Annotated in this window: 94 protein-coding genes, 6 tRNA genes, 3 rRNA genes, 1 pseudogene and 1 riboswitch (2 of these 105 cut by a window edge); of the genes and pseudogenes, 58 read left to right on the forward strand and 46 right to left on the reverse strand. The window is 54.7% G+C overall.

Going from position 1 to position 115,343, the window contains the following annotated elements; all coding sequences use genetic code 11:
• The 4 genes in view from G0034_RS00580 to gpmM are tightly spaced (at most 33 nt apart) and all read right to left on the reverse strand, a layout consistent with a single transcriptional unit that may run on beyond the window.
• Positions 1-1,143, reverse strand: the 5' portion of a protein-coding gene (locus G0034_RS00580) for a glycosyltransferase (protein ID WP_023331731.1). 63 nt of this gene lie to the left of the window's left edge; the window shows 1,143 of its 1,206 coding nt (coding positions 1-1,143); the start codon lies at positions 1,141-1,143; its stop codon lies off the left edge, out of view.
• 20 nt (positions 1,144-1,163) lie between these two features.
• Positions 1,164-2,114 (reverse strand): divergent polysaccharide deacetylase family protein, encoded by a 951-nt coding sequence (locus G0034_RS00585; protein WP_032645126.1) that lies wholly within the window; start codon positions 2,112-2,114, stop codon positions 1,164-1,166.
• Between the two features lie 3 nt (positions 2,115-2,117).
• Positions 2,118-3,377 (reverse strand): murein hydrolase activator EnvC, encoded by a 1,260-nt coding sequence (envC, locus tag G0034_RS00590; protein WP_230278613.1) that lies wholly within the window; start codon positions 3,375-3,377, stop codon positions 2,118-2,120.
• 33 nt (positions 3,378-3,410) lie between these two features.
• Positions 3,411-4,955 carry a 2,3-bisphosphoglycerate-independent phosphoglycerate mutase gene (gene gpmM, locus G0034_RS00595; RefSeq protein WP_032635332.1) on the reverse strand — a complete coding sequence of 515 codons (1,545 nt, stop codon included), beginning with the start codon at positions 4,953-4,955 and terminating at the stop codon, positions 3,411-3,413.
• Positions 4,956-5,201: 246 nt separating this feature from the next.
• Between gpmM and G0034_RS00600 the strand changes: the two genes are divergently transcribed.
• The 5 genes from G0034_RS00600 (at position 5,202) to cysE (ending at position 8,312) form a co-directional block, all read left to right on the forward strand.
• On the forward strand, positions 5,202-5,633 hold the full coding sequence (locus G0034_RS00600; protein WP_014882007.1) for a rhodanese-like domain-containing protein: 432 nt from the start codon (positions 5,202-5,204) through the stop codon (positions 5,631-5,633).
• Positions 5,634-5,644: 11 nt separating this feature from the next.
• A complete protein-coding gene (gene grxC, locus G0034_RS00605) occupies positions 5,645-5,896 on the forward strand; it encodes a glutaredoxin 3 (RefSeq protein ID WP_014882008.1) in 252 nt (83 codons plus the stop codon).
• Positions 5,897-5,928: 32 nt separating this feature from the next.
• On the forward strand, positions 5,929-6,396 hold the full coding sequence (secB, locus tag G0034_RS00610) for a protein-export chaperone SecB (RefSeq protein ID WP_008502716.1): 468 nt from the start codon (positions 5,929-5,931) through the stop codon (positions 6,394-6,396).
• Positions 6,396-7,415 (forward strand): NAD(P)H-dependent glycerol-3-phosphate dehydrogenase, encoded by a 1,020-nt coding sequence (gpsA, locus tag G0034_RS00615; protein ID WP_014882009.1) that lies wholly within the window; start codon positions 6,396-6,398, stop codon positions 7,413-7,415. The genes secB and gpsA overlap by 1 nt, the downstream gene beginning before the upstream one ends.
• Before the next feature lie 75 nt (positions 7,416-7,490).
• Positions 7,491-8,312 carry a serine O-acetyltransferase gene (gene cysE / locus G0034_RS00620; RefSeq protein ID WP_008502718.1) on the forward strand — a complete coding sequence of 274 codons (822 nt, stop codon included), beginning with the start codon at positions 7,491-7,493 and terminating at the stop codon, positions 8,310-8,312.
• Here the strand turns inward: cysE and trmL are convergent.
• The 9 genes from trmL to G0034_RS00665 all read right to left on the reverse strand — a co-directional run bounded on the left by trmL (position 8,309) and on the right by G0034_RS00665 (position 18,398).
• A complete protein-coding gene (gene trmL, locus G0034_RS00625; RefSeq protein ID WP_014882010.1) occupies positions 8,309-8,782 on the reverse strand; it encodes a tRNA (uridine(34)/cytosine(34)/5-carboxymethylaminomethyluridine(34)-2'-O)-methyltransferase TrmL in 474 nt (157 codons plus the stop codon). The genes cysE and trmL overlap by 4 nt on opposite strands.
• A gap of 45 nt (positions 8,783-8,827) precedes the next feature.
• On the reverse strand, positions 8,828-10,168 hold the full coding sequence (locus G0034_RS00630) for an MFS transporter (protein WP_047625634.1): 1,341 nt from the start codon (positions 10,166-10,168) through the stop codon (positions 8,828-8,830).
• 182 nt (positions 10,169-10,350) lie between these two features.
• A complete protein-coding gene (gene lldD / locus G0034_RS00635) occupies positions 10,351-11,538 on the reverse strand; it encodes a quinone-dependent L-lactate dehydrogenase (protein WP_023331735.1) in 1,188 nt (395 codons plus the stop codon).
• Complete coding sequence (gene lldR / locus G0034_RS00640) at positions 11,535-12,308, reverse strand: transcriptional regulator LldR (RefSeq protein WP_100124598.1); 774 nt, start codon at positions 12,306-12,308, stop codon at positions 11,535-11,537. Before lldR ends, lldD begins: the two co-directional genes overlap by 4 nt.
• Complete coding sequence (lldP, locus tag G0034_RS00645; protein ID WP_014882014.1) at positions 12,305-13,960, reverse strand: L-lactate permease; 1,656 nt, start codon at positions 13,958-13,960, stop codon at positions 12,305-12,307. Before lldP ends, lldR begins: the two co-directional genes overlap by 4 nt.
• A gap of 271 nt (positions 13,961-14,231) precedes the next feature.
• Positions 14,232-14,594, reverse strand: coding sequence for a YibL family ribosome-associated protein (locus tag G0034_RS00650; RefSeq protein ID WP_014882015.1), 363 nt, complete (start codon positions 14,592-14,594; stop codon positions 14,232-14,234).
• A 58-nt stretch (positions 14,595-14,652) separates the two neighbouring features.
• On the reverse strand, positions 14,653-15,243 hold the full coding sequence (mtlR, locus tag G0034_RS00655; RefSeq protein ID WP_023331737.1) for a mannitol operon repressor MtlR: 591 nt from the start codon (positions 15,241-15,243) through the stop codon (positions 14,653-14,655).
• A complete protein-coding gene (gene mtlD, locus G0034_RS00660) occupies positions 15,240-16,388 on the reverse strand; it encodes a mannitol-1-phosphate 5-dehydrogenase (RefSeq protein WP_014882017.1) in 1,149 nt (382 codons plus the stop codon). Before mtlD ends, mtlR begins: the two co-directional genes overlap by 4 nt.
• Positions 16,389-16,490: 102 nt before the next feature.
• A complete protein-coding gene (locus G0034_RS00665) occupies positions 16,491-18,398 on the reverse strand; it encodes a PTS mannitol transporter subunit IICBA (protein ID WP_045134455.1) in 1,908 nt (635 codons plus the stop codon).
• 661 nt (positions 18,399-19,059) lie between these two features.
• Here G0034_RS00665 and G0034_RS00670 point away from each other — a divergent pair.
• From G0034_RS00670 to aldB, 6 genes are all read left to right on the forward strand, one after another.
• Positions 19,060-19,416, forward strand: a complete 357-nt coding sequence (locus G0034_RS00670) for a DUF3302 domain-containing protein (RefSeq protein ID WP_179120417.1) — start codon at positions 19,060-19,062, stop codon at positions 19,414-19,416.
• Between the two features lie 2 nt (positions 19,417-19,418).
• On the forward strand, positions 19,419-20,555 hold the full coding sequence (locus tag G0034_RS00675; protein WP_014882020.1) for an HlyD family secretion protein: 1,137 nt from the start codon (positions 19,419-19,421) through the stop codon (positions 20,553-20,555).
• Positions 20,556-20,645: 90 nt separating this feature from the next.
• The gene (locus tag G0034_RS00680; RefSeq protein ID WP_014882021.1) at positions 20,646-21,254 is read left to right on the forward strand and encodes a glutathione S-transferase; all 609 of its coding nucleotides are present in this window, start codon (positions 20,646-20,648) and stop codon (positions 21,252-21,254) included.
• Positions 21,255-21,357: 103 nt separating this feature from the next.
• Positions 21,358-22,743 (forward strand): L-seryl-tRNA(Sec) selenium transferase, encoded by a 1,386-nt coding sequence (gene selA / locus G0034_RS00685; RefSeq protein WP_179120418.1) that lies wholly within the window; start codon positions 21,358-21,360, stop codon positions 22,741-22,743.
• Positions 22,740-24,587, forward strand: coding sequence for a selenocysteine-specific translation elongation factor (gene selB / locus G0034_RS00690; RefSeq protein WP_057057600.1), 1,848 nt, complete (start codon positions 22,740-22,742; stop codon positions 24,585-24,587). The genes selA and selB overlap by 4 nt, the downstream gene beginning before the upstream one ends.
• An 86-nt stretch (positions 24,588-24,673) precedes the next feature.
• Positions 24,674-26,212, forward strand: a complete 1,539-nt coding sequence (aldB, locus tag G0034_RS00695; RefSeq protein WP_014882024.1) for an aldehyde dehydrogenase AldB — start codon at positions 24,674-24,676, stop codon at positions 26,210-26,212.
• On the opposite strand, the gene G0034_RS00700 is transcribed toward aldB, so the two are convergent.
• Complete coding sequence (locus tag G0034_RS00700; RefSeq protein WP_059361794.1) at positions 26,209-27,174, reverse strand: LysR family transcriptional regulator; 966 nt, start codon at positions 27,172-27,174, stop codon at positions 26,209-26,211. The two genes, aldB and G0034_RS00700, sit on opposite strands and share 4 nt — an antisense overlap.
• A gap of 116 nt (positions 27,175-27,290) precedes the next feature.
• Between G0034_RS00700 and G0034_RS00705 the strand changes: the two genes are divergently transcribed.
• Positions 27,291-28,031, forward strand: a complete 741-nt coding sequence (locus G0034_RS00705; RefSeq protein WP_014882026.1) for a MipA/OmpV family protein — start codon at positions 27,291-27,293, stop codon at positions 28,029-28,031.
• Positions 28,032-28,321: 290 nt separating this feature from the next.
• Complete coding sequence (locus tag G0034_RS00710) at positions 28,322-28,729, forward strand: type II toxin-antitoxin system HicB family antitoxin (protein ID WP_179120419.1); 408 nt, start codon at positions 28,322-28,324, stop codon at positions 28,727-28,729.
• Positions 28,730-28,732: 3 nt separating this feature from the next.
• Here the strand turns inward: G0034_RS00710 and G0034_RS00715 are convergent, their stop codons facing one another.
• The 3 genes from G0034_RS00715 to G0034_RS00725 all read right to left on the reverse strand — a co-directional run bounded on the left by G0034_RS00715 (position 28,733) and on the right by G0034_RS00725 (position 33,374).
• Positions 28,733-29,809 carry a type I restriction endonuclease gene (locus G0034_RS00715; protein WP_047343738.1) on the reverse strand — a complete coding sequence of 359 codons (1,077 nt, stop codon included), beginning with the start codon at positions 29,807-29,809 and terminating at the stop codon, positions 28,733-28,735.
• A 204-nt stretch (positions 29,810-30,013) separates the two neighbouring features.
• Positions 30,014-31,963 carry a glycoside hydrolase family 127 protein gene (locus tag G0034_RS00720; protein WP_179120420.1) on the reverse strand — a complete coding sequence of 650 codons (1,950 nt, stop codon included), beginning with the start codon at positions 31,961-31,963 and terminating at the stop codon, positions 30,014-30,016.
• A gap of 10 nt (positions 31,964-31,973) precedes the next feature.
• Positions 31,974-33,374, reverse strand: coding sequence for an MFS transporter (locus G0034_RS00725; protein ID WP_023336562.1), 1,401 nt, complete (start codon positions 33,372-33,374; stop codon positions 31,974-31,976).
• Between the two features lie 225 nt (positions 33,375-33,599).
• Here G0034_RS00725 and G0034_RS00730 point away from each other — a divergent pair, with 225 nt between their 5' ends.
• Positions 33,600-34,409, forward strand: a complete 810-nt coding sequence (locus tag G0034_RS00730; protein WP_179120421.1) for an AraC family transcriptional regulator — start codon at positions 33,600-33,602, stop codon at positions 34,407-34,409.
• 56 nt (positions 34,410-34,465) lie between these two features.
• Here G0034_RS00730 and avtA read toward each other — a convergent pair whose 3' ends face one another.
• A complete protein-coding gene (avtA, locus tag G0034_RS00735) occupies positions 34,466-35,722 on the reverse strand; it encodes a valine--pyruvate transaminase (protein ID WP_014882030.1) in 1,257 nt (418 codons plus the stop codon).
• A gap of 243 nt (positions 35,723-35,965) precedes the next feature.
• Positions 35,966-37,996, reverse strand: a complete 2,031-nt coding sequence (locus tag G0034_RS00740; protein WP_023336564.1) for an alpha-amylase — start codon at positions 37,994-37,996, stop codon at positions 35,966-35,968.
• 314 nt (positions 37,997-38,310) lie between these two features.
• On the opposite strand from G0034_RS00740, the gene G0034_RS00745 reads away from it, so the two are divergent.
• Positions 38,311-39,135 carry a protein bax gene (locus G0034_RS00745; RefSeq protein WP_014882032.1) on the forward strand — a complete coding sequence of 275 codons (825 nt, stop codon included), beginning with the start codon at positions 38,311-38,313 and terminating at the stop codon, positions 39,133-39,135.
• A 38-nt stretch (positions 39,136-39,173) separates the two neighbouring features.
• On the opposite strand, the gene xylR is transcribed toward G0034_RS00745, so the two are convergent.
• From xylR to xylF, 4 genes are all read right to left on the reverse strand, one after another.
• A complete protein-coding gene (xylR, locus tag G0034_RS00750) occupies positions 39,174-40,352 on the reverse strand; it encodes a D-xylose utilization transcriptional activator XylR (protein ID WP_014882033.1) in 1,179 nt (392 codons plus the stop codon).
• A gap of 33 nt (positions 40,353-40,385) precedes the next feature.
• Complete coding sequence (gene xylH / locus G0034_RS00755; RefSeq protein ID WP_179120422.1) at positions 40,386-41,567, reverse strand: xylose ABC transporter permease XylH; 1,182 nt, start codon at positions 41,565-41,567, stop codon at positions 40,386-40,388.
• Positions 41,545-43,086: a xylose ABC transporter ATP-binding protein gene (locus tag G0034_RS00760; protein ID WP_014882035.1), complete on the reverse strand. Its 1,542-nt coding sequence runs from the start codon at positions 43,084-43,086 to the stop codon at positions 41,545-41,547. The genes xylH and G0034_RS00760 overlap by 23 nt, the downstream gene beginning before the upstream one ends.
• A 72-nt stretch (positions 43,087-43,158) precedes the next feature.
• Positions 43,159-44,151, reverse strand: coding sequence for a D-xylose ABC transporter substrate-binding protein (gene xylF, locus G0034_RS00765; RefSeq protein ID WP_014882036.1), 993 nt, complete (start codon positions 44,149-44,151; stop codon positions 43,159-43,161).
• A gap of 370 nt (positions 44,152-44,521) precedes the next feature.
• On the opposite strand from xylF, the gene xylA reads away from it, so the two are divergent.
• Both xylA and xylB read left to right on the forward strand, forming a co-directional pair.
• Entirely contained in the window at positions 44,522-45,844 is a 1,323-nt protein-coding gene (xylA, locus tag G0034_RS00770; protein ID WP_086527836.1) for a xylose isomerase, read from the forward strand.
• Positions 45,845-45,905: 61 nt separating this feature from the next.
• On the forward strand, positions 45,906-47,360 hold the full coding sequence (gene xylB, locus G0034_RS00775; RefSeq protein WP_179120423.1) for a xylulokinase: 1,455 nt from the start codon (positions 45,906-45,908) through the stop codon (positions 47,358-47,360).
• Between the two features lie 54 nt (positions 47,361-47,414).
• Here xylB and G0034_RS00780 read toward each other — a convergent pair whose 3' ends face one another.
• On the reverse strand, positions 47,415-48,410 hold the full coding sequence (locus G0034_RS00780; protein WP_045282188.1) for an acyltransferase: 996 nt from the start codon (positions 48,408-48,410) through the stop codon (positions 47,415-47,417).
• Between the two features lie 182 nt (positions 48,411-48,592).
• On the opposite strand from G0034_RS00780, the gene G0034_RS00785 reads away from it, so the two are divergent.
• The 4 genes from G0034_RS00785 (at position 48,593) to G0034_RS00800 (ending at position 54,105) form a co-directional block, all read left to right on the forward strand.
• Positions 48,593-48,898 (forward strand): YsaB family lipoprotein, encoded by a 306-nt coding sequence (locus G0034_RS00785; protein WP_014882040.1) that lies wholly within the window; start codon positions 48,593-48,595, stop codon positions 48,896-48,898.
• Positions 48,899-49,058: 160 nt separating this feature from the next.
• Positions 49,059-49,970 (forward strand): glycine--tRNA ligase subunit alpha, encoded by a 912-nt coding sequence (glyQ, locus tag G0034_RS00790; RefSeq protein WP_003860141.1) that lies wholly within the window; start codon positions 49,059-49,061, stop codon positions 49,968-49,970.
• Positions 49,971-49,979: 9 nt separating this feature from the next.
• Entirely contained in the window at positions 49,980-52,049 is a 2,070-nt protein-coding gene (gene glyS / locus G0034_RS00795; protein ID WP_014882041.1) for a glycine--tRNA ligase subunit beta, read from the forward strand.
• A gap of 436 nt (positions 52,050-52,485) precedes the next feature.
• Entirely contained in the window at positions 52,486-54,105 is a 1,620-nt protein-coding gene (locus G0034_RS00800; protein ID WP_071922714.1) for an ABC-F family ATP-binding cassette domain-containing protein, read from the forward strand.
• A 38-nt stretch (positions 54,106-54,143) separates the two neighbouring features.
• Here G0034_RS00800 and G0034_RS00805 read toward each other — a convergent pair whose 3' ends face one another.
• On the reverse strand, positions 54,144-54,431 hold the full coding sequence (locus tag G0034_RS00805; protein WP_014882043.1) for an HTH-type transcriptional regulator: 288 nt from the start codon (positions 54,429-54,431) through the stop codon (positions 54,144-54,146).
• 332 nt (positions 54,432-54,763) lie between these two features.
• Here G0034_RS00805 and G0034_RS00810 point away from each other — a divergent pair, with 332 nt between their 5' ends.
• Both G0034_RS00810 and cspE read left to right on the forward strand, forming a co-directional pair.
• On the forward strand, positions 54,764-55,474 hold the full coding sequence (locus tag G0034_RS00810; RefSeq protein ID WP_014882044.1) for a DUF3053 domain-containing protein: 711 nt from the start codon (positions 54,764-54,766) through the stop codon (positions 55,472-55,474).
• A 247-nt stretch (positions 55,475-55,721) separates the two neighbouring features.
• Positions 55,722-55,934: a transcription antiterminator/RNA stability regulator CspE gene (gene cspE / locus G0034_RS00815; protein ID WP_003860775.1), complete on the forward strand. Its 213-nt coding sequence runs from the start codon at positions 55,722-55,724 to the stop codon at positions 55,932-55,934.
• Between the two features lie 58 nt (positions 55,935-55,992).
• Here cspE and ghrB read toward each other — a convergent pair whose 3' ends face one another.
• The 6 genes from ghrB to G0034_RS00845 form a co-directional block, all read right to left on the reverse strand.
• On the reverse strand, positions 55,993-56,967 hold the full coding sequence (ghrB, locus tag G0034_RS00820; RefSeq protein WP_087529157.1) for a glyoxylate/hydroxypyruvate reductase GhrB: 975 nt from the start codon (positions 56,965-56,967) through the stop codon (positions 55,993-55,995).
• 26 nt (positions 56,968-56,993) lie between these two features.
• Positions 56,994-58,274, reverse strand: coding sequence for an MFS transporter (locus G0034_RS00825; RefSeq protein ID WP_023331751.1), 1,281 nt, complete (start codon positions 58,272-58,274; stop codon positions 56,994-56,996).
• 117 nt (positions 58,275-58,391) lie between these two features.
• The gene (locus tag G0034_RS00830) at positions 58,392-59,330 is read right to left on the reverse strand and encodes a sugar kinase (RefSeq protein WP_023331752.1); all 939 of its coding nucleotides are present in this window, start codon (positions 59,328-59,330) and stop codon (positions 58,392-58,394) included.
• Positions 59,331-59,333: 3 nt separating this feature from the next.
• Positions 59,334-60,083, reverse strand: coding sequence for a sugar phosphate isomerase/epimerase family protein (locus G0034_RS00835; protein ID WP_179120424.1), 750 nt, complete (start codon positions 60,081-60,083; stop codon positions 59,334-59,336).
• Positions 60,084-60,186: 103 nt separating this feature from the next.
• Positions 60,187-61,203 (reverse strand): LacI family DNA-binding transcriptional regulator, encoded by a 1,017-nt coding sequence (locus tag G0034_RS00840; protein ID WP_014882049.1) that lies wholly within the window; start codon positions 61,201-61,203, stop codon positions 60,187-60,189.
• A gap of 144 nt (positions 61,204-61,347) precedes the next feature.
• Positions 61,348-62,010 (reverse strand): OmpA family lipoprotein, encoded by a 663-nt coding sequence (locus tag G0034_RS00845; protein WP_045134441.1) that lies wholly within the window; start codon positions 62,008-62,010, stop codon positions 61,348-61,350.
• Positions 62,011-62,222: 212 nt separating this feature from the next.
• Here G0034_RS00845 and G0034_RS00850 point away from each other — a divergent pair.
• Positions 62,223-64,501: pseudogene (locus G0034_RS00850) on the forward strand (molybdopterin guanine dinucleotide-containing S/N-oxide reductase).
• Here the strand turns inward: G0034_RS00850 and G0034_RS00855 are convergent.
• Positions 64,464-64,910, reverse strand: a complete 447-nt coding sequence (locus tag G0034_RS00855) for an N-acetyltransferase (RefSeq protein ID WP_032635359.1) — start codon at positions 64,908-64,910, stop codon at positions 64,464-64,466. The pseudogene G0034_RS00850 and the gene G0034_RS00855 sit on opposite strands and share 38 nt — an antisense overlap.
• A complete protein-coding gene (tag, locus tag G0034_RS00860) occupies positions 64,888-65,469 on the reverse strand; it encodes a DNA-3-methyladenine glycosylase I (protein ID WP_179120425.1) in 582 nt (193 codons plus the stop codon). Before tag ends, G0034_RS00855 begins: the two co-directional genes overlap by 23 nt.
• A gap of 227 nt (positions 65,470-65,696) precedes the next feature.
• On the opposite strand from tag, the gene G0034_RS00865 reads away from it, so the two are divergent.
• The 9 genes from G0034_RS00865 (at position 65,697) to dppF (ending at position 76,210) form a co-directional block, all read left to right on the forward strand.
• Positions 65,697-66,329: an autotransporter domain-containing protein gene (locus tag G0034_RS00865; protein ID WP_244249357.1), complete on the forward strand. Its 633-nt coding sequence runs from the start codon at positions 65,697-65,699 to the stop codon at positions 66,327-66,329.
• 238 nt (positions 66,330-66,567) lie between these two features.
• On the forward strand, positions 66,568-67,770 hold the full coding sequence (locus G0034_RS00870; RefSeq protein ID WP_014882054.1) for an L-lactate MFS transporter: 1,203 nt from the start codon (positions 66,568-66,570) through the stop codon (positions 67,768-67,770).
• 236 nt (positions 67,771-68,006) lie between these two features.
• Positions 68,007-69,701 carry a kdo(2)-lipid A phosphoethanolamine 7''-transferase gene (gene eptB / locus G0034_RS00875; RefSeq protein WP_179120426.1) on the forward strand — a complete coding sequence of 565 codons (1,695 nt, stop codon included), beginning with the start codon at positions 68,007-68,009 and terminating at the stop codon, positions 69,699-69,701.
• Positions 69,702-69,792: 91 nt separating this feature from the next.
• Positions 69,793-69,869, forward strand: a tRNA-Pro gene (locus G0034_RS00880).
• 620 nt (positions 69,870-70,489) lie between these two features.
• Complete coding sequence (gene dppA / locus G0034_RS00885; RefSeq protein WP_014882056.1) at positions 70,490-72,097, forward strand: dipeptide ABC transporter periplasmic-binding protein DppA; 1,608 nt, start codon at positions 70,490-70,492, stop codon at positions 72,095-72,097.
• A 177-nt stretch (positions 72,098-72,274) separates the two neighbouring features.
• Positions 72,275-73,294 (forward strand): dipeptide ABC transporter permease DppB, encoded by a 1,020-nt coding sequence (gene dppB / locus G0034_RS00890; RefSeq protein ID WP_014882057.1) that lies wholly within the window; start codon positions 72,275-72,277, stop codon positions 73,292-73,294.
• A gap of 9 nt (positions 73,295-73,303) precedes the next feature.
• Positions 73,304-74,206, forward strand: a complete 903-nt coding sequence (gene dppC, locus G0034_RS00895) for a dipeptide ABC transporter permease DppC (RefSeq protein WP_014882058.1) — start codon at positions 73,304-73,306, stop codon at positions 74,204-74,206.
• Between the two features lie 10 nt (positions 74,207-74,216).
• A complete protein-coding gene (gene dppD / locus G0034_RS00900; RefSeq protein ID WP_014882059.1) occupies positions 74,217-75,200 on the forward strand; it encodes a dipeptide ABC transporter ATP-binding protein in 984 nt (327 codons plus the stop codon).
• On the forward strand, positions 75,197-76,210 hold the full coding sequence (dppF, locus tag G0034_RS00905) for a dipeptide ABC transporter ATP-binding subunit DppF (protein ID WP_014882060.1): 1,014 nt from the start codon (positions 75,197-75,199) through the stop codon (positions 76,208-76,210). Before dppD ends, dppF begins: the two co-directional genes overlap by 4 nt.
• 43 nt (positions 76,211-76,253) lie before the next feature.
• On the opposite strand, the gene coaA is transcribed toward dppF, so the two are convergent.
• Positions 76,254-77,204 (reverse strand): type I pantothenate kinase, encoded by a 951-nt coding sequence (gene coaA, locus G0034_RS00910; protein WP_014882061.1) that lies wholly within the window; start codon positions 77,202-77,204, stop codon positions 76,254-76,256.
• 317 nt (positions 77,205-77,521) lie between these two features.
• Here coaA and G0034_RS00915 point away from each other — a divergent pair.
• From G0034_RS00915 to rpoC, 13 genes are all read left to right on the forward strand, one after another.
• Positions 77,522-77,597: transfer RNA gene (locus G0034_RS00915), tRNA-Thr, on the forward strand.
• A gap of 8 nt (positions 77,598-77,605) precedes the next feature.
• Positions 77,606-77,690 (forward strand) — tRNA-Tyr (locus G0034_RS00920).
• A gap of 117 nt (positions 77,691-77,807) precedes the next feature.
• Positions 77,808-77,882, forward strand: a tRNA-Gly gene (locus G0034_RS00925).
• A 6-nt stretch (positions 77,883-77,888) separates the two neighbouring features.
• Positions 77,889-77,964: transfer RNA gene (locus tag G0034_RS00930), tRNA-Thr, on the forward strand.
• Between the two features lie 118 nt (positions 77,965-78,082).
• Positions 78,083-79,267 (forward strand): elongation factor Tu, encoded by a 1,185-nt coding sequence (gene tuf, locus G0034_RS00935; RefSeq protein ID WP_013094997.1) that lies wholly within the window; start codon positions 78,083-78,085, stop codon positions 79,265-79,267.
• Between the two features lie 229 nt (positions 79,268-79,496).
• A complete protein-coding gene (gene secE, locus G0034_RS00940; RefSeq protein ID WP_013094999.1) occupies positions 79,497-79,880 on the forward strand; it encodes a preprotein translocase subunit SecE in 384 nt (127 codons plus the stop codon).
• A gap of 1 nt (position 79,881) precedes the next feature.
• Positions 79,882-80,427 (forward strand): transcription termination/antitermination protein NusG, encoded by a 546-nt coding sequence (nusG, locus tag G0034_RS00945; RefSeq protein WP_003862341.1) that lies wholly within the window; start codon positions 79,882-79,884, stop codon positions 80,425-80,427.
• A gap of 156 nt (positions 80,428-80,583) precedes the next feature.
• A complete protein-coding gene (gene rplK / locus G0034_RS00950) occupies positions 80,584-81,012 on the forward strand; it encodes a 50S ribosomal protein L11 (protein WP_008503452.1) in 429 nt (142 codons plus the stop codon).
• A 3-nt stretch (positions 81,013-81,015) separates the two neighbouring features.
• Entirely contained in the window at positions 81,016-81,720 is a 705-nt protein-coding gene (rplA, locus tag G0034_RS00955; RefSeq protein ID WP_013095000.1) for a 50S ribosomal protein L1, read from the forward strand.
• Between the two features lie 291 nt (positions 81,721-82,011).
• A complete protein-coding gene (gene rplJ / locus G0034_RS00960) occupies positions 82,012-82,509 on the forward strand; it encodes a 50S ribosomal protein L10 (RefSeq protein WP_004097644.1) in 498 nt (165 codons plus the stop codon).
• A gap of 66 nt (positions 82,510-82,575) precedes the next feature.
• Positions 82,576-82,944, forward strand: a complete 369-nt coding sequence (gene rplL, locus G0034_RS00965; RefSeq protein ID WP_014882064.1) for a 50S ribosomal protein L7/L12 — start codon at positions 82,576-82,578, stop codon at positions 82,942-82,944.
• Positions 82,945-83,263: 319 nt separating this feature from the next.
• The gene (gene rpoB / locus G0034_RS00970; RefSeq protein ID WP_014882065.1) at positions 83,264-87,292 is read left to right on the forward strand and encodes a DNA-directed RNA polymerase subunit beta; all 4,029 of its coding nucleotides are present in this window, start codon (positions 83,264-83,266) and stop codon (positions 87,290-87,292) included.
• 76 nt (positions 87,293-87,368) lie between these two features.
• Positions 87,369-91,592 carry a DNA-directed RNA polymerase subunit beta' gene (gene rpoC / locus G0034_RS00975; protein WP_014882066.1) on the forward strand — a complete coding sequence of 1,408 codons (4,224 nt, stop codon included), beginning with the start codon at positions 87,369-87,371 and terminating at the stop codon, positions 91,590-91,592.
• Between the two features lie 58 nt (positions 91,593-91,650).
• On the opposite strand, the gene G0034_RS00980 is transcribed toward rpoC, so the two are convergent.
• From G0034_RS00980 to G0034_RS01025, 10 genes are all read right to left on the reverse strand, one after another.
• Positions 91,651-91,968, reverse strand: a complete 318-nt coding sequence (locus tag G0034_RS00980; protein ID WP_008503455.1) for a PTS lactose/cellobiose transporter subunit IIA — start codon at positions 91,966-91,968, stop codon at positions 91,651-91,653.
• A 4-nt stretch (positions 91,969-91,972) separates the two neighbouring features.
• Positions 91,973-92,278: a PTS sugar transporter subunit IIB gene (locus G0034_RS00985; RefSeq protein WP_014882067.1), complete on the reverse strand. Its 306-nt coding sequence runs from the start codon at positions 92,276-92,278 to the stop codon at positions 91,973-91,975.
• A 146-nt stretch (positions 92,279-92,424) separates the two neighbouring features.
• Positions 92,425-93,966, reverse strand: coding sequence for a sensor domain-containing diguanylate cyclase (locus G0034_RS00990; RefSeq protein WP_050862836.1), 1,542 nt, complete (start codon positions 93,964-93,966; stop codon positions 92,425-92,427).
• 338 nt (positions 93,967-94,304) lie between these two features.
• A complete protein-coding gene (gene thiH, locus G0034_RS00995; protein ID WP_014882069.1) occupies positions 94,305-95,432 on the reverse strand; it encodes a 2-iminoacetate synthase ThiH in 1,128 nt (375 codons plus the stop codon).
• Positions 95,429-96,199 (reverse strand): thiazole synthase, encoded by a 771-nt coding sequence (gene thiG / locus G0034_RS01000; RefSeq protein ID WP_050862834.1) that lies wholly within the window; start codon positions 96,197-96,199, stop codon positions 95,429-95,431. Before thiG ends, thiH begins: the two co-directional genes overlap by 4 nt.
• A gap of 1 nt (position 96,200) precedes the next feature.
• The gene (gene thiS, locus G0034_RS01005; RefSeq protein WP_014882071.1) at positions 96,201-96,401 is read right to left on the reverse strand and encodes a sulfur carrier protein ThiS; all 201 of its coding nucleotides are present in this window, start codon (positions 96,399-96,401) and stop codon (positions 96,201-96,203) included.
• Entirely contained in the window at positions 96,385-97,140 is a 756-nt protein-coding gene (gene thiF, locus G0034_RS01010) for a thiazole biosynthesis adenylyltransferase ThiF (RefSeq protein ID WP_047028103.1), read from the reverse strand. Before thiF ends, thiS begins: the two co-directional genes overlap by 17 nt.
• Positions 97,133-97,768: a thiamine phosphate synthase gene (thiE, locus tag G0034_RS01015; RefSeq protein ID WP_117582332.1), complete on the reverse strand. Its 636-nt coding sequence runs from the start codon at positions 97,766-97,768 to the stop codon at positions 97,133-97,135. The genes thiF and thiE overlap by 8 nt, the downstream gene beginning before the upstream one ends.
• On the reverse strand, positions 97,768-99,663 hold the full coding sequence (gene thiC / locus G0034_RS01020; RefSeq protein ID WP_179120427.1) for a phosphomethylpyrimidine synthase ThiC: 1,896 nt from the start codon (positions 99,661-99,663) through the stop codon (positions 97,768-97,770). The genes thiE and thiC overlap by 1 nt, the downstream gene beginning before the upstream one ends.
• A 79-nt stretch (positions 99,664-99,742) precedes the next feature.
• Positions 99,743-99,854, reverse strand: a riboswitch (TPP riboswitch).
• A gap of 54 nt (positions 99,855-99,908) precedes the next feature.
• Complete coding sequence (locus G0034_RS01025) at positions 99,909-100,406, reverse strand: Rsd/AlgQ family anti-sigma factor (RefSeq protein ID WP_014882075.1); 498 nt, start codon at positions 100,404-100,406, stop codon at positions 99,909-99,911.
• A 95-nt stretch (positions 100,407-100,501) separates the two neighbouring features.
• Here G0034_RS01025 and nudC point away from each other — a divergent pair, with 95 nt between their 5' ends.
• From nudC to G0034_RS01055, 6 genes are all read left to right on the forward strand, one after another.
• Positions 100,502-101,275 (forward strand): NAD(+) diphosphatase, encoded by a 774-nt coding sequence (gene nudC, locus G0034_RS01030; RefSeq protein WP_023338926.1) that lies wholly within the window; start codon positions 100,502-100,504, stop codon positions 101,273-101,275.
• A gap of 38 nt (positions 101,276-101,313) precedes the next feature.
• Positions 101,314-102,378: a uroporphyrinogen decarboxylase gene (gene hemE, locus G0034_RS01035; RefSeq protein WP_023336588.1), complete on the forward strand. Its 1,065-nt coding sequence runs from the start codon at positions 101,314-101,316 to the stop codon at positions 102,376-102,378.
• Between the two features lie 9 nt (positions 102,379-102,387).
• Positions 102,388-103,059, forward strand: coding sequence for a deoxyribonuclease V (gene nfi / locus G0034_RS01040; protein ID WP_179120428.1), 672 nt, complete (start codon positions 102,388-102,390; stop codon positions 103,057-103,059).
• 41 nt (positions 103,060-103,100) lie between these two features.
• Positions 103,101-103,691, forward strand: coding sequence for a YjaG family protein (locus G0034_RS01045; protein ID WP_014882079.1), 591 nt, complete (start codon positions 103,101-103,103; stop codon positions 103,689-103,691).
• A 186-nt stretch (positions 103,692-103,877) separates the two neighbouring features.
• The gene (gene hupA, locus G0034_RS01050) at positions 103,878-104,150 is read left to right on the forward strand and encodes a nucleoid-associated protein HU-alpha (protein WP_002445246.1); all 273 of its coding nucleotides are present in this window, start codon (positions 103,878-103,880) and stop codon (positions 104,148-104,150) included.
• A gap of 11 nt (positions 104,151-104,161) precedes the next feature.
• Entirely contained in the window at positions 104,162-104,854 is a 693-nt protein-coding gene (locus tag G0034_RS01055; protein ID WP_014882080.1) for a DUF1481 domain-containing protein, read from the forward strand.
• 48 nt (positions 104,855-104,902) lie between these two features.
• Here G0034_RS01055 and purD read toward each other — a convergent pair whose 3' ends face one another.
• Together purD and purH are read right to left on the reverse strand one after the other, a co-directional pair.
• Positions 104,903-106,195, reverse strand: a complete 1,293-nt coding sequence (gene purD, locus G0034_RS01060) for a phosphoribosylamine--glycine ligase (protein WP_047028107.1) — start codon at positions 106,193-106,195, stop codon at positions 104,903-104,905.
• 16 nt (positions 106,196-106,211) lie between these two features.
• The gene (gene purH, locus G0034_RS01065) at positions 106,212-107,801 is read right to left on the reverse strand and encodes a bifunctional phosphoribosylaminoimidazolecarboxamide formyltransferase/IMP cyclohydrolase (protein ID WP_023331770.1); all 1,590 of its coding nucleotides are present in this window, start codon (positions 107,799-107,801) and stop codon (positions 106,212-106,214) included.
• Between the two features lie 561 nt (positions 107,802-108,362).
• Here purH and G0034_RS01070 point away from each other — a divergent pair.
• The 6 genes from G0034_RS01070 to aceB form a co-directional block, all read left to right on the forward strand.
• A 16S ribosomal RNA gene (locus G0034_RS01070) occupies positions 108,363-109,902 on the forward strand.
• An 85-nt stretch (positions 109,903-109,987) separates the two neighbouring features.
• Positions 109,988-110,063 (forward strand) — tRNA-Glu (locus G0034_RS01075).
• Positions 110,064-110,255: 192 nt separating this feature from the next.
• Positions 110,256-113,160 (forward strand): 23S ribosomal RNA (locus G0034_RS01080).
• 64 nt (positions 113,161-113,224) lie between these two features.
• Positions 113,225-113,340, forward strand: a 5S ribosomal RNA gene (gene rrf / locus G0034_RS01085).
• Together the 16S, 23S and 5S rRNA genes with 1 tRNA gene alongside form the textbook arrangement of a ribosomal RNA operon.
• Before the next feature lie 176 nt (positions 113,341-113,516).
• Positions 113,517-114,446: a homoserine O-acetyltransferase MetA gene (gene metA, locus G0034_RS01090; protein WP_014882083.1), complete on the forward strand. Its 930-nt coding sequence runs from the start codon at positions 113,517-113,519 to the stop codon at positions 114,444-114,446.
• A gap of 270 nt (positions 114,447-114,716) precedes the next feature.
• Positions 114,717-115,343: the 5' end (the start) of a malate synthase A gene (gene aceB / locus G0034_RS01095; protein ID WP_014882084.1), read on the forward strand. 975 nt of this gene lie beyond the right edge of the window; 627 of the gene's 1,602 nt are visible here — the first part of the coding sequence; it begins with the start codon at positions 114,717-114,719; its stop codon lies beyond the right edge, outside the window.

A 115,343-nucleotide genomic window follows, 5' to 3' on the forward strand; every position in this document is an offset into this window, starting at 1 on the left:
GACATTCTGATGCGCAGCGGCGGCGAGCCGGGTGCGCAGATCGGGATCCTGCCAGATATTATCCAGGTGTTGAGCAAGTTGCGACACATCGCTCCACGGGAAAAGCAGCCCGGTCGATGCATGATCGATCAATTCTGCCGTGCCGGTCACCTTTGAGCCAATGACGGGGATATTCAGCAGCATCGCTTCCAGCACGACGCGGGGCAAGCCTTCGCTCTGCGAGGCCAGAATAAACGCGTCAAAGGTCGCGAGGTAGTCAAAAGGCGTGTTCTGGAAACCGGTGAAAATCACATGCTCAGCAATACCCAGCGCATCAGCTTGTGCCGCCAACGCACCGCGTTCAGCCCCCTCACCGACCAGCACCATCTTCCACCTCGCCTCGGGATGTTTCTGGTTGAATTGTGCCAGCGCTTCCAGCGTGTGGTGGTTGGCTTTGCGAGGGATTAATGAGCCAATGCTGCCGAACACGAACGTGTCGTCATCAATGTTCAGGCGATTACGCATCGCGCGTCGGTCGGGTAAAGGCTGATGGATGTCGATGGCATTGTTGACCGTCGTACACAGCTCGGGTCGGACCCCATGCTGAACTAACACGCGTTCTACGCCATGTGAGACGGCGATGATTTTTGTGGCATGGGTATTCACCAGCTTCACCAGCGGCGGGGTCAAAACAGGTTCAATTCGACAGTGCTGGATTATCCGCGCATGCACGTTTGCACCTGCCAGATAACCCTCTTCGTTAGAGCCCGGCTGGTTGTTCATATAAAGCGTATCGAAACCGCCATCCCTGAAAATCGTCTCGATTTTGCTAACGTTGGGTCGAATACGCCAGAGCGTATCAACATGACGTGTAAATGCCTTCCGGGCGCTGCGGGAGAAAAACAGCAGGCTACGTCCCAATTCTTTGGCAATCTTCGCCCATGCGGGCTGCTTATGTTGAGGGATGACAATTAAGGGAATGCCAATACTGTTCAGCACCTGGCCGATGGTTTGCCCTTCGGCCCGGCTGTAGTCACTGTAAAAACAACAGGTAATATCGAACTTTTCGCGGTTAATGCGCTTCAGAAGTTCGAGCATACTGTTGGTGCCTCCTCCCCATTCTTTACCGGTATCGAGGAGCAGAATTTTGTGTCGCTGCGGCATTTTTCTACCTTAATCGCCTGTCACTGAGAATGGCTCACTGATACTTTCTTACCCCATCCCTGCCACTGGTGCTGGAAGTATTGCACCAGCGTACTCTGGCTCACGCTTTCGCTGATGACCGCGAAGAAGCGGGTTGCATGCACCGGTTCAGGCGGTTGTTTCAGCTTGCAATTCTTCACGCCACGGAACGGGTTACGCGGCTGCGTTGCGGGTGGTTGTGCGCTACCCGGGCGAGACGTATCGACCTGCGGCTCATTGAGCAGATCGCTCGGACGTACCAGTGTGATATCTGGTGGCAAGGTCGGCAACATCTGTTGTAAAACGCGCACCGTAGAAGGATGCGGGTGGCCGATGGCAATGGCTGAACCATTGCGTCGGGCGAGCTGCACGGCGCGATTGAACTGCGCGCGAATGTCGGCCTCGTTCTGAGTATCATCCAGGAACACCTTGCGCTTGATCACCTTCACCCCCGTTCCCTGAGCGGCACGCATCGCCTGGCTGTTGCCGATGGTCATGCTGTCGAGGAAGTAGAGGTTGTAGCGTTCCAGCGCCTGCATCACTTTTAGCATGCCGTACAGGCTGGAGGTCATCGCGCTACCCATATGGTTGTTCAGGCCAACGGCATACGGCACGTTGTTGTAAGCGTCACGGATGATGCGCTCGATCTCATCGCTGCTCATATCTGGACGAAGCGTATCTTTTTCCAGCGGCTGTTTACTGAGCGGTGCCATCGGCAGATGGATGAGGACCTGATGTCCGCTGTTGTGGGCTTTGGTCGCCATCTCACGGGCGTGAGGCGCATTCGGAAGGACGGCGACAGAGATGGCTGGCGGCATCGCCAGCACCTGATTTTCATAGTGCGGACGATAACCGAAGTCATCAATCACGATGGCGAGTTTACCGGCGTATACCGGTGCAGCCAGCGCCAGCGCGCTGACGACGGAGAGAACCATTCGACGAAATTGAAGCAAAACTTATCTTCCCAACCACGGCTGTGGATTGACCGCCTGACCCTGACGACGAATTTCGAAATAGAGTGACGGGCGGCCCTGACCGCCACTGCTGCCCACAAGGGCGATGGGTTGGCCTGCGCGCACCTGTGTGCCAACGCTGACCAGTGCGCTCTGATTGTAGCCGTAAAGACTCATGTCGCCTTTACCGTGCTCAACCACTACCACAAGACCGTAACCCTGCAGCCAGTCGGCCAGAATCACTCGTCCATCGGCAATGGCTTTTACTTCACTACCTTCAGACGCACCGATAACGATCCCTTTCCAACGTAGCTCACCCTGCAGCTGTTCGCCATAACGATGCAGAAGCGTACCGCGAACGGGCCAGTAGGCCTGACCGCGTGGGGAACCCAGACCGCCGGTACGCGACATCAGGGAACGTTCGCTTTCGCTTGGTTTGTAGGTGGTACCTTTGCGGGAGGCTTCCTGCTGCTTGTCGCGGACAGCCTGTGCCTCGCGGGCCTCTTTTTCGGCACGCGCTTTCGCCGCGGCTTCGGCACGGGCGATACTGTTACGCAGTTTTGATTCGTTGGCACGCATTTCACTCAGCTGGCTCTGACCTTGCTGAATGGAGGACTCAAGACCGGAAAGGGTTTTCTTGCGCTCGTTACGGGCCTGCTCAAGTTTCGCCTGCTGCGCTTTTTGTTCGTAGAGCAACGTCTGCTGCTGACTCTGCTTCTCTTCCAGCTCAGCTTTTTGGGTGGAGACCTCTTCACGCGTCTGTTTCAACTGCGCAATGGTCTCCTGACGCGCCTGGTTCAGATAACCGAAGTAGGCCTGCAGACGCTGACCGCGCTGGCTCTCTTCACCGCTGAGGATCAACTGAAGACCGGTGTGTTCACCCTGTCGGAAAGCGGCATCAAGCTGTGCGGCAAGATTGCGCTCCTGTGCATCACGCTGGCGCTCCAGTTTGGCAATCGACGCGTTCATCTCGTCGATCTGTTTATTCAACTGAGCGAGGGTATCTTGCGTTTCACGGAGCTTACGGGCTGCGGCCGAAATAGCTTCTTCCTGCTGCTTAAGCTGGGCGAGCAGGGCGGAGCGTTGCTGTTGTTGCTGGCGTACCGCACGCTCTTTAGCGGCGATATCCGCCTGAATGGATTTCAACTGGTCGCGATCGTCCGCGTGGGCGGATGCGGCGCACAGCAATACGCCAGCGCTGAGTGCGCTGGCGCAAAGCAGGGGTCTGACTGATAACCTAAGCGGCTTCACGACCCATGTGATTGAAAAAATCGCCTTTCCCCTCATGGGGAGGGATTATTCCACGATGAACAGCGGCTTACCAGTCATCTCTTCAGGGATCGGCATACCCATCAGCGACAACATGGTTGGCGCGATGTCAGAAAGCTTGCCGCCTTCCACTGCTTTCAGTGATTTATCACCGACATAAATCAGCGGAACAGGCAGGTTGGTGTGAGCGGTATGCGCCTGGCCCGTTGCCGGGTCGCGCATCTGTTCCGCGTTACCGTGGTCAGCGGTGATCAGCAGCTGACCGCCTACGGACTCAACCGCTTTTGCAACCTGCTCAACGCAGTGATCCAGTGCTTCAACCGCTTTCACGGCGGCTTCCATCACGCCGGTATGACCGACCATGTCGCCATTCGGGTAGTTACAGATGATGGTGTCGTACTTGCCGCTCTTGATGGCCGCGACCAGTTTTTCAGTCAGCTCAGCAGAGCTCATCTCTGGCTGCAGATCGTAAGTCGCGACTTTCGGTGAGTTGATCAGAATGCGCTCTTCACCTTTGAACGGCTCTTCCACGCCGCCGTTAAAGAAGAAGGTCACGTGCGCATATTTTTCGGTTTCGGAAATACGCAGCTGCGTTTTGTCATTCTTCGCCATCCACTCGCCGAAGGTATTAGCCAGCGAGGCTGGTGGATACGCGCATGGGGCTTTGATGTCTGCCGCGTATTCGGTCAGCTGGATGAAGTCGAGGTTTACCACTTTCTTACGGGCAAAACCGTCGAAGTCGCTGTTGACGAAAGCACGGGTGATTTCACGCGCGCGGTCAGCGCGGAAGTTCATGAAGATCAGCGCATCGCCATCTTCCATGGCGGCATCGGGCTGGCCTTCAGCACGAATCACGGTCGCTTTCACGAATTCATCGTTTTCATCACGTGCGTATGCGGCTTCCAGGGCTTCAACGGCAGTCGGGAACTGGAACTCACCTTTTGCCAAGGTCATCAGGTCATAGGCCTGTTCAACGCGATCCCAGCGGTTGTCGCGGTCCATGGCGTAGTAACGACCAATGATGGAGGCGACGCGGCCTTTGCCCAGTGCGGCAAATTTCTCTTCGAAGGCTTGCAGAGAGCCTTTTGCGCTGCGTGGTGGCGTATCGCGACCATCCAGGAAGGCGTGCAGATAGATTTTTTCTGCACCGCGCTCGGCGGCCAGTTCAACCATCGCCATGATGTGATCTTCGTGGCTGTGTACACCGCCCGCGGAGAGCAAGCCCATGATGTGAACGGCTTTACCTGCCGCAACGGCTTTATCTACCGCGCCGCAAAGAACCGGGTTCGCGAAGAAGGTGCGTTCTTTGATTTCGACATCCAGACGGGTCAGGTCCTGATAGACGATACGGCCCGCGCCCAGGTTAACGTGACCGACTTCGGAGTTGCCCATCTGGCGGTCAGGCAGACCGACTTCCAGACCGGATGCGTCGATCAGGGTATGGGGACGTTTCGCCCACAGCGCATCCATCACCGGGGTTTTTGCGCTGAAAATAGCGTTATCCTGGCTGTCTTCACGGTAGCCATAGCCATCCAGAATCACCAGTACCATAGGTTTTTTAGAAACCGACATTGCAACAACCTCATGCTCAAGAGTCAAAATTTGCGTAATTTTACTACAGCTGAATCGATCAAATAGCCGCAGAAGATCAAAGAAAGCGCAGGGGCAAGGCGCTGACCGGACCATTTTGAGGCATTTTTTTAGGTGGCATGCCGCAGAAAATGGATTAGGTTAGGGTCGCTGGCTGTATTTGCCAGAACGCACAGGTATACTCCTGTCCTGGTTTTTTTATCACTTAGTCGGGAGTAGTTACCCTCCATGCAAGAAATTATGCAATTCGTTAGCCGCCATCCGGTTCTGAGCATCGCGTGGATTGGCCTGCTGGCTGCTGTGCTGTTCACCACATTTAAGAGCCTGACGTCTAAGATTAAGGTTATCACCCGTGGTGAAGCGACGCGTCTTATCAACAAAGAAGATGCCGTCGTTGTCGATCTGCGTCAGCGTGACGATTTCCGTAAAGGTCACATTGCAGGCGCAATCAACCTGTTGCCAGCTGAAATCAAAGCGAACAACGTGGGTGAGCTTGAAAAACACAAAGCCCAGCCAATTATCGTTGTTGATGCAACCGGTATGCAGGCGCAAGAATCTGCCAGCGCGCTTTATAAAGCGGGCTTCGAAAATGTAACGGTACTGAAAGAAGGGATCTCCGGCTGGAGCGGGGAAAATCTTCCTTTGGTTCGCGGTAAATAAGGAGTTCAGTCATGGCCAATATTGAGATCTACACCAAAGCGACGTGCCCGTTCTGCCACCGTGCGAAAGCGCTGCTGAACAGCAAAGGCGTCACGTTCAAGGAACTGCCGATCGACGGTGACGCGGTTAAACGTGAAGAGATGATCCAACGTAGTGGTCGTACGACGGTTCCGCAGATTTTTATTGATGCGCAGCACATTGGCGGCTGTGATGACTTGTATGCGCTCGACGCCCGTGGTGGACTCGATCCGCTGCTGAGCTAAGAGACTTTAGGACAATTAAAAAGGGTTTTTCCATGTCAGAACAAAGCAATAATGAAATGATTTTCCAGATCCAGCGCATCTACACGAAAGATGTCTCTTTTGAAGCGCCAAATGCGCCGCACGTTTTCCAGAAAGACTGGCAGCCAGAGGTTAAACTTGATCTGGATACCGCATCTACCCAACTGGCAGATGACGTGTATGAAGTTGTACTGCGTGTGACCGTGACCGCCTCTCTGGGCGAAGAAACCGCGTTCCTGTGTGAAGTACAGCAGGGCGGTATCTTCTCCATCGGCGGCATCGAAGGCAACCAGATGGCGCATTGCCTGGGTGCATACTGCCCGAACATCCTGTTCCCGTATGCGCGCGAATGCATCACCAGCCTGGTTTCTCGCGGTACATTCCCGCAACTGAACCTTGCGCCAGTTAACTTTGATGCGCTGTTCATGAACTATCTGCAGCAGCAAGCTGGCGAAGGTGCTGAACAACATCAGGATGCCTGATGAGCACTGTTAATGCTTCAATGACTGTGATCGGTGCCGGCTCATACGGCACCGCTCTTGCCATCACGCTGGCAAGAAATGGTCACGACGTGGTCCTGTGGGGCCACGATCCAAAACATATCGCCACGCTGCAGCACGACCGTTGCAATGTGGCGTTTCTCCCGGACGTTCCGTTCCCTGACTCCCTGCACCTGGAAAGCGATCTAGCGACCGCGCTGGCGGCCAGCCGCAACATTCTGATTGTCGTCCCGAGCCATGTGTTTGGCGAAGTGCTGCGTCAGATTAAGCCGCTGATGCGCCCGGATGCCCGTATTGTCTGGGCAACCAAAGGTCTTGAAGCGGAAACCGGACGCCTGCTGCAGGACGTTGCCCGCGAAGCGCTGGGTGATGCGATCCCGCTGGCGGTCATCTCCGGTCCGACCTTTGCCAAAGAGCTGGCTGCTGGCCTGCCGACGGCGATCTCGCTGGCATCGACTGACCAGGCTTTCGCCGACGATCTCCAGCATCTGCTGCATTGTGGCAAGAGTTTCCGCGTCTACAGCAACCCTGATTTTATCGGTGTCCAGCTGGGCGGTGCGGTGAAGAACGTGATTGCTATCGGTGCCGGGATGTCTGACGGTATTGGCTTTGGCGCCAACGCCCGTACGGCGTTGATTACCCGCGGCTTAACCGAGATGTCCCGTCTTGGCGAGGCGCTGGGCGCCGATCCGGCCACCTTTATGGGGATGGCGGGTCTGGGCGATCTGGTGCTGACCTGTACCGACAACCAGTCTCGTAACCGCCGCTTTGGCATGATGCTCGGACAGGGCAGCGATGTAAAAAGCGCGCAGGAGAAGATTGGACAGGTGGTGGAAGGCTACCGCAATACCAAAGAAGTCCGCGAATTGGCGCACCGGTTTGGTGTCGAAATGCCAATAACCGAGGAAATTTATCAGGTATTGTATTGCGGAAAAAATGCGCGCGAGGCAGCATTGACCTTATTAGGTCGTGCGCGCAAGGACGAGCGCAGCAGTAAGTAGTCGGAACCATTGTCACCTGAATGACCCAGCCAGCGCAGAACTGGCTGGTCATTAACTTATCGTCTGGAGTAAGCAATGCCGTGTGAAGAACTGGATATCGTCTGGAACAATATTAAAGCCGAAGCCCGGGCGCTGGCCGACTGTGAGCCTATGCTGGCCAGTTTTTACCACGCTACGCTACTCAAACACGAAAACCTTGGCAGTGCTCTCAGCTACATGCTCGCCAACAAGCTGGCCTCCTCGATTATGCCTGCTATCGCCATCCGCGAAGTGGTGGAGGAGGCATACGCCGCTGACCCGGAAATGATCGCCTCTGCCGCCTGTGATATTCAGGCCGTGCGTACGCGTGACCCGGCGGTAGATAAATACTCTACGCCTCTGCTATACCTGAAAGGCTTCCACGCCCTGCAGGCGTATCGCATCGGCCACTGGCTATGGAATGAAGGCCGCCGCGCGCTGGCAATCTTCCTGCAAAATCAGGTCTCCGTGACCTTCCAGGTCGATATTCACCCGGCAGCGAAAATTGGCCGTGGAATTATGCTCGACCACGCCACCGGCATTGTTGTGGGTGAGACGGCGGTGATTGAAGACGACGTTTCGATCCTGCAGTCGGTTACCCTTGGCGGTACCGGTAAAACCAGCGGCGATCGCCATCCGAAAATTCGTGAAGGGGTGATGATTGGCGCGGGTGCCAAAATCCTCGGCAACATCGAAGTCGGACGCGGCGCGAAGATTGGCGCAGGGTCGGTTGTGCTCCAGCCGGTTCCGCCGCACACCACCGCGGCTGGCGTACCGGCGCGTATCGTCGGCAAACCAGACAGCGATAAGCCGTCCATGGATATGGATCAGCACTTCAACGGTATCCACCATACGTTTGAGTATGGTGACGGCATTTAACTTCTGAGAATGGCGCCCGGGTACCCCAGCTGGCGCCATGCTTCATACACCACCACCGACACCGCGTTCGACAGGTTCATGCTGCGGCTGTCCGGCATCATCGGAATACGGATTTTCTGCTCAGCGGGCAGGGCATCCAGAATCGTGGCTGGCAGGCCGCGGGTTTCCGGGCCAAACATCAGATAGTCACCGTCCTGATAGCTCACGGCGCTGTGCGCTGGCGTGCCTTTGGTGGTCAGGGCGAACATGCGCTGCGGCTTTTCGCTTTCCAGAAACGCGGCGTAATCATGATGGCGCACGACGGCAGTAAATTCATGGTAATCCAGCCCCGCGCGACGCAGACGCTTGTCGTCCCACGTAAAGCCCATCGGCTCAATGATGTGCAGACGAAAGCCGGTGTTGGCACACAGGCGGATGATATTGCCGGTATTCGGCGGAATTTCTGGTTCGAATAAAACGATGTTAAGCATGCTGCCCCCTTAATTGCGGGGGCAGAATAGCAGAAAAGTGAGGAATTACGCGACGCCAGGTTCCTGCGCACGGCAACGCAGCATTTTGTAGCACGTTGCCGCTGCGGCGACCAGGGCAGGCACGCTGAGGATCATCAAAATACTGTCCGCCTGCCACTGCAGGGAAAGCAGCTGAGCGCTGGTCATGGTTCCCGCCACGCCGCCAAAGCGGCCGATCCCCTGCATCCAGGCAATACCCGTTGCGCGGCACTCTGTTGGGTAAAAAGTCGCTGCCAGGGTTTGCATGCCCGATTGCGCCCCGTTCATCGCGATCCCCATCAGGAAAATCAACCCGCCAAACAGGGCGATATGATTATGCTCAATGCCCAGTAACAGAATGAGACCCATTGTCAGCACAAAGCCACCCGCGACCACTTTGTGTGCCTCCCAGCGATCCATCATCCAGCCCGCGAGCAGAATGCCTGCGGTACCGCCGAAGGTGAACAGCGAGGTGAGCCAGGCGGATTCCGCCAGCGCATAGCCCATCCCCTGCATCAGGGTCGGCATCCAGCTCAGCAGGACGTAGTAAATCACCAGCCCCATAAAGTAAGTGACCCACAGCATCAGTGTGCCGGGCAGCCAGGGCATGGAGAAGAGCTGCGCCACGCTCCCTTTCTTAGAAGCGACTTTTTCCTCGGCCAGGAAAAAGCCGGTAACGCTCTCCAGGGTGCTGCGGCTGAACCGGCTGGCGATACGGCGGATCTGCATGACCTCCTTCCCGCGCTGCACCAGAAACTTCACCGACTCCGGCAAAAACAGCGCCAGCAGCAGCGTCAAAATCAGCGGCGCAATTGCACCCGTCAGCAGCACGCTTCGCCAGCCATGGTGGGGAATAAGCCACGAAGAGATCGCACCACCCCCTGCGGCACCCAGAGGGAAGCCGCAGTACATGGTATTAATCGCCATGGCGCGGCAGCGCTGGGGGGCAAACTCGGAAATCAGCGTGATGGCGTTTGGCATTGCGGCACCGAGGCCAAGGCCCGTCAGAAACCGCCACAGCGTCAGCGTATTCAGCGTTTGCGCCCAGGCCGTGCCCAGGCTTGCAAGACCGAAGAACAGGCAGGAGAAGACCAGCACGCGCTTGCGCCCCATCTTGTCCGATACCGGGCCTGCAATGAGGGCACCCAGCGACAAGCCCAGCAGGGCTGCGCTCAGCACCGGCCCCAGATCCTGTTTATGTATCCCCCATTCTGCCGACAGCGTAGGGGCGATGTAACCCATTGCTGCGGTATCAAATCCATCGATCGCCAGAACCAGAAAGCCCAGTACGATAAGAAGCCAGTGAAACCCTGAAAAGGGACTCTCATCGATCACCTGCTGAATATCCACTTTGCCTGAATACGTCATATGCTCCTCTCCGATGTGATGTTGTTTTTGTGTTCTTGTATTTGCTTGTCTATACAATTGCGGAGGGAGTAAATATGTCAAATTTTCTTATCCAATTTGTTATCTAAGTGTTATTTTCGGCAAAAAAAAGCGCCCGAAGGGGGAACCGGGCGCGTGAACAGCGGTGTTAACAGGAGGGGTATTCAGGCAGCGTTTCCCTGCGCAAGGGGAGCCAGCGCCGCCGGTAATCGACTTAACTCCTGCACCAGAGAGTCTTTGCTGATTTCGCTAATGGTTTTCGCACCGGTCAGCGTCATCGCGACTTTCATCTCTTTTTCGATCAGGTCAAGCAGGTTCGCCACGCCAGCCTGACCTGCCGTCGCCAGCGCGTACAGATACGCACGGCCCAGCAGCACGCTGTCGGCGCCAAGCGCGATCATGCGTACCACGTCCAGCCCGTTGCGAATGCCGCTGTCGGCCAGAATCGCGATATCGCCTTTCACCGCATCGGCAATGGCGGGCAGCGCGCGTGCGGAGGAGAGCACACCGTCGAGCTGACGCCCGCCGTGGTTTGAGACCACAATGCCGTCTGCGCCAAAACGTACCGCGTCGCGGGCATCTTCCGGGTCGAGGATCCCTTTGATCACCATCGGGCCGTCCCAGAATTCGCGGATCCACTCCAGGTCTTTCCAGGAGATGGACGGATCGAAGTTGTTCGCCAGCCAGCCGATGTAATCTTCCAGCCCGGTCGGTTTACCGAGGTAAGCCGAGATGTTGCCCAGATCGTGCGGACGTCCGTTCAGACCCACATCCCACGCCCACTGCGGGTGCGTCACCGCCTGCCAGTAGCGGCGCAGAGCGGCATTCGGGCCGCTCATGCCGGAGTGGGCGTCGCGGTAGCGCGCGCCCGGCGTTGGCATATCGACGGTAAAGACCAGCGTGGAACAGCCCGCCGCTTTGGCGCGCTCCAGCGCGTTGCGCATAAAACCGCGATCGCGCAGGACGTACAGCTGGAACCACATCGGACGCTTGATGGTCGGCGCGACCTCTTCAATCGGGCAGACGGAGACGGTAGAGAGGGTAAACGGAATACCCCTGGCATCCGCGGCCGCCGCCGCCTGCACTTCGCCACGACGGGCGTACATACCGCACAGGCCGACGGGGGCGAGAGCGACCGGCATGGAGAGCGTTTCGTTGAACAGCGTCGTCTCAAGGCTCAGGTCAGACATATTCTTCAGCACGCGCTGACGCAGGGCCACCTCTGACAAGTCTTCCACATTGCGGCGCAGGGTGTATTCGGCATACGCCCCGCCGTCGATGTAGTGGAACAGGAACGGGGGCAAAATGCGCTGCGCCGCGGCGCGATAGTCACTGGCTGCTGAAATGATCATGCTTTGTTCTCCCTGGAAATATCACTCTCGCCAGGCAGACGGGTAATACGCGCCTGTCGGGCCTGGTCTTCATCGAATCGTTTAATGGTGGTGTGAACGAAGCCGAGATGCGCCATCATCGCCTTGCGTGCGGCCTCGGCATCACCGGTCAGAATGGCGTTAAGCACCGCCTCGTGTTGTTCAGTCAGCTGGGCAAACACCGGCGGAACCAGGTACATGCGCTGGCGGCTTTGTTTGACGGAGGATTGCAACAGGTCGAAGAACCCGCGCATGGTCTGGAGCAGAACCACATTGTGCGACGCTTCGGCAATGGCCAGGTGAAAACGCACGTCAGCCTGGGAGGCGATATCCGGGTCGCTGCTTTGCGTGGCCTCAAAGCAGGCTTTGAGCTTCTCTTTGTCGGCCTCGGTTGCCCGCATGGCCGCATGCCAGGCGGTGCTGGTCTCGATGGCGTGACGCGCTTCGAGGATGTCAAAGCTGTAGTCCGGGTCATTTTCCATCAGCGTCTTCAGCGGCTGAACGATGTTTTGCTCGGACCAGTCGTCATGCTGCCAGCGCACAAAGGTGCCGCCGCCGCGACGGCTCACCAGTACCCCTTCGCTGACCAGCGTGGCCAGCGCTTCACGCAGGGAATTACGCGATACACCAAGCTGGGTGGCGAGCTGGCGTTCAGCGGGCAACTTCATGCCCGCTTCCAGCTGTTGTTCTTCAATCAGCGCCCGTACGCGAGAGGCTATCTCGTCGGACAGGCGTCTGGGCATCACTATCATGGGATCATCCAGGTTAAGACATAAGCCTGCAGGGTGGTGATCACCCCGACCATGCAGGTGAATATCAGGCTGTGTTTTACGGTAAAGCGGAACAGATCCGACTCTTTACCGACCAGTCCCACCGCCGCACAGGCAATGGCGATGGATTGCGGGGAGATCATTTTCCCGGTCACGCCGCCGGTGGTGTTCGCAGCGACCAGCAGGACATCCGACACGCCAATCTGCTGGGCTGCCGTAGCCTGCAGTGCAGCAAACAGGGCGTTCGACGAGGTATCTGACCCGGTCAGGAACACACCCAGCCAGCCGAGGAACGGTGAGAAGAAGGTGAAGGCGTGGCTGGTATGGGCCAGCGCCAGTGCCAGCGTCGATGACAGGCCGGAGTAGTTCGAGATAAACGCGAACGCCAGCACCATGCCGATGGAGTAAATCGGCAGCATCAGCTCTTTAATCGTCGCTGCAAAGGTCTGCACCGCGGCGGCAGGCTTCATGCGCAGCCACACCACGGAAAGGATCGCGGCAAACAGGATGGCGGTCCCGGTGGCGGAGAACCAGTCGAACTTATAGACCGCGGCATACGGAGTGGCGGCATGCACGACTGGCGGCATGCGGGCGACCATTTTGTCGAGGAACGGCACGGAGATATTAATCACCATGTCGTACAGCGCGCCGCCCGGGGCGAACAGGGCTTTAAACGGCGGGATGCTCCACAGCGTTACCGTTGCGGTCAGGAACAGGAACGGTGACCAGGCACGGATCACCTGCCCTGCGGTATAGCCCGTGCGTGCCAGGGTTTGATCGACCTGCGAGGCACCCATGTCGGCGAAGCGGAAAATACGTACCGGCTGCCAGCGTTTCAGGAACAGGGTCAGGCAGACCAGCGAGACCAGCGACGAGATAATGTCCGGCAGCTCCGGACCGAGGAAGTTTGAGCTCAGGTATTGCGCGATGGCGAACGAACCGCCCGCCACCATTACAGCAGGCCACGTCTCTTTCACGCCGCGCCAGCCGTCCATAATCGCCATGATCCAGAACAGCACGATGATGGTCAGGAACGGCAACTGGCGACCCACCATCTGGCCGATCTCAAAGCTATCCAGCCCGGTCACCTGTCCGGCGACCAGAATCGGAATCCCCATTGCGCCAAACGCCACCGGGGCGGTGTTCACAATCAGGCACAGGCCCGCGGCATAAAGCGGGTTAAAGCCGAGGCCCACCAGCAGGGCGGCCGTAATGGCGACCGGTGCGCCAAATCCGGCGGCACCTTCCAAAAACGCCCCGAAGGAGAAGCCGACAATCAGCATCTGCAGGCGCTGGTCCGGTGTGATGGAGAGAATCGACGAGCGAATGATGTCGAACTGCCCGGTTTTCACCGAGATTTTATAGACAAAGACAGCGGCGATGATGATCCACGCAATTGGCCACAGACCGTAGAAGAAACCGTAGACAACGGAGGCCAGCGCGCGATCGACCGGCATTTTGTAGAAGAACAGCGCCACCAGCAGAGCGATGGCAACGGTGTACGTCGCGGCAAGGTAGCCCTTCAGCTTGAGCTTAATCAGCGCAAAGAAGAAGAACAGGATCGGAAGCGATGCGATCAGGCTCGACAGCCAGATATTTCCGGCCGGGTCGTAGTTTTGTTGCCAGAGGCTCATGCAGGTCTCCTGGGGACCAGATAACCTGCGCGGCGGGTGAGTCTCCGCTCATCTCTGCATCACAGGTTATGTAAAAGTGGTCCTGCCAATGTTGTGTTGTAGGGTTAATGACAACAAATGGTTAATCAGATGTTATGGAGTGGCAATGGTTTTGTGAGCGGAAATAATGGAATTGTGAACCAGGGGAGGATTGATTGCGCAATTGGTTGGACCAATTCACGCGAAGGGGAAAAGAGTAGGCCGGGTAAGCGCAGCGCCACCCGGCATGAAATCAAAACGCCGTCTTACAAAAACCCGTCATCTCTTTCAGGCCCATTTCACGGCCAAGCTCGGTCATCGGGTGCACGACCACCAGGCCACGGACGCTTTTCTTCAGCTTGCCCATGTCAGCCTGTTCTTTTTTAGTGATTGCGCGGCGGTGTGGCATGTTCATCAGCTTCTGCGCTTCGTTGCTCAGCTTCTGGCCTTTTACTTCCCGCAGGCGCTCGATCTCTGCCTCCAGCTTCGCGGTCTCTTTCTCCAGCTCGGCGTACTTCTCGGCGGAATCGACCAGTGACAGACCCGCCATCTGGTGACGGATCAGATCCAGGCGGTCGCTCAGGCGTTTAATTTCGTTCTTTTCGACTTCTTTCATGACAAATAACTCTGAAAACGGGGAATTTACAGGGAAGGATACACCAATGTGAGCAGGCTTACTTCTGAAACGCTTTTTTTAAGCTGATCCGGGAAATCAGCTCAGTCAGGGAAAGGACCATCGTGGAGCGGACAACCTGCTGATAACGCAGCTTTTGCATCGCGTATAGCTCAGGGTCGCTGCTGTCGAAATGAGGGGCAGGGGGCAGCGCGGCCACGCAATGCAGCTCGCCGAAGGGCCCCAGGATCTCATCATCGGTAAAGGCGTATTCGTTACCGTCATGATTGAGCTCCTCACGTAGCGCCATTAACAGCTCTGCATCTTCGTACTCTTGCCGGTTCAGCACGCCAAGACCGTAAATCAGCTTCAGACGCACCGATAAATCGCCCAGCGGTCCATCGCCGTCCAGTAACGGTTCTACAGCATATTTTACCGCGTAGTCGTCTTTGCGAAACACCTGAAGCACCAGGATATTTACCGCCTCGGTTAACAGCTCGACGGCGGCAATCAGGAAGCTTCGTACGGTTTTGCCAGCATTCAGACGCTCAAGCACACGATTTTCAAAGGCCTGGGTTTGTTCCATTATTGCCTGCATATCTGACAATCTGTTATCTGGGCGCAGGCTAACCTGCGCCACACTGTGCATCATTTGGTTGCGTTGTATGCGTTAACCGCCTCCACAACCACGTCGCTATTGGCGTCCAGACCGGAAATCTGCGCCAGCGCAGCCTGCGCGCCTTTGTCATCAATCAGCTGAGCCAGCTCGATCGCCTGCGGGTCCTGATCGCTGCGGTAGTGCATTGCAGCGGCAATCCCTTTCACCAGGTTGGCATGCGGCAGACCGTATTCCAGCGTGCCGAGCAGCGGCTTAATCAGACGGTCGCCTGCACTCAGCTTACGCAGCGGTTGACGTCCCACGCGCTCAACATCATCTTTCAGATACGGGTTTTCAAAGCGACCGAGGATTTTCTGGATGTAGGCTGCGTGTTTATCAGCATCAAAACCGTAGCGTTTGATCAGCACCGCGCCGCTCTCTTCCATGGCCCCTTTTACCACCGCGCGGATTTTCTCATCGAGGATCGCATCGCGAATGGTCTGATGACCGGCCAATTTTCCGAGGTACGCGGTTATAGCATGCCCGGTGTTCAGCGTGAAGAGTTTGCGTTCGACAAATGCCATCAGGTTATCGGTTAATTCCATTCCCGGAATAGTTGGCAGTGCACCTTTAAACTGAGTTTTATCGACGATCCACTCGCTGAAGGTTTCCACGGTCACTTCCAGCGGGTCGTGGGTGGCGGATGCTGACGGCGGAACGATGCGGTCCACGGCGGAATCCACAAACCCAACGTGCGCGTCGACCCAGGCTTTATCCTCGTCAGCCACGGCCGCCATGACATGGCCTTTCAGCTGTGTGGTGCCGCGTACCATGTTTTCACAAGCGATGATGTTCAGCGGGGTGTCGATGCCCTGCGCTTTACGTTTTGCCAGGCCTTTAGCCACCGCCGGGGCGATACGCTCCAGAACCACCGGGCCTACCGCCGTGGTGATAAGGTCAACGCTGGCAATCAGGTCGATTACGTCGTCGCCAATGCTGCTGACCGCGTTCACGCCTGAGACGGTATCGACCTGCTCGTTTTCGCCCACCACATGGACCTGATAGCTATGACGGGCATTCAGGGCATCCAGGACCACCTGATTCACATCGGCGAACGTCAGCGTAATGCCCGCGTCTGCCAGCAGTTTGCCGATAAAACCACGACCGATGTTACCTGCGCCAAAATGTAATGCTTTCATAGTGTTAACCTTCATCAATGTTTTTACCCGAGAGGGCTGGGGTGAGGAGCTTTCTCCCCCTCACCCTAGCCCTCTCCCCGGGGGGAGAGGGAAGAGGCGCTGTTATTTGTTCAGCAGTGCCAGAACTTCTTCAACGCTGGTGGTTTTGGCCAGACGCTCGATAACGGACTCATCGTCCAGGGCGTTGGTCAGGCTGGTGATCACCTGGATATGCTCGTTGTTGCGAGCGGCGATACCAATCACCAGACGGGCGATGTCATCTTCTTCTTCACCGAAGCGTACGCCATCAGGATACTGACAGAACACCACACCGGTTTTCAGCACGCGGTCTTTCGCCTCAACGGTACCGTGTGGAACCGCGATGGATTCACCGAGATAGGTCGGGGTCAGTTTTTCGCGTTCCAGCATCGCATCGACATATTCAGGCTGAACGTAACCGCCTTTTACCAGCTGTTCACCGGCAAAGCGAATCGCTTCTTCTTTAGTAGCCGCGGTACGGCCGAGGAAGATGTTCTCCGCACCCAGTTTAAACAGGTGGGCATTACTCTCGTCAAAGCTATCCTGCAGGCTGGTGCGCACTTTCACTTCGTTATCTTCATGACGCTGCGCGGCAACCAGACGTTCGGTCAGGCTGGTGTACAGGCCGCTGTCGAGGAAGTTAGTCAGCGAAATGTGCTGTGCCTGCGGTACCTGACGCATGGCGCGTTCGGTCAGATCGCGGTGGGTGATCACCAGGTCAACGTCCGGCGGCAGACTGTTAATTGCGCTGTTGGTCACGGAGATGTTGGTCAGGCCCGCATCCTGTACTTTCTTACGCAGCACGCCGGCACCCATTGCACTGGAGCCCATACCGGCATCACAAGCAACGATGATTTTACGCACGTGGCTCAGGTCGTTAGAGACATCGCCAGCCGCCAGCGGGGTCGCGCCTTTGGATTCCGCTTTCATGTCGTGCATACGGCGGGTTGCCGCTTCGATATCGTCATCTTCTTTCACTTTGCTGGTTTTCAGCAGGATAGAAGAAACCACGAAGGAGACCGCCATGGCCGCACAGATAGCCGCGATGTTAGCGAAGTAGGCACCTTTCGGGGTCATGGCCAGCACGGCCAGGATAGAGCCTGGAGAAGCAGGAGAGACCAGACCGCCGCCCAGCACGCTCAGGGTGAACACGCCGGTCATACCGCCGAGGATAACGGCCAGGATCAGGCGTGGGTTCATCAGCACGTACGGGAAGTAAATTTCGTGGATACCGCCCAGGAAGTGGATGATAGCCGCACCGCCAGCAGACTGCTTAGCGCTGCCGCGACCAAAGAACATGTATGCCAGCAGAACGCCCATACCCGGACCTGGGTTTGCTTCAATCAGGAAGAAGATGGACTTACCGAGATCGTGAGACTGCTGAATACCCAGCGGCGAGAAGATACCGTGGTTGATGGCGTTATTAAGGAACAGGATTTTCGCCGGTTCAACGAAGATAGACGCCAGCGGCAGCATGTCGTGCGCCACCATAAAGTTAACGCCTGCCGCCAGAATTTTAGACAGCACTTCAACCGCAGGGCCAATGCCGAGGAACGCCAGAATCGCGAGGATCATCCCGATGATGCCCGCAGAGAAGTTGTTCACCAGCATTTCGAAGCCGGATTTGATCTTACCATCTACCCAGACGTCGAATTTCTTAATCGCCCAGCCGCCCAGAGGACCGGCAATCATGGCACCGAGGAACATCGGCATATCCGCACCGACGATAACACCCATTGTGGTGATGGCACCCACAACGCCACCACGGTCACCGCCTACCAGACGACCACCGGTATAACCGATGAGCAGCGGCAGGAGGTAAGTAATCATAGGGCCAACAAGTTTCGCCAGCGTTTCGTTAGGCAACCACCCTGTCGGAATGAACAATGCGGTGATAATACCCCACGCGATAAACGCGCCGATATTTGGCATCACCATGTTGCTGAGGAAACGACCAAAGCTTTGAACTTTGATCTTGAAATCGGATGACATAAAACACCCCTTCTTATGTTTACGCTTAGGCTTGCGGCCCGAGGTTTATCGTTAATGTGCGGCGGCAGAGGTAGCCGGGCCCTGTTCTGATGCTGTGAAATCTGGCACTGAATCGTTCAACTGTCCAGACAGTGAAAATTTGTGTGACATACGTCACGTAAATGTAGGGGGTGTGGCATTCAATGACGTGATATGAATCACAAAATTAGTGGGTAAAAAAAATACGATGGCGAAAAACAAAGCAAAAACTACGCGTTTCTGTGATTGCGATCGCATTTTTGTTTTGTGGGTTTGTTTCTGGATTGTGACTGATTTCACAAAATATTTTTATGCAGATTTCTCTGGCTGTGATCGGCGGCAAACTCTGCTTTGCGAATTGGCGTCAGGATAGTCTTGCGTGACACGTAAAGCTAAAAAACCACTTTTCATGTGTGGTATGGCGAAAAGTTAAAAGGTGGATTACGCTCATAATGTAAGGTTAAGTATATTATTATTCAGGTTATATTTTGACACGTTTATAAACTTGCATGGAGATATTATAAAAACCGATACTCCCCGGCTCTGAAATAACCAGTGTGCCTTTTAAATTTAAAAATAAATTAATTAGGCTGCGTGCTGTTTTATTCGTTTAATGAGTTGACGTTGTTTAAGTGAGGAAAATATGTTTCTCAACTATTTTACGTTGGGCGTATTGATTTTTGTATTTCTGGTGCTTTTTTACGGGATTATCGCTATTCATGATATCCCTTATAATATGGCTAAAAAACGTAATCATCCCCATGCCGATGCGATTCATACGGCAGGCTGGATTAGCCTGTTCACCCTCCATGCCATCTGGCCGTTTCTGTGGATTTGGGCCACGCTCTACCGTGAAGATCGCGGTTGGGGCATGCAGAACCACATTACAAAGCCAGATGAGGTTCCGGGCATGGATGCGCTGTCCAAACGCGTGGCCGAATTAGAACAAAAGCTGGCGGCGGTACAGCCCACTGCTGATCAGAACACGCTGGAGCGCTAATCATGGATCTGTTGATTATTTTGACCTATGTGGCATTTGCTTGGGCGATCTTTAAAATATTCCGCATTCCGGTAAATCAGTGGACGCTCGCCACCGCAACGTTGGGTGGGGTATTTATTGTTGCCGGACTGATTCTGTTAATGAACTATAACCATCCGTATACCTTTACGGCGCAAAAAGCGGTTATTTCCATTCCGATTACACCGCAGGTGACGGGTGTGGTCACCGAAGTGACTGATAAAAACAACCAGCTCATTAAAAAAGGCGAAGTGTTATTTAAACTTGATCCGGGCCGCTACCAGGCGCGGGTCGACAGACTCAAGGCCGATCTGGTCACCGCAACCCACAATATCGATAGCCTGAAAGCACAGCTTGCAGAAGCCGTCGCTAATACCACGCGCGTCTCGGCAGAGCGTGACCGCCTGTATAAAGATTATCAGCGTTACCTGAAAGGCAGCCGGGCGAAGGTGAACCCGTTTTCTGAAAGCGATATCGACAACGCGCGGCAGAACTATCTGGCGCAGGATGCGCTGGTGAAAGGTTCTGTGGCTGAACAGACGCAGATTCAAAGTCAGTTAGACAGCATGGTGAACGGTGAACAGTCGCAGATTGCCTCATTACGCGCCCAGCTTGCCGAAGCGAAATACAATCTCGATCAGACCGTGGTGCGCGCGCCGAGCAACGGCTATATCACCCAGGTGCTGATCCGTCCGGGGACCTATGCCGCCGCGTTACCTCTGCGTCCGGTCATGGTCTTTATTCCGGAACAGAAACGTCAGATTGTGGCGCAGTTCCGCCAGAACTCGCTGCTGCGTCTTAAGCCGGGTGATGAAGCGGAAGTGGTGTTTAATGCGCTGCCGGGCCAGGTATTCACCGGGAAACTCACCAGCGTCCTGCCGGTGGTGCCGGGAGGGTCGTACCAGGCGCAGGGGGCGTTGCAGGCATTGACCGTCACACCGGGCACGGATGGCGTACAGGCGCTGATTGAACTGGAGCCTAACGCCGACGTCGATGCGCTACCAGACGGTATCTATGCCCAGGTGGCGGTCTATTCAGACCATTTCGCCCACGTCTCGGTAATGCGTAAAGTGTTGCTGCGCATGACCAGCTGGATGCACTACCTCTACCTCGATCATTAATCCCGCCAGGGCAGGAATGCGACATCCATACCTGCCCTTTTTTCATCCCGTGATCCATACTGACCTTTTTCCGGCATCAAGGATCAGGCAATGAAACTCATCGGTAGCTACACCAGTCCCTTCGTGCGAAAAATCTCGATTCTCCTGCTGGAGAAAGGGATGACATTCGAATTCGTCAATGAACAGCCCTACAACGCTGAAAACGGCGTCGCGCAGTACAACCCGCTAGGAAAAGTTCCGGCGCTGGTGACGGACGAGGGTGAATACTGGTTCGACTCCCCGATTATTGCGGAGTATATCGAGCTGTTGGGCGTGGCCCCGGCCATGCTGCCGGCTGACCCAAAAGCGGCGCTGGCGGTGAAGCAGATTGAAGCCCTGGCCGACGGCATTATGGATGCGGCGCTGACTTCCGTGCGTGAGCAGGCAAGGCCTGCCGCACAGCAGTCAGAAAACGAACTGCTGCGCCAGCGGGAAAAAATCAACCGCAGTCTGGATATGTGCGAACAGCTCATCCGGGAGGGAAAAATTCACACCGACAGCCTGAACCTGGCCACCATCGCCATTGCCTGCGCCATCGGGTATCTCAATTTCCGCCGCGTGTCCCCCGGCTGGTGCGTTGACCGACCGTTGCTGGTGAAGCTGGCTGAAACGCTCTTTAGCCGCGAGAGCTTTGCCCGTACCGAACCGCCAAAGGCTTGACGCGGGTTATAACACTTCGCTGCAGGAGGCGGTACAATCTCTCCACATGTTAACTCCCTCTCCCTTCGGGAGGGGGGAAGATATTTACTCGCCAGGCGCTTTCATGACTACTCATCATTCGCTCTACAGCCAGATCCCCGCTACCGCTCGTCTTCTTCGCGAACCTCGCATTCATGCTGTTGTGGAGCGTTTCGGCCATACCGCGACGGTTGAGATGTTACGCCTGCTTCAGGACGAAGCCCGATGCGCCATTCAGGCAGAAAATAGCTTGCCCGGCTGGTGTAGCGCGTGGGAGCTGGAAGTGGAACATCGGCTGGACAAGAACGCGCAAAGCGCATTACGCCCGGTGATCAACCTTACCGGTACCGTGCTGCACACCAACCTGGGCCGCGCGCAGCAGGCGGAAGAGGCCGTGGCTGCGGTCGGGCAGGCCATGCGAACGCCGGTGACGCTGGAGTACGATCTGGACGGCGCAGGACGCGGGCATCGCGATCGTGCCCTGGCGGATCTGCTGTGCCAGCTGACCGGTGCAGAAGATGCCTGCATTGTGAATAACAACGCCGCAGCGGTGCTGCTAATGCTGGCGGCCACCGCCAGTGGCAAAGAGGTGGTGGTATCCCGCGGCGAGCTGGTGGAAATTGGCGGGGCGTTTCGCATCCCGGACGTGATGCGCCAGGCGGGCTGCACGCTGCATGAGGTCGGTACCACCAACCGTACCCATGCGAAAGATTATCGCGCAGCGGTGAATGAAAACACCGCCCTGCTGATGAAGGTTCACACCAGCAATTATCAGATAGAAGGCTTCACCAAAACGGTTGATGAGGCCGAGCTGGCGGAGATTGGGCGCGAACTGAATCTCCCGGTGATTGCCGATCTCGGCAGCGGTTCGCTGGTGGACCTGAGCCAGTACGGCTTGCCAAAAGAACCGATGCCGCAAGAGATGATTGCGGCGGGCGTCAGCCTGGTGAGTTTTTCCGGCGACAAACTGCTGGGCGGGCCGCAGGCCGGAATTATCGTCGGCAAACGCGAGCTGATTGCCCGGCTGCAGCAGCATCCGCTCAAGCGCGCCCTGCGAGCCGATAAAATGACCCTTGCCGCGCTGGATGCGACGCTGCGGCTCTATCTCCATCCGGAGAAGCTGGCCGACCGCCTGCCTGTGCTGCGTCTCTTAACCCGTAATGCCGCCTCGATTCGTGCGCAGGCCGAGTTATTGCTGCCGCGCATCGCCCCGCACTACCCTGATTTTGACGTTCGGATTGAGCCCTGCCAGTCGCAGATTGGCAGCGGTTCGCTGCCGGTGGACAGGCTGCCGAGCGAAGCGCTCACGTTTACCCCGCGTGACGGGCGCGGCAGCCACCTGGAGGCCCTGTCGTTACGCTGGCGCGCCATGCCTGTGCCGGTTATCGGGCGGATTTACGATGGACGAATGTGGCTGGATCTGCGCTGCCTTGATGATGAAGAGCGATTTCTGGAGATGTTGTTGAAATGATTATTGCCACCGCCGGTCATGTCGACCACGGAAAAACGACGTTGCTGCAGGCGATTACTGGCATAAACGCCGATCGTCTGCCGGAAGAGAAAAAGCGCGGCATGACCATCGACCTGGGCTATGCCTACTGGCCCCAGCCAGACGGCCGCGTGCTGGGTTTTATTGATGTACCAGGGCACGAGAAGTTTCTGTCTAACATGCTGGCGGGGGTGGGGGGTATTGATCATGCCCTGCTGGTCGTGGCCTGCGATGACGGCGTGATGGCGCAAACCCGCGAGCATCTGGCAATCCTCCAGCTGACCGGCAACCCGCAGCTGACCGTGGCGCTGACGAAAGCTGACCGCGTGGATGACGCGCGCGTCGGCGAGGTGCGCGAAGGGGTGCAGGCCACCTTACGAGAGTATGGTTTTGCCGATGCGCCGATTTTTGTCACCGTGGCCACCGAAGGCCGCGGCATCGACGAACTTCGTCACCATTTGCAGCAACTGACGTCACGTGACCACGCAAGTCATCATCGCTTCCGTCTGGCGATTGATCGGGCATTTACCGTAAAAGGGGCGGGCCTGGTGGTCACCGGTACCGCGTTGAGCGGTGAAGTGAAGGTGGGCGATAGCCTGTGGCTGACGGGCGTTAACAAACCAATGCGCGTGCGCGGCTTACATGCACAGAACCAGCCCGCAGAGCAGGCGCATGCCGGGCAGCGGATCGCGCTGAATATTGCCGGAGATGCGGAAAAAGAGCAGCTTAACCGCGGCGACTGGCTGCTGGCCGATGCTCCGCCAGAGCCGTCTGAACGCGTGATTGTCTCTCTGCAGACGAATGTGCCGCTGACTCAGTGGCAGCCGCTGCATATTCACCACGCGGCCAGCCATATCACCGGACGCGTGTCGCTGCTGGAAAACGATCTTGCTGAACTGGTTTTCGATTCACCGCTCTGGCTTGCAGACAACGACCGTCTGGTTCTGCGGGATATCTCCGCGCGGGAAACGCTGGCCGGGGCACGGGTGGTGGCGCTTAACTCGCCGCGACGCGGCAAGCGTAAGCCGGAATATCTGCAATGGCTGGCCGCGCTGGCACAGGCCCCTGATGATAACGCCGCGCTGCGGGTACATCTCGATCGCGGTGCGGTGAACCTGGGTGATTTTGCCTGGGCACGCCAGCTGAGCAGGGAAGGATTAGACCCGCTGACCCGGCAGCCGGGCTTTATTCAGGCCGGTAATAGCCTGTTGAATGCCCCGGTTGCCGCACGCTGGCAGCGCAAAATACTCACCACTCTCGCGACGTATCATGAACAGCATCAGGATGAGCCTGGTCCGGGGCGTGAGCGTCTGCGCCGCATGGCGCTGCCGATGGAAGACGATGCGCTGGTGCTGCTGCTGATTGAAAACATGCGCGAAAGCGGGGTGATTAAAAGCCACCACGGCTGGCTGCACCTGCCGGATCACAAAGCCGGATTCACCGCAGAGCAGGAGGTTATCTGGCAGAAAGTGGCTTCGCTGTTTGGTGATGAGCCGTGGTGGGTTCGCGATCTGGCGCGCGAAACGAACACCGACGAGCAGGCGATGCGTCAGGTATTACGCCACGCGGCGCAGCAGGGGCTGATAGTTGCGATCGTGAAAGATCGTTATTACCGTAACGATCGCATTGTGGCGTTTGCTAACCTGATCCGCGAGCTGGATCAGGCGCGCGGCTCCACCTGTGCAGCCGATTTTCGCGATCGGCTGAACGTAGGGCGCAAGCTGGCGATTCAGATCCTGGAATATTTCAATCGTATTGGGTTTACGCGTCGCCGCGGTAACGACCATGTTCTGCGAGATTCGTTATTATTTCCTGAAACTCCGTGACCCCCGTCGTAAACACCGTTACCGGTTGGCGAGAAAATCGCCAGCCGGGACTACCCTTGTTGTACACCAACAGCAAGGAGACGGTCATGACAAACAATCCTCCCTCTTCGCGTATCCAGCCTGGCGAGTATGGTTTTCCCCTCAAGCTAAAGCCTCGTTATGACAACTTTATTGGCGGCGACTGGGTGGCCCCCGTCGACGGCGAATACTATTCCAACCTGACCCCCGTTACCGGCCAGCCGCTGTGTGAAATAGCCAGCTCCGGCAAGCGCGATATCGATCTGGCGCTGGATGCGGCGCACAACGCGAAAGACAAATGGGGGCATACCTCCGTTCAGGATCGGGCAGCCATTCTGTTCAAAATCGCTGACCGGATGGAGCAGAATCTGGAACTGCTGGCGACGGCAGAAACCTGGGATAACGGCAAGCCGATCCGGGAAACGATGGCGGCAGACGTGCCGCTGGCCATTGACCACTTCCGCTATTTTGCCTCCTGTATTCGCGCTCAGGAGGGCGGAATCAGCGAGGTCGACAGCGACACCGTGGCGTATCACTTCCACGAACCGCTGGGCGTGGTAGGGCAAATTATTCCGTGGAACTTCCCGCTGCTGATGGCGAGCTGGAAAATGGCGCCCGCGCTGGCAGCAGGCAACTGCATTGTGCTCAAACCGGCGCGTCTGACCCCGCTTTCGGTTCTGCTGCTGATGGAAATCGTTGGCGATCTCCTGCCGCCGGGCGTGATTAACGTGGTGAACGGTGCGGGTGGCGAGATAGGGGAGTATCTGGCTACGTCTAAACGTATCGCCAAAGTGGCGTTTACCGGGTCGACGGAAGTGGGCCAGCAGATCATGCAGTACGCCACCCAGAACATCATTCCAGTGACGCTTGAGCTCGGGGGAAAATCCCCTAACATCTTCTTTGCAGACGTGATGGAAGAAGAGGATGCCTTCTTCGATAAAGCCCTGGAAGGGTTTGCGCTGTTTGCGTTTAACCAGGGTGAAGTCTGTACCTGCCCGAGTCGCGCGCTGGTGCAGGAGTCTATCTATGAACGCTTCATGGAGCGCGCCATTCGCCGCGTAGAATCTATCCGCAGCGGGAACCCGCTTGATAACGTCACGCAGATGGGGGCGCAGGTCTCACATGGACAGCTGGAGACCATCCTCAACTACATTGATATCGGCAAGAAAGAGGGCGCAGATATCCTGACCGGCGGACGCCGTAAGGTACTTGGTGGCGATCTGCAGGACGGGTATTACCTTGAGCCGACGATCCTGTTTGGCAAGAACAACATGCGCGTCTTCCAGGAGGAGATTTTCGGACCGGTGCTGGCGGTGACCACCTTCAAAACGATGGAGGAGGCACTGGAGATTGCCAACGACACGCCGTATGGCCTGGGGGCGGGCGTCTGGAGCCGCAACGGTAATCTGGCCTATAAAATGGGCCGGGGCATTCAGGCCGGGCGCGTCTGGACCAACTGCTATCACGCCTATCCGGCACACGCCGCATTTGGGGGTTATAAGCAATCCGGCATCGGGCGTGAAACCCACAAGATGATGCTGGAGCATTACCAGCAGACGAAATGTTTGCTGGTCAGCTACTCCGATAAACCGCTGGGCCTGTTCTAGTCGCCCTGCTCAGGCCGTCCCTGGGCGGCCTGAGCAATTTGCTGGCGCAGGCAATTGAGGACGCCATCAAGGACGTACTGCACACGCCAGGGCTGGTATTCACGTTTGCGGAATATCGCGGTCAGATCGAGCCACCACTCTTCCTGATGCGGGAAGCAGGGAACCAGCATGCCTTGCGCTAATTCTTTTTTCAGGCTCTCTTTAGGTGCGAATACGATGCCAAGATTATTTCTTGCCAGCTCCAGCGCCGTCTGCGTATTGTCACAAATATAATTTCCGGTCACCCTGTAATCTTGCACGTTATCACTACCATGGGTACGAAAACGCCAGATATTTGCATCGTCGACCAGCATGGAATCGATCAGAATACATGAGTGATTAATTAAATCGTCAGGTCCGGCTAATGGATGGTTATTTAAATATTCCTGAGTGGCGAATGCCGTAACGGAATATTTTGTTAATACGCTGGCGACCAGACTTCCATCTTTTGGTTGTGCATAGGTAATTAAAATATCGCAGTCATCCGGGAAGGAAACGCCTTCTGAAAATTCATTGCGGTCCAGGTTGTACGTTTTCAGGGAGATACGAATGTCGCCGATGTCTTTTATCTGATGGATGACATGGCGCGCGAGGTAGGTGACAATTCCCGTGGGCGCGTAAAGGGTCACTTTGCCCCGCTTTTCATGCTTATAATCGGCAATGAAATTCACGAGCTGATCGTTTTTGTCCAGCGAAGCGTCAATATAGGGAAGTAACGCTTCACCAAACTGAGTAAGCGCAAGCTGACGGGTCGTGCGCTCAAAAACCTTTAGTCCAACCCGCGCTTCAAAATCAGAGAGATATTTACTGACGTTAGCCTGCGCCATACCCAACAGGGCAGCAGCATCACCAATGCTGTGAGTGGCGGCGATGACGGAGATTATTTTTAATTCGCGTGGCTTAAGCTGTAATTTACTCATCATGCGCACCCATCTATATCATTATATATATAATATTATATAAACCGCAGCGTTGCATTGGCAAATTTGTAACCATTATTATTCGCCCCGCTTGTTTGGCGTTTAAATGGATTACTTTGATGACTATTAAATACAATTTACTTATCGCTGCCACGTTATTTGCAGCCACATCTGCGATGGCCGGTGACTTTTCAATAGGGGCGGGGGCTGTATTTAATGAGTCGCCTTATAAGGGATATAACGAAAATACCACTGCGGTGCCGTTAATCAGTTACGAAAGCGATCGTTTTTATGTGCGCCAGACCACGGGCGGCTGGATCCTGTGGAAAGACGCAAAAAATGAACTCAGCCTGACCGCATCGTGGATGCCGTTGCATTTTGATCCCGATGACAATGACGACCATCAGATGAAACAGCTTGATGAGCGTAAGGCGTCCGCTTTCCTCGGTGGCGCGTACTATCACCACGAAAGCTGGGGTTCTTTGAAAGTGGCGGTCTCTGGCGATGCCACGGATGAAAGCGGCGGCATGATTGGAGAAGTCTCCTACTTTCGACCCATCAGGATGGAACGTCTGACCCTGACGCCATCTGTGGGTGTTTTTTATACCGACGAAAGCTATAACGACTACTACTACGGCGTATCCGGCAACGAGTCTCGCCGCTCAGGTCTGAAGCAATACACCGCCGGTGACAGCTGGACGCCATACGTTGGCCTGGCGGCTAAATATCAGTTAACCCAGAAGCTGTACCTTAACGCCAGCGCGGTCTACACCGTGTTGCCTGACGACGTGAAGAACAGCCCGATGATCGACCGCGACGACAGCTTCGTGCTGATGACCGGGCTGACCTGGCGCTTCTGATACGGTAAAAAGCCGGGTGGCGGCTACGCCTTACCCGGCCTACATGGTTGCCATCATCGCTTTGCGTAGGCCTGTGCAAGCAAAGCGCCGCCAGGCATTTTTTGATAGCACTTATCTCCCTTTGTCCTTTTCCGTAATGACTTTTTTCTTAATATGCCCACTATGCTAATGCGATCCACCCATCATTAAAGATGTGTATCATGTGTATGATTCTTATAAAGACATAAAACCGGTCGCGTTAGCCAGATATGGCAGCAGGCGGGAATTAAACACTGATATCAGGAGTAGTTATGTTTTATCCGGCTTACATTCATTCTGATTCCGACAGCAGCGCCAGTGGCTTTTTCCCTGACGTCCCTGGCTGTTTTTTTGCAGGGGATTCCCTGGATGAAGCATTTCAGGATGCGCGTGATGCACTCACTTCGCACTTCGAAGCACTGTTAGAAATGGATGAAGCATTGCCGCTTCCTGGTAATGTGGAGGCACACCTGGAAAATCATCCGGACAACTTTACGGGTGGGCAATGGTTCCTGGTAGATATTAATATGAAACAGTTCGATGGCAGAGCCGAGCGTATTAACATCACAATGCCTCGTCGTTTACTGATGAAGATTGATTCCTTCGTCAGCGGGCATCCTCAGTTCAGTAATCGAAGTTCATTTCTGGCTGAGGCAGCACGTCGCGTGCTGCCTGGATAAAGATTAATTATAGAGGGCTGCGGTTGCTTTTAGGATATCGGCAAAGGAATAAATATCATCTACCGTTGCTATGGGGTGACGCGTTTCGTTTTTTTCTATATCGAAAAGACCTATGTATTTTTGTGTGCGATTAAAATGCAATCGGCAAAGGGGTTTGCGGTTGTTATCGTCTACAAGAATACCAAAGTAGCTTTTGTTATCTCTGTGAGTAATACGTGGTGCTTCCAGTACCGCTCTGGTAATTGCTTTAACAATATGGTACCCCTCAAGCTCTTCTAGTGTTGTGACCACATCAGTTTCATCTTTATGGTCGTCTTCCTCAACATGTGATGATTCATTGGGAGCATCGATCAACGCTGGGGGTATACCCGTAATGGCTGACTTGAGGCGCTCATTTACCTGATCATTTATGTATTGACTAGCAGCTTTTTTAGTCAAATTTAAAAAAGATTCCCTGACTTTTTGGGTCAGCATTCCGTCATAAACCCGGGATGCAAAAAATTTCACGAAGTCGTCTTCAGGATTGTTTAGCTGAGTATGCAGGATTTTTTTGATTTGGCTAACATATTTTAATTCACCAGCTGCATTGATAATTGATTCCAAATCAAACGAAGACTTAGTTAATTTTTTTAGTTCTGGTATTATATTCTCGTCTATATCAAGAAGATCTACTTCCAAAAATGGTTTTTCGTCCATTTTATTAGGCGCATCAAGGTCGGTAAAAAATTTATAGGTTTGTCCATTTGTGAGGATTGAAATCCTGGCGTTTGTAACATGAAAATACCTAAATAACTGGGATGCATGATTTATATTTAATGGCTCGCCAATTTTTTTACATTCAATAAGTATCTGTACATCATTATTTTTCATTATGGCATAATCGATCTTTTCGCCTTTTTTTGTACCAACATCGCAGACAAACTCTGGTGTCACCTCTGAAGGGTCAAAAACATCATAGCCTAGTACATTATGAATAAATGGCATTACAAAAGCTGTTTTTGTCGCTTCTTCCGTATTAATTACTTCTATTTGTTGTTTTATTTTATTGGATAATGCATTTAATCTTTCAGCGAATTCCATGGGATATCCTTATTTTAACTATGTGTCTTTATGGAATAACACTAAAATCTGTGCCAGACAATGGTATGCTGAGGCGATGGACACTAAAAAAACAATACCGAGGGCTAGATCACATTGTCTTTCAATCTCTAATAAATCATCGAGCTCGGCATTCACGAGCTCGATAAAAATATTATATATTACGTAAGTCGGTATTATCCTTATTTATGCTTCATCCACCCATATCCGCATCTCCCCTTCTCCCCGGTTTGCCCAACTGAACCAGGGAATAAAGGTCAGCGTCTGGGGCTGACGCTGTGCCGGCGAGCGATCGTACTGCCACAGCGCATCCGTATCCTTCGCGTGATAACCGCTCCCCTCCGCCTGTATCAACATTTTGTGCGCGAAAATGCCTTTGCCTTCAAATACCCGGAACGCACTGTTTTCAGGCAAAGAGAGGTTATGCAGATTTGCGCCGTTATCAGCTTCTTCCAGACAGTAAACCAGGGGCCCGCGCTGAAGCGCGACTTTACCTGCCTGCTGGCGCACCTGCGGGTTACCGTACACGCGGCGAACCGGCATAGGGAGTGTCAGAGTCAGCGTGTCGCCCTCATGCCAGCAACGGTTGAGGTAAAGATATCCACGAACGACCTCACCGGTGACGCGTTCACCATTCAGCGAAACAGCCGGTTCGGCGCACCAGTCCGGCAGCCGCAGGGCCAGCGTGTGAGTCACCGGAACAGGCGAGGTTATTTCGATGGTCACCTGATCCTGCCACGGATAGTTACCGCTAATACGTAGCCGGAGTGTGTTTTCATCAATCTGTATGGCGACATCGTTCCCCACATACAGGTTGATCAACAGGGCATCCGGGCGAACGGTATAAATGTAATGTCCCAGTGAGGTCAGCACGCGGGCGATATTCGGCGGACAGCAGGCGCAGCCGAACCATCGCTGGCGGACGGGCTTCACGTGATCGTAGATATGGTTGAACGCCAGCGTTTTCGGATGTACCTCCAGCGGGTTCACATAGAAGAAGTGTTTTCCGTCCAGCGCCATGCCGCCGAGTACCGTGTTGTATAACGCGCGCTCCATCACGTCGGCGTAGTGACTGTCTGCCTCCATCTCGAGCATCCGGCGGGCAAACATCATCAGGCCAATGGAGGCGCAGCTTTCCGCGTACACCGTATCGTTGGGCAGATCGTAATCGCTGCTGAACGCCTCGCCGCTACTTTGCGAGCCAATCCCGCCGGTAATGTACAGCTGGCGCTGCGCCATGTTATTCCACAGCCGCAGGCAGTCCTGGCGTTTACCTTCGTCGCCGCTCAGGCGCGCCAGATGCGCCATGCCCGCCATCAGGTAGACAAAGCGTACCGCATGGCCGATGGCCGTTTGTTGTTCAGCAAGAGGCTGATGTGCCTGGCTGTAGGCTTTGTCCTTGACCATCCACGCAGGTCCATAGGTATTCCAGTATGACGTTTTGCCACGCTTCTCGTACTCGATATCGTAGAAGTGAGGCTGGGTGCCGCGTTCCTCAATAAAGTATTTCACCAGATTGAGGTAGCGTGGTTCCTCCGTGACGTCGTACAGCCGCATCAGCGCCAGCTCGATTTCCGGGTGGCCAGGATAACCGTGCAGCTGCGTTTCGCCAGGGCCAAACACGCTGTCGATATGGTCTGCCAGCCTGCACACCACATCCAGCAGGTTGCGTTTACCGGTTCCCTGAAACCAGGCCACGCCAGCCTCAATCATATGCCCGGCGCAGTACAGCTCGTGGCATTCGGCCAGATTGGTCCAGCGCGCCTCGGGGGCCTTAACCGTAAAGTACGTATTGAGATAGCCATCTTCACACTGTGCTGCGGCAATCAGTTCAATGACCTCGTCGGCGGTTTTTTCCAGTTCAGCATCCGGTTTCTGGCATAGCGACCACGCCACGGCCTCCAGCCATTTCGCCACGTCGCTGTCCTGAAACACCATCCCGTAGAATTCACCCTCTTCCAGACCCGCGGCAATGCGGAAGTTGGTGATGGCGTGGCTGGGTTCAGCCTCTGCCACGCGATCGTTCAGCGCATCCCACTGGTAGGGGATCACCACATCACGGACCAGTCGTTGATACTGCCCGAGAAACGGGTCATTGATTTTCAGTTGGTGCAGATCGGGTTCCATTACGGACATCGTATTCTCCTCAGGAAGGGACATGACGCTGGCGCAGATCGGTGGCAATCCGCGACATCAGGGGATTGTTAAGCCTGCACCAGCGGATAGTGACCGCCAGCAGCAGATGGAAAAGGGCAGGCAGCAGTGTCTCCATGGCGGTGATGCCCTGTAACGAGGCTGGCGTCTGGTTACCCATGCCCGGCTGATAGGCTACGGTGATAAACACCAGGCTGATGATCCCGGCGCTGGATGCCCATGCGAGCTTGATGAAAAACAGGTTGAAGGCGAAGTTCATGCCCGATGAGCGCACGCCGTTTTTCCATTCACCGTAGTCATCGGCAAAAGCCATCAGCGAGAAGTGCAGTGGCAGGGTAAAACCGAGGATCACGCCGTTGCTTAAAATAATCACCAGCCAGAGCGTCTGGTGCGCCGGGCCTCCCGGCAGAAACCACATGCCCACCGCAAGCGCAGCGAGCACCAGGTTGGTGTAGTAGTAGAGTTTGACGGTATCAATACGGCGCGACAGCGGATTGACGATCACCGCACCCAGAATGGCCGCAAAAGTCACCATCGTGAAAAACAGCGAGGTATAGGCCGTGCTGCCCTGCAGGACGTAGGTGATGAAGTACATGTATCCGCCGCCGCGAATGTTGAAAACGTTGATCAGCAGAAACGACATCACCAGCATCAGGAGCAGTTGATCGTTTTTACGCAGGCCCGCAAGGTGCTCGCGTAAGGTGAATTTACCCATCAGCGCCAGCGGAACGCGCTCGCGAACCCAGAAGAAGCAGCAGAGAAACATCACCACGGCGATAGCACACAGGACGCCGACGCCAAGCTGATAACCCTTTGCGGCATCGCCCTGACCGAGCTCCGCGACCAGCCATGGCAATCCCACAGAGACCAGAAATCCCGCCACGCCGCACAGCACAAAGCGCCATGACTGGCAGGCGATCACCTCGTTGTGTCGGGTAGTCATGGTGTTAATCAGCGCGCAGTAGGGCACGTTAATGGCGGTGTAACCAACGGACAACAGCAAATAGGTACCAAACGCCCAGGCGATTTTCACCCCCATGCTGGCTTCCGGTACGGTGAACGTCAGCACACCAATAACCCCGATGGGGAGCGCCACCCATAGCTGCCAGGGACGAAAACGTCCCCAGCGGCTCTGCGTGCGGTCAGCAATCACGCCCATCACCGGATCGGAGATGGCATCAAACACACGAAGAGCAATAAATAGCGTGCCCACGAGCGCGGGAGTGAGGCCAAAGACATCGGTATAGAAAAAGGTCAGGAAATTCATGATCAGGCAGGTAATTACCGTCCCGCCCGCATCACCCAGGCCATAGCCAATTTTTTCGCGGACGGACAGCCGGTCATCTGCCGCCCCTTGTGTCACGTCTGATTCAGTAATCGGTGTGGAAGTCATGAAGTAACTCCTCGATGAACGAATTTATTATCGTATTTATGCAAGGTACCCATTTATTCTGCATTGAACGGCAAGGCCAACAAGGGAAGGGAAAAGTATAAAAAGGTGACGATTCCGACCTGATGAAGAAAATGTGATTTCGATCGGACAGTTATTCAGATATTAGTTAATAATCAATGCGTAAATTGAATATTGATGGCAATAAAAGCGGAATGGTGAATATCCATGCTCGAATTATCCATAGCGCTTCCGATTAAGGTCCAAAATGGCGGCCTATTTATTTCCCGGGGCGTGGGTCGCCATCCTGCGCGGAAATTAACATCGTGGGAGATTATTTTTGTCGAAAAAGGGACATTAACGATCCAGGAAGAAAATACGGTGTTTGAGGTGCGTGCAGGGGAGACGTTACTGCTTTGGCCTGACAGGCGACACGTGGGTGTGGGCGAATTCCCTGTCGATCTTAAATTTTACTGGCTGCATTTTGAGATTGAACATTACCCCTCTTCACAACCCAATCTGGCGATAGAACAGCATTGTCGCGTGAGGGACGCCCAGTCTGTCATTTCTCTTTTCCGCCAGTTCTTAAGCGAGCAGGAGAAATTACAGCGAACCATGGCGCTTGAAATCATTTTACTGCTGATCTTACAGCAAATTTCCCGTCCTTCCGGATATGAAGACAGCGGCAATGAAGCCGGTGCGGCCATGGCGTGGAAGGCGAAACAGCTTATTCGCACACAGTTTCATTTACCGCTTTCAACGTCGCTACTGGCAAAAGAGCTGCACTGCAATGCGGATTACCTTGGGCGAGTATTTCGCCGGACATTTCATTTAACCCTGACGGAGGCCATTCATCGCCAGCGTGTCCGGGCGGCAGAAAAATTACTGCTCAACGAGGCCGCATCATTAACCGAAGTAGCGACACGCTGCGGTTTTAATGATGTGGGCTATTTTCGACAGATTTTTTCTAAGCACACCGGTCTAACGCCCGCCGTCTGGAAACGGCGGTACTGTAAAGAGCATATTAATTCTGGTTGACCTGCCTCGGGGTCGCCAGATTATGCCCGCTGTGCAGCATCATCTGGCGTAACGCGTCACTGACCGTCTTCGCGCCAGGCTTTTTCGATTTCTTCGGCGAGAATTTTGACGCCCGCTTCAATTTTTTCCGGATCGGGCACGTAGTTCATACGCATGCACTGGTGCGTGTGCGGCCACGGCTTATCCAGACCCGGGAAGAAGTAATCACCCGGCACCATCAACACACCGCGTTTTTTCAGACGCTGGTAGAGCAGTTCGGTGGTGATCGGCAGGTCCTTAAACCACAGCCAGAGGAAAATCGCCCCTTCAGGTTTGTGGATCAGGCAGCGCTCTTCCGGCAGGTAGCGGCGAATCGTCGCGATGGTTTCCTGAACGCGCTGATAATAAAACGGCTTGATAACTTCGTTAGACAGACGCAGCAGGTCGTTGCGCTTAATCATTTCACACATCATTGCCGGACCGATGCCGCCCGGTGAAAGGCTGATAATGCCGTTCATATTGGTAATGGCGGTGATGATTTTCTCGTTGGCGATGATGATGCCGCAGCGGCTACCCGGCAGGCCCAGCTTAGAGAGGCTCATGCACAGAACGATATTCGGGTTCCATAGCGGACGCGCTTCGCTGAAGATAATGCCCGGGAACGGCACGCCGTAGGCGTTATCGATCACCAGCGGAATGCCGTGCTGATTTGCCAGCGCATCCAGCTTCATCAGCTCGTCGTCGGTAATGACGTTGCCCGTCGGGTTAGTCGGACGGGAGACGCAGATCATGCCCGTCTCTTCACCGATATGCAGATGTTCAAAATCGACGTGATATTTGAACTGGCCTTCTGGCAGCAGCTCAATGTTAGGGCGTGCGGAGACGAACAGATCCTCTTCCAGACCGGAATCGGCATAGCCGATATATTCCGGGGCCAGCGGGAACAGCACTTTTTTGGTCGTGCCGTCGGCGCGACGTCCAGCGAACAGGTTAAACAAGTAGAAAAACGCGCTCTGGCTGCCGTTTGTTAGTGCAATATTCTGTGGTTCGATATCCCAGCCCAGCTCGTCACGCAGCATTCCAGCGAGGAGCGCCAGCAGTTCAGTTTTGCCCTGAGGACCGTCGTAATTGCAGAGCGCATCGGTCGCTTTGCCGTTTTCCAGCATCTGAGCGAGCAGCGTCTGGAAATAGGTATTCATCTCCGGAATTTGAGCCGGGTTTCCGCCGCCGAGCATGATTGCGCCCGGTGTGCGCAGCCCGTCGTTGAGGTCCTCCATCAGGCGAGTAATGCCTGAATGGCGGGTGAATTTGTCGCCGAAAAGTGAAAACGTCATAGCAGGTGATCTGTCGAGCTTATTTTGAAAGTGGGTAACCATAACGCTAGCACCGTGTTGGTGCAAATCGGGTGGTGTGGTCGGATTTGTTGTTTTATGTGGCGGATAAGGATTTATTCAGTGAATTGTTCTGGCGGTTTTTTCTCCCCTCACCCCGGCCCTCTCCCCAAAGGGGCGAGGGGGAAAAGACGGCTCCGTGCGGTTCCCTCTCCCCTGTGGGGAGAGGGTTAGGGTGAGGGGGGATTATTGATTACCAGCCCATACCACCATGACTTTATCGCCCTTGTGCTCGCGCACAAAGCCATACCCTTCTTTCAGCGACAGCGTGGTTTGCTTGCCTTCGCCGATCGCCGGGTGACGGGCGCGGAACTGACCCAGCATTTGCCAGTGGGCGACGGTTGACGCCTGCGTGCCCGTGACATCCTGCCAGTTCATATCCGAACGGGTGCCCTGAAGCGGGTCGGAGCCCGTCGGGCCGAACGGACGTTCGGATTCATCCCCGTAATAGATTTGTACGCTGCCCGGTGCCAGCAGGAGCAGCTCAGCCGCGCGCTGACCACCTTCGCGGAACAGGCGTGTGTCATGGGAGGAGAGGTAGCTCAGAACGTTGAAGCTTTGCAGCTTTTCTGCCATCTGCTGCCACGTCAGGTCGATATCGGCCAGGCAGTTCACCGCCTTTGCCGCCTGCTCCTGATAATCAAAGTTGATCATCGCATCGAAACCGTGGCGGTAATAATCACTCTGCATCACCCCGTGACCCCAGGATTCCCCGGTCATCCAGAACGGTGCGTTGTCGAGCTTTTTGTCCGGGTTCGCCCCTTTCCAGGCCGCCAGTGCCTGACTTGTCTGATCTTTTAGCTGCTGCCAGGCCGCAAGCTCGACGTGCTTCGCGGTATCGACCCGAAAACCGTCGATGCCGTAGTCTCGTACCCACTGGCTGAGCCAGTGAGTCAGATAGTCGCGCGGGGTATATCCCGGGATGGCCTTCGCGTGGGTATCGGGTTTGTGCTGATAAAAATTGGGTAACCCGGAAGGGACGGTGGATTCCGTTTTCAGGTCGGGCAGGAACGCCAGCGACATCGTCAAATCATCAAAGCCAGGGTTGTCGTAATCACCGATGTCGGTACGGATCCATTTCTTGCCCCACCATTTTTCCCATGCGGCTTTGTCGCTGAAGTTAATGTAGTCATTGAAGCTGTGCCAGGTTTGGCCTGCACCTGGCTTCCAGTCGGTCCAGTGTTCACCCAGCGTTTTTTTCAGCTCATCACCCTGTAAATACAGCGCGCCAAACTGATACGCCTGCATGTCTGCTAGCGTCGCGTAGCCCGTGTGGTTCATGACGATATCGAACAGGATGCGGATACCACGCTTGTGTGCTTCATCGACAAGATGGCGCAAATCTTCTTCGGTACCCATGTTGGCATCAAGCTTTGTCCAGTCCTGGGTGTAATAGCCATGATACGCGTAGTGAGGGAAATCCCCTTTGGTCCCCCCGCCTACCCAACCATGGATCTGCTCAAGCGGAGAGCTTATCCAGAGCGCATTCACCCCCAGTTGCTGTAAATAATCGAGCTTGCTGGCAAGTCCCTTGAGGTCGCCACCGTGGAAGGTGCCAATCTCCTGCATGCCGTCTTTATGGCGGCCATAGCTGTTGTCGTTGCTCGGGTCACCGTTCACATAGCGGTCGGTCAGGACAAAATAGACGGTGGCGTTCTGCCAGCTAAACGGTGCGGGTTTATCCGTTTCGGCGCGCTCAAGCAGCAGCAGGCCATTACTGCCAGCGGCGGGCTGCAGGGTAATGTTTCCGTTCTGTACCGTCGCGGTCTGTTTGCTGTAGAAATCACGCACTACTGTCCCTTCCGGGAAAGTATCGCTAACGTTCAGCGTCAGCGGTTTACCATCCCACTTCGGACACTGGCGGATAGCGGTTGCTACCGGTTGTTCTGCTGCACTCTGAATTGTCAGCAGCAGTGTGGGCGTGCCGGAGCGAGTATCAATCCGCATCTGATATTCACCGTCGCGGAAAAGGCGCCACTGCGGCGGCGTGCCATCGCAGGGTTTGAGCGACAGCATCTCATTGAGTTTTATCGCCTCTGATGGCTGCCAGCACGTCTTGTCAAAACTCAGCGTAAGAGGACGCGTACCCTTCGCAAGCTTTGCCTGGCTGGTGAAAATCCCGGTGCCTTCGGCGCTAAAACTCTTAAACCCCGGTGATGACCAGTCAGCGTGTGCCAGTGCGGGTAGCATCAGAAAAGCCAGAGCGGTGCGTTTCATTCCATTTTCCTGTCGCGGCATTTTTAACCAGTTTGCCATCAGGCGGAGGGTAAAAACTCATCCTCCAGCGCTTTCTGCCAGGAGGACGTGTGAGGATGAGTGATCCCGCGCAAAATTAGGCAGTTATCTGCGATATCGCGCACAAATTTTCAGGAGTGCTGTTTTTATAAGCAAGTTTCAGGTGACATAGTTTCGGATTTGGACTATTTCTATACGTGCTCTTGAAGTCTATTTTTGATATGATTTGAGATTCCGCTCTCAAATTTGTGAAAAAAATAAGGTGTTAGGATGATGACATCCGACCAGGAGACCTAATGATATCGACTCCCATTCGACGATATGGGGCTGCGATACTCATGTTACTCACCATGGCATTTTCAGGTGAGGTGCTTGCGAAGACGCACACGGATACAACGAGTAAGAAAGCCCACGTAATAAAGACGACAAGTAGTAAGGTTAGCAGTAAACAAGAGTATTCTCGCAATAGTGCAAAGAGTAGTTCACTTCCTGATTTGCGAAAATACCCTTCCGGAACACCAAGGAAAAAAGCGTTTCTCCGGACGGTAATGCCTTACATCACGAGTCAAAATGCCGCGATTACTGCGGATCGTAACTGGCTGATTTCCAAACAGTACGATAGCCGCTGGTCGCCTTCAGAACGCGCGCGTCTGAAAGATATCACGAAGCGCTACAAGCTGAGCTGGAACGGTAACACCCGTCGTGTGCCGTGGAATGCTCTCCTTGAACGTGTCGATATCATCCCGAATAGCATGGTTGCGACCATGGCGGCAGCCGAAAGCGGCTGGGGAACGTCAAAGCTGGCGCGTAATAACAACAATCTTTTCGGTATGAAGTGTGTGAAAGGTCGTTGTAATAATGCGCCTGGCAAGGTGAAAGGCTATTCTCAGTTTGAATCAGTCAAAGATTCCGTGGGTGCCTATGTGGTCAATCTGAATACGCACCCGGCCTACTCATCTTTCCGTAAATCACGTGCTCAGTTGCGTAAAGCGGATCAGGAAGTGACGGCCAGTACGATGATCCACAAGCTGAAGGGTTATTCGACGAAGGGGCAGAGCTATAACAACTATCTGTTCGCGATGTACCAGGATAACCAGCGCTTAATCGCCGCCCATATGTAATCACTAAAAACGCCTTCTAAATGAAGGCGTTTTCTTTTCTATATCAGCACCTCGCTGTGGCGATCCCGATACTCTTTTGGCGTGGTGTCATACTCTTTGCGAAACACCGAATAGAAATATTGCAGCGACGGATAACCGCACATCTGCGAGATTTCGTTGATCGACAGTGATGTTGAGATGAGCAGGCTGCGGGCTTTCTCCAGTTTCTCCGCATGGATGACGGCATGAATGGTTTCGCCCACTTCTTCTTTGAAACGCTTCTCCAGATTCGAACGAGAAATGCCCACCGAATCCAGAACCTGATCGACCTTAATTCCTTTACAGGCGTGGTTGCGAATATAGTGCATCGCCTGAATGACGGCCGGGTCACTCAGGGAACGATAGTCGGTTGAGCGACGCTCCACGACGCGGACAGGGGGTACCAGCAAACGCTGAAGCGGCAGAGACTCTTTATCCAGCAGACGATGCAGCAGCTTCGCTGCCTGATAGCCCATCTGACGGGTGCCCTGTGCCACAGAGGAGAGCGCCACGCGGGAGAGATAGCGGGTGAGTTCTTCGTTATCAATGCCAATCACGCACAGCTTCTCGGGCACCGGGATATGTAAATGCTCGCAGACCTGCAGCACGTGGCGGGCGCGGGCGTCGGTGACGGCAATAATACCGGTTTGCGGGGGCAGCGTTTGCAGCCAGTCCGCCAGCCGGTTTTGCGCGTGCTGCCAGTTTTCCGGAGCCGTCTCCAGCCCCTGATACACTACTCCGCGATACTTCTCCTGCGCGACCAGCTGGCAAAACGCATGCTCGCGCTCGACTGCCCAGCGCTTGCCGCTGGTGGCGGGTAAACCATAGAACGCGAAACGATGGACGCCTTTCTCTTTTAAATGAAGAAAAGCGGCTTCGACCAGTGCATGATTATCGGTGGCGATATAGTGAACCGGCGGGTAATTTTCGGGGGAATGGTAGGAGCCGCCGACGCCCACGATCGGGACGTCGACGTCGGTCAGCAGCTGTTCAATGACGGGATCGTCATAGTCAGCGATGACGCCATCCCCCAGCCAGTCTTTGATGTTCTCCAGACGGGTGCGGAAGTCTTCCTCAATGAAGATATCCCACTCGGATTGCGACGCCTGCAAATATTCACCCACGCCTTCAACGACCTGACGGTCGTAGGCTTTATTGGCATTGAATAACAACGTAATGCGGTGACGCTTTTCAAACATGGCTCACTTCCCAATTAAGTCACAATACGGTTATCAGGCTCGTCGCTTGGTGGCAGAGTCCATCCAGACTGCCAGTAAAAGAATGGCCCCCTTGACGATATACTGCCAAAACGTCGGGACGTCCATCATACTCATCCCGTTATCCAACGACGCCATGATAAATGCCCCCATGACCGCACCCGCCACGCTACCGATACCGCCGGCGAGGCTGGTGCCGCCAATGACGCAGGCGGCAATCGCATCCAGCTCGGCGATGTTACCTGCGGAGGGCGAACCGGCACCCAGACGCGAACTGAGGATCAACCCGGCGATGGCGACCATCAGGCCGTTAATGGCGAACACCGCGAGCTTAGTGCGCTCGACGTTGATCCCCGAGAGACGGGCAGCTTCAAGGTTGCCACCGATGGCATAAATGCGGCGGCCAAACGCGGTGCGCGTCGCCATAAACATCCCGCCCAGCAGTAACAGCGCCAGCAGCAGGACCGGTGTCGGAACACCGCGATAGTCGTTAAGAAGCCAGATGGCGCCCAGCACAATGACCGCAGTCAGCGCATGGCGTCCTGCCACGGAGGTTGATGCGGGTGACGCCAGCCCCAGCGCCTGACGACGCATGCGCCCCCGCCACTGCCAGGCGACAAACGCCAGCAAACCTACCACGCCAATCGTAAAGCCCACGCTATCGGAGAGGTAGCTCTGACCAATTTGCGACATGGCGGTGCTGGTGGGGGAGACGGTAGTGCCGTTGGTAATACCGATTAAGATCCCACGGAAGGCCAGCATACCCGCCAGGGTAACAATAAACGACGGGACTTTGCGGTAGGCAACCCACCAGCCGTTCCAGGCCCCCAGGACCAGACCCAGCACCAGCGTCACCGCCACGGTCAGCGGCAGCGGCCAGCCAAGCCAGACGTCGAAAATGGCCGCCACGCCACCGAGCAGGCCCATCATCGAGCCTACAGACAGGTCAATTTCTGCCGAGATAATGACGAACACCATGCCCACGGCCAGGATCCCGGTAATGGCGGTCTGGCGGAGCAGGTTAGAGACGTTACGCGCGCTTAAGTATGAACCATCGGTCATCCAGGTAAAAAACAGCATGATGACGATAATTGCTGCGATCATCACGAAGACCTGCAGGTTCAGCGCTTTTAGCCCTGCGAACGCACCGGGCGTCGGAACGGCGACTTTGATATCAGACGGATTGCTTTTCGACATGACGTTCGCTCCTTAAAGCGGCTTCCATCACCTGCTCCTGCGTCAGGTTCTGGTTAATCAGGTTGGCTTTCAGTTTCCCCTCGTGCATCACCAGCACGCGGTCGCTCAGGCCGAGCACTTCGGGTAACTCAGACGAAATGACAATGACGGCAATCCCTTGCTGAACAAGCTGATTAATCAGTTTGTAGATTTCATATTTGGCACCGATATCAATCCCGCGCGTTGGCTCATCGAGGATTAATATGCGTGGGTTGAGAAGCAGGCAGCGCGCCAGAATCGCTTTCTGCTGGTTACCGCCACTCAGGCGGCCAATCGCCAGTTCCGGGGAGGACGTTTTGACCTTCAGCCTGGCAAGCGACTGAAGAATGCACTGTTGCTCTGCGGCATCGTCCAGGCTGCTCAGCGCGCCGGAGAACCGATCGAGTGCCGCAAGCGTAATGTTTTTCCCCACCGCCATGACCGGTACGATGCCGTCTTTTTTACGATCTTCCGGCACCATAGCAATGCCGCGGGCAATCGCCTGCTGGCAGTTGTCGATTTTCACTGGCTGGCCGTCGATATAAATCGTCCCCTCCCAGCGCCCGGGCCACACGCCAAACAGACACTGTACGGCCTCCGTGCGTCCGGCGCCGACGAGGCCCGCAATCCCGAGAATTTCGCCGCTGTGAAGAGAAAACGAGACGTTATTCACGCGTTTAATGTGGCGGTTAACGGGGTGCCACGCGGTCAGATTTTCCACGCGCAGCACTTCCTCGCCTCTGGCGTGTGGCTCATTCGGGTAGAGCGCCGTCAGCTCGCGGCCTACCATCATGGTGATGATGTCATCTTCACTCATGCCTGCCGCTTCGCGCGTGCCGATGTGCTGCCCGTCGCGAATGACACAGATGGTGTCCGAAATGGCTTTAACCTCGTTTAGCTTGTGCGAAATGTAGATACAGGCGATGCCGTGGTTTTGCAGATCGCGGATGATATTGAGCAGAACTGCGGTTTCCTGTTCGGTGAGCGAAGCCGTAGGCTCATCGAGGATCAGCAGCCGTACCTGTTTGTTCAGCGCCTTAGCAATTTCTACCAGCTGCTGTTGCCCCAGACCCAGATCGCCCACGCGGGTATCCGGTGAAATATTGAGGCTCACCTGCGCCAGCAGCTTTTCACAGCGGAGCGTCATGGTGTCGTAATCCAGTACGCCGTGGCGGGAAATCTCGGCTCCAAGGAAGATGTTTTCCAGCACGGTGAGATGCTTCACCAGCGCCAGCTCCTGGTGGATAATGGCGATCCCTTTACGTTCGGTATCGCGAATGTGTGTCGCCTGGATCACTTCACCGGCAAAGACAATTTCGCCTTCGTAACTGCCGTGTGGGTAGATCCCACACAGAACTTTCATCAACGTTGATTTGCCCGAACCGTTCTCGCCGCACAGCGAAACCACTTCGCCGGGGTTCAACCGGAGGCTGACGTTGTCGACGGCCTTCACTGCGCCGAAGCGCTTGGTGATGCTTTTCATTTCAAGTAAATAAGGCATACCTGCTCCACATAACCCGAGGGAAGAACAGTACAACGTGATGCGCCCCCGCAGAGCGGGGGCCGCGCTGGATTACAGTTCGCTCTTCTTGTGGAAACCGTCTTTAATCACGGTGGCGTCAATGTTCTCTTTATTGACTTCAATTGGCGTGAGCAGGCGAGCCGGAACATCTTTCAGCCCGTTATTCAGCGTCGCGTCTGCTTTAGGCTGCTTGCCATTGCCCAGCTCCACGGCGATTTCAGCCGCGGTATTGGCAAGCTCGGTAATCGGTTTGTAGACCGTCATGGTTTGTGTGCCAGCGATAATGCGTTTTACCCCTGCCAGGTCGGCATCCTGCCCGGAGATAGCGACTTTCCCGGCCAGCCCTTGGGCGCTCAGCGCCTGGATAGCACCGCCTGCGGTGGCATCGTTGGAGGCCACGACCGCATCAATTTTGTTGTTGTTGGCCGTCAGCGCGTTTTCCATAATTTTCAGCGCGTTTTCTGGCAGCCATCCGTCGGCCCACTGATCGCCAACCACCTTAATTTTCCCGTTGTCGATATAGGGTTTAAGGACTTTCATTTGTCCTTCACGGAACAGTTTGGCGTTGTTATCTACCGGAGAGCCACCCATCAGGAAATAATTGCCCTGAGGCACTTTGTCGATCAGGCTTTGCGCCTGTAATTCACCCACTTTTTCATTGTCGAACGAAATATAATAATCAATATCCGCATTATTAATCATGCGGTCATAAGCGAGAACTTTTATGCCCTCTTGCTTCGCTTCTTTCACTACGTTACTTAATACCTGGCCGTTATAAGGGATAATGACCAGGACATCGACACCACGGTTAATCATATTCTCGATCTGTGACATTTGCGTTTCTTCATTGCCATTCGCTGACTGAACAAAGACATTCGCACCGAGTGATTCCGCTTTTTTCACAAAGATATCGCGATCTTTTTGCCAGCGCTCCAGGCGCAGGTCGTCAATCGCCATGCCAATTTTGACCTCTTTGGCATGTCCTGCAAAGCTTACAAGGAGGAGAGTAGTGCAGATCGTTAGGGTCAGGTTCTTTATCTTCATAATTATTAGGCCTTTTGTAGGGGTATGTGTTGCTGAGATAAAAGAAACATTCACTGCTGGGACGCAGCAAATTTTTAACGCGGAAAGGCGGGCTGGCAATTACAGATTTTTATCTTCTCATTACGATATTTGGTTTATTTCTGAATTTATGACCGCGATCGGATTTTAAAATGCGTAACGTCTTAATTACATTTGATTCTGGAATTTACGCCGAAAAATAGTTTGCCTGCGCATTATTTTGCGAGCCAGCGCACAGTTGTGCATTCTCTCAATAGCAGTGTGAAATAACGTAATTGAGCAACCCAAAATGTCTATTCACTATTACTCCTGTATCAACGACTCGCCGCATACCCTGATTATGGAGCTCAATATGCAAGCTTATTTCGACCAACTCGATCGTGTTCGTTACGAAGGCCCAAAAACGACCAATCCTTTAGCATTTCGTCACTACAACCCGGATGAGCTGGTTCTGGGTAAGCGCATGGAAGACCATCTGCGCTTTGCCGCCTGTTACTGGCATACCTTCTGCTGGAACGGCGCCGATATGTTCGGTGTGGGTTCCTTTGACCGCCCATGGCAGCAGCCGGGTGAAGCCATCGAGCTGGCGAAACGCAAAGCCGATGTGGCATTTGAGTTTTTCCACAAGCTGAACGTGCCGTACTACTGCTTCCACGATGTGGACGTCTCGCCGGAAGGTGCGTCTCTGAAAGAGTACCTGAACAATTTCGCGCAGATGGTGGATGTGCTGGCGGCAAAACAGCAGCAAAGCGGCGTGAAGCTGCTGTGGGGCACCGCAAACTGCTTCACTAACCCACGCTACGGCGCGGGCGCGGCAACCAATCCGGATCCGGAAGTGTTTAGCTGGGCGGCCACGCAGGTGGTGACGGCCATGAACGCCACGCATCAGTTGGGCGGCGAAAACTATGTCCTGTGGGGCGGCCGTGAAGGCTACGAAACCCTGCTCAACACCGATCTGCGCCAGGAGCGCGAGCAGATTGGCCGCTTTATGCAGATGGTTGTCGATCATAAGCACAAAATCGGCTTCCGTGGCACGCTGCTGATTGAGCCGAAACCGCAGGAACCGACCAAGCACCAGTATGACTACGACGTGGCGACGGTGTATGGCTTCCTGAAACAGTTCGGGCTGGAAAAAGAGATTAAAGTTAACATTGAAGCCAACCACGCCACGCTGGCGGGCCACTCTTTCCATCACGAGATTGCGTCTGCGATTGCACTGGGCATTTTTGGCTCTGTCGATGCTAACCGCGGCGATGCACAGCTGGGCTGGGATACAGACCAGTTCCCGAACAGCGTGGAAGAGAATGCGCTGGTGATGTACGAAATCATTAAAGCGGGTGGTTTCACTACCGGCGGCCTGAACTTTGACGCCAAAGTACGTCGTCAGAGCACCGACAAATACGATCTGTTCTACGGCCACATTGGCGCGATGGACACCATGGCGCTGGCGCTGAAAGTCGCCGCTCGCATGATTGAAGACGGTGAGCTGGATAAGCGTGTTGCGAAGCGCTACAGCGGCTGGAACAGTGAGCTGGGTCAGCAAATTTTGAAAGGCCAGTTATCACTTGCGGAGATCGCGAAGTACGCTGAACAGCAGCAGCTGGCGCCGCAGCACCAGAGCGGGCACCAGGAGCTGCTGGAAAACCTGGTAAACCACTACCTGTTCGATAAATAACAGCACGTAGGCCCGGTAAGCGTTAGCGCCACCGGGCATTTCTGTTAAAGGAGTCACCGTAATGTATATCGGGATCGATCTTGGCACGTCGGGTGTGAAAGCCATCCTGTTAAGCGAGCAGGGCGATGTGTTGGCTACGCAGACGGAAACGCTGCAGGTTTCACGTCCGCATCCGCTGTGGTCGGAACAGGACCCGGAGCAGTGGTGGCAGGCAACGGACCGTGCCATCAAGGCGCTAGGCGAGAAACACCCTCTGCGTGACGTCAAAGCGCTGGGGATTGCCGGGCAAATGCACGGCGCAACGCTGCTGGATAGCCAGCATCGCGTGTTGCGTCCTGCGATCCTCTGGAACGATGGCCGCTGTGCAGAAGAGTGTGCGCTTCTTGAGGAACGTGTACCCACCTCCCGCCAGATCACCGGCAACCTGATGATGCCCGGTTTTACCGCACCGAAACTTCTGTGGGTACAGCGTCATGAACCTGAGATTTTCCGGCAGGTGGCGAAAGTCCTGCTGCCGAAAGATTATCTGCGTTTTCGCATGACGGGTGATTTCGCCAGCGACATGTCTGACGCGGCGGGCACGATGTGGCTCGACGTGGCGAAACGTGACTGGAGCGAGGCGATGCTGAATGCCTGCCATCTGACCCGCGCCCATATGCCCGCGCTGTTCGAAGGTAGCGAGGTGACAGGCACGCTGCAGCCAGCCGTTGCTGAACGCTGGAATATGCCAGCCGTACCGGTGGTGGCCGGAGGCGGTGACAATGCGGCGGGGGCCGTGGGTGTCGGCATGGTGGAGGCAGGGCAGGCGATGCTGTCGCTGGGAACGTCCGGTGTCTATTTTGCCGTCAGCGACGGGTATCGCGGCAACCCTGAAAGCGCAGTGCACAGTTTCTGCCATGCCCTTCCGGGGAAATGGCATTTGATGTCAGTGATGCTCAGTGCCGCATCTTGCCTGGATTGGGCGGCAAGACTCACCGGCATGGCCGATGTTCCGGCGCTCATCTCCGCCGCGCAGCAGGCGGATGACACCGCGGGTACGATCTGGTTTTTACCGTATCTTTCCGGTGAGCGAACGCCGCACAACAATCCGGAAGCGAAAGGGGTGTTCTTTGGTTTAACTCATCAGCATGGCCCGGCTGAGCTGGCGCGTGCGGTTCTGGAGGGTGTGGGCTATGCACTGGCCGACGGCATGGACGTGGTGCATGATTGCGGCCTGAAACCGTCGAGCGTCACCCTGATTGGCGGCGGCGCGCGGAGCCCTTACTGGCGACAGATGCTGGCTGACATCAGCGGATTGCAGCTGGATTTCCGCACTGGTGGCGATGTCGGGCCCGCGCTCGGCGCCGCACGGCTGACACAGATAGCCATGAACCCCGAAAAACCGCTTTCACAATTGTTACCGCAGCTTCCGCTTGAACAGGCGCACTTGCCTGACGCAGCACGCCATGCCCGCTATGCGCAGAGGCGCGACGTGTTCCGCAAAATCTATCAGCAGCTGCTGCCGCTGATGTCGTAAACATCCGCCGGGTGGCGCTGCGCTGACCCGGCCTACCACTCCCCGTCCATCTGGCTAACTTACAAACCTGCGCGTATCGATTCTTTGCAGCAGCATCGACAGCAGCAGGCTGATGACCAGCGTGGCGGCAAAAATCCAGATGATATCCAGCACCGGCCAGCTCTTTAGCTCCACACCTCTTGTTCGCAGGGCGTGGATCACCAGCGCGTGAAAACCATAAATTCCGAGCGAGTGCCGCGAAATCACGCTCAGTACCGGGAGTGGCCGCGCGTTGAGCGTGTTTTTAACGAGCGTAAGCAGCGAGACGGCACAGAGAAACACCATCGGTCCGCAATACAGGTACCAGGTATCGGCAAAATTACCGCGCCATTGCAATTCGTGCAGCGTCCCGCGCGATATCACCGCCACGCCTGCGATAAACAGCAACGCAGAAAGCCAGTTCAGACTACGTTTTTGCGTCTCCATCATCCCGATGGCGCGCCCCAGCATGCCGTAAAGCACGTAATAGAAGGTATCGCCGTTGATATAGAGATTGACCGGCAACCATTCAAATCCGTCGATTTTCTGCGAGACCGTATTCGGGTTGGCGATGAGGCCAATCACCACCATCAGGGCCAGCAGCATTTTCCCGCTGACGTTTTTCACCTGAATAAGAGGAGAGACGAGATAGATAACGATAATGGCGAAGAAAAACCACAGGTGATAGAACACTGGTTTTTGCAGCAAATATTTGAGTGATAGCCCGGCGTTAATTGAGGTGAACAGGGTGATATAGAGCAAGGCAACGGCGCTGTAAAACCCCAGACAGGCCGCGATGCGGGTGAAGTGCCTCGGTTGCGCGCTACGTTCGCCAAAAAAGAGAAAGCCGGAAATCATAAAAAACAGCGGGACGCTGACGCGAGACGCAGAGTTGAGAATGTTGGCAATGTCCCAGTTAACAGAGCTGATGCTGTGCGCATTCGTGACATACCAGGTCGTCGTGTGGATCATGACCACCATCAGACACGCTATTCCTCGCAGGTTATCAATCCAGTTAATTTTTGACGCCATCAGTTCCTCGTGTTCCCTGTAAATGGAGTGTGACTGCCATTGTCCAAAAGTCTTCGTTTGGAAAATTCTGAGTTTTATCAGCAGGCTTGCCGGAAGACCGCGAGATTCGCAGAATGGCGGACCTTAATCTATAAAAGCTTTGATACTAAAAATAACAGCCACTGACCAGGACGGTAATAAAAATGATGATGAAGCGAGTGGCGTCACTCTTTCTGCTGCTCATGCTGGCAGGTTGCAGTACGCCACAAGAAGCACCTGTGCAAAAAGCACAGCAGGGCAAAATGAGCCCGGAACGTTCACTGAACATGGAGGCAATCTGTAAAGATCAGGCTGCACGCCGCTATAACTCGGCCGTTCAGAAGATTGATGTCACCGGATTTGAGCGCTTTCAGGGAAGCTATGAGCTGCGGGGCCATACGTCGCGTAAAGAGGGCTTTGTCTGTTCGTTTGATGCAGACGGCCAGTTTTTACACCTCTCCATGCGCTAGCCTGCTCGCATAATCAACAGCCAGACGTCGCCCACGTTCTGGCCTGAAGGCTTATTTCCCAATTTTCCCTAAACAACCCCGTTTCGTACTGTATATCTTGCAGCCAGCGGGTATACTGGTCCCTTCCATTTAAAACCACACGTATCCAGCACGAAATACTATGCAAAAGTTTGATACCAAGACCTTCCAGGGCCTGATCCTGACCTTACAGGATTACTGGGCTCGTCAGGGCTGCACCATTGTTCAACCTTTGGACATGGAAGTCGGCGCCGGCACTTCACACCCGATGACCAGCCTGCGCGCGTTGGGACCAGAGCCAATGGCGACCGCGTATGTGCAGCCTTCCCGTCGTCCGACCGATGGTCGTTACGGTGAGAACCCGAACCGTCTGCAGCATTACTATCAGTTCCAGGTGGTGATTAAGCCATCACCCGACAATATTCAGGAACTGTACCTCGGGTCGCTGAAAGAGCTGGGTATGGATCCAACCATTCACGATATCCGTTTCGTGGAAGATAACTGGGAAAACCCAACGCTGGGTGCCTGGGGTCTGGGTTGGGAAGTGTGGCTGAACGGCATGGAAGTGACCCAGTTCACTTACTTCCAGCAGGTTGGCGGTCTGGAATGTAAGCCGATCACGGGTGAAATCACCTACGGTCTGGAACGTCTGGCGATGTACATTCAGGGCGTAGACAGCGTTTACGACCTGGTCTGGAGCGACGGCCCGCTGGGTAAAACCACCTACGGCGACGTGTTCCATCAGAACGAAGTGGAGCAATCCACCTATAACTTCGAATACGCGGACGTGGACTTCCTGTTCACCTGCTTCGAGCAGTACGAGAAAGAAGCGCAGCAGCTGCTGGCGCTGGAGACTCCGCTGCCGCTGCCTGCTTACGAGCGTATTCTGAAGGCCGCCCACAGCTTCAACCTGCTGGACGCCCGCAAAGCCATCTCCGTGACTGAACGTCAGCGCTACATTCTGCGTATTCGTACCCTGACCAAAGCCGTTGCTGAAGCTTACTACGCGTCCCGTGAAGCCCTTGGCTTCCCGATGTGCAACCGAAACAAATAAGAGGCGGCCATGTCTGAGAAAACTTTCCTGGTGGAAATCGGCACCGAAGAGCTGCCACCAAAAGCCCTGCGCAGCCTGGCTGAATCTTTTGCTGCGAACGTGACCGCCGAGCTGGATAACGCTGGCCTGGCGCACGGTAAAATTGAGTGGTTTGCTGCGCCGCGTCGTCTGGCGCTGAAAGTGGCAAATCTGGCGGCGTCTCAGCCGGATCGTGAAGTCGAAAAACGTGGCCCGGCTATTGCCCAGGCGTTCGACGCGGAAGGCAAGCCGAGCAAAGCGGCTGAAGGCTGGGCGCGCGGTTGCGGCATCACCGTTGACCAGGCCGAGCGTCTGACCACCGACAAAGGCGAGTGGCTGCTGTATCGTGCGCATGTGAAAGGCGAGAGTGCAGAAGCGCTGCTGCCGGACATGATTGCCACGTCGCTGGCGAAATTGCCGATTCCTAAGCTGATGCGCTGGGGCGCGTCTGACGTCCACTTCGTGCGTCCGGTCCATACCGTGACCCTGCTGCTGGGCGACACCGTTATTCCTGCCACCATTCTGGGCGTGGCGTCCGATCGCGTGATCCGTGGCCACCGCTTTATGGGTGAGCCGGAGTTCACCATCGACAATGCCGACCAGTATCCGCAAATCCTGTTGGAGCGCGGCAAGGTCATTGCTGACTACGAACAGCGTAAAGCCAAAATCAAAGCGGACGCGGAAGAGGCGGCGCGCAAGATTGGCGGTAATGCCGATCTGAGCGACAGCCTGCTGGAAGAAGTGACCTCTCTGGTTGAATGGCCGGTGGTGCTGACCGCGAAGTTCGAAGAGAAATTCCTGGCCGTTCCGGCAGAAGCGCTGGTGTACACCATGAAGGGTGACCAGAAGTACTTCCCGGTCTATGCCAACGACGGCAAACTGCTGCCAAACTTCATCTTTGTCGCCAACATCGAATCGAAAGATCCGATCCAGATTATCTCCGGTAACGAGAAGGTCGTTCGTCCGCGTCTGGCGGATGCCGAGTTCTTCTTCAATACCGACCGTAAAAAGCGTCTGGAAGATAACCTGCCGCGTCTGCAGACCGTGCTGTTCCAGCAGCAGCTGGGTACGCTGCGCGACAAGACCGACCGCATTGCGGAGCTGTCCGGCTGGATCGCCCGCGAAATTGGTGCCGACGTCAACCATGCGACCCGTGCGGGCCTGCTCTCCAAGTGCGACCTGATGACCAACATGGTGTTCGAATTTACCGACACCCAGGGCGTGATGGGCATGCACTACGCGCGTCACGATGGCGAAGCGGAAGACGTGGCTGTGGCACTGAACGAGCAGTATCAGCCGCGCTTTGCGGGTGACGAACTGCCGTCCAACCCGGTCGCCTGCGCCGTGGCGATTGCCGACAAGATGGACACCCTGGCGGGTATCTTCGGTATCGGCCAGCATCCAAAAGGGGACAAAGACCCGTTTGCGCTGCGTCGTGCTGCGCTGGGCGTGCTGCGCATCATCGTTGAGAAGAACCTGAACCTCGATCTGCAGACACTGACCGAAGAAGCGGTGCGTCTGTACGGCGACAAGCTGACCAACGCGAACGTGGTGGACGACGTTATCGACTTTATGCTCGGTCGTTTCCGCGCCTGGTATCAGGACGAAGGTTACACCGTTGACACCATTCAGGCGGTGCTGGCGCGTCGTCCGACCCGTCCGGCTGATTTCGATGCGCGTATGAAGGCGGTTTCCCACTTCCGTACGCTGGAAGCGTCATCTGCGCTGGCTGCGGCTAACAAGCGTGTCTCCAACATTCTGGCGAAATCCGACGAAACGCTGAACGAACGCGTGAACGCCGCAACCCTGAAAGAGCCGGAAGAGATTGCTCTGGCGATGCAGGTTGTGGTGCTGCGCGACAAGCTCGAACCGTACTTCGCGGAAGGCCGCTACCAGGAAGCGCTGGTGGAGCTGGCGGAACTGCGTGACGTGATCGACGCCTTCTTCGAGAAAGTGATGGTGAACGTAGAAGATAAAGACCTGCGTATCAACCGTCTCTCTATGCTCGAAAAACTGCGCGAGCTGTTCCTGCGCGTGGCGGATATTTCGCTGCTGCAGTAATGTGCACGCTGTCATAAACATGTGAGCCGTCTTTCTTGCCGGGTGGCGCTACGCTTACCCGGCCTACATTGTGTAACGGGTTGCACGTTTCATTGTAGGCCCAAGCGTAGCGCCGCCGGGGGAAACTGACAAAATGCACTTTGCCAGCAGTTTGAAAACCCGCTTCGGCGGGTTTTTTTATGGGGCTTTTGTAGGCCGGATAAGCGCGGCGCCTTCAGGGTATCGGCAAAGTAGTCCTTCCCAAAGGGCTGAGGGAGTATAAGTCGCCCAAAATTTAACCTTGAAACCTTCAACACATTACCGTTATCCTTACCCTCGTTAAATTTCTCGCGCTGGAGTGCCCCCCAAAAATGAACAAACACGACTGATGAATTTCGATCCTTGCTAAACGCCACCGCGTCGGCAGGGGATGTTTTGATTTCATTCAGGAGTGCTTATGGCTCATTTAGCGCAGTCCCCTTCTTTTATTTTGCATCAGGTCACCTGTCAGTTTGCGACGGGGGATATCCTTTTTGGTCCGCTGAATCTTTCTCTGGAACCGTCTCTGTGCGCGCTGGTGGGCCGCAACGGCAGTGGGAAAACACGTCTGCTGCGCCTGCTGGCGGGGCTTGATGAACCCGCAAACGGGCATATCGAACGAACCGGAACACAGGTTTATGTGGCGCAGCAGCAGGATATTTTGCCACACACGACGCTGGCTGAATTGCTCGGGTACGAGGCAATCTTCGCGGCGCGAGCGCGTGTCGACAGCGGAGAGTATCAGCCTGACGATCTGGAAACGCTTGATGGCTTCTGGGATTTAGCAGAACGCCTGAGCGAGGCGTTTGCCCGGGCGACACTGTCGCCGTTTGATCCGGATAAGCCAGCCGCTGAACTCAGCGGTGGCGAGCGTGTCCGCGCGTTGCTGTGCGGGGCGTTTACGGCGCAAGCGGATTATCTGCTGCTGGACGAACCCACTAACCACCTGGACCGGCAAGGCCGGACATGGTTCTACGACCAGCTTGCCCGTTATCAGGGCGGTGTACTGGTGGCCTCCCATGACCGTGAGCTGCTGGCGCAGGTGCCGCGCATTCTTGAACTGAGTGGCGCTGGTCTTCGCAGCTATGGCGGGAATTATGCGGATTATCAAACCCAGCGCGATGCTGAGCAACAGGCTGCCCGCGCGGCGCTGGAGCACGCGGCGACGGCGCGCAAACGTACCCGCGCGCGCATGCAGAAAGAGCATGACGACAGCCAGCGGCGGTCGGCAAAAACATTACGCACCGTCGATACCCTCAATATCGCATCGTTCGAACGCGTCAAATATAAAGGCGCGGCAAAGGAACGTATTGGCAGCTGGAAAAAGCAGCATAACGAGCAAAATGATGCCCTGAACGCTGCCGTAAACAAGGCGCGTGAGCGGGTTGAAGACGATAACCCGGTGATGTTTACCCTGCCGGGGAGTCAGATTCCGGAAGGAAAACAGGTGCTGGTGATGGAAAATCTGGTGCTGCCGCATGTGCCCGTTCCCCCACTCAGCTGGCGGATGGATGGTCCGATGCGCGTGGCGTTAAAAGGACCAAACGGCTGCGGGAAGTCGACGCTGTTAAAAGCGATTCTCGGCGAAATCAGCCCGCGTTCAGGGACCTGCAACGTTTCCGTCAGCTGCGCTTATCTCGATCAACATCTGTCCCGGCTCGATCTCTCGCAGTCGGTCATGACCCACCTCAACCTGGGCAATACGCCCCTTGAAGAGGGGGTATTACGAACCCGTTTAGCGCAGCTTCAGTTGGGGGCCGATAAAGTCGCGCTCCCGCTGGCGGAACTGAGCGGCGGTGAGCGTCTTAAGGCGGCACTGGCATGCGTATTATGGCGTGCTGAGGCCACGCAGCTCCTGTTGCTGGATGAACCGACCAACCATCTGGATCTGGCCTCGGTTCAGGCCATTGAAGCGGCATTGGCCGGTTTTCCGGGAGCTCTGCTGGTGGTGTCTCACGATGACGCTTTTTTACAAGGGTTAACGTTGTCGCACGAGATGATCTGGGAAGAGGCGGGCTGGCGTTGCGAAAGCCTTTAAACACAAGCCCCCGCGAAGGCGGGGGCGTTCAAACGTCACTACGCTATCTGTTTGCTGAGTGCAGGGTTGGCCTGAATCAGGCGCATCAGCTTTAACTCGGTTGGCGTGGGTCTCTCACGTTTTGACTCCCACTCCAGCACCATCGCTACGCTGACACCCATCGCTCTGGCGAATTCTTCTGTCTTCAGACCTGTCCCTTTGCGCAATTGCTCATATTCTGTAAAGGGATTGGCTTTTTGTTGCAGGGTAATCGTCTGCGGTACATCTTTAAAAATGATCTGTTCCAGACTGCTCAGCAGCTCAAACTCAGGATCTTTATATTCCATTGAGAACTCCTCTTAAATCTCACATCGTGATCAAGAACATCAGAGAGCCAATTAAGAATAGTCCCTAATACAAACCCAGGATCGTCACGGGTGTGATTAATCGTGCGGTAACGATCGCTTTATCCGATTCAGCTATATGGATAGTTATGCTAATTACCTGATTAACCATAAGGAGGGCCCGTCAGGTATTTTTTTGTAAATGATAAGAAATAAATCGGCAATAGGCGTTTTACATGAAAAGAGTATCTTGCAAGGCTGACCTGGACTATCCTTGTAAGCCGTCGGGCACGCGTGTGCCGGTGTGCGCTTTTTTGGGTGAAAGGAGTAATAAAATGGCGACAGGAAAGTCCTGCTCTCGCTGGTTTGCGCCTATTGCGGCGTTGTTGATGGTTGTTAGCCTGAGTGGGTGTTTTGATAAAGAAGGCGATCAGCGCAAAGCGTTTATCGATTTTCTGCAGAATACAGTGATGCGCAGCGGCGAGCGGTTACCGACGCTGACTGCGGATCAGAAAAAACAGTTTGGTCCCTTTGTGTCCGATTACGCCATTCTTTATGGGTATTCACAGCAGGTGAGCCAGGCGATGGATTCCGGTATCCGCCCGGTCGTGGATAGCGTAAACGCCATCCGCGTTCCACAGGATTATGTGACTCAGCGTGAACCGCTGCGCCAGTCCAACGGTGCGCTCGGCGTGCTGAGCCAGCAGCTACAGAATGCGAAAATGCAGGCTGATGCGTCACGTTCTGCGCTGAAGCAGGGTGACGATCTCAAACCGGTCTTTGACAAAGTGTATGAGAAAGTGGTGACCAAACCGTCTGAAGCACTGCAACCGCTGATTCCGGCCGCGCAAATTTTCACGCAGCAGCTGGTTCAGGTGGGTGACTTTATCGCCCAGCAGGACACTCAGGTGAGCTTTGTTGCCAACGGCATCCAGTTCCCGACTTCGCAGCAGGCAAGTCAGTACAATACGCTGATTGGGCCACTGGCCTCCCAGCATCAGGCCTTTAGCCAGGCCTGGAGTGCCGCCGTCACGGCCACAGAATAAACCGGAAAAACCCCGCGTCAGGCGGGGTTTTTTTATGCATTGCGAAAATAACGCTTGTCATTCCTCTACCACATCGGTATAACTATTCCCGTCGGTTTGTTACACAGACCTAAAGCAGTTTAGTAAAGCAGTCCAGATTGTTATCCATAGATACCCTTCGTTGTGACCCTTCCTTCATCGCTTAAAAATCTGTAACGCAATCCATCAAGCCGGAAGGCACAATATATTTGTTAATTAAGGTAATTCTATGTCTGCTAAAATGACTGGTCTGGTAAAATGGTTCAACGCTGATAAAGGTTTCGGCTTCATCACTCCTGACGATGGCTCAAAAGACGTGTTCGTACACTTCTCTGCTATCCAGAACGATGGCTACAAATCTCTGGACGAAGGTCAGAAAGTGTCCTTCACCATCGAAAGCGGCGCTAAAGGCCCAGCAGCTGGTAACGTTGTAAGCCTGTAAGCTTCCAACCCAGTAGCACAAAATTCAAAAACCCGCCTTCTGGCGGGTTTTTTCGTTTCTACTGTTGGATCTGCGGGTTAACGCAGTTTTTATCCACTTTTCCACTCAGCGCGGCAATCAGGTTGTCCACTGCGGTAGCCGCCATGTTGTAGCGCGTCTCGTGCGTGGCAGAGCCGATGTGGGGCAGGGCGACGACGTTTGGCATTTTCAGCAGTGGAGAATCCACCGGCAGTGGCTCCTGCTCAAACACGTCCAGACCGGCGGCGTGGATCTCGCCATTTTGCAGGGCTTCAATGAGCGCCTGCTCATCCACCAACGGGCCACGACCTGCGTTGATAAAAATGGCGGATTTCTTCATTTTTTCAAATGCGGATTTGCCAATCAGGTGACGTGTTTCATCCGTCAACGGCAGGATCAGGCAGACAAAATCGGCTTCCTGCAACAGCGTATCCAGCTCACAGTAACGCGCGTTAAAACGTTCTTCCGCTTCACCGTGGTGACGGCGCGCGTTGTACAGTATCGGCATGTTGAAACCAAAATGCGCGCGCTGTGCCAGCGCCAGCCCGATACGTCCCATACCCACGATGCCCAGCGTTTTTCCGTGAACATCCACGCCGAACCAGTCCGGGCCAATGCTTTTTGTCCATTCGCCTGCTTTAACGCGCTCGGCCACTTCAACCACGCGACGGGCGGTGCTGAGCACCAGCGCCATCAGCGTGTCGGCCACGGTTTCCGTCAGGGCATGCGGCGTGTGCATCAGCAGGATTTTGCGGGCGCTCAGGGCATCCACGTCGAAGTTGTCATAACCTACTGAAACAGTTGAAGTAGCACGAAGCTTCGGCATTTTCTCCAGCAGGGCGATGTCCACTTTCTCGCTTGAACCCAGCAGGCCTTCGGCGCTGGCGAACGCATCGGCATGCTGTACCACGGTCTCCGGACTCAGGTTTTTCACCTGCGTGACGGTGAAGTGCTCTTCCAGGCGTTTCTGCAGATCTTCCGGCAGTGCTTTATACAAAATGACGGACGGCTTCATGCTAATCTCCGTTGATTTTTAAGGATTCAGGCGTGGCGTGCGCCGACGGGGTGCTGTTGATTATTAGCAGGCTTAACAATCAGAGTAAGCCACACGGAGGCAAAAAGCGCCACCCCCATAAAGATGTACGATGCGGATGGGCTGCCGGTGGCTCCGTTCAGGTAACCAACAAACCAGGAGCCGCAGAACGAACCCAGCGCGCCCATGCTGTTAATTAATGCCATGGCACCGCCCGCCACGTTACGCGGCAGCATCTCCGGGATGATGGCAAAGAATGGACCGTACGGGGCGTACATGGCGGCACCGGCAATGACCAACAGGGTATAAGAGGCCCAGAAGTGATTCGCGCCCACCGCCCAGGAGCCGATGAAGGCAAAAGCAGCAATCAGCAGCAGCGGCCAGACGAACACCTTACGGTTTTGCAGCTTATCCGACGCCCAGGAGGCGACGATCATGGCGATGGTCGCAGCAAGATACGGTACGGACGAGAGCCAGCCCACTTCAACCATGCCGAGATTCTCACCGCCGCTGCGGATGATCGACGGCAGCCACAGCACAAAACCGTACACGCCGATACTCCAGGTAAAATACTGCGCGCAGAGCAGGATCACGTTACGGGAGCGGAAAGCTTCACCGTAGTTACGTACCGCCTTCAGACCCTGCTGTTCTTTATCCAGCTGCGCCTGGAGCGCCGCTTTTTCATCTTCGGAAAGCCATTTCGCCTGGGCAGGTTTATCTTTCACCAGCACCCACCAGCAGAAGGCCCAAATCACTGCCGGAACCCCTTCGATGATGAACATCTCGCGCCAGCCGAAGGACTGGATCAGGTAGCCGGAGACCACCGACATCCACAGTACGGTGACCGGGTTACCGAGGATCAGGAAAGTATTCGCGCGTGAGCGTTCAGATTTGGTAAACCAGTTGCTGATGTAAATCAGCATCGCGGGCATGACCGCCGCCTCAACGACGCCAAGGATAAAGCGAATGGCGGCCAGGGCAGGAATATTGTTCACCACGCCGGTAAGCGACGCACAGGCGCCCCACAGGATCAGACAAATGAAGATCAGCTTACGCACGCTGCGGCGTTCGGCGTAAATAGCACCGGGGATCTGGAAGAAGAAATACCCCAGGAAGAAGAGGGCGCCCAACAGGGATGAGACGCCCTTAGTGATCCCGAGGTCTTCGGTGATCCCCGCCGCGGATGCGAAACTGAAGTTGGCACGATCAAGGTACGCCAGGCTGTACGTGATAAACACGATTGGCATGATGTACCACCAGCGTTTTACTGCATTGGTCGAACTGTTCATAGGCTTGCCTCTGTTGTTGAGGTTGTTACCGCCGTTGTCTGTAGGGTACACGGTGGTTTAATTATTGGGTGCGGCCTGTGGCCCTCACCCTGGCCCTCTCCCACGGGGAGAGGGAATTTACATGCCGAGCTGTGCTCGTGTCGGTAATCCTTCGCTGTCGCCCTGCACCTGAATGGCCAGTGAGCCAATCTTGTTGCCTCGTGCAACCGCCTGCTGCAGCGGTTTGCCTTCCAGCAGCGCGCTAATGACGCCCACGGCAAAGCCATCGCCCGCGCCGACGGTGTCGACGACGTTCTCGACCTTCACCGCCGCGACCGCGCCTTGCTCGCCTTCGGCTGTTTTAAACCATGCGCCATCGGCGCCGGTTTTCAGCACCACCGCTTTTACCCCTTTATTCAGGTAGAAGTCAGCAATGCCTTCCAGTGTATTTTCGCCGGTCAGGATCATCCCTTCTTTCAGGCCCGGCAGAACCCAGTCCGCCCTGAATGCCAGCCGGTTAAGCTTCTCGATCATTTCCGCTTCGCTTTTCCACAGCACCGGGCGCAAATTTGGATCGAAAGAGATCGTTTTGCCCAGCGACTTCATGGTTGTTGCCGCATGATCCAGCAGCGAATACGAGCTGGCAGAGAGTGCCGCCGCCACGCCGCTCAGGTGCAAATGGCGCGCGGAGGCAAAATAATCGGCGTGGTAATCTTCTACGGAGAGATGGCTGGCGGCCGACCCTTTACGGAAATACTCCACGATGGGATCGGTTCCATTTTCAACTTTAGACTTAAGCTGAAAGCCGGTGGGGAAGCGTCCGTCGAGCGTGACGCCTGCGGCATCAATCCCCTCTTTTTTCAGCGAATCGAGAACGAAGTGGCCAAAGCTGTCATCGCCCACGCGGCTGACCCAGCCGACGTTCAGGCCCAGACGCGCCAGGCCGGTTGCGACGTTCAGCTCTGCGCCCGCCACGCGTTTGATAAAATGCTCTACCGCGCTCAGCTCGCCCGTTTCGGTGGCGACAAACATCGCCATGGCTTCGCCAATCGTGATGACATCCAGCGTCTTGTGCATGATTTACTCCTCGCGCAGCAGGTTGACGTAATGGCGGGTAACGGCGGTTAAATCCGCCCCTTCCAGCGGGAACTCGATACCGCGCGGGGCATCGGCAGGCAGCTGGCCAAGCAGATCCAGCCAGCGGGAATCGGCACTATCCGGCGCGACGGCGCGAAAGTTATCTTTATGCGGAACGGCGGCTTTAACGTGGATATAGCTCACGGCAGGCGCCAGATGACGCGCGGCCTCTTCCGGGGAGTCACCGACCCACAGCCAGTTGCCCATGTCAAAAGTCAGCGTGACGGGAAGCGCCCTTTCGCGACAGGCGGCCTGAAAGCGTTGCATCGGTGCAAGCTGGCCGCAGTCGGTCTGATCGTTTTCCACAACCAGCGCGATACCGCTGGTATTGAGCAGAGTACGTAAGGCATCGAGAGGCTGCGTGTCGCTAAAATGGCCCAGGGAAACCTTCAGCCACAGCGCGTTCAGGGTGCTGGCTTCTGAGAGATACCGCGGCAGGTCCGGGTTGAGGGTGCCATCGGGCATAAACAGGGCGGCAGGTGCTGAGTAACACGCCAGCAGCCCCAGAAGCTCAATGGACTCACCGAGCGCAGGCAGCGCCAGTAACTCTTCGCTATTGAACAGCTCGCGGCGGATCTCCACGCCGTCGGCGCCTGCACCCGCAATAACGGGAAGCATCGCCCGCTGACCGCCCGCCTGTCGCACCTGCTCCGCGCCATACGCGGCGGTGACCACCATGATTTTCCTGCCCATCTTCGGACTCCATCGCAACATATCAATACTATTACGCTAGATGGAACCGGTTCCAAAGAAAAGCTCAGGATGTCGAATTTATGATCGCTATCACAAGGGGAAATTAACGTGCGGTGGAGCCGCGGACGATCAGCTCGCCGGAGAAGACCTGCTCGCGTACGGCCTCACTGGTGCCTTCAATACGACGAACCACTTGTTCTACAGCAGCATAGCCAATCTGCCAGGTGGGCTGTTTGAGGGTGGTAATGCCGACGCCAGCCAGCTCCGCCCACTCCAGTTCATCAAACCCCAGCAGACCGATATCGCTGCCCCAGTGCAGGCCAATACGCTTGAGTGAGCGGGCAACCTGCAGGGTTAGTGCCCCGTTGGCGGAGATAACGGCTTTGCGCATCCCGCGATGGCGCGTGTGGAACTGGCGTAGGGTATTGTCGAGCTGATCGGCTTCGTGAAGCGGCGTTTCGGCATTTTCGGCGATCACGCCGGGATAACGCGCCAGCGTGGCACGAAATGCAGCCAGCCGATCGCGTCGGGTATTTACCATGCCCAGCGGTTCGCTCAGAAAGAGAATCGCCTCGAAACCTTGTTCAATCAGATGCTCGGTCGCGGTCGTGGCAGCCTGGGTGTTATCCAGCCCGACCACATCGCAGGCGAATTCCGGGATTTTACGGTCGATGAGGACCATGGGCAGGGAGGATTGCTGCAGACGGTTCAGCCCCTCTTCACGCATGCCCACCGCGTTGACCACAATCCCTTCCACCTGGTAGCTGCGCAGCAGATCGAGATAGTGCAACTCCTGGTCGACCTCATTGTTGGTATTACAGACCAGAGGCGTAAAACCTTTTTCGCGGCAGGCGGCTTCGATACCGCTGAGCACGTTTACAGAGTAGGGGTTAGTGATATCCGCGATGATAAGTCCGATAAGGCGGGTGCGGCCACGTTTGAGCCCGCGGGCCATCAGGCTGGGGCGGTAGTCGAGATCGGCAATAGCCTGTTCAATACGCGCCAGCAATGCATCGGACAATAGATGTTTCTCGCCGTTAAGGTAGCGCGAAATGCTGGTTTTACCGGTTCTGGCGGCTTTCGCCACGTCGCTGATGGTGGCCCGGGCTGGTTTGCTCATCGCTGATTTCCCTGAATTTAGTGAGAATACCTTAACGGGAAAATCGGACGAATCAAGTAATTTGCCCGGTGGCGCTGCGCTTACCTGGGGTGCGGTCTGGTGCCCTCACCCCAACCCTCTCCCACGGGAGAGGGAGAAATGCGATTACTGAATTGGACTCAACGTAATCTCTACGCGACGGTTCTGCGCTTTACCTTCCGCCGTGCTGTTGCTGGCGATAGGGTTGGCAGGGCCCATGCCGCTGGTGCGGATGCGGTTCGCTTCCACACCCTGGGCGATCAGCGAGCTGGCAACGGAATCCGCGCGCTGCTGTGACAGACGCATGTTCAGATCCTGGCTGCCGGTGCTGTCGGTGTAGCCAATCACGTTCACGGCGGTCTTGTTGTACTCTTTCAGCACCATCGCCACGCCGGTCAGCGTGTTCGCACCCGCTGGTTTCAGCGTTGCGCTGCTGCTGTCAAAGGTCACGTTATTCGGCATGTTCAGAATGATGTTATCGCCGCTGCGCGTCACGCTTACGCCGGTTCCCTTCATTTTGTCACGCAGTTTTGCTTCCTGCACGTCCATGTAATAACCGACGCCGCCGCCCAGTGCTGCCCCCGCCGCTGCGCCAATCAGCGCGCCTTTACCGCGGTCTTTTTTGGAGGAGGAGAGTGCTCCAACGCCTGCGCCGACCAGCGAGCCGATACCTGCGCCGATGCCGGATTTACCCGCTTCGCGCTCACCGGTGTAAGGGTTGGTTGTGCAGCCAGAAATAGCCAGTGCACCGCTCACCAGAGCGGCAATAACGAGTACGCGTTTTTTCATCTTCTTTCCTTAATCCTTTTTATTCTTTGCCACGGCGTGCGTGGCAGTTGATTATGACGTCCAGATACGGAGAAAATTCCGGGTATAACTCTGAAATTTGTGACAAACCATAAACGGCCTCAGCAAGAAGGCCGTAAAACCTGCACGCAACCAGGAGCGCACGCTTGAGCACCTCAACGAAAACCATTCTGACCGCCGCCCACTGGGGGCCGATGCTGGTCGAAACCGATGGCGAAAATGTTTTGTCGTCCCGCGGGGCACTGCCAACACAACATCCCAACTCTTTACAGACCGTCGTTCGCGATCAGGTGCATAGCAAAACGCGCGTGCGCTGGCCGATGGTGCGTAAAGGTTTTCTGGCTTCGCCGGACAAACCGCAGGGTATTCGCGGCCAGGATGAGTTTGTTCGCGTGAGCTGGGATGACGCGCTGGCGTTGATCCACGCCCAGCATAAGCGCATCCGCGAACGTTACGGCCCATCGTCCATTTTTGCCGGATCTTACGGCTGGCGTTCAAACGGCGTGCTGCATAAGGCGTCGACGCTGCTGCAGCGTTACATGAGTCTGGCGGGCGGTTATACCGGACATCTGGGAGATTATTCCACTGGCGCTGCGCAGGCGATCATGCCGTACGTGGTCGGCGGCAACGAAGTTTACCAGCAGCAGACCAGCTGGCCGCTGGTGCTGGCGCATACCGATGTGGTGGTGCTCTGGAGTGCCAACCCGCTTAACACGTTGAAAATTGCCTGGAATGCCAGTGACGAGCAGGGTATTGGCTATTTCGACGTGCTGCGCAAAAGCGGCAAGCGCATCATCTGCATTGACCCGATGCGCTCTGAAACCATGGATTTCTTCGGCGACAGAGCCGAGTGGATTGCGCCGTATATGGGCACCGACGTGGCAATGATGCTGGGTATCGCCCATACGCTGCTGGAGAACGACTGGCACGACAGTGACTTCCTCACCCGCTGCACCTCCGGCTTTGACCAATTTGCCGACTATCTCACGGGGCAATCCGACGGGGTGGCTAAAACCACAGAATGGGCGGCAGGAATTTGTGGTGTTTCTGCTGACAAAATTCGCGAACTGGCCGCGTTATTCCATGACAACACCACGATGTTAATGTCCGGCTGGGGGATGCAGCGCCAGCAGTTTGGCGAGCAGAAGCACTGGATGCTGGTCACGCTTGCCGCCATGCTCGGGCAGATCGGTACGCCGGGCGGCGGTTTTGGTCTCTCCTATCATTTTGCCAACGGCGGAAACCCAACGCGCAAAGCGGCGGTGCTGGCTTCTCTGCAAGGTTCGGTGGCGGGCGGCGTGGATGCCGTGGATAAAATCCCGGTGGCGCGAATCATTGAAGCCCTGGAAAACCCGGGCGGTTTTTATCAGCACAACGGTCTGGACCGCCATTTCCCGGATATTAAATTTATCTGGTGGGCGGGCGGGGCGAACTTCACGCACCATCAGGATACCAATCGCCTGATCCGCGCCTGGCAAAAGCCGGAGCTGGTGGTGATTTCCGAGTGCTTCTGGACCGCTTCGGCCAAACATGCGGATATTGTGCTGCCGGCGACCACGTCGTTTGAGCGTAACGATCTCACCATGACCGGCGATTACAGCAACCAGCATATGGTACCGATGAAGCGCGTTGTGGCGCCGCGCGATGAAGCACGTGATGATTTTGACGTGTTTGCTGAACTGAGCGAGCGGTGGGAAGCGGGCGGTCGTGAACGTTTTACCGAAGGGAAAACGGATCTGCAATGGCTGGAGACGTTTTACCAGATCGCCGGGCAGCGCGGCGCAGCGCAGGGCGTAACGCTGCCGCCATTTTCTGCGTTCTGGGAAGCGAACCAGTTGATCGAAATGCCGGAAAGCGAACAGAACGCGCAGTTCGTCCGTTTCGCTGATTTCCGCCGCGACCCGGAGAACCATCCGCTGAAAACCGAGAGCGGCAAGATTGTGATCTACAGCGAGCGCATCGCCAGCTTTGGCTATGCCGATTGCCCGCCACACCCTTCCTGGCTGGAGCCGGACGAGTGGCACGGCAACGCCCAGCCGGAGCAGCTGCAGGTGTTATCTGCTCATCCCGCACATCGTCTGCACAGCCAGCTTAACTACTCCTCACTGCGCGAGCAGTATGCGGTCGCCGGGCGAGAGCCGATCACGCTGAATACCCATGACGCTAAAGCCCGCGGGATTGCGGACGGCGATGTGGTGCGCGTCTGGAATCATCGTGGTCAGGTGCTGGCAGGGGCGGTGGTCAGCGACGGGATTAAACCGGGCGTGATCTGTATTCACCAGGGCGCATGGCCCGATCTTGAGCCTGCCGAGGGGGGATCTGTAAAAACGGGGCGGTTAACGTGCTGACCAAAGATCTCCCCAGCTCGAAGCTGGGGAACGGTTGTGCAGGGAATACGGCGCTGGCCTGGGTCGAGAAATACCAGGGGCCTGAGCTTACCTTAACGGCGTTTGATCCGCCTGCCAGCTCATAATCCAGGTCGGGTGCTGGGTATCGTCCTGCCAGGCGCTGTCTTCGATGCGAAAGCCCTGTGCATGATAGAAATTCACCGCCCGGACGTTTTTCTGATAGACCTCCAGGCTTAAATGCGGGAAGCGCTGTTGAACATGGTTCAGCAGCGCGCCTCCAATACCTTGCCCGATATACGTTGGCCTGACGAACAGCGCCCCCACAAACTGCGACTTTATAATGCTAATAAAACCACGCAGCGTACCGTCCTCTTCCCACACCCAGGTTTCCGCTGCAGGGAGGTAGACCTCCCGCACCATGGCTTCGTTCTCCTTCCAGTAGCTTGCGCTGATGAACGGGTGCGCTTCGGTGGTGCTTTCAAGCCACAGGCTCAGGAGCGGATCGGCATTGTCACTTTGCCACTTGCGGATCATGTTGCCTCCCCGGATGACAGAAGCAGCCGGTAACATGGTCATTGACCAGGCCACAGGCCTGCATAAAGGCGTAGCAGATGGTGGAGCCGACAAACTTAAAGCCGCGCTTTTTGAGGGCCTTAGAGAGCGCGTCCGACTCCGGCGTGGAGGCCGGGATCTCCGCCAGCGAGGTGGCCTGAGTGAGCTGCGGCGTGTTATTCACAAACGACCAGACAAACTCAGAGAAGGGCTCGCCGTTTTGCTCCATCGCCAGGTAAGCGCGGGAATTGCCGATGATGGCCTGGATCTTACCGCGATGGCGGATGATGCCAGCATCCTGCACCAGGCGTTCTACGTCTTCATCGGTCATGGCGGCGACGGCGACGGGGTCGAACTGGTGGAAGGCGTTGCGGTAGTTTTCACGTTTCTTCAGTACCGTTATCCATGACAATCCCGCCTGCTGTCCCTCAAGGCAGATCATCTCAAAGAGTTTTCTGCCCTCCGTCTCCGGCACGCCCCATTCCCGATCGTGATAGTCGATATAAAGCTGATCCTGGCTTACCCAACCGCAACGTTCCATCCGTTATCTCCCTTACTGATGCTGATTTCGCAAAATTTTCATTCCGTCTGTCTTGACGTGCCTGGTATAAAGACAATAGTTAATACAGGGCCATATGCCCGCTAAACGCTTCCTGAATAACGACAAATATCGCCGAATTCGGCTCTCTCTGGGGTCGCTTTGATGATGATAAAAAAATCAGTGGTCGCCATGCTGTTTCTGGCCTGGTGGGGATTTCAGCCTGCCTGTTGTTTTGTCATACAGCGTCTGCCTGGCAACAGGAATATATCGTTTCAGACGCCCAAAATAATACGGCGGAACGCTATACATGGGACGCGGATCACCAACCGCGTTATGAAGATATTCTTGCTGAGCGTATTCAGTCTTCGCAAAATTTGCCTGGGCTTGCCCTGGCTGTACCTTCAGGCGCCACCACGGACGCGGCGATGAGCCTGGGCTGGAATTTTCCGGTTTCAGCGCGGATAACCACCGGTCCGGTGATGTCCTGGCGGTATGACGGCTCGACGCCGATGATGATCAATGAGTTTGGCGATAGCGCGACGACGCAGACGCTCGCCGATCCGCTCTGGCATGCCAGCGTGAGCACGCTAGGCTGGCGCGTAAATACTCAGTACGGCGATCTTCGTCCCTGGGCGCAGGTGAGCTATAACCAGCAGTTTGGTGAAAACCAGTGGAAATCGCAGTTTGGCATGCCGCAAACGCCGGCCCCTGCTCAAAACGGTAGCTGGATGGATGTCACTGTTGGAACGGATATGCCTTTTAATACGCACATGGCGGCGTATGCGTCGCTGGCTCAGGGGGAACGCACCACGACCGGTGAAGAGTTTCTCTATACTCTGGGGGTGAGTGCGAATTTTTAATGTTGTTACTTTTTTAAACGTAGTGATAACATCTCGGAAACAATAACCACGGGCTTTACAGCGATAGCAGGTACTAACCTGCTGTCGCTTTGTTCCCCGACAAGGTCATTCATTCCCGATTCCAGGCATTTCATTCCGTTCCTCCTGCATTTCATGCCGTTTTACCCCATCACCGATAGGGTTTTGTTTATCGTTGTCCTTAGCGAATTCTTCTAATTTCTGTTGCAGGACAACGGCCATGAACACATCAACTTATAACCGTACGCGCTGGCTCACGCTCTTTGGCACCATCGTCACCCAGTTCGCGCTGGGATCGGTCTATACCTGGAGTCTGTTTAACAGTGCGCTTTCCGACAAACTTGGCGCACCGGTCAGCCAGGTGGCGTTTTCTTTTGGTCTGCTGAGCCTGGGACTGGCGATCTCGTCTTCCGTCGCGGGCAAGCTGCAGGAGCGTTTTGGCGTGAAGCGCGTGACCATGGCGTCCGGCATTTTGCTCGGTCTGGGCTTCTTCCTGACGGCGCATTCCAGCAACCTGATGATGCTGTGGCTGAGTGCTGGCGTCCTGGTGGGCCTGGCAGACGGTGCGGGCTATCTGCTGACGCTGTCGAACTGCGTGAAGTGGTTCCCGGAGCGTAAGGGGTTAATCTCCGCCTTTGCCATTGGTTCTTATGGCCTGGGCAGCCTCGGCTTTAAGTTTATTGATGCCCATCTGCTGGCGTCCGTTGGCCTCGAAAAGACCTTCATGATCTGGGGTGCCATCGTGCTGGTGATGATTCTGTTCGGTGCCACGCTGATGAAAGATGCCCCGCAGCAGGAAGTGAAATCCGTTAACGGCGTGGTGGAGAACGACTTTACGCTGGCGCAGTCCATGCGTAAACCGCAGTACTGGATGCTGGCGGTGATGTTCCTGACGGCCTGCATGAGTGGTCTGTACGTCATTGGCGTGGCGAAAGATATCGCCCAGGGAATGGTGAAACTGGATGCGGCAACCGCGGCGAATGCGGTGACGGTTATTTCCATCGCTAACCTGTCTGGTCGCCTGGTGCTGGGGATCTTGTCCGACAAGATTGCCCGTATCCGCGTCATTACGATAGGGCAGGTGGTCTCTCTGGTGGGGATGGCGGCGTTACTGTTCGCCCCGCTGAATGAAGCGACATTCTTTGCAGCAATTGCCTGCGTGGCCTTTAACTTTGGCGGCACCATTACCGTCTTCCCGTCGCTGGTAAGCGAGTTCTTTGGGCTGAATAACCTGGCGAAAAACTACGGGGTTATCTATCTCGGCTTTGGGATCGGCAGTATCTGCGGCTCGCTGATTGCCTCGCTGTTCGGCGGGTTCTACGTGACCTTCTGCGTGATATTTGCTTTGCTGATTATTTCGCTGGCACTGTCCACGACGATTCGTCAGCCGCAGCGTGAAGTCTATAAAGAAGCGCATGCCTGATTTAATGAAGAGAGGCCGCAGGGCCTCTTTTTTATCTCTGCATTGCCTTCGGACTTGTTATTTTGTAAAAATCTTCATCGATCACATTCTCTGCTGCCACTTTTCTTTCCCGCTGTGGTCTACTTATCGCGCTTGTGGACCTTTCTGATAACGGTTTCTCTCGCACCAACTTACTCTGTCTGCTTTCTCGATGAGATTCGGCGGGTCTTTATACCCCTTCCCCCAGGGTTGTTTGCATGAAATATATTAGGTCTCTTACCCAGCAACGATTGTGTCTGATGCTGGCTGTCTATATCGGTTTGTTTCTGAATGGCGCGGTGCTGTTCAGAAGAGTGGAAGGTTATTTTGAACACCTCACCGTAAGAAATGGAATTTTTGCCGCGATTGAAGTGTTTGGTTCCGTTCTGGCAACCTTCTTCCTGTTACGCCTGCTCTCACTTTTTGGCCGACGTACCTGGCAAATTCTGGCCTCGCTGGTGGTGATTATCTCCGCCGCTGCAAGCTATTACATGACGTTCATGAACGTCGTCATCGGGTACGGTATCGTGGCGTCGGTGATGACCACGGATATCGATCTTTCAAAAGAGGTGGTCGGTAAAGGCTTTATCGTCTGGACGGTGTTAACCTGCCTGATCCCGCTCTTCTTTATCTGGAGTAATACCTGCCGCTATACCTTATTACGCCAGTTGCGTACGCGCGGACAGCGGGTACGCAATATCGTTGTCGTTTTACTGGCCGGACTGCTGGTATGGGCGCCTATTCGCTTAATGGAAAAACAGCAAAAACGAATTGAAAAAGCGACGGGCGTTGATATGCCAAGTTATGGCGGTGTAGTGGCTAACTCGTATCTGCCGTCTAACTGGCTCTCGGCATTAGGTCTTTATGCCTGGGCACAGGCGGACGAATCGAGTGATGTGAAATCGCTGATTAACCCGACAAAAAAATTCACCTATCAGGCACCTGCTGATGGACTGGATGATACTTACGTCGTGTTTGTTATCGGTGAAACAACACGCTGGGATCATATGGGTATTCTCGGTTACGACCGTGATACCACACCAAAACTGGCTCAGGAAAAGAACCTGGTGGCCTATCGCGGCTACTCTTGCGATACCGCGACGAAGCTCTCATTGCGCTGTATGTTTGTGCGTGAAGGCGGTGCGAGTGATAACCCACAACGCACGCTGAAAGAGCAAAACGTGTTTGCTGTGCTGAAGCAGCTTGGTTTTAGCTCCGATCTCTTCGCTATGCAAAGTGAAATGTGGTTCTACACCAATACGCTGGCGGATAACATCGCGTACCGTGAGCAGATTGGCGCCGAGCCCCGCAACCGCGGTAAAAACGTCGACGATATGTTGCTCCTTGAGGAGATGTCTGAGTCTCTGAAGAATCATCCGCAGGGCAAACATCTCGTCATTCTGCATACAAAAGGGTCACATTACAGCTATTACCAACGTTACACGCGCGACTTTGCAAAGTGGCAACCTGAGTGCGTCGGTATTAATAAAGACTGCAGCAAGCAGGAACTGATCAATGCCTACGATAACTCGGTACTGTATGTTGATACCTTCCTGAGCCGCGTGATTGACCAGCTGCGCGACAAGAAAGCGATTGTTATCTATGCGGCAGATCACGGTGAATCCATCAATGAGAAAGAGCATTTGCACGGTACACCGCGCAAGCTGGCACCGCCGGAGCAGATCCGCGTGCCGATGATTATGTGGATGTCGGATAAGTATCTGGAAAACCCTGACAAAGCCGCAATGTTTGCTCATCTGAAAAAAGAGGCGGAGATGAAGGTGCCACGTCGCCACGTTGAACTGTACGACACCATTATGGGTTGTCTCGGCTATACCTCACCAAATGGTGGAATTAACGAAAACAACAACTGGTGTAAACTGCCTGATAGCACCGCAAAAGCCGCGCAGTAGCGGCTCTGGCGAGAATATCGCCAGTTGAATAGCTTTTTGAAAATAAGGGATTGACGGGGGCGCACCTCAGCAGTAAGATGCGCTCCGCATTCGGCGAGTAGCGCAGCTTGGTAGCGCAACTGGTTTGGGACCAGTGGGTCGGAGGTTCGAATCCTCTCTCGCCGACCACATTCTGAAAAGGGCTAACCGCAAGGTTAGCCCTTTTTGCATTATGACCTTAGCCCGCCAGAGTCACCAAAACGCCCCTTATCCTGGCTTCTCCCTGCCTGTTAACGATTTTGTGACATAATCCATTGTATTTTTTTATATATAGATTGATCTTTTTTCGCGTTGCTTATGGATAACCTCAGCATTTTTCGCTGTGCGTTTTAACGTTCGCGGTATTTAGTGCTCAGATAATCACCATTCTGCAAGAAAATTTACCCATTCTGAATAAAAGTTAATCACTGATTGTTGCGAAATATGAAGATATTTGTGCTGCAAGATGGCGAGTAGCATAAATTTCCCTGCTGAAAACTGGCATACATAGTTTTTTTAATCTTTGTTTGCGGTTTCTCACACTCCACGTAAATCCCCGTCACCTGTATTGACGTTTTCACATTCTGTTGACAGATTGTAGGGCATGAGGGGCATTTCAGGGACGATCTGCGCTGCAACTCAAACGCTCTTCTGAAAGGATTCTCCATCCCTTTACTGCCTTCGGGCACCACCGACCGGACCGGGTAAAAAATAAATAAAGGTCTGGCGGCGTAACACAACAAAGCAAAACATCACATTGGAGCAGAATAATGAGTATTTCCTTGAAGAAGTCAGGGATGCTGAAGCTTGGTCTGAGCCTGGTGGCTATGACCGTGGCAGCAAGCGTACAGGCAAAAACCCTGGTTTACTGTTCTGAAGGCTCGCCGGAAGGCTTTAACCCACAGCTCTTTACCTCTGGCACGACGTACGACGCAAGCTCTGTACCGATCTATAACCGTCTGGTTGAATTCAAAACCGGCACCACCGAAGTGATTCCGGGTCTGGCTGAGAAGTGGGACGTCAGCGAAGACGGTAAGACCTATACCTTCCACCTGCGTCAGGGCGTGAAGTGGCAGGACAGCAAAGAATTTAAACCAACGCGTGACTTTAACGCCGACGACGTTGTGTTCTCCTTCGACCGTCAGAAAAATGCCCAGAACCCGTACCACAAAGTGTCGGGCGGCAGCTATGAGTACTTCGAAGGGATGGGTCTGCCTGACCTGATCTCAGAAGTGAAAAAAGTGGACGATAAAACCGTGCAGTTCGTGCTGACGCGTCCGGAAGCGCCATTCCTGGCTGACCTGGCCATGGACTTCGCCTCTATTCTCTCTAAAGAGTATGCGGACAACATGCTGAAAGCCGGCACGCCTGAGAAAGTGGACCTGAACCCAATCGGTACCGGCCCGTTCCAGCTGCTGCAGTACCAGAAAGACTCCCGTATTCTGTACAAAGCCTTCCCGGGCTACTGGGGCACCAAGCCGCAGATCGACCGTCTGGTCTTCTCCATCACGCCTGATGCGTCCGTGCGTTATGCAAAACTGCAGAAAAACGAATGCCAGGTGATGCCATACCCGAACCCGGCTGACATCGCGCGCATGAAGCAGGATAAGAACATTAACCTGCTGGAACAGGCGGGCCTGAACGTGGGCTACCTCTCCTTCAACACCGAGAAGAAACCGTTTGATGACGTGAAAGTGCGTCAGGCGCTGACCTACGCGGTGAACAAAGAAGCGATCATCAAAGCCGTTTACCAGGGCGCAGGCGTTGCAGCCAAGAACCTGATCCCACCAACTATGTGGGGCTATAACGATGACGTTAAAGACTACAGCTACGATCCTGAGAAAGCGAAAGCGCTGCTGAAAGAAGCGGGCCAGGATAAAGGCTTCACCGTTGAGCTGTGGGCGATGCCGGTACAGCGTCCGTACAACCCGAACGCACGCCGTATGGCGGAAATGGTTCAGGCTGACTGGGCGAAAGTTGGCGTACAGGCCAAGATCGTGACCTACGAGTGGGGCGAGTACCTGAAGCGCGCCAAAGCGGGTGAGCACCAGGCGGTGATGATGGGCTGGACCGGTGACAACGGGGATCCGGACAACTTCTTCGCTACCCTGTTCAGCTGCGCGGCGGCGAAAGACGGTTCTAACTACTCTCGCTGGTGCTACAAGCCGTTTGAAGACCTGATCCAGCCGGCGCGTGCGACCGACGATCACAACAAACGTATTGAGCTGTACAAGCAAGCGCAGGTTGTTATGCACGATCAGGCTCCGGCGCTGATTGTTGCTCACTCCACCGTGTATGAGCCAGTGCGTAAAGAAGTGAAGGGCTATGTGGTTGATCCACTGGGCAAACACCACTTCGAAAACGTATCGGTTGAATAATTAAAAGCAACGCCAGACGGCGCTGCGCTTGCACTGGCCTACGGAATGTAGGCCGGGTAAGCGTAGCGCCACCCGGCAGCAGTGCTTTATTTCCTCTCTGAAAGGAGAGGGAATAAGATTTGTGAGCAATACAGACGTCACGCCACTGGTCGTGCGTCATCAGAGAGAATCCGGGTTATGTTGCAGTTCATCCTCCGACGTCTGGGACTTGTTATCCCGACGTTTATCGGTATCACCCTTCTCACTTTTGCCTTCGTCCATATGATCCCCGGCGACCCGGTAATGATTATGGCGGGCGAGCGTGGTATCTCCCCTGAACGTCATGCGCAGCTTCTGGCTGAACTCGGCCTCGATAAGCCGATGTGGCAGCAGTACCTCCATTATATCTGGGGCGTGTTGCACGGTGACTTAGGGATTTCGCTAAAAAGCCGTCTTCCGGTGTGGGACGAGTTCGTGCCGCGTTTTAAAGCGACACTGGAGCTTGGCGTCTGCGCCATGATTTTCGCCACTGCGGTGGGTATTCCAGTTGGGGTACTGGCTGCCGTTAAACGTGGCTCAATTTTCGACCACACCGCTGTTGGCCTGGCGCTGACCGGCTACTCCATGCCTATCTTCTGGTGGGGCATGATGCTGATTATGCTGGTTTCGGTGCAGCTTAACCTGACGCCCGTCTCCGGGCGCGTCAGCGATATGGTTTTCCTCGATGACACCAATCCGTTGACCGGCTTTATGCTGATTGATACGGCTATCTGGGGTGAAGAGGGGAACTTCATCGATGCCGTCGCGCATATGATCCTGCCAGCCATGGTGCTGGGCACTATCCCTCTGGCGGTGATTGTGCGTATGACCCGTTCCTCCATGCTGGAAGTGCTGGGCGAAGATTACATCCGTACCGCACGCGCCAAAGGGTTAACCCGTATGCGCGTCATCATCGTACATGCGCTGCGTAACGCCATGCTGCCGGTGGTGACCGTTATTGGTCTTCAGGTGGGTACGCTGCTGGCAGGGGCTATCCTGACCGAAACCATCTTCTCCTGGCCCGGCCTCGGACGCTGGCTGATTGATGCGCTGCAACGCCGTGACTATCCGGTCGTGCAGGGCGGGGTGCTGCTGGTCGCGACGATGATTATCCTCGTCAACCTGCTGGTCGATTTGCTGTACGGCGTGGTGAACCCGCGTATTCGTCATAAGAAGTAAGGGGCCATCATGTCACACGTTTCTGAAAACAAAGTGGTTGCTGCACCGGTTCCAATGACACCGCTGCAGGAGTTCTGGCACTACTTCAAGCGCAATAAAGGTGCGGTAGTAGGGCTGGTGTATGTCGCAATCATGATCCTGATTGCGGTGTTTGCGAACTTCCTCGCACCTTATAACCCTGCGGATCAGTTCCGCGATGCGCTGCTTGCACCTCCTGCGTGGCAGGATGGCGGTAGCCTGGCGCACCTGCTGGGTACCGATGATGTAGGCCGCGATGTGCTTTCGCGTCTGATGTACGGCGCGCGTCTGTCGCTGCTGGTTGGCTGCCTGGTGGTGGTGCTGTCCCTGATTATGGGGATTGTGCTTGGTCTGGTGGCGGGTTACTTCGGCGGCATTGTCGATAACATCATTATGCGTGTTGTCGACATCATGCTGGCGCTGCCAAGCCTGCTGCTGGCGCTGGTGCTGGTGGCGATCTTCGGTCCGTCTATCGGTAACGCCGCGCTGGCGTTGACCTTCGTGGCGCTTCCTCACTACGTGCGTTTAACCCGTGCGGCGGTGCTGGTGGAAGTGAACCGCGACTACGTCACTGCGTCTCGCGTGGCGGGGGCGGGGGCGATGCGCCAGATGTTCGTCAATATCTTCCCGAACTGCCTTGCGCCGCTGATTGTTCAGGCGTCGCTCGGTTTCTCAAACGCCATTCTTGATATGGCCGCTCTTGGCTTCCTGGGCATGGGTGCGCAGCCGCCAACACCGGAGTGGGGCACGATGCTCTCCGACGTGTTGCAGTTCGCACAAAGCGCCTGGTGGGTTGTCACCTTCCCGGGTCTGGCAATCCTGCTGACGGTGCTGGCATTTAACCTGATGGGTGACGGCCTGCGTGATGCGCTTGATCCCAAACTGAAGCAGTAAGAGGCACGAGATGGCGTTATTAAATGTAGATCAATTATCGGTGCACTTCGGAGACGTTGGCACTGAGTTTCGCGCCGTGGACCGCATCAGCTACAGCGTAAATCAGGGCGAAGTGGTGGGTATTGTCGGGGAATCCGGTTCCGGTAAGTCGGTGAGCTCACTGGCGATTATGGGGCTTATCGATTATCCCGGCCGCGTGATGGCGGAAAACCTGCAATTCAATGGTCAGGATCTGAAGCGCATTTCCGAAAAACAGCGCCGCCAGCTGGTGGGCGCGGAAGTGGCGATGATTTTCCAGGACCCGATGACCAGCCTTAACCCGTGTTACACCGTCGGCTTCCAGATTATGGAAGCGATAAAGGTGCATCAGGGCGGTAATAAGAAAACCCGTCGCCAGCGCGCGATCGATCTGCTGAATCAGGTCGGTATTCCTGACCCGGCATCGCGTCTGGACGTCTACCCGCACCAGCTCTCTGGCGGGATGAGCCAGCGCGTGATGATCGCGATGGCGATTGCCTGTCGGCCAAAACTGCTGATTGCGGATGAACCGACGACGGCGCTGGACGTGACCATTCAGGCGCAAATCATCGAACTGCTGCTGGAGTTGCAGCAGCAGGAAAATATGGCGCTGGTCCTGATTACGCATGACCTGGCGCTGGTGGCCGAAGCGGCGCACAAAATCATCGTGATGTATGCAGGCCAGGTCGTCGAGACCGGAAGTTCGCACGATATCTTCCGCGCACCGCGTCACCCTTATACGCAGGCTCTGCTGCGTGCGCTGCCGGAGTTTGCCCAGGATAAAGCGCGCCTGGCGTCACTGCCGGGTGTGGTGCCGGGTAAATATGACCGTCCGCAGGGCTGTCTGCTTAACCCGCGCTGTCCGTATGCGACGGACAAATGCCGGGCGAAGGAGCCAGAGCTGAACCAGCTTGCTGACGGCCGTCAGTCGAAATGCCACTACCCACTCGATGATGCCGGGAGGCCAACACTATGAGTATGCAACAGGCCACCACGCAACAACCGCTGTTGCAGGCCATCGACCTGAAAAAACACTACCCGGTGAAGAAGGGGATTTTTGCCCCTGAGCGCCTGGTGAAAGCGCTGGACGGCGTCTCCTTTACCCTCGAACGCGGCAAAACGCTGGCGGTGGTTGGGGAGTCGGGCTGTGGTAAATCTACGCTGGGCCGTCTGTTGACGATGATTGAAGTCCCGACCGGCGGTGAACTTTATTATCAGGGGCAGGATCTGCTCAAACACGATCCTCAGGCGCAGAAGTTGCGTCGCCAGAAAATCCAGATTGTGTTCCAGAACCCGTACGGTTCTCTGAACCCGCGTAAAAAAGTGGGACAGATTCTGGAAGAGCCGCTGCTCATTAACAGTAATCTGAGCAAAGAGCAGCGCCGCGAAAAAGCGCTGGCGATGATGGCGAAGGTCGGCCTGAAAACCGAGCATTATGACCGCTACCCGCATATGTTCTCCGGCGGCCAGCGTCAGCGTATCGCCATCGCCCGCGGCCTGATGCTCGACCCGGACGTGGTGATTGCCGATGAGCCCGTCTCCGCGCTCGACGTTTCCGTGCGTGCGCAGGTGCTGAACCTGATGATGGATCTCCAGCAGGAACTGGGACTCTCTTACGTGTTCATCTCCCACGATCTGTCGGTTGTCGAACACATTGCGGATGAAGTGATGGTGATGTACCTGGGTCGCTGCGTGGAGAAGGGGAGCAAAGACCAGATCTTTACTAACCCGCGTCACCCGTATACCCAGGCCCTGCTGTCTGCGACGCCGCGTCTCAACCCGGACGATCGCCGTGAGCGTATTAAGCTGACGGGTGAGTTGCCAAGCCCGCTGAATCCGCCTCCTGGGTGTGCATTTAACGCCCGCTGCAGTCGCCGTTTTGGTCCCTGCACGCAGCTGCAGCCGCAGCTGAAGGATTATGGTGGTCAACTGGTCGCCTGTTTCGCGGTCGATCAGGATGAAAATGGCGAGAAGCCACATGCATAAAGAAAAAAACCGGCGTTAAGCCGGTTTTTTTATGTCTGCGCAATTATTTCCGCAAGCGAATCTGGTCGACTGCGTGCTTCTCGCTCTTGGTGAGGATCAGACTTGCGCGTTCGCGCGTCGGCAGGATGTTCTCTTTCAGGTTCACGTAGTTGATCTCATTCCACAGCCCCGTCGCCACCTTAATGGCCTCTTCTTTTGACAGCTGCGCATAGTTATGGAAGTAAGAGTCAGGATCGGTGAACGCGCCTTCCCGGAACTTCAGGAAGCGGTTGATGTACCAGCTCTGGAGAAGATCTTCCGGCGCATCAACATATATAGAGAAATCGACGAAGTCTGAAACGAACACATGATGTGGGTCATGAGGATAATCCATCCCGCTCTGCAGGACGTTTAACCCTTCCAGGATCAGGATATCCGGCTGGACCACCGTTTTATCCCCATCCGGGATACGATCGTAGATCAGGTGTGAATAGACCGGTGCCGTGACGTGAGGCACCCCGGATTTCAGGTCAGAGACAAATTTCACCAGACGGTGCATATCATAAGAGAGCGGGAAGCCCTTCTTCTTCATTAGCCCGCGTTCTTTTAATACTTCGTTCGGGTGCAGGAAGCCGTCGGTGGTAATTAACTCAACGCTGCGGTGTTCAGGCCAGCGGCTCAACAGCGCCTGCAATACGCGCGCGGTGGTGCTTTTACCCACGGCCACGCTGCCCGCAATGCTGATGATATAAGGAATGCGCTGACCGTTCGTTCCGAGGAACTGCTCCAGTACCGCCTGACGGCGCAGGTTGGAGCTGATATAGAAGTTAAGCAAGCGAGAAAGGGGGAGATAAATTTCTGCCACCTCTTCCAGGGACAGATCTTCGTTTATCCCTTTTAACCGTGCGATTTCACCTTCCGTCAGCGTCATAGGGACGGAATCACGCAGGGCAGCCCACTGGCTGCGGTTAAAGTGAAGATAAGGCGTCATTAACGTTTGCTCTTTTTTGCTCATAAGCATGCTTCAGTGAGCCAGCTCAATACTGCCGGATCGTGGCTCATCACACAGTTAATTTTGGACAATGGGCAGGAGGTTAACACCAGATGGCAGGAATAATAAGAAAAAAGATGGAAAGCGCTACGTTACGCGGAAGCCGTCACGCTACGGTGTATCCCGTGCAAACGACCCTTGCATGTTGATTATTTGACCGCGAATGACTACTTTTACAGCGCTTAGTATGCTGTTCGCATAAAATGTGAGCGAAAGAACGTTTTATGCAAATTTTTAGTTGCATGACCGCGCAGGTATCCATAGAATGCGCGCTACTTGATGCCGACTTAGCTCAGTAGGTAGAGCAACTGACTTGTAATCAGTAGGTCACCAGTTCGATTCCGGTAGTCGGCACCATCAAGTCCGGTGGGGTTCCCGAGCGGCCAAAGGGAGCAGACTGTAAATCTGCCGTCACAGACTTCGAAGGTTCGAATCCTTCCCCCACCACCACTTTCTGGCAGCGTAAATGCCGCCGGAGCTGGTTGGAAAAATTAGCCAGCTCAAACTGAAAAAGAGAGAAATCTCTTTTTTTGTTACAGAAAGAACTGGGTAGCCGAGTTTCAGGATGCGGGCATCGTATAATGGCTATTACCTCAGCCTTCCAAGCTGATGATGCGGGTTCGATTCCCGCTGCCCGCTCCAATACGTGCTGATATGGCTCAGTTGGTAGAGCGCACCCTTGGTAAGGGTGAGGTCCCCAGTTCGACTCTGGGTATCAGCACCACTTCACTTCTCCTTCCCGTTTCTCTCTGTTTCAATTTTACTGTATTCAACAATTCAGGCATTTCGCCTGGTTGATGTGGTGATATCACCGATTTATCCGTGTCTTAGAGGGACAATCGATGTCTAAAGAAAAGTTTGAACGTACAAAACCGCACGTTAACGTCGGTACTATCGGCCACGTTGACCATGGTAAAACAACGCTGACCGCTGCAATCACTACCGTTCTGGCTAAAACCTACGGTGGTTCTGCTCGTGCATTCGACCAGATCGATAACGCACCAGAAGAAAAAGCTCGTGGTATCACCATCAACACTTCTCACGTTGAATACGACACCCCGACTCGCCACTACGCACACGTAGATTGCCCAGGCCACGCCGACTATGTTAAAAACATGATCACCGGTGCTGCGCAGATGGACGGCGCGATCCTGGTTGTTGCTGCGACTGACGGCCCAATGCCTCAGACTCGTGAGCACATCCTGCTGGGTCGTCAGGTAGGCGTTCCTTACATCATCGTGTTCCTGAACAAGTGTGACATGGTTGATGACGAAGAGCTGCTGGAACTGGTAGAGATGGAAGTTCGTGAACTGCTGTCTCAGTACGATTTCCCAGGCGACGACACCCCAATCGTTCGTGGTTCCGCGCTGAAAGCGCTGGAAGGCGACGCTGAGTGGGAAGCGAAAATCATCGAACTGGCTGGCTACCTGGATTCTTATATCCCAGAACCAGAGCGTGCGATTGACAAGCCATTCCTGCTGCCAATCGAAGACGTATTCTCCATCTCCGGTCGTGGTACCGTTGTTACCGGTCGTGTAGAGCGCGGTATCATCAAAGTTGGTGAAGAAGTTGAAATCGTTGGTATCAAAGAGACTGCGAAGTCTACCTGTACTGGCGTTGAAATGTTCCGCAAACTGCTGGACGAAGGCCGTGCCGGTGAGAACGTTGGTGTTCTGCTGCGTGGTATCAAACGTGAAGAAATCGAACGTGGTCAGGTTCTGGCGAAGCCAGGCTCAATCAAGCCACACACCAAGTTCGAATCTGAAGTGTACATCCTGTCCAAAGACGAAGGCGGCCGTCATACTCCGTTCTTCAAAGGCTACCGTCCACAGTTCTACTTCCGTACAACTGACGTGACCGGTACCATCGAACTGCCAGAAGGCGTTGAGATGGTAATGCCAGGCGACAACATCAAGATGGTTGTGACTCTGATCCACCCAATCGCGATGGATGACGGTCTGCGTTTCGCAATCCGTGAAGGTGGCCGTACCGTTGGCGCGGGCGTGGTTGCTAAAGTTCTCGGCTAATTGCTGATAACATTTGACGCAATGCGCAATAAAAGGGCATCATTTGATGCCCTTTTTGCACGCTTTCAGATCAGAACCTGGCTCATCAGTGATTATTTTTGTCATAATCATTGCTGAGACAGGCTCTGCAGAGAGCGTATAATCCGAAAAGCGAATGAGCATTTCGATTTGGTTTGCCTCGCAATCGCGGGGTGAAAATGTTTGTAGAATACTTCTGACAGGTTGGTTTATGAGTGCGAATACCGAAGCTCAAGGGAGCGGGCGCGGCCTGGAAGCGATGAAATGGGTAGTGGTAGCCGTTCTGCTGATCGTAGCGATTGTCGGCAACTACCTTTATCGTGACATTATGCTGCCGCTACGCGCGCTTGCAGTGGTAATTCTGATTGCTGCAGCGGGTGGTGTCGCGCTGTTGACGACGAAAGGCAAAGCGACTGTCGCTTTTGCACGCGAAGCGCGTACCGAAGTCCGCAAGGTGATTTGGCCGACTCGCCAGGAAACATTGCACACCACGCTGATTGTAGCGGCGGTTACCGCTGTAATGTCACTGATCCTGTGGGGACTGGATGGTATTCTGGTTCGCCTGGTATCCTTTATCACTGGCCTGAGGTTCTGAGATGTCTGAAGCCCCTAAAAAGCGCTGGTACGTCGTTCAGGCGTTTTCCGGTTTTGAAGGCCGCGTAGCAACGTCGCTGCGTGAGCATATCAAATTACACAACATGGAAGAGTTATTTGGCGAAGTTATGGTTCCGACCGAAGAAGTGGTTGAGATCCGTGGCGGCCAGCGTCGCAAAAGCGAGCGCAAATTCTTCCCGGGTTACGTGCTGGTTCAGATGGTTATGAACGACGCGAGCTGGCACCTGGTGCGCAGCGTACCGCGCGTGATGGGCTTTATCGGCGGCACGTCTGACCGTCCGGCGCCAATCAGCGACAAAGAAGTTGATGCGATTATGAACCGCCTGCAGCAGGTGGGTGATAAGCCGCGTCCGAAAACGCTGTTTGAGCCGGGTGAAATGGTTCGTGTTAATGACGGTCCGTTTGCTGACTTTAATGGTGTGGTTGAAGAAGTGGACTACGAGAAGTCCCGCCTGAAAGTCTCCGTCTCTATCTTCGGTCGTGCGACCCCGGTAGAACTGGACTTTGCTCAGGTAGAGAAAGCCTAAGCAGCGATCAAAAAAGCGGCGATTTAATCGTTGCACAAGGCGCGAGATTGGAATACAATTTCGCGCCTTTTGTTTTTATGGGTCTCGGCCCGTAAAACGAATTTTATTCACGGGGAGCCTCCCTGAGGCGCTATTACCCAATCAGAGGATTTTAGAATGGCTAAGAAAGTACAAGCCTACGTCAAGCTGCAGGTTGCAGCTGGTATGGCGAACCCAAGTCCACCAGTTGGTCCAGCTCTGGGTCAGCAGGGTGTGAACATCATGGAATTCTGTAAAGCGTTCAACGCCAAAACCGAATCCCTGGAAAAAGGTCTGCCAATCCCAGTTGTAATCACTGTTTACGCTGACCGTTCTTTCACTTTCGTTACCAAAACCCCTCCAGCAGCAGTTCTGCTGAAGAAAGCGGCGGGTATCAAGTCTGGTTCCGGTAAACCGAACAAAGACAAAGTGGGTAAAATTTCCCGCGCTCAGCTGCAGGAAATCGCGCAGACCAAAGCTGCCGACATGACTGGTGCCGACATTGAAGCGATGACTCGCTCCATCGAAGGTACTGCACGTTCCATGGGCCTGGTAGTGGAGGACTAAGAAATGGCTAAACTGACCAAGCGCATGTCCGTGATCCGTGACAAAGTTGATGCGACCAAACAGTACGACATCAACGAAGCTATCGCTCTGCTGAAAGAACTGGCTACTGCTAAGTTCGTTGAAAGCGTTGACGTTGCTGTTAACCTGGGCATCGATGCTCGTAAATCTGATCAGAACGTTCGTGGTGCAACTGTACTGCCACACGGTACTGGCCGTTCCGTTCGCGTAGCTGTATTTACTCAGGGTGCAAACGCAGAAGCTGCTAAAGCTGCTGGCGCTGAACTGGTAGGTATGGAAGATCTGGCTGACCAGATCAAGAAAGGCGAAATGAACTTCGACGTTGTTATCGCATCTCCAGATGCAATGCGCGTTGTTGGCCAGCTGGGCCAGGTTCTGGGTCCACGTGGCCTGATGCCAAACCCGAAAGTGGGTACTGTAACGCCTAACGTTGCTGAAGCGGTTAAGAATGCTAAAGCAGGTCAGGTTCGTTATCGTAACGACAAAAACGGCATCATCCACACCACCATCGGTAAAGTGGACTTTGACGCTGACAAACTGAAAGAAAACCTGGAAGCTCTGCTGGTTGCGCTGAAAAAAGCAAAACCAACTCAGGCGAAAGGCGTGTACATCAAGAAAGTTAGCATCTCCACCACCATGGGTGCAGGTGTTGCAGTTGACCAGGCTGGCCTGAGCGCTGCTGCAAACTAATGCCTTTACGTGGGCGGTGATTTTGTCTACAATCTTACCCCCACGTTTGCTAACAAAAGTTAGCGGCTAAAAGAATTGTTCGTTGGAGCCTGGCCTAATCCAGGCCTCCGTCGAAGACCGCAGGTGTTTCGCAAGAGACTTAATCCCCTGCGTAGACGGTGACAGAACGCTAAGATTATTTTTGGATATTCTGGCTTGTTTCTGCTCACCGTATTAAGACGCTCTTTCCGTTTGGGAGAGTGAAGTGAGTTCCGGAACATGAGTTCCGGCAAACATCCAGGAGCAAAGCTAATGGCTTTAAATCTTCAAGACAAACAAGCGATTGTTGCTGAAGTCAGCGAAGTAGCCAAAGGCGCGCTGTCTGCAGTAGTTGCGGATTCCCGTGGCGTTACTGTAGACAAAATGACTGAACTGCGTAAAGCAGGTCGTGAAGCTGGCGTATACATGCGTGTTGTTCGTAACACCCTGCTGCGTCGCGTAGTTGAAGGTACTCCTTTCGAGTGCCTGAAAGACACGTTTGTTGGTCCGACCCTGATTGCATACTCTATGGAACACCCGGGCGCTGCTGCTCGTCTGTTCAAAGAGTTCGCGAAAGCGAATGCAAAATTTGAGGTCAAAGCTGCAGCCTTTGAAGGTGAGTTGATCCCGGCATCGCAAATCGATCGCCTGGCAACCCTGCCGACCTACGAAGAAGCAATTGCACGCCTGATGGCAACCATGAAAGAAGCTTCGGCTGGCAAACTGGTTCGCACTCTGGCTGCTGTTCGCGATGCAAAAGAAGCTGCTTAATCGCAGTTATCTTTATAAAGCATTTGCTTACGTATAAACTTATTCTGATTTTCAGGAACAATTTAAATGTCTATCACTAAAGATCAAATCATTGAAGCAGTTGCCGCTATGTCCGTAATGGACGTTGTAGAACTGATTTCTGCAATGGAAGAAAAATTCGGTGTTTCTGCTGCTGCCGCTGTAGCTGTTGCTGCTGGCCCAGCTGCTGACGCTGCTGAAGAAAAAACTGAATTCGACGTAATTCTGAAAGCTGCAGGCGCTAACAAAGTTGCTGTTATCAAAGCAGTACGTGGCGCAACTGGCCTGGGTCTGAAAGAAGCTAAAGACCTGGTAGAATCTGCTCCAGCTGCGCTGAAAGAAGGCGTGAGCAAAGACGACGCAGAAGCACTGAAAAAATCTCTGGAAGAAGCTGGCGCTGAAGTTGAAGTTAAATAAGCCAACCCTTCTGGTTGCAGCCTAAGCAATTAGGCTGATGGCTGGTGACTTTTTAGTCACCAGCCTTTTTGCGCTGTAAGGCATCAGTAGCATTTCACACTGTTTGACTGCTGATTGTCCTGACAATGCATGTTTCTATCGACGACTTAATATATTGCGACAGGGTGCTCGCTCTGTGTAAATCGCGACGAAATGATTTAAGCGTGATAGCAACAGGTATTGCGGAAAGTATTCAATTTTCCGGTCCACAAAATGGTGTTGCACAAACTGTCCCTTCGTCGGACAGATGGGTCGACTTGTCAGCGAGCTGAGGAACCCTATGGTTTACTCCTATACCGAGAAAAAACGTATTCGTAAGGATTTTGGTAAACGTCCACAAGTTCTGGACATTCCATATCTCCTTTCTATCCAGCTTGACTCGTTCCAGAAGTTTATCGAGCAAGATCCTGAAGGGCAGTACGGTCTGGAAGCCGCCTTCCGTTCCGTGTTCCCGATTCAGAGCTACAGCGGTAACTCCGAGCTGCAGTACGTCAGCTACCGCCTTGGCGAACCGGTGTTTGACGTTCAGGAATGTCAGATCCGTGGCGTGACCTATTCCGCACCGCTGCGCGTAAAACTGCGTCTGGTGATCTACGAGCGCGAAGCGCCGGAAGGCACCGTAAAAGACATTAAAGAACAAGAAGTCTACATGGGTGAAATTCCACTCATGACAGACAACGGTACTTTCGTTATCAACGGTACTGAGCGTGTTATCGTTTCCCAGCTGCATCGTAGCCCGGGCGTCTTCTTCGACAGCGATAAAGGTAAAACACACTCTTCCGGTAAAGTACTGTATAACGCACGCATCATTCCTTACCGTGGTTCATGGCTGGACTTCGAGTTCGATCCAAAAGACAACCTGTTTGTCCGTATCGACCGTCGTCGTAAGCTGCCTGCAACCATCATTCTGCGTGCGCTGCAATATACCACTGAGCAGATCCTGGACCTGTTCTTTGAGAAAGTGATCTTTGAAATCCGCGACAACAAGCTGCAGATGGAGCTGGTGCCGGAACGTCTGCGTGGTGAGACCGCGTCGTTCGACATCGAAGCCGACGGCAAAGTGTATGTGGAAAAAGGTCGCCGTATCACCGCGCGCCACATCCGCCAGCTGGAAAAAGATGATATCAAACACATCGAAGTTCCGGTTGAGTACATTGCAGGAAAAGTAGCCGCGAAAGATTACGTTGATGAATCAACTGGCGAGCTGATCTGCCCGGCTAACATGGAGCTGAGCCTGGATCTGCTGGCTAAGCTGAGCCAGTCTGGCCACAAACGTATCGAAACGCTGTTCACCAACGACCTGGACCACGGTCCTTATATCTCTGAGACTATCCGCGTCGACCCAACGACCGATCGTCTGAGCGCGCTGGTTGAAATCTACCGCATGATGCGTCCTGGTGAGCCACCAACTCGCGAAGCGGCTGAAAGCCTGTTCGAGAACCTGTTCTTCTCCGAAGACCGCTACGATTTGTCCGCGGTAGGTCGTATGAAGTTCAACCGTTCTCTGCTGCGTGATGAGATCGAAGGTTCCGGTATCCTGAGCAAAGACGACATCATCGAAGTGATGAAGAAGCTCATCGATATCCGTAACGGTAAAGGCGAAGTGGACGATATCGACCACCTCGGCAACCGTCGTATCCGTTCCGTAGGCGAAATGGCGGAAAACCAGTTCCGCGTTGGCCTGGTACGTGTTGAGCGTGCGGTTAAAGAGCGTCTGTCTCTGGGCGATCTGGATACCCTGATGCCTCAGGATATGATCAACGCCAAGCCGATTTCTGCGGCAGTGAAAGAGTTCTTCGGTTCCAGCCAGCTGTCTCAGTTCATGGACCAGAACAACCCGCTGTCTGAGATTACGCACAAACGTCGTATCTCTGCACTCGGCCCAGGCGGTCTGACCCGTGAACGTGCAGGCTTCGAAGTTCGAGACGTACACCCGACGCACTATGGTCGCGTATGTCCAATCGAAACGCCTGAAGGTCCAAACATCGGTCTGATCAACTCCCTGTCCGTGTACGCACAGACAAACGAATACGGTTTCCTCGAAACGCCGTATCGTAAAGTCACCGACGGTGTTGTAACCGACGAAATTCATTACCTGTCTGCTATCGAAGAAGGCAACTACGTTATCGCTCAGGCGAACTCCAACCTGGATGACGAAGGCCACTTTGTAGAAGATCTGGTTACCTGCCGTAGCAAAGGCGAATCCAGCTTGTTCAGCCGCGACCAGGTTGACTACATGGACGTATCCACCCAGCAGGTGGTATCCGTCGGTGCGTCCCTGATCCCGTTCCTGGAACACGATGACGCCAACCGTGCATTGATGGGTGCGAACATGCAACGTCAGGCCGTTCCAACTCTGCGTGCTGATAAGCCGCTGGTTGGTACCGGTATGGAACGTGCTGTTGCCGTTGACTCCGGTGTTACTGCAGTTGCTAAGCGTGGCGGTACCGTTCAGTACGTTGACGCATCCCGTATCGTTATCAAAGTTAACGAAGACGAGATGTATCCGGGCGAAGCGGGTATCGACATCTACAACCTGACCAAATACACCCGTTCTAACCAGAACACCTGTATCAACCAGATGCCTTGTGTATCTCTGGGTGAGCCAGTTGAGCGCGGCGACGTGCTGGCAGACGGTCCGTCCACCGACCTCGGTGAACTGGCGCTCGGTCAGAACATGCGCGTAGCGTTCATGCCGTGGAACGGTTACAACTTCGAAGACTCCATCCTCGTCTCCGAGCGTGTGGTTCAGGAAGATCGTTTCACCACCATCCACATTCAGGAACTGGCATGTGTGTCCCGTGACACCAAGCTGGGGCCAGAAGAGATCACGGCCGACATCCCTAACGTGGGTGAAGCAGCGCTCTCCAAACTGGATGAATCCGGTATTGTTTACATCGGTGCGGAAGTGACCGGCGGTGACATTCTGGTTGGTAAGGTGACGCCGAAAGGTGAAACCCAGCTGACGCCAGAAGAGAAACTGCTGCGTGCCATCTTCGGTGAGAAAGCGTCTGACGTTAAAGACTCTTCTCTGCGCGTACCAAACGGTGTTTCCGGTACGGTTATCGACGTTCAGGTCTTCACCCGTGATGGCGTTGAGAAAGATAAACGTGCGCTGGAAATCGAAGAAATGCAGCTCAAGCAGGCCAAGAAAGACCTGTCTGAAGAACTGCAGATCCTCGAAGCAGGTCTGTTCAGCCGTATTTATGCGGTGCTGGTTGCCGGTGGCGTTGAAGCTGAGAAGCTCGACAAACTGCCACGCGATCGCTGGCTGGAACTGGGCCTGACCGACGAAGAGAAACAGAATCAGCTGGAACAGCTGGCTGAGCAGTATGACGAACTGAAACACGAGTTCGAGAAAAAACTCGAAGCGAAACGCCGCAAAATCACTCAGGGCGACGATCTGGCACCAGGCGTGCTGAAGATTGTTAAGGTGTATCTGGCCGTTAAACGTCAGATCCAGCCTGGTGATAAGATGGCAGGTCGTCACGGTAACAAGGGTGTTATCTCTAAGATCAACCCGATCGAAGATATGCCGCACGATGCTAACGGTACTCCGGTAGATATCGTACTGAACCCACTGGGCGTACCGTCTCGTATGAACATCGGTCAGATTCTGGAAACCCACCTGGGTATGGCTGCGAAAGGTATCGGCGACAAGATCAACGCCATGCTGAAACAGCAGCAGGAAGTCGCGAAACTGCGCGAATTCATCCAGCGTGCCTACGATCTGGGTACCGACGTTCGTCAGAAAGTCGACCTGAACACCTTCAGCGATGAAGAAGTGCTGCGTCTGGCAGAGAACCTGCGCAAAGGTATGCCAATTGCAACGCCGGTCTTCGACGGTGCAAAAGAAGCTGAAATTAAAGAGCTGCTGCAACTGGGTGGTCTGCCAACGTCTGGTCAGATTACGCTGTTTGACGGCCGTACCGGTGAACAGTTTGAGCGTCCGGTAACCGTAGGTTACATGTACATGCTGAAACTGAACCACCTGGTCGACGACAAAATGCACGCTCGTTCTACCGGTTCTTACAGCCTGGTTACTCAGCAGCCGCTGGGTGGTAAGGCACAGTTCGGTGGTCAGCGCTTCGGGGAGATGGAAGTGTGGGCGCTGGAAGCATACGGCGCGGCATACACCCTGCAGGAAATGCTCACCGTTAAGTCTGATGACGTGAACGGTCGTACCAAGATGTATAAAAACATCGTGGACGGCAACCATCAGATGGAACCGGGCATGCCAGAGTCCTTCAACGTACTGTTGAAAGAGATTCGTTCGCTGGGTATCAACATCGAACTGGAAGACGAGTAATTCTCGCTCAAACAGGTCACTGGTGCCGGGTTAACCCCCGGCACCGGATTGTGCTAACTCCGACGGGAGCAAATCCGTGAAAGATTTATTAAAGTTTCTGAAAGCGCAGACTAAAACCGAAGAGTTTGATGCGATCAAAATTGCTCTGGCTTCGCCAGACATGATCCGTTCATGGTCTTTCGGTGAAGTTAAAAAGCCGGAAACCATCAACTACCGTACGTTCAAGCCTGAGCGTGACGGCCTTTTCTGTGCGCGTATTTTCGGGCCAGTAAAAGACTACGAGTGCCTGTGCGGTAAGTACAAGCGCCTGAAACACCGTGGTGTGATCTGTGAGAAGTGTGGCGTTGAAGTGACCCAGACCAAAGTGCGTCGTGAGCGCATGGGCCACATCGAGCTGGCGTCTCCGACTGCGCACATCTGGTTCCTGAAATCTCTGCCGTCCCGTATCGGTCTGCTGCTGGATATGCCGCTGCGTGATATCGAACGTGTACTGTACTTCGAATCTTATGTGGTTATCGAAGGCGGTATGACGAACCTGGAACGTCACCAGATCCTGACTGAAGAGCAGTATCTGGACGCGCTGGAAGAGTTCGGTGACGAATTCGACGCGAAAATGGGTGCGGAAGCTATCCAGGCCCTGCTGAAGAGCATGGATCTGGAGCAAGAGTGCGAGCAGCTGCGTGAAGAGCTGAACGAAACCAACTCCGAAACCAAGCGTAAAAAGCTGACCAAGCGTATTAAACTGCTGGAAGCGTTCGTTCAGTCTGGTAACAAACCAGAGTGGATGATCCTGACCGTTCTGCCGGTTCTGCCGCCAGATCTGCGTCCGCTGGTTCCACTGGATGGTGGTCGTTTCGCGACGTCTGACCTGAACGATCTGTATCGTCGCGTCATTAACCGTAACAACCGTCTGAAACGTCTGCTGGATCTGGCTGCGCCGGACATCATCGTACGCAACGAAAAACGTATGCTGCAGGAAGCGGTAGATGCCCTGCTGGATAACGGTCGTCGCGGTCGTGCGATCACCGGTTCTAACAAGCGTCCTCTGAAATCTTTGGCCGATATGATCAAAGGTAAACAGGGTCGTTTCCGTCAGAACCTGCTCGGTAAGCGTGTTGACTACTCCGGTCGTTCTGTTATCACCGTAGGTCCATACCTGCGTCTGCATCAGTGCGGTCTGCCGAAGAAAATGGCACTGGAGCTGTTCAAACCATTCATCTACGGCAAACTGGAACTGCGTGGCCTGGCCACCACCATCAAAGCCGCGAAGAAAATGGTTGAGCGTGAAGAAGCTGTCGTTTGGGATATCCTGGACGAAGTGATCCGCGAACACCCGGTACTGCTGAACCGTGCACCAACCCTGCACCGTCTGGGTATCCAGGCATTTGAGCCAGTACTGATCGAAGGTAAAGCTATCCAGCTGCACCCGCTGGTTTGTGCGGCGTATAACGCCGACTTCGATGGTGACCAGATGGCTGTTCACGTACCGCTGACGCTGGAAGCCCAGCTGGAAGCGCGTGCGCTGATGATGTCTACCAACAACATCCTGTCCCCAGCGAACGGTGAGCCAATCATTGTTCCTTCTCAGGACGTTGTACTGGGTCTGTACTACATGACCCGTGACTGTGTTAACGCCAAAGGCGAAGGCATGGTGCTGACTGGCCCTAAAGAAGCTGAGCGTATTTATCGCGCTGGCCTGGCCTCTCTGCATGCGCGCGTTAAAGTGCGTATCACTGAATACGAAAAAGATGCAAACGGCGAATTCGTTGCGCACACCAGCCTGAAAGACACGACTGTTGGCCGTGCCATTCTGTGGATGATCGTACCGAAAGGTCTGCCTTTCTCCATCGTCAACCAGGCGCTGGGTAAGAAAGCGATCTCCAAAATGCTGAACACCTGTTACCGCATTCTGGGTCTGAAGCCGACCGTTATCTTCGCTGACCAGACAATGTACACCGGCTTTGCTTATGCAGCGCGTTCAGGTGCATCTGTTGGTATTGATGACATGGTCATCCCAGAGAAGAAACACGAGATCATCTCTGAAGCGGAAGCTGAAGTTGCTGAGATCCAGGAGCAGTTCCAGTCTGGTCTGGTAACCGCGGGCGAACGCTATAACAAAGTTATCGATATCTGGGCTGCGGCGAACGATCGTGTATCCAAGGCGATGATGGATAACCTGCAGACCGAAACCGTCATTAACCGTGACGGCGTAGAAGAGCAGCAGGTTTCCTTCAACAGCATCTACATGATGGCCGACTCCGGTGCGCGTGGTTCTGCAGCACAGATTCGTCAGCTGGCAGGTATGCGTGGTCTGATGGCGAAGCCAGATGGCTCCATCATCGAAACGCCAATCACCGCGAACTTCCGTGAAGGTCTGAACGTACTCCAGTACTTCATCTCCACGCACGGTGCGCGTAAAGGTCTGGCGGATACCGCACTGAAAACAGCGAACTCCGGTTATCTGACGCGTCGTCTGGTTGACGTTGCCCAGGATCTGGTCGTAACTGAAGACGATTGTGGCACCCTCGAAGGTATCACCATGACCCCGGTTATCGAGGGTGGTGATGTTAAAGAGCCACTGCGCGATCGCGTACTGGGTCGTGTAACCGCGGAAGACATTCTGAAGCCGGGTACCGCAGACATTCTGGTTCCACGCAACACGCTGCTGCACGAACAGTGGTGTGACCTGCTGGAAGCGAACTCTGTTGACTCCGTGAAAGTGCGTTCCGTTGTATCCTGTGACACCGACTTTGGTGTTTGTGCGCACTGCTATGGTCGTGACCTGGCGCGTGGCCACATCATCAACAAAGGTGAAGCTATCGGCGTTATCGCGGCACAGTCCATCGGTGAGCCAGGTACACAGCTGACGATGCGTACGTTCCACATCGGTGGTGCGGCATCTCGTGCGGCTGCTGAATCCAGCATTCAGGTGAAAAACAAAGGTAGCATCAAGCTCAGCAATGCGAAGTCGGTTGTTAACTCCGCAGGCAAGCTGGTTGTGACCTCTCGTAACACCGAGCTGAAGCTGATCGACGAATTCGGTCGTACCAAAGAGAGCTATAAAGTACCTTACGGTGCGGTTATGGCGAAAGGTGATGGCGAGCAGGTTGCCGGCGGTGAAACCGTTGCAAACTGGGATCCACACACCATGCCGGTTATCACCGAAGTAAGTGGTTTCATCCGCTTTACTGACATGATCGACGGCCAGACCATTACTCGTCAGACCGACGAGCTGACCGGTCTGTCTTCTCTGGTGGTTCTGGATTCTGCTGAACGTACTACCGGTGGTAAAGATCTGCGTCCTGCACTGAAAATCGTTGATGCTCAGGGTAATGACGTTCTGATCCCGGGTACCGATATGCCTGCGCAGTACTTCCTGCCGGGTAAAGCGATTGTACAGCTGGAAGATGGCGTACAGATCAGCTCTGGTGACACCCTGGCGCGTATTCCTCAGGAATCCGGCGGTACCAAGGACATCACCGGTGGTCTGCCACGCGTTGCGGACCTGTTCGAAGCACGTCGTCCGAAAGAGCCGGCAATCCTGGCTGAAATCAGCGGTATCATTTCCTTCGGTAAAGAGACCAAAGGTAAGCGCCGTCTGGTTATCACTCCAGTAGATGGCAGCGAGCCGTACGAAGAGATGATTCCTAAGTGGCGTCAGCTCAACGTGTTCGAAGGTGAACGTGTAGAACGTGGTGACGTTGTTTCCGACGGTCCAGAAGCGCCGCACGACATCCTGCGTCTGCGTGGTGTACATGCTGTTACCCGTTACATTGTTAACGAAGTACAGGACGTATACCGCCTGCAGGGCGTTAAGATTAACGATAAACACATCGAAGTTATCGTTCGTCAGATGCTGCGTAAAGCAACCATCGAAAACGCAGGCAGCTCTGAGTTCCTCGAAGGCGAGCAGGTTGAATACTCACGCGTCAAGATCGCTAACCGCGACCTGGAAGCGAATGGCAAAATCGGTGCGACTTACGCGCGCGATCTGCTGGGTATCACCAAAGCGTCTCTGGCAACCGAGTCCTTCATCTCTGCAGCATCGTTCCAGGAAACGACTCGTGTCCTGACCGAAGCGGCTGTTGCAGGTAAACGTGATGAACTGCGCGGTCTGAAAGAGAACGTTATCGTGGGTCGTCTGATCCCAGCGGGTACCGGTTATGCATACCATCAGGATCGTATGCGTCGTCGTGCTGCGGGCGAACTGCCAGCTGCACCGCAGGTGACTGCTGAAGATGCATCCGCGAGCCTGGCAGAACTGCTGAACGCAGGTCTGGGCGGTTCCGACAACGAGTAATCGTTGATGCCGTAAATAAAAAACCCGCCTCGGCGGGTTTTTTTACATCTGCATTTTTTCAATTCACTAACGGGATCCGTCGATAAAGCTCAATCATGTCGCCTGCCAGATCCTGAATCACCATGGCGTTCATCAGGTGGTCCTGAGAGTGAACGGTTATCAGGTTGACCGGGAGCTTGCCGGTTCCTTCGTCAAGACCGATAAGCTGTGTCTGGATCGTATGCGCATGCTTCACATATTCGCGAGACTCTTCCATTGCTTTTTCGGCTTCGTCGAACTCACCTTTGCGGGCCATTTGTAGTGCCGTAAGCGCGGCACTTCGCGCCGCCCCGGCGTTGACCAGCAGTTCCATGATCGTTGTCTCTAAATCTTCCATGAGGTCACTCCAGCAGTTTGAGGGCTTTTTCCAGTACGGCATCGCCTTTCATCATGCCGTAGTCCATCATGTCGATCACCGCGACTTTTTTGCCCAGTGGGTCAGCCTGTGCCTGCAGTTTTGCCTGCTCGTATTTAACCTGTGGCCCCAGCAATACGATGTCGGCCGTCGCGATGTTGTCTTTAAACTCCGCAACCGGAACGGCTTTAATGGTGACTTCAACCCCTTTTTTCTGCGCGGCGTCTTTCATACGTTGAACCAGCATGCTGGTTGACATTCCCGCTGCACAGCATAAAACGATGTTCTTCATAATCAGCCTCGATCTACATGTGTTTATTGATAATTATCCCGTGCAGACCGCTTCAACAACCGCTTTACCGCGATTGTGTGTCAGGCATCACAAAGAAAACGGCATTTTCCTGAAACCGGTTACAATTCTGACGGGAGGAGAGAAAATTAGGCGACGGTTGTTCGAACAATGCGGTTTTTTCCCTGCTGTTTAGCGCTATAAAGCGCGTTATCGACACTTCCCACCAGTTGTTCCAGCGGTTCGAAGTGCCATTCCCCCAGACCCGCACTGAACGTAACGTGCAGGTTTTCTTCCCGCCAGACGCGCCTTTCAACGGCGGTGCGCCAGGCGTCAAGCAATGAGAATGCGGCAGCGATCTGCTCGGCCTGGAAGATCACCGCGAACTCTTCTCCACCGTAGCGATAGACCGAGATGTTGTGTGGCTGCATTATCTGGATCCCTTCGCGCGCCACATTACGCAGGACAATGTCACCACTCAGATGTCCCCATGTGTCGTTGATCGATTTGAAGTTATCGATATCAATCAGCGCCAGTGCGAAAGGCTGGTGGGCGGTCAGCAGTTCATCCACATCATTGTCAAACGCGCGGCGGTTTTTGCAGCCGGTCAGCGCATCGTGAGTCGCCTGGCGAACATACGCCATCTCACGCTCTTTATTGGACTGAATTGTGTGGCTCAGCATCGCTTCCAGACGCGGCGCCTGGCTGACATCGCCCGTTTTGATCGCATTGATAATGGTCATCAATACGGTACGCGAGGCATGACGCAGATAAAGACCGAAGAGAATGATGATGATGGCTGCCAGCGCAAAGCCCCAGCCAACGATAGTGGTTTCGTGGCGGGTGATATCGGTAAGCGTTGCGCCAGATACCCGATAGATAACAAACCAGTCCGGGTTCGTGAAAGAGTAGTAGTAATACCAGGCATTGGTTTTCCGGTCGTAAAGATGGCCTTCGCCGCTGGTCATTTTGTCCATCAGCGCTTCGCTCACGTACTTTTTGAACAGGGCGCCGGTATCTGGGTGCAGCACGACGGTCCCGTCGCGTTCGACGACGAAGAATTCCCCTTGTACGGGGGCCACCATTTGTCGAAGGGTATACCCCATCGACGTCAAATCAAGATGAAAAGCGAGGGTTCCCTTGAGTCTGCCTTCTTTTGAAATCAATGGCTTATAAAGCGTAACTGTCGGATGCCCGGTAAAGTAGTCCGTATAATGATGGGTATAATGGCTGAAAATACTGGCTTCTGCGTGCGCGACAAACCACGGGCGCGTCCGCGGATCGACGTTTTTACTCTTTTCCGTGGGAGGCGCTTCTGGTGCGTGTAAATAATGCCCCTCTGTGTCGGCCAGCGAGATGGATGACACGGTCGGCATCAGGTTTTGCAAATGCATCAACATCTGCAGCCCTTGCGTCGGGTTGACGTTGAGCGTCTCATTCAGTATCTCGCTGCGGGCAAAGTACATCGCAGAGCGACCAAGGATATAGTCGTTTTCACGCAGGATTGATTCGGTATAGTTAACCGCCAGGTTATGCGTGAAGTTACTGTTAATCTTGTGATAATCCTCAAGGAAATCCTTTCTTTGCGAAAGAGAGACCACGACCGCGATCAGCGCAAAACTGCACAGGATCCCCGCGAAGCTGAGCATGATTGGCCGGGTAAAAGAGAGCTTTTTGCTGTGAAGTGCCATGAGTTGTACATCGATCCTGATGGTGAATATTTTTTGTCTGCCGATATCCTCTCAGCATAGTCGCTGTCCTGCGGTTCGCGGTGAATTATACGGAACACGATTTTCGGCAAGATGATTTATCTTAAGAATCACTAAGAAATTCCTTATCCATGTTTTTGCCGCCCCATTTATGCAAGAAATCGGAGGCAGGGCGAAACGAGGAAGAAGCTTTTCGCCCTGGCCAGCATCCCTTGCTGACCGGGTGACAATAAAAAACCGGACAATCGCTGACAATCGTCCGGTTTTAGCTTTCCGTAGCGTCTCGACACTTTTTTACCGTATTGCAGCGTGTTTCAACGTTATTGCGAGGCTCTTCCCAGCCAGCTGTCCCAGTCTTTCCAGACCGGCTGTAGACCCTGTGCCGTCAGGGCGGCGGCGACTGCCTCCGGACGTCGCCCGTCATGCGGTGCAAACTGTTCCAGCTCCGGGTGATCGTCGGCGTAACCGCCCGGCTGTGTTTTGGAAAACGCGCTAACGTTGTTAATTGCCAGCGGGATCACGCGATCGCGAAACGCCGGGGACTCACGCGTTGAAAGCGATAATTCAACCTCCGGGGCGAGCAGGCGAAACGCGCAGATAGTCTGCACCAGCTGACGCTCATCCATCAGCGATGCCGGTTCTATTCCGCCTGCGCAGGGGCGCAGGCGGGGGAAAGAGATAGAATACCGGCTCTGCCAGTAGTGCTGCTGGAGCCACAGCAAATGTTCTGCCACCATGTAGCAATCGACCCGCCAGCTGTCGGAGAGCCCAATCAGCGCCCCGAGACCGATTTTATCGATCCCGGCGCGGCCCAGCCTGTCCGGTGTCTCCAGCCGGAAGAAGAAATCCTGTTTCTTCCCCTTCAGGTGGTGCCGGGCGTACGTTGCCTCGTGGTAGGTTTCCTGGTAAACCATGACCCCATCCAGCCCGAGCGATTTTAACTCCGCGTACTCGTCCTGCGACAGGGGCTGTACCTCCATCTGCAACGACGCAAACTCGCGACGTATCGCCGGAAGGTGCTGACGGAAATAGTCCATTCCCACTTTTCCCTGATGCTCGCCCGTGACCAGCAGAAGATGTTCGAACCCCATTTCACGAATGGCGGCGCACTCACGTGCGATCTCATCTTCATCAAGGGTTTTCCGCTTGATGCGGTTGCTCATGGAGAAACCGCAATAGGTGCAGTCATTGGCGCACAGGTTCGAGAGATAAAGTGGAACGTAGAAGCTTACCGTGTTGCCAAAACGCTGGCGGGTAAGGCGCTGAGCGCGCTGCGCCATCGGTTCAAGGTACGCGCTGGCCGCCGGAGAGAGCAGGGCCATCAGGTCCTCACGGGTCAGATGACGGGCATTCAGGGCACGCTCCACGTCAGCCGCCGTTTTGCTGTTGATACGCAGGGCGATATCGTCCCAGTTGAGCTGACGCCAGCGTTCGGTAAACGTGCTCATGAGAGAGCCTCCAGAAAACCGGTCAGCGGGCTGGTGGCCTGCGCCTGAAAACTGCGCGAGCCAGGGCCGGATCCTCTTGCCAGCAAGCCGGCCTCTACGGCCATGCGGAACGCGCGCGCCATCATGACCGGATCGTCAGCCACCGCAATCGCCGTATTGACCAGTACCGCGTCGGCCCCCATCTCCAGCGCCTGCGCGGCATGGCTTGGTACGCCAATCCCCGCATCGACCACCACCGGCACGGTGGCTTGTTCAATGATGATCTCCAGCATCGCGCGAGTTTCGAGACCCTGATTAGAGCCAATTGGCGCACCCAGCGGCATCACGGCGACACAGCCGACCTCTTCCAGACGCTTACACAGCACAGGGTCCGCCCCGCAGTAAGGCAGGACGGTAAACCCTTGCTGCACAAGCTTTTCTGCTGCTTTCAGCGTTTCAATCGGGTCCGGCAGCAGCCAGCGGGCATCCGGATGAATTTCCAGCTTCAGCCAGTGGGTACCGAGCGCTTCACGTGCCAGCTGTGCGGCGAAAATTGCTTCTTCCGCCGTTTTTGCACCGGAGGTGTTGGGCAAGAGCGTAACGCCTGCCTCCAGCAAAGGCGCAAGAATGGCATCGTTGTGCTGGCGCAGATCCACGCGTTTCATCGCCAGCGTCACCAGCTGGCTGCCACTTTCACGGATGGCCTCTACCATCAGCTGTGGAGAGGCGAACTTTCCGGTTCCGGTAAACAGATGTGAATCAAAGATTTTATCGGCAATATGTAGCATCTCAGCCCCCTGCGATAACCTGAAACAGCAGGATCTGGTCGCCGTCATTGACCTGCTGATGTTCCCACTGCTCGCGCGGTAGGATCTGTTGATTGAGTGCCAGCGCCGTTCCCGGCTTGAGCTGACGTAACTTATCGAGCAGGGCGGCAATGGTCAGCCCGTCGTCGCAGCTTATCGGCTCATCGTTAAACAGAATGCGCATCGCGGCCTCCGCATACCGGGCAGTGGCTGGCGCGGTTTAAGGCCAGATGGCGCCAGCCGCCTGAACGAGCGTCGAACAGCCGCAGCGTATTACGTTCCGTCTCCATGCCGCTGAGCAGCTTGATGGCCTCAAGCGCCTGAAGGGTGCCCATTACTCCGACTACCGGGCCAAGAATGCCTGCCGTGCGGCAGTTGCGTGCGGGCTCGGCATCGTCCGGCCACAGGCAGCGATAGCAGCCCTGCGCCCAGGGGGGCGTCAGGACCATCATCTGTCCGCCGAACCCCACCGCGCTGGCGGTGATCAGGGGCGTGTTATTGATCACGCAGGCGGCGTTGATCGCCTGACGCGTCGCCATGTTGTCAGTGCAGTCCAGCACCACGTCGGCAAGGGCGACCTCACGGTGCAGATTTTCATCGCTCAGCCGCGTCTGGAGTGCAATCAGTTCGATGTCCGGGTTGAGCTGATTCAGCCTCTGGCGGGTAATCTGCGCTTTGGGTTGATTAATGTCCTTTGTCGTGAAGAGGATTTGTCGCTGCAGGTTGCTGAGGTGCACCTCGTCGTCGTCGGCCAGCACCAGCGTACCGATACCTGCGCCTGCCAGATAAAGCGCGGCGGGGGCGCCTAATCCACCCAGACCAACAATCAACACCCTGCTGGCGAGCAGCTTTTGCTGCCCGTCGATGGCGATATCCTCCAGCAGAATTTGACGGCTGTAGCGCATAAAATCGCGGTCATTCATCGCCCGCTCCTGCCAGCTGTAAAAGCCGTGCCGTGGCCGCCTGCCAGTCCCCCGCCTGGGTAATCGCGCTGACGACGGCGATACTGCCGACGCCGGTTTCCAGTACCGCAGGGGCGCGTTCAAGGCTTATCCCGCCAATGGCAACGGTGGGATAATCGGCCAGGCGCTTAACGTGTAAGGCCAGCTGCGTTAAACCCTGTGGTGCGGAGGGCATCTGCTTGGTTTGCGTCGGAAAAACGTGGCCGAGGGCAATGTAGGAGGGGCGCGCCGCCAGTGCCACGTCAATTTCCATATCGTCGTGTGTCGACACCCCCAGCCGCAGCCCGGCTTTGCGGATAGCGTTAAGATCGGTAGTTTCCAGATCTTCCTGACCCAGATGGACGCCGTACGCCTGGTGCTTAATGGCCAGCCGCCAGTAGTCGTTGATAAACAGACGAGCGTGGTAGCGTCGTCCCAGCGCGATGGCGGCGATAACGTCGGCCTCAACTTCTTCATCGCGCTTATCCTTGATGCGCAGCTGGAGGGTGCGAACGCCTGCCTCCAGCAGGCGTTGGATCCACTCCACGCTGTCCACCACCGGATAGAGCCCTAAACGGAAGGGCACGGAGGGGAAATCAGGCTGGTACATTAGGCCTCCTCTTTTTTGAGGTAGATCTCGCCGCCTTTCGCGCGGAAGGTTTCTGACATGTCTGCCATACCCACTTCAATGGTCTGTGCGGCGGCGTAGTCGCGTACCTCCTGGCTGATTTTCATCGAGCAGAATTTTGGACCGCACATGGAGCAGAAGTGTGCCACCTTGCCCGATTCCTGCGGCAGGGTTTCGTCGTGGTAGGCGCGGGCGGTGAAGGGGTCCAGCGCCAGGTTGAACTGATCTTCCCAGCGGAATTCAAAGCGCGCCTTCGACATGGCGTTATCGCGGATTTGCGCCCCCGGGTGGCCTTTCGCCAGATCCGCCGCATGAGCGGCAATCTTGTAGGTAATTAGTCCTTGCTTCACGTCCTCTTTATTTGGCAGGCCCAGGTGCTCTTTCGGCGTGACGTAGCAGAGCATGGCGCAGCCGAACCAGCCGATCATCGCTGCGCCAATCCCGGAGGTGAAGTGGTCGTAGCCCGGTGCAATATCGGTGGTCAGGGGCCCCAGAGTATAGAACGGCGCTTCGTGGCAGTGCTCCAGCTCCTCGGTCATATTGCGGCGGATCATCTGCATAGGCACATGTCCAGGGCCTTCAATCATCACCTGTACGTCATACTCCCAGGCAATTTTTGTCAGTTCGCCCAGCGTGTGCAGCTCGGCAAACTGCGCTTCGTCGTTGGCATCGCGAATGGAGCCCGGACGCAGGCCGTCGCCCAGCGACAGGGATACGTCATAGGCGGCGCAGATTTCGCAGATCTCGCGGAAGTGTTCGTAGAGGAAGTTTTCCTGATGATGTGACAGACACCATTTTGCCATGATGGACCCGCCGCGGGAGACGATGCCGGTCAGACGTTTTGCGGTCATCGGCACGTAGCGCAGCAGCACGCCAGCGTGAATCGTGAAGTAGTCCACGCCCTGTTCCGCCTGCTCCAGCAGCGTGTCGCGGAAGGTTTCCCAGGTGAGGTTTTCGGCGATGCCGTTCACTTTCTCCAGCGCCTGATAAATCGGGACGGTACCAATCGGGACCGGGCTGTTACGCAGGATCCACTCGCGGGTTTCGTGAATATAACGGCCAGTTGAGAGGTCCATTACCGTGTCCGCGCCCCAGCGCGTTGACCAGACCAGCTTTTCTACCTCCTCTTCGATGGAGGAAGTGACGGCAGAGTTACCGATATTGGCATTGACCTTCACCAGGAAATTGCGGCCGATAATCATCGGTTCGGATTCCGGGTGGTTGATGTTGGCAGGGATAATCGCGCGGCCAGCGGCCACTTCGTCACGCACAAACTCCGACGTGATGTTTTCCGGCAGGCGAGCGCCAAACCCTTCACCTGGATGCTGGTGGCGCAGCACTTCGCTACGGATACGCTCGCGGCCCATGTTTTCACGAATGGCGATGAACTCCATCTCCGGTGTGACGATCCCCTGGCGCGCATAGTGCAGCTGGGTCACGCGTTTGCCCGCTCTGGCGCGTTTTGGCGTCAGCAGACCGGTGAAACGCAATTCGTCCAGACCGTCGTCGGCCAGGCGCGCTTTGGTGTACGACGAGCTTTGTTCGTTGAGTTCTTCACAGTCGTTACGTGCGTCAATCCACGGCTGGCGCAGCTTTGCCAGACCCCGCTGAACATTGATGGCAACAGAGGGATCGCCATACGGGCCGGAGGTGTCATACACCGGGACGGCTTCGTTGTCTTCATATTGCGGGTTATCTTTGCTGCCGCCGATAAGCGTCGGGCTAAGCTGGATTTCGCGCATCGGCACGCGAATGTCGGCCTGTGAACCGGTGATGTATATGCGCTTCGAGTTCGGGAAAGCGGTACCTTCCAGGGTATCGATGAAGTGTTGGGCGTGTTCGCGCTGTTCGCGACGGGTCAGTTTAGTGGTAGACATAGCTCATTCCAGAAGTGAAGGACATGGCTTGTCAGACGACGGATGAAGCAAGAGAAGATCGCCTCAGGGGCGATACAACAGCAGTGTGACTCTTGTTCCCTTCGCAGGTATTAACCTGATCAGGTTCCGCGGATCCCGAATTAACGGTCTCAGCCCGCGCGTTTAAGCGCTGGGCACTCCGACAAGAAAAATCCCCCTCCGCAGAGGGGCGAATGGTTGTAAATTACTCGTTAACGATTAAGAACTCAAGCAGGGCGCGCGATGTTATCTTCGTTACTCACATCCAGGCCGTTATCCAGGACGAGGGCGATCAGCCTGTCTTCCAGCGTGAATCGCTCTTCCAGCGCTTCGCCAAGATCGGAAAGCGCCTGCTGGAACTCAAGATAATTGTCGTGATCGATGGCATTTTCGAGCGTGGAATCGTAGTAATCCATGATCTGCTGGGTGTTGGCTTCCAGCAACGGATAGAGTTTACTGGCCGCTAAATACGGCGTTGTCCCTTCCATTTCGCGGATAATACGTTCATAAATATTGAAATGTCCGTCGGACAGGTAGTCGACCAGGCTCTGACAAAAATCATCCAGCGCTTTTTCATTCAGCCGCATAAACGATTCTTTGCCAGGCTTAATACCGACCAGATTGTAATAAGCCACGAGTAGATGCTTGCGTACATGTAGCCAGCGATCCACCAGTTTGTTACTTCCTCTAACGCGCTCAGTCAGGCTTTCTAGCTGGTTTAACATGGTTGACTCCGCAAGGTTGAGAATTGAATCTGCTTATCCAAAATGTAACCACAATGCTAACAACATGTCAGTGAAGCGAAGGTAGTGCAATAGATATGGATCGTATTATTGAAAAATCAGATCTGGGTTGGTGGATCGTCAGTCACGAACAAAAACTATGGCTTCCTGCCGGGGAGATCCCTTATGGTGCAGCAGAGGCGTTCGATCTTGTTGGCCAGCCAGCACTGAAGATTGGTGAATGGCAGGGGGATGCAGTGTGGTTGATCCAACAGCCTCGCCGTCAGGAGATGGGATCGGTTCGTCAGGTGCTGGATCAGGATGTTGGCTTGTTCCAGCTGGCGGGGCGCGGCGTCCAGCTGGCGGAATTTTACCGCTCGCATAAATACTGCGGCTACTGCGGCCATACCATGCACCCGAGCAAAACCGAGTGGGCAATGCTCTGCGGCCACTGCCGTGAACGTTACTATCCGCAGATTGCACCCTGCATTATCGTCGCCATTCGCCGTGAGGATACTATCCTGCTGGCGCAGCATACCCGCCATCGCAACGGCATTTATACCGTTCTTGCCGGTTTCGTCGAAGTGGGTGAAACGCTGGAGCAGGCGGTAGCGCGTGAAGTGATGGAAGAGAGCGGGATCAAGGTGAAAAACCTGCGCTACGTAACGTCTCAGCCGTGGCCATTCCCGATGTCCCTGATGACGGCGTTTATGGCGGAATACGACAGCGGTGAGATCGTTATCGATCAGAAAGAGCTGCTGGACGCGAACTGGTATCGTTATGACGATTTGCCTCTGTTACCGCCACCCGGCACCGTGGCGCGTCGGCTGATAGAAGATACCGTGGCGATGTGTCGGGCCGAGTATGAGTAGTGTTACACTGAGGCCATGACGCTTAAGGAACTGCAAAAATGACCGAACTGAAGAACGATCGTTATCTGCGTGCGCTGCTGCGCCAGCCCGTTGATGTCACCCCGGTGTGGATGATGCGCCAGGCAGGACGCTATCTGCCAGAGTACAAAGCCACGCGTGCGCAGGCAGGTGATTTTATGTCGCTTTGCAAAAACGCTGAGCTGGCCTGTGAAGTGACGCTCCAGCCGCTGCGCCGCTTCCCGCTGGATGCCGCCATTCTCTTTTCGGACATTCTGACCATTCCGGATGCAATGGGCCTTGGCCTGTACTTTGAAACCGGCGAAGGCCCGCGTTTTACCTCCCCGATCAAAAGCAAAGCCGACGTGGATAAGCTGCCGATCCCCGATCCGGAAGGCGAACTGGGCTATGTGATGAACGCCGTGCGCACCATTCGCCGTGAGCTGAAAGGCGAAGTGCCGCTGATTGGCTTCTCCGGTAGCCCGTGGACGCTGGCAACTTACATGGTTGAAGGTGGCAGCAGCAAAGCTTTTACCGTGATCAAAAAAATGATGTACGCCGAGCCGATGGCTCTGCATGCGCTGCTGGACAAGCTGGCGAAGAGCGTCACGCTCTATCTCAACGCGCAGATTAAAGCGGGCGCGCAGTCAGTGATGATTTTCGATACCTGGGGTGGCGTACTGACCGGGCGCGATTATCAGCAGTTCTCCCTGTATTACATGCACAAAATCGTTGATGGCCTGCTGCGTGAAAACGAAGGCCGCCGCGTGCCGGTGACGCTGTTCACCAAAGGTGGCGGTCAGTGGCTGGAAGCGATGGCGGCGACCGGCTGCGATGCATTGGGTCTCGACTGGACGACCGATATCGCTGATGCTCGCCGTCGCGTGGGCGACAAAGTGGCGCTGCAGGGCAATATGGACCCGTCCATGCTCTATGCACCGCCAGCCCGCATTGAAGAAGAAGTGTCGACTATACTCTCTGGTTTCGGCCAGGGGGAAGGCCACGTCTTTAACCTCGGCCACGGCATTCATCAGGATGTTCCGCCAGAGCATGCAGGCGTATTTGTGGAGGCGGTGCATCGGCTTTCTGCCCAGTATCACCAGTAAGGAGTGGTTATGGATCTCGCGTCGCTACGCGCTCAGCAAATTGAACTGGCTTCATCGGTGATCCGCGAGGATCGCCTGGATAAGGATCCCCCGCAGTGCATTGGCGGAGCGGACGTCGGATTCGAGCAGGGTGGTGAAGTGACGCGAGCGGCGATGGTGGTTCTGAAATACCCTTCGCTGGAGCTGGTTGAGTACAAGGTGGCGCGTATCGCCACCACTATGCCGTACATTCCGGGTTTCCTCTCCTTTCGCGAGTATCCCGCGCTGCTGGCAGCATGGGAGCAGCTCTCGCAAAAACCTGACCTGCTGTTTGTGGATGGACACGGTATCTCACATCCGCGCCGTTTAGGCGTGGCCAGCCATTTTGGGCTGCTGGTGGATGTGCCGACCATTGGCGTTGCCAAAAAACGCCTGTGTGGCGCGTTTGAACCACTTTCCCCCGAGCCGGGTGCGCTGGCGCCGCTTATCCATAAAGGCGAGCAGCTGGCGTGGGTCTGGCGCAGCAAAGCGCGCTGTAATCCGCTGTTTATCGCGACCGGTCACCGGGTGAGCATGGACAGCGCACTGGCGTGGGTTCAGCGCTGCATGAAGGGCTACCGTTTACCGGAGCCAACCCGCTGGGCGGACGCCGTCGCTTCCTCGCGTCCGGCTTTTGTTCGTTGGCAGGAAATTCAGCCGTGATTCAGGTAAACTGCGGCTAATTTTCGATTCGAGACATCATCATGTTACAAAACCCGATTCATCTGCGCCTTGAGAAGCTGGAAAGCTGGCAGCACGTCACCTTTATGGCTTGCCTGTGCGAGCGCATGTATCCCAACTATGCCGCGTTCTGTAAGCAGACGGGCTTTGGTGATGGTCATATCTACCGCCGCATTCTGGATTTGATCTGGGAAACGCTGACGGTCAAAGACGCAAAGGTGAATTTCGACTCCCAACTGGAAAAGCTGGAAGAGGCGATCCCGGCCGCGGATGATTTTGATCTGTACGGTGTCTATCCGGCCATTGATGCCTGCGTGGCATTAAGTGAGCTGATCCACTCCCGTCTGAGTGGCGAAACCCTGGAGCATGCTATCGAAGTCAGTAAGGCATCCATTACGACCGTTGCGATGCTCGAAATGACCCAGGAAGGCCGTGAAATGACCGACGAAGAGCTGCGAGCTAACCCGGCGGTTGAGCAGGAATGGGATATCCAGTGGGAAATTTTCCGCCTGCTGGCAGAGTGTGAAGAACGTGACATTGAGCTGATCAAAGGGCTGCGTGCGGACTTACGTGAGTCGGGTGAGAGCAATATTGGTATAATTTTTAACCAATGAGACAACAAAACGTGATTTAACGCCTGTTTTGTCGCACCTCGACTCTTCCCTTCTGCCCCCCGTCTGGTCTACATTTGGGGGGCGAAAAAAAGTGGCTATCGGTGCGTGTATGCAGGAGAGTGCTTTTTTGGCATTTTCGTCGCACTCGATGCTTAGCAAGCGATAAACACATTGAAAGGATAACTTATGAACAAGACTCAACTGATTGATGTAATTGCGGACAAGGCTGATCTGTCTAAAGTGCAGGCTAAAGCTGCTCTGGAATCTACCCTGGCTGCTATTACTGAGTCTCTGAAAGAAGGCGATGCTGTACAACTGGTTGGTTTCGGTACCTTCAAAGTGAACCACCGCGCTGAGCGTACTGGCCGCAACCCGCAGACCGGTAAAGAAATCAAAATCGCCGCAGCTAACGTGCCGGCATTTGTTTCTGGTAAAGCACTGAAAGACGCTGTTAAGTAAGACGCGTGGCAGTGAACAGTTTTAGCGAAGGGGCGGCAACGCCCCTTTTGTCATTCTGGCGTGGAACGCTCGCGCTGGCAGGCGTGCTTCTGCTGTCTGCCTGCAGCCACGACACCTCTCTGCCACCGTTTACCGCCAGCGGGTACGCTGACAATCAGGGTGCGGTGAGGATATGGCGCAAAGATTCCGGCGGCGAAGTGCATCTGCTCTCTGCTTTCAGTCCGTGGCATAACGGCAATACGTCGACCGCGGAGTATCGCTGGCAGGGTGATTACCTGTCGCTGATTGAACTGAACGTCTACAGTAAAACCCCCGAACATGTGAAAGTGCGTTTTGACGACCATGGTGAGCTGAGCTTTATGCAGCGTGAAGTGAGTGGTCAAAAACAGCAGCTTTCCAGCGATCAGATTGCCCTCTACCGCTATCGTGCTGAACAAATCCGCCAGACCAGCGATGCGCTTCGTCTGGGACGTGTGGTGCTGCGTCAGGGGCGCTGGCATAACGATGGCACGGTAACCACCTGCGAAGGGCAGACGGTGAAGCCTGAGCTTGAATCCTGGGCGACCGAACATATTCAACGCCGTCAGCGTCATTCATCAATGGAAGTGAGTGTCGCGTGGCTTGAGGCGCCGGAAGGCTCTCAGCTGTTGCTGGTGGCGAACGAAGATTTCTGCACGTGGCAGCCGACAGAGAAGAGTTTTTGACGTAAATCCCCTCTCCCTTGAGGGAGAGGGTTAGGGTGAGGGGGAAAATTACTCGCCCTGCTCGCGCGCAATCGCACGATAACCAATATCCTGACGGCTAAAGCTACCGTTCCAGTGAATATCCGCCATCAGCGCATAGGCACGCTTCTGCGCTTCTGCAACGGTATGACCCAGTGCGGTAGCACACAGGACGCGGCCGCCGTTGGTCAGTACGCGCTCGTCGTCAGACAGTTTCGTACCCGCGTGGAATACCTTCGCGCCGTCAATCTCTTCCAGCGGCAGGCCGTGGATTTCATCACCGGTTTTGTAGTTACCCGGATAACCGCCCGCAGCAATCACTACGCCCAGAGACGCACGTTCGTCCCACTCTGAGGTTTTTTCGTCCAGCTTGCCTTCGCAAGCCGCCAGACACAGATCGACCAGGTCCGATTTCATGCGCAGCATTATCGGTTGAGTTTCCGGATCGCCAAAGCGGCAGTTGAACTCGATAACCTTAGGGTTGCCCTGCTTGTCGATCATCAGACCTGCATAGAGGAAACCGGTGTAGGTATTCCCTTCCGCCGCCATGCCTTTCACGGTAGGCCAGATAATGCGGTCCATGGTGCGCTGATGTACTTCATCCGTCACCACCGGGGCAGGGGAGTAGGCGCCCATCCCGCCGGTATTAGGACCGGTATCGCCATTACCCACGCGTTTATGATCCTGGCTGGTGGCCATCGGCAGAACGTGCTCGCCGTCGACCATGACAATGAAGCTCGCTTCTTCGCCGTCGAGGAACTCTTCAATCACGATACGGTGGCCTGCATCGCCAAAGGCATTGCCAGCCAGCATATCCTGAACCGCGGCTTCCGCTTCTTCGAGGGTCATCGCAACGATAACGCCTTTACCGGCGGCCAGACCGTCGGCTTTAATAACGATCGGCGCGCCTTTTTCACGCAGGTAAGCCAGAGCTGGCTCCACTTCGGTGAAGTTCTGATATTCCGCCGTCGGGATGTTGTGACGTGCCAGGAAATCTTTGGTGAAGGCCTTAGACCCTTCCAGTTGGGCAGCACCTTCCGTTGGTCCGAAGATTTTCAGGCCAGCAGCGCGGAACGCGTCAACTACGCCAATCACCAGGGGCGCTTCCGGGCCGACAATGGTCAGATCGATTTTCTCATTCTGGGCAAAGTTCAGCAGGGCCGGGATATCGGTCACACCGATGGCGACGTTCTGCAAAGCGGGTTCCAGGGCAGTACCGGCGTTACCCGGTGCCACGAAGACCGTTTTCACCCGCGGAGACTGCGCCGCTTTCCACGCCAGGGCGTGCTCGCGTCCGCCGTTACCAATCACTAATACTTTCATTTTTCTGCTCCGGGAATTAATGGCGGAAGTGGCGCATGTCGGTGAAGATCATCGCGATACCGTGTTCGTCGGCGGCGGCAATCACTTCGTCGTCGCGGATAGAACCACCTGGCTGGATCACGCAGGTAATGCCTACAGCGGCTGCCGCATCGATACCGTCACGGAACGGGAAGAAGGCATCAGAGGCCATGGCGGAACCTTTCACTTCCAGCCCTTCATCACCTGCTTTGATCCCGGCAATTTTCGCAGAGTAGACACGGCTCATCTGGCCTGCGCCTATTCCGATGGTCATGTTCTCTTTGGCGTAGACGATGGCGTTGGACTTGACGAACTTCGCCACTTTCCAGCAGAACAGCGCGTCACGCAGCTCCTGCTCGCTCGGCTGGCGTTTGGTCACTACGCGCAGGTCAGCTTCTGTCACCATACCCAGATCGCGATCCTGAACCAGAAGGCCGCCGTTCACGCGTTTGAAGTCCAGACCCGGCACGCGATTTGCCCACTGACCGCAAATCAGTACGCGCACATTCTGTTTTGCTGCGGTGATTTTGAGCGCTTCTTCGGATGCCGATGGTGCAATGATCACTTCAACAAACTGTCGGGAGATGATGGCCTGCGCGGTTTGGGCATCCAGCTCGCGGTTGAAGGCGATAATGCCGCCAAACGCGGAGGTCGGGTCGGTTTTGTAAGCACGGTCGTAAGCGTCCAGAATAGAGGTGCTCACCGCCACGCCGCATGGGTTAGCGTGCTTGACGATAACGCAGGCTGGCTCGCTGAACTCTTTCACGCATTCCAGCGCAGCGTCGGTGTCAGCAATATTGTTGTAGGAGAGCGCCTTGCCCTGAACCTGCTGAGCGGTGGCAACCGAGGCTTCTTTGATCTCTTCTTCTATATAGAAGGCAGCCTGCTGGTGGCTGTTCTCGCCGTAACGCATATCCTGCTTCTTGATGAAGTTCAGGTTCAGCGTGCGCGGGAAGCGGCCAGAAGGATCGTTGCTTTCACCGTGGTAAGCCGGCACCAGGCTACCGAAGTAGTTGGCGATCATGCTGTCGTATGCAGCGGTGTGTTCGAAGGCTTTGATAGCGAGGTCGAAACGCGTGTCGAGCGTCAGTGACCCTTCGTTGGCATCCATCTCGCTAATAATGGTGTTGTAATCGCTGCTCTTCACCACGATGGCCACATCTTTATGGTTCTTGGCTGCAGAGCGCACCATGGTCGGGCCGCCGATATCAATATTTTCTACCGCATCTTCCAGAGAGCAGCCTTCGCGGGCAACGGTCTGGGCAAACGGGTAGAGGTTAACGACAACCATGTCGATTGGCGCAATATCATGCTTTTCCATAATGGCATCGTCCTGGCCGCGACGGCCAAGAATACCGCCGTGCACTTTCGGATGCAGAGTTTTGACGCGTCCATCCATCATCTCCGGGAAACCGGTGTAATCGGACACTTCGGTTACCGGCAGACCTTTATCTGCTAACAGGCGTGCGGTGCCGCCTGTAGAAAGCAGCTCCACACCGCGTGCAGAAAGTGCCTGAGCGAATTCGACGATACCGGCTTTATCAGAAACACTGAGCAGAGCGCGGCGGACTGGACGACGTTGTTGCATGGTAAATCCCCTGGATTTCACGATTACAGAGAGCGTTAGATGAATTTTCCTGCGAAAAACTCATCTAACACACCTGACGAGGCATCCTTGTGAAGCGCGAGCATTTTAACGAAAACGTTTGCGCAACGCTCGCACATTTTTACTTTTTCGTATCATTGTGGATAAGTCTGTGTGTAAAAGGGTATAAGGCGGGGTTTTGCTGTGGAATGCAGCAGTCAGTCATTTTTCTGTCATTTAGCGGTTGCGGCCTGCAGAGAACTCCCTATAATGCGCCTCCATCGACACGGCAGATGTGAATCACTTCACAGACAACCCGGTCGGTTGAAGAGAAAAAATCCTGAAATAACGGGTTGACTCTGAAAGAGGAAAGCGTAATATACGCCACCTCGCAACGGTGAGCGAAAGCCGCGTTGCAACTGCTCTTTAACAATTTATCAGACAATCTGTGTGGGCACTCAAAGTGACATGGATTCTTAACGTCGCAAGACGAAAAATGAATACCAAGTCTCTGAGTGAACATACGTAATTCATTACGAAGTTTAATTCACGAGCATCAAACTTAAATTGAAGAGTTTGATCATGGCTCAGATTGAACGCTGGCGGCAGGCCTAACACATGCAAGTCGAACGGTAGCACAGAGAGCTTGCTCTCGGGTGACGAGTGGCGGACGGGTGAGTAATGTCTGGGAAACTGCCTGATGGAGGGGGATAACTACTGGAAACGGTAGCTAATACCGCATAACGTCGCAAGACCAAAGAGGGGGACCTTCGGGCCTCTTGCCATCAGATGTGCCCAGATGGGATTAGCTAGTAGGTGGGGTAATGGCTCACCTAGGCGACGATCCCTAGCTGGTCTGAGAGGATGACCAGCCACACTGGAACTGAGACACGGTCCAGACTCCTACGGGAGGCAGCAGTGGGGAATATTGCACAATGGGCGCAAGCCTGATGCAGCCATGCCGCGTGTATGAAGAAGGCCTTCGGGTTGTAAAGTACTTTCAGCGGGGAGGAAGGTGTTGTGGTTAATAACCGCAGCAATTGACGTTACCCGCAGAAGAAGCACCGGCTAACTCCGTGCCAGCAGCCGCGGTAATACGGAGGGTGCAAGCGTTAATCGGAATTACTGGGCGTAAAGCGCACGCAGGCGGTCTGTCAAGTCGGATGTGAAATCCCCGGGCTCAACCTGGGAACTGCATTCGAAACTGGCAGGCTAGAGTCTTGTAGAGGGGGGTAGAATTCCAGGTGTAGCGGTGAAATGCGTAGAGATCTGGAGGAATACCGGTGGCGAAGGCGGCCCCCTGGACAAAGACTGACGCTCAGGTGCGAAAGCGTGGGGAGCAAACAGGATTAGATACCCTGGTAGTCCACGCCGTAAACGATGTCGACTTGGAGGTTGTGCCCTTGAGGCGTGGCTTCCGGAGCTAACGCGTTAAGTCGACCGCCTGGGGAGTACGGCCGCAAGGTTAAAACTCAAATGAATTGACGGGGGCCCGCACAAGCGGTGGAGCATGTGGTTTAATTCGATGCAACGCGAAGAACCTTACCTACTCTTGACATCCAGAGAACTTTCCAGAGATGGATTGGTGCCTTCGGGAACTCTGAGACAGGTGCTGCATGGCTGTCGTCAGCTCGTGTTGTGAAATGTTGGGTTAAGTCCCGCAACGAGCGCAACCCTTATCCTTTGTTGCCAGCGGTCCGGCCGGGAACTCAAAGGAGACTGCCAGTGATAAACTGGAGGAAGGTGGGGATGACGTCAAGTCATCATGGCCCTTACGAGTAGGGCTACACACGTGCTACAATGGCGCATACAAAGAGAAGCGACCTCGCGAGAGCAAGCGGACCTCATAAAGTGCGTCGTAGTCCGGATTGGAGTCTGCAACTCGACTCCATGAAGTCGGAATCGCTAGTAATCGTAGATCAGAATGCTACGGTGAATACGTTCCCGGGCCTTGTACACACCGCCCGTCACACCATGGGAGTGGGTTGCAAAAGAAGTAGGTAGCTTAACCTTCGGGAGGGCGCTTACCACTTTGTGATTCATGACTGGGGTGAAGTCGTAACAAGGTAACCGTAGGGGAACCTGCGGTTGGATCACCTCCTTACCTTAAAGAACCTGCCTTTGCAGTGCTCACACAGATTGTCTGATGAAAAGTAAATAGCAAGGCGTCTTGCGATTGAGACTTCAGTGTCCCCTTCGTCTAGAGGCCCAGGACACCGCCCTTTCACGGCGGTAACAGGGGTTCGAATCCCCTAGGGGACGCCACTTGCTGGTTCGTGAGTGAAAGTCGCCGACCCCCATATCTCAAAACTCATCTTCGGGTGACGTTTGAGATATTTGCTCTTTAAAAATCTGGATCAAGCTGAAAATTGAAACGACACACATATTATGTGTGTTCGAGTCTCTCAAATTTTCGCAAACCGATGGTGAATCGAAAGAAACATCTTCGGGTTGTGAGGTTAAGCGACTAAGCGTACACGGTGGATGCCCTGGCAGTCAGAGGCGATGAAGGACGTGCTAATCTGCGAAAAGCGCCGGCGAGGTGATATGAACCTTTGACCCGGCGATGTCCGAATGGGGAAACCCAGTGTGTTCCGACACACTATCGTTAACTGAATACATAGGTTAACGAGGCGAACCGGGGGAACTGAAACATCTAAGTACCCCGAGGAAAAGAAATCAACCGAGATTCCCCCAGTAGCGGCGAGCGAACGGGGAGCAGCCCGGAGTCTGAATCAGCTTGTGTGTTAGTGGAACGGTCTGGAAAGTCCGACGGTACAGGGTGATAGTCCCGTACACGAAAATGCACAGGTTGTGAACTCGAAGAGTAGGGCGGGACACGTGGTATCCTGTCTGAATATGGGGGGACCATCCTCCAAGGCTAAATACTCCTGACTGACCGATAGTGAACCAGTACCGTGAGGGAAAGGCGAAAAGAACCCCGGCGAGGGGAGTGAAAAAGAACCTGAAACCGTGTACGTACAAGCAGTGGGAGCCTCTTTATGGGGTGACTGCGTACCTTTTGTATAATGGGTCAGCGACTTATATTCTGTAGCAAGGTTAACCGAATAGGGGAGCCGAAGGGAAACCGAGTCTTAACTGGGCGTTAAGTTGCAGGGTATAGACCCGAAACCCGGTGATCTAGCCATGGGCAGGTTGAAGGTTGGGTAACACTAACTGGAGGACCGAACCGACTAATGTTGAAAAATTAGCGGATGACCTGTGGCTGGGGGTGAAAGGCCAATCAAACCGGGAGATAGCTGGTTCTCCCCGAAAGCTATTTAGGTAGCGCCTCGTGAACTCATCTTCGGGGGTAGAGCACTGTTTCGGCTAGGGGGCCATCCCGGCTTACCAACCCGATGCAAACTACGAATACCGAAGAATGTTATCACGGGAGACACACGGCGGGTGCTAACGTCCGTCGTGAAGAGGGAAACAACCCAGACCGCCAGCTAAGGTCCCAAAGTCATGGTTAAGTGGGAAACGATGTGGGAAGGCACAGACAGCCAGGATGTTGGCTTAGAAGCAGCCATCATTTAAAGAAAGCGTAATAGCTCACTGGTCGAGTCGGCCTGCGCGGAAGATGTAACGGGGCTAAACCATGCACCGAAGCTGCGGCAGCGACACTATGTGTTGTTGGGTAGGGGAGCGTTCTGTAAGCCGTTGAAGGTGGCCTGTGAGGGTTGCTGGAGGTATCAGAAGTGCGAATGCTGACATAAGTAACGATAAAGCGGGTGAAAAGCCCGCTCGCCGGAAGACCAAGGGTTCCTGTCCAACGTTAATCGGGGCAGGGTGAGTCGACCCCTAAGGCGAGGCCGAAAGGCGTAGTCGATGGGAAACAGGTTAATATTCCTGTACTTGGTGTTACTGCGAAGGGGGGACGGAGAAGGCTATGTTAGCCGGGCGACGGTTGTCCCGGTTTAAGCATGTAGGCGGAGGTTCCAGGTAAATCCGGTACCTTTTTAACGCTGAGGTGTGATGACGAGGCACTACGGTGCTGAAGTAACAAATGCCCTGCTTCCAGGAAAAGCCTCTAAGCATCAGGTAACACGAAATCGTACCCCAAACCGACACAGGTGGTCAGGTAGAGAATACCAAGGCGCTTGAGAGAACTCGGGTGAAGGAACTAGGCAAAATGGTGCCGTAACTTCGGGAGAAGGCACGCTGATATGTAGGTGAAGCCCCTGCGGGTGGAGCTGAAATCAGTCGAAGATACCAGCTGGCTGCAACTGTTTATTAAAAACACAGCACTGTGCAAACACGAAAGTGGACGTATACGGTGTGACGCCTGCCCGGTGCCGGAAGGTTAATTGATGGGGTTAGCGGCAACGCGAAGCTCTTGATCGAAGCCCCGGTAAACGGCGGCCGTAACTATAACGGTCCTAAGGTAGCGAAATTCCTTGTCGGGTAAGTTCCGACCTGCACGAATGGCGTAATGATGGCCAGGCTGTCTCCACCCGAGACTCAGTGAAATTGAACTCGCTGTGAAGATGCAGTGTACCCGCGGCAAGACGGAAAGACCCCGTGAACCTTTACTATAGCTTGACACTGAACACTGGTCCTTGATGTGTAGGATAGGTGGGAGGCTTTGAAGCGTGGACGCCAGTCTGCGTGGAGCCAACCTTGAAATACCACCCTTTAATGGCTGGTGTTCTAACGTAGACCCGTGATCCGGGTTGCGGACAGTGTCTGGTGGGTAGTTTGACTGGGGCGGTCTCCTCCCAAAGAGTAACGGAGGAGCACGAAGGTTAGCTAATCCTGGTCGGACATCAGGAGGTTAGTGCAATGGCATAAGCTAGCTTGACTGCGAGAGTGACGGCTCGAGCAGGTGCGAAAGCAGGTCATAGTGATCCGGTGGTTCTGAATGGAAGGGCCATCGCTCAACGGATAAAAGGTACTCCGGGGATAACAGGCTGATACCGCCCAAGAGTTCATATCGACGGCGGTGTTTGGCACCTCGATGTCGGCTCATCACATCCTGGGGCTGAAGTAGGTCCCAAGGGTATGGCTGTTCGCCATTTAAAGTGGTACGCGAGCTGGGTTTAGAACGTCGTGAGACAGTTCGGTCCCTATCTGCCGTGGGCGCTGGAGAATTGAGGGGGGCTGCTCCTAGTACGAGAGGACCGGAGTGGACGCATCACTGGTGTTCGGGTTGTCATGCCAATGGCACTGCCCGGTAGCTAAATGCGGAAGAGATAAGTGCTGAAAGCATCTAAGCACGAAACTTGCCCCGAGATGAGTTCTCCCTGAGACTATAAGTCTCCTGAAGGAACGTTGAAGACGACGACGTTGATAGGTCGGGTGTGTAAGCGCAGCGATGCGTTGAGCTAACCGATACTAATGAACCGTGAGGCTTAACCTTACAACGCCGAAGGTGTTTTGGCGGTGAGAGACGATTTTCAGCCTGATACAGATAACAGAATTTGCCTGGCGGCTTTAGCGCGGTGGTCCCACCTGACCCCATGCCGAACTCAGAAGTGAAACGCCGTAGCGCCGATGGTAGTGTGGGGTCTCCCCATGTGAGAGTAGGGAACTGCCAGGCATCAAACAAGAAGAACCCCGTACCGTAAGGTGCGGGGTTTTTTGCTTTGGGTTTTATTCCTCTCCTTGAAACTTTCTCACCTTCCTCTTGCAGACTCGACATTCAGGCCGAATCTCGGTATTGTTAGCTGTCTGGATGTCTAAACGTTTATACGTATGCTTTGAGGATTCAACGATATGCCGATTCGGGTGCAGGACGAGCTACCAGCCGTCAATTTCTTACGTGAAGAGAACGTCTTTGTGATGACGGCTTCACGCGCAACAGTTCAGGAAATTCGCCCGCTGAAGGTTCTTATTCTCAACCTGATGCCGAAAAAGATTGAAACAGAGAATCAGTTCCTGCGTCTGCTTTCAAACTCTCCGCTGCAGGTCGATATTCAGCTGCTGCGGATCGATGCGCGCGAGTCACGCAACACGCCTTCTGAGCACCTGAACAACTTTTACTGTAACTTCGATGACATTCAGGGGGAAAACTTCGACGGCCTGATTGTGACCGGCGCACCGCTCGGTCTGGTTGAATTTAACGATGTTGCCTACTGGCCGCAGATCAAACAGGTCCTGGAGTGGGCAAAAGATCACGTCACGTCCACCTTGTTTGTTTGTTGGGCGGTCCAGGCTGCACTGAATATTCTTTATGGTATCCCTAAACAAACCCGCACTGAAAAGCTCTCCGGCGTATACGAACACCACATTCTTCATCCACATGCTCTGCTGACGCGCGGGTTTGATGATTCGTTTCTGGCGCCGCATTCGCGCTATGCCGATTTCCCGGCGCAGCTGATCCGTGATTACACCGATCTGGAGATCCTGGCCGAAACGGAAGATGGGGATGCATACCTGTTTGCCAGCAAAGATAAGCGCATTGCCTTTGTAACCGGGCATCCTGAATACGATCCGCATACCCTCGCGTCAGAGTATTTCCGTGATGTCGAAGCGGGTCTTAATCCGGATGTGCCGTACAACTATTTCCCGAAAAACGATCCACAAAACAAACCGAGAGCAACCTGGCGCAGCCACGGGAATTTGCTTTTTACAAACTGGCTCAACTATTACGTCTACCAGATCACACCATACGATCTGCGACACATGAATCCGACGCTAGAGTAATCTTCTGCATTAAACGATCCTAAAGCGTTTCAGCTGTTCGCATCAGGCACCTTCGGGTGCCTTTTTTATTTCCGAAATTCTACTCAACATTGAGAAAAACTTTAATTTCATACTGATCAATGAGTTAACGTTATAGATTAAATAAAATGGAAATTGTTTTTGATTTTGGAAAAAATAGAGATAGTCTTAATTCTGCTGAGCGAAAACTACACAACGATCTTTCGTTCGCATCGGGGGCGTGATTTTAGATCTTTGATGAGGAGCAGAGTAATGACTCAACAGGCAACGACGGTCGACGAACTGGCCTTTACCCAGCCGCATGGTGAGCAAGAACAGCAAATATTGACGGCAGAGGCGGTCGAATTTCTGACTGAACTGGTGACCCGCTTTACGCCGCAGCGCAATAAGCTGCTGGCAGCACGCATTCATCAGCAGCAGGAAATTGACGATGGCAAGTTGCCTGGGTTTATTTCGGAAACCGCTTCCATTCGCCGTGGTGAATGGAAAATTCGTGGTATTCCTGAAGATTTACAGGATCGCCGCGTTGAGATCACCGGTCCGGTAGAACGCAAAATGGTGATCAACGCCATGAACGCGAACGTTAAAGTCTTTATGGCTGATTTTGAAGACTCGTTGGCACCGGACTGGCGTAAGGTTATCGAGGGGCAAATCAACCTGCGCGACGCCGTGAACGGCACCATCAGCTATACCAACGAAGCCGGGAAAATCTATCAACTTAAACCGAATCCGGCGGTGCTGATCTGTCGCGTACGCGGTCTCCATCTGCCTGAAAAACACGTCACCTGGCGTGGGGAAGCCATTCCCGGCAGCCTGTTTGATTTCGCGCTCTATTTCTTCCACAACCACAAAAACCTGCTGGCAAAAGGCAGTGGCCCC

Origin of the sequence: Enterobacter sp. T2 (assembly GCF_010692925.1) — a bacterium.
GTDB classification, from domain to species: domain Bacteria; phylum Pseudomonadota; class Gammaproteobacteria; order Enterobacterales; family Enterobacteriaceae; genus Enterobacter; species Enterobacter kobei.

Coding starts and splice junctions, on each gene's coding strand:
- gpmM (WP_032635332.1), bottom strand. CDS start 4,955: ATGTCGGTTTCTAAAAAACCTATGGTACTGGTGATTCTGGATGGCTAT.
- G0034_RS00600 (WP_014882007.1), top strand. CDS start 5,202: ATGCAAGAAATTATGCAATTCGTTAGCCGCCATCCGGTTCTGAGCATC.
- grxC (WP_014882008.1), top strand. CDS start 5,645: ATGGCCAATATTGAGATCTACACCAAAGCGACGTGCCCGTTCTGCCAC.
- secB (WP_008502716.1), top strand. CDS start 5,929: ATGTCAGAACAAAGCAATAATGAAATGATTTTCCAGATCCAGCGCATC.
- gpsA (WP_014882009.1), top strand. CDS start 6,396: ATGAGCACTGTTAATGCTTCAATGACTGTGATCGGTGCCGGCTCATAC.
- cysE (WP_008502718.1), top strand. CDS start 7,491: ATGCCGTGTGAAGAACTGGATATCGTCTGGAACAATATTAAAGCCGAA.
- trmL (WP_014882010.1), bottom strand. CDS start 8,782: ATGCTTAACATCGTTTTATTCGAACCAGAAATTCCGCCGAATACCGGC.
- G0034_RS00630 (WP_047625634.1), bottom strand. CDS start 10,168: ATGACGTATTCAGGCAAAGTGGATATTCAGCAGGTGATCGATGAGAGT.
- lldD (WP_023331735.1), bottom strand. CDS start 11,538: ATGATCATTTCAGCAGCCAGTGACTATCGCGCCGCGGCGCAGCGCATT.
- lldR (WP_100124598.1), bottom strand. CDS start 12,308: ATGATAGTGATGCCCAGACGCCTGTCCGACGAGATAGCCTCTCGCGTA.
- lldP (WP_014882014.1), bottom strand. CDS start 13,960: ATGAGCCTCTGGCAACAAAACTACGACCCGGCCGGAAATATCTGGCTG.
- G0034_RS00650 (WP_014882015.1), bottom strand. CDS start 14,594: ATGAAAGAAGTCGAAAAGAACGAAATTAAACGCCTGAGCGACCGCCTG.
- mtlR (WP_023331737.1), bottom strand. CDS start 15,243: ATGATGCACAGTGTGGCGCAGGTTAGCCTGCGCCCAGATAACAGATTG.
- mtlD (WP_014882017.1), bottom strand. CDS start 16,388: ATGAAAGCATTACATTTTGGCGCAGGTAACATCGGTCGTGGTTTTATC.
- G0034_RS00665 (WP_045134455.1), bottom strand. CDS start 18,398: ATGTCATCCGATTTCAAGATCAAAGTTCAAAGCTTTGGTCGTTTCCTC.
- G0034_RS00670 (WP_179120417.1), top strand. CDS start 19,060: ATGTTTCTCAACTATTTTACGTTGGGCGTATTGATTTTTGTATTTCTG.
- G0034_RS00675 (WP_014882020.1), top strand. CDS start 19,419: ATGGATCTGTTGATTATTTTGACCTATGTGGCATTTGCTTGGGCGATC.
- G0034_RS00680 (WP_014882021.1), top strand. CDS start 20,646: ATGAAACTCATCGGTAGCTACACCAGTCCCTTCGTGCGAAAAATCTCG.
- selA (WP_179120418.1), top strand. CDS start 21,358: ATGACTACTCATCATTCGCTCTACAGCCAGATCCCCGCTACCGCTCGT.
- selB (WP_057057600.1), top strand. CDS start 22,740: ATGATTATTGCCACCGCCGGTCATGTCGACCACGGAAAAACGACGTTG.
- aldB (WP_014882024.1), top strand. CDS start 24,674: ATGACAAACAATCCTCCCTCTTCGCGTATCCAGCCTGGCGAGTATGGT.
- G0034_RS00700 (WP_059361794.1), bottom strand. CDS start 27,174: ATGATGAGTAAATTACAGCTTAAGCCACGCGAATTAAAAATAATCTCC.
- G0034_RS00705 (WP_014882026.1), top strand. CDS start 27,291: ATGACTATTAAATACAATTTACTTATCGCTGCCACGTTATTTGCAGCC.
- G0034_RS00710 (WP_179120419.1), top strand. CDS start 28,322: ATGTTTTATCCGGCTTACATTCATTCTGATTCCGACAGCAGCGCCAGT.
- G0034_RS00715 (WP_047343738.1), bottom strand. CDS start 29,809: ATGGAATTCGCTGAAAGATTAAATGCATTATCCAATAAAATAAAACAA.
- G0034_RS00720 (WP_179120420.1), bottom strand. CDS start 31,963: ATGTCCGTAATGGAACCCGATCTGCACCAACTGAAAATCAATGACCCG.
- G0034_RS00725 (WP_023336562.1), bottom strand. CDS start 33,374: ATGACTTCCACACCGATTACTGAATCAGACGTGACACAAGGGGCGGCA.
- G0034_RS00730 (WP_179120421.1), top strand. CDS start 33,600: ATGCTCGAATTATCCATAGCGCTTCCGATTAAGGTCCAAAATGGCGGC.
- avtA (WP_014882030.1), bottom strand. CDS start 35,722: ATGACGTTTTCACTTTTCGGCGACAAATTCACCCGCCATTCAGGCATT.
- G0034_RS00740 (WP_023336564.1), bottom strand. CDS start 37,996: ATGAAACGCACCGCTCTGGCTTTTCTGATGCTACCCGCACTGGCACAC.
- G0034_RS00745 (WP_014882032.1), top strand. CDS start 38,311: ATGATATCGACTCCCATTCGACGATATGGGGCTGCGATACTCATGTTA.
- xylR (WP_014882033.1), bottom strand. CDS start 40,352: ATGTTTGAAAAGCGTCACCGCATTACGTTGTTATTCAATGCCAATAAA.
- xylH (WP_179120422.1), bottom strand. CDS start 41,567: ATGTCGAAAAGCAATCCGTCTGATATCAAAGTCGCCGTTCCGACGCCC.
- G0034_RS00760 (WP_014882035.1), bottom strand. CDS start 43,086: ATGCCTTATTTACTTGAAATGAAAAGCATCACCAAGCGCTTCGGCGCA.
- xylF (WP_014882036.1), bottom strand. CDS start 44,151: ATGAAGATAAAGAACCTGACCCTAACGATCTGCACTACTCTCCTCCTT.
- xylA (WP_086527836.1), top strand. CDS start 44,522: ATGCAAGCTTATTTCGACCAACTCGATCGTGTTCGTTACGAAGGCCCA.
- xylB (WP_179120423.1), top strand. CDS start 45,906: ATGTATATCGGGATCGATCTTGGCACGTCGGGTGTGAAAGCCATCCTG.
- G0034_RS00780 (WP_045282188.1), bottom strand. CDS start 48,410: ATGGCGTCAAAAATTAACTGGATTGATAACCTGCGAGGAATAGCGTGT.
- G0034_RS00785 (WP_014882040.1), top strand. CDS start 48,593: ATGATGATGAAGCGAGTGGCGTCACTCTTTCTGCTGCTCATGCTGGCA.
- glyQ (WP_003860141.1), top strand. CDS start 49,059: ATGCAAAAGTTTGATACCAAGACCTTCCAGGGCCTGATCCTGACCTTA.
- glyS (WP_014882041.1), top strand. CDS start 49,980: ATGTCTGAGAAAACTTTCCTGGTGGAAATCGGCACCGAAGAGCTGCCA.
- G0034_RS00800 (WP_071922714.1), top strand. CDS start 52,486: ATGGCTCATTTAGCGCAGTCCCCTTCTTTTATTTTGCATCAGGTCACC.
- G0034_RS00805 (WP_014882043.1), bottom strand. CDS start 54,431: ATGGAATATAAAGATCCTGAGTTTGAGCTGCTGAGCAGTCTGGAACAG.
- G0034_RS00810 (WP_014882044.1), top strand. CDS start 54,764: ATGGCGACAGGAAAGTCCTGCTCTCGCTGGTTTGCGCCTATTGCGGCG.
- cspE (WP_003860775.1), top strand. CDS start 55,722: ATGTCTGCTAAAATGACTGGTCTGGTAAAATGGTTCAACGCTGATAAA.
- ghrB (WP_087529157.1), bottom strand. CDS start 56,967: ATGAAGCCGTCCGTCATTTTGTATAAAGCACTGCCGGAAGATCTGCAG.
- G0034_RS00825 (WP_023331751.1), bottom strand. CDS start 58,274: ATGAACAGTTCGACCAATGCAGTAAAACGCTGGTGGTACATCATGCCA.
- G0034_RS00830 (WP_023331752.1), bottom strand. CDS start 59,330: ATGCACAAGACGCTGGATGTCATCACGATTGGCGAAGCCATGGCGATG.
- G0034_RS00835 (WP_179120424.1), bottom strand. CDS start 60,083: ATGGGCAGGAAAATCATGGTGGTCACCGCCGCGTATGGCGCGGAGCAG.
- G0034_RS00840 (WP_014882049.1), bottom strand. CDS start 61,203: ATGAGCAAACCAGCCCGGGCCACCATCAGCGACGTGGCGAAAGCCGCC.
- G0034_RS00845 (WP_045134441.1), bottom strand. CDS start 62,010: ATGAAAAAACGCGTACTCGTTATTGCCGCTCTGGTGAGCGGTGCACTG.
- G0034_RS00855 (WP_032635359.1), bottom strand. CDS start 64,910: ATGATCCGCAAGTGGCAAAGTGACAATGCCGATCCGCTCCTGAGCCTG.
- tag (WP_179120425.1), bottom strand. CDS start 65,469: ATGGAACGTTGCGGTTGGGTAAGCCAGGATCAGCTTTATATCGACTAT.
- G0034_RS00870 (WP_014882054.1), top strand. CDS start 66,568: ATGAACACATCAACTTATAACCGTACGCGCTGGCTCACGCTCTTTGGC.
- eptB (WP_179120426.1), top strand. CDS start 68,007: ATGAAATATATTAGGTCTCTTACCCAGCAACGATTGTGTCTGATGCTG.
- dppA (WP_014882056.1), top strand. CDS start 70,490: ATGAGTATTTCCTTGAAGAAGTCAGGGATGCTGAAGCTTGGTCTGAGC.
- dppB (WP_014882057.1), top strand. CDS start 72,275: ATGTTGCAGTTCATCCTCCGACGTCTGGGACTTGTTATCCCGACGTTT.
- dppC (WP_014882058.1), top strand. CDS start 73,304: ATGTCACACGTTTCTGAAAACAAAGTGGTTGCTGCACCGGTTCCAATG.
- dppD (WP_014882059.1), top strand. CDS start 74,217: ATGGCGTTATTAAATGTAGATCAATTATCGGTGCACTTCGGAGACGTT.
- dppF (WP_014882060.1), top strand. CDS start 75,197: ATGAGTATGCAACAGGCCACCACGCAACAACCGCTGTTGCAGGCCATC.
- coaA (WP_014882061.1), bottom strand. CDS start 77,204: ATGAGCAAAAAAGAGCAAACGTTAATGACGCCTTATCTTCACTTTAAC.
- tuf (WP_013094997.1), top strand. CDS start 78,083: ATGTCTAAAGAAAAGTTTGAACGTACAAAACCGCACGTTAACGTCGGT.
- secE (WP_013094999.1), top strand. CDS start 79,497: ATGAGTGCGAATACCGAAGCTCAAGGGAGCGGGCGCGGCCTGGAAGCG.
- nusG (WP_003862341.1), top strand. CDS start 79,882: ATGTCTGAAGCCCCTAAAAAGCGCTGGTACGTCGTTCAGGCGTTTTCC.
- rplK (WP_008503452.1), top strand. CDS start 80,584: ATGGCTAAGAAAGTACAAGCCTACGTCAAGCTGCAGGTTGCAGCTGGT.
- rplA (WP_013095000.1), top strand. CDS start 81,016: ATGGCTAAACTGACCAAGCGCATGTCCGTGATCCGTGACAAAGTTGAT.
- rplJ (WP_004097644.1), top strand. CDS start 82,012: ATGGCTTTAAATCTTCAAGACAAACAAGCGATTGTTGCTGAAGTCAGC.
- rplL (WP_014882064.1), top strand. CDS start 82,576: ATGTCTATCACTAAAGATCAAATCATTGAAGCAGTTGCCGCTATGTCC.
- rpoB (WP_014882065.1), top strand. CDS start 83,264: ATGGTTTACTCCTATACCGAGAAAAAACGTATTCGTAAGGATTTTGGT.
- G0034_RS00980 (WP_008503455.1), bottom strand. CDS start 91,968: ATGGAAGATTTAGAGACAACGATCATGGAACTGCTGGTCAACGCCGGG.
- G0034_RS00985 (WP_014882067.1), bottom strand. CDS start 92,278: ATGAAGAACATCGTTTTATGCTGTGCAGCGGGAATGTCAACCAGCATG.
- G0034_RS00990 (WP_050862836.1), bottom strand. CDS start 93,966: ATGGCACTTCACAGCAAAAAGCTCTCTTTTACCCGGCCAATCATGCTC.
- thiH (WP_014882069.1), bottom strand. CDS start 95,432: ATGAGCACGTTTACCGAACGCTGGCGTCAGCTCAACTGGGACGATATC.
- thiG (WP_050862834.1), bottom strand. CDS start 96,199: ATGCTACATATTGCCGATAAAATCTTTGATTCACATCTGTTTACCGGA.
- thiS (WP_014882071.1), bottom strand. CDS start 96,401: ATGCGCATTCTGTTTAACGATGAGCCGATAAGCTGCGACGACGGGCTG.
- thiF (WP_047028103.1), bottom strand. CDS start 97,140: ATGAATGACCGCGATTTTATGCGCTACAGCCGTCAAATTCTGCTGGAG.
- thiE (WP_117582332.1), bottom strand. CDS start 97,768: ATGTACCAGCCTGATTTCCCCTCCGTGCCCTTCCGTTTAGGGCTCTAT.
- thiC (WP_179120427.1), bottom strand. CDS start 99,663: ATGTCTACCACTAAACTGACCCGTCGCGAACAGCGCGAACACGCCCAA.
- G0034_RS01025 (WP_014882075.1), bottom strand. CDS start 100,406: ATGTTAAACCAGCTAGAAAGCCTGACTGAGCGCGTTAGAGGAAGTAAC.
- nudC (WP_023338926.1), top strand. CDS start 100,502: ATGGATCGTATTATTGAAAAATCAGATCTGGGTTGGTGGATCGTCAGT.
- hemE (WP_023336588.1), top strand. CDS start 101,314: ATGACCGAACTGAAGAACGATCGTTATCTGCGTGCGCTGCTGCGCCAG.
- nfi (WP_179120428.1), top strand. CDS start 102,388: ATGGATCTCGCGTCGCTACGCGCTCAGCAAATTGAACTGGCTTCATCG.
- G0034_RS01045 (WP_014882079.1), top strand. CDS start 103,101: ATGTTACAAAACCCGATTCATCTGCGCCTTGAGAAGCTGGAAAGCTGG.
- hupA (WP_002445246.1), top strand. CDS start 103,878: ATGAACAAGACTCAACTGATTGATGTAATTGCGGACAAGGCTGATCTG.
- purD (WP_047028107.1), bottom strand. CDS start 106,195: ATGAAAGTATTAGTGATTGGTAACGGCGGACGCGAGCACGCCCTGGCG.
- purH (WP_023331770.1), bottom strand. CDS start 107,801: ATGCAACAACGTCGTCCAGTCCGCCGCGCTCTGCTCAGTGTTTCTGAT.
- metA (WP_014882083.1), top strand. CDS start 113,517: ATGCCGATTCGGGTGCAGGACGAGCTACCAGCCGTCAATTTCTTACGT.